At 66.3% G+C, this 111,770-nt stretch carries 113 protein-coding genes, 3 tRNA genes and 1 pseudogene (1 of these 117 running past the window's edge); 77 read left to right on the top strand and 40 right to left on the bottom strand.

The features are described 5' to 3' along the window. Together AC3WRI_RS08440 and pgeF are read left to right on the top strand one after the other, a co-directional pair. Positions 1-1,000 carry the 3' portion of an RluA family pseudouridine synthase gene (locus AC3WRI_RS08440; protein ID WP_058697293.1) on the top strand. It extends 257 nt beyond the left edge of the window, so 1,000 of the gene's 1,257 nt are visible here — the last part of the coding sequence; its start codon lies beyond the left edge, outside the window; the stop codon is at positions 998-1,000. Next, positions 984-1,781 (top strand): peptidoglycan editing factor PgeF, encoded by a 798-nt coding sequence (pgeF, locus tag AC3WRI_RS08435; RefSeq protein ID WP_041687280.1) that lies wholly within the window; start codon positions 984-986, stop codon positions 1,779-1,781. Before AC3WRI_RS08440 ends, pgeF begins: the two co-directional genes overlap by 17 nt. A gap of 13 nt (positions 1,782-1,794) precedes the next feature. Here the strand turns inward: pgeF and AC3WRI_RS08430 are convergent, their stop codons facing one another. Continuing rightward, a complete protein-coding gene (locus AC3WRI_RS08430) occupies positions 1,795-1,998 on the bottom strand; it encodes a hypothetical protein (protein WP_010810134.1) in 204 nt (67 codons plus the stop codon). A gap of 447 nt (positions 1,999-2,445) precedes the next feature. On the opposite strand from AC3WRI_RS08430, the gene AC3WRI_RS08425 reads away from it, so the two are divergent. The 4 genes from AC3WRI_RS08425 to phaR all read left to right on the top strand — a co-directional run bounded on the left by AC3WRI_RS08425 (position 2,446) and on the right by phaR (position 7,284). Then, entirely contained in the window at positions 2,446-4,215 is a 1,770-nt protein-coding gene (locus AC3WRI_RS08425) for a class I poly(R)-hydroxyalkanoic acid synthase (RefSeq protein WP_492293100.1), read from the top strand. Between the two features lie 84 nt (positions 4,216-4,299). Further along, entirely contained in the window at positions 4,300-5,481 is a 1,182-nt protein-coding gene (locus tag AC3WRI_RS08420) for an acetyl-CoA C-acetyltransferase (protein WP_010810132.1), read from the top strand. Positions 5,482-5,555: 74 nt separating this feature from the next. Next, positions 5,556-6,296 (top strand): 3-ketoacyl-ACP reductase, encoded by a 741-nt coding sequence (locus AC3WRI_RS08415; protein ID WP_010810131.1) that lies wholly within the window; start codon positions 5,556-5,558, stop codon positions 6,294-6,296. A gap of 436 nt (positions 6,297-6,732) precedes the next feature. After that, positions 6,733-7,284: a polyhydroxyalkanoate synthesis repressor PhaR gene (gene phaR / locus AC3WRI_RS08410; protein WP_010810130.1), complete on the top strand. Its 552-nt coding sequence runs from the start codon at positions 6,733-6,735 to the stop codon at positions 7,282-7,284. Positions 7,285-7,340: 56 nt separating this feature from the next. Here phaR and AC3WRI_RS08405 read toward each other — a convergent pair whose 3' ends face one another. Both AC3WRI_RS08405 and AC3WRI_RS08400 read right to left on the bottom strand, forming a co-directional pair. Beyond that, complete coding sequence (locus tag AC3WRI_RS08405) at positions 7,341-7,631, bottom strand: addiction module antidote protein (RefSeq protein WP_010810129.1); 291 nt, start codon at positions 7,629-7,631, stop codon at positions 7,341-7,343. Positions 7,632-7,634: 3 nt separating this feature from the next. Beyond that, positions 7,635-7,784, bottom strand: a complete 150-nt coding sequence (locus AC3WRI_RS08400) for a type II toxin-antitoxin system RelE/ParE family toxin (protein ID WP_439671584.1) — start codon at positions 7,782-7,784, stop codon at positions 7,635-7,637. 321 nt (positions 7,785-8,105) lie between these two features. Here AC3WRI_RS08400 and AC3WRI_RS08395 point away from each other — a divergent pair, with 321 nt between their 5' ends. The 5 genes from AC3WRI_RS08395 (at position 8,106) to AC3WRI_RS08375 (ending at position 13,889) form a co-directional block, all read left to right on the top strand. Continuing rightward, positions 8,106-9,074, top strand: coding sequence for a tRNA dihydrouridine synthase (locus AC3WRI_RS08395; protein ID WP_439671585.1), 969 nt, complete (start codon positions 8,106-8,108; stop codon positions 9,072-9,074). 134 nt (positions 9,075-9,208) lie between these two features. Further along, positions 9,209-10,588 carry a 30S ribosomal protein S12 methylthiotransferase RimO gene (gene rimO / locus AC3WRI_RS08390; RefSeq protein ID WP_492293098.1) on the top strand — a complete coding sequence of 460 codons (1,380 nt, stop codon included), beginning with the start codon at positions 9,209-9,211 and terminating at the stop codon, positions 10,586-10,588. A gap of 91 nt (positions 10,589-10,679) precedes the next feature. Next, a complete protein-coding gene (bktB, locus tag AC3WRI_RS08385; RefSeq protein WP_011615089.1) occupies positions 10,680-11,864 on the top strand; it encodes a beta-ketothiolase BktB in 1,185 nt (394 codons plus the stop codon). Positions 11,865-11,872: 8 nt separating this feature from the next. After that, positions 11,873-12,499: a hypothetical protein gene (locus AC3WRI_RS08380; RefSeq protein ID WP_010810124.1), complete on the top strand. Its 627-nt coding sequence runs from the start codon at positions 11,873-11,875 to the stop codon at positions 12,497-12,499. Positions 12,500-12,665: 166 nt separating this feature from the next. Further along, positions 12,666-13,889, top strand: a complete 1,224-nt coding sequence (locus AC3WRI_RS08375; protein WP_011615090.1) for a cystathionine beta-lyase — start codon at positions 12,666-12,668, stop codon at positions 13,887-13,889. Between the two features lie 6 nt (positions 13,890-13,895). Here AC3WRI_RS08375 and AC3WRI_RS08370 read toward each other — a convergent pair whose 3' ends face one another. From AC3WRI_RS08370 to mfd, 8 genes are all read right to left on the bottom strand, one after another. Continuing rightward, complete coding sequence (locus tag AC3WRI_RS08370) at positions 13,896-14,135, bottom strand: DUF2789 domain-containing protein (protein WP_010810122.1); 240 nt, start codon at positions 14,133-14,135, stop codon at positions 13,896-13,898. A gap of 117 nt (positions 14,136-14,252) precedes the next feature. After that, positions 14,253-15,902, bottom strand: a complete 1,650-nt coding sequence (locus tag AC3WRI_RS08365; protein ID WP_011615091.1) for a PepSY-associated TM helix domain-containing protein — start codon at positions 15,900-15,902, stop codon at positions 14,253-14,255. Positions 15,903-15,912: 10 nt separating this feature from the next. Beyond that, positions 15,913-16,215, bottom strand: coding sequence for a hypothetical protein (locus AC3WRI_RS08360; RefSeq protein WP_011615092.1), 303 nt, complete (start codon positions 16,213-16,215; stop codon positions 15,913-15,915). Then, on the bottom strand, positions 16,212-16,499 hold the full coding sequence (locus AC3WRI_RS08355) for a hypothetical protein (protein ID WP_011615093.1): 288 nt from the start codon (positions 16,497-16,499) through the stop codon (positions 16,212-16,214). Before AC3WRI_RS08355 ends, AC3WRI_RS08360 begins: the two co-directional genes overlap by 4 nt. A gap of 213 nt (positions 16,500-16,712) precedes the next feature. Further along, positions 16,713-17,567, bottom strand: coding sequence for a phosphoserine phosphatase SerB (gene serB / locus AC3WRI_RS08350; RefSeq protein ID WP_010810118.1), 855 nt, complete (start codon positions 17,565-17,567; stop codon positions 16,713-16,715). Between the two features lie 89 nt (positions 17,568-17,656). After that, positions 17,657-19,024, bottom strand: coding sequence for an amidohydrolase (locus AC3WRI_RS08345; protein ID WP_011615094.1), 1,368 nt, complete (start codon positions 19,022-19,024; stop codon positions 17,657-17,659). Between the two features lie 141 nt (positions 19,025-19,165). After that, on the bottom strand, positions 19,166-20,380 hold the full coding sequence (gene argE, locus AC3WRI_RS08340) for an acetylornithine deacetylase (RefSeq protein ID WP_010810116.1): 1,215 nt from the start codon (positions 20,378-20,380) through the stop codon (positions 19,166-19,168). A gap of 80 nt (positions 20,381-20,460) precedes the next feature. Continuing rightward, on the bottom strand, positions 20,461-23,910 hold the full coding sequence (gene mfd, locus AC3WRI_RS08335; protein WP_011615095.1) for a transcription-repair coupling factor: 3,450 nt from the start codon (positions 23,908-23,910) through the stop codon (positions 20,461-20,463). 149 nt (positions 23,911-24,059) lie between these two features. On the opposite strand from mfd, the gene ispD reads away from it, so the two are divergent. Further along, positions 24,060-24,872: a 2-C-methyl-D-erythritol 4-phosphate cytidylyltransferase gene (ispD, locus tag AC3WRI_RS08330; protein WP_010810114.1), complete on the top strand. Its 813-nt coding sequence runs from the start codon at positions 24,060-24,062 to the stop codon at positions 24,870-24,872. A gap of 4 nt (positions 24,873-24,876) precedes the next feature. After that, a complete protein-coding gene (gene ispF / locus AC3WRI_RS08325) occupies positions 24,877-25,386 on the top strand; it encodes a 2-C-methyl-D-erythritol 2,4-cyclodiphosphate synthase (protein ID WP_492293096.1) in 510 nt (169 codons plus the stop codon). Here ispF and AC3WRI_RS08320 read toward each other — a convergent pair whose 3' ends face one another. The 6 genes and pseudogenes from AC3WRI_RS08320 to ompR all read right to left on the bottom strand — a co-directional run bounded on the left by AC3WRI_RS08320 (position 25,387) and on the right by ompR (position 30,907). Further along, positions 25,387-25,962, bottom strand: a complete 576-nt coding sequence (locus AC3WRI_RS08320) for a GNAT family N-acetyltransferase (RefSeq protein ID WP_010810112.1) — start codon at positions 25,960-25,962, stop codon at positions 25,387-25,389. A gap of 183 nt (positions 25,963-26,145) precedes the next feature. After that, positions 26,146-26,667, bottom strand: coding sequence for a carboxymuconolactone decarboxylase family protein (locus AC3WRI_RS08315; RefSeq protein ID WP_492293094.1), 522 nt, complete (start codon positions 26,665-26,667; stop codon positions 26,146-26,148). Positions 26,668-26,775: 108 nt separating this feature from the next. Then, positions 26,776-27,324, bottom strand: coding sequence for a peroxiredoxin (locus tag AC3WRI_RS08310; RefSeq protein WP_010810110.1), 549 nt, complete (start codon positions 27,322-27,324; stop codon positions 26,776-26,778). Positions 27,325-27,619: 295 nt separating this feature from the next. Then, positions 27,620-28,575, bottom strand: a pseudogene (locus AC3WRI_RS08305) (MFS transporter). 235 nt (positions 28,576-28,810) lie between these two features. Continuing rightward, on the bottom strand, positions 28,811-30,160 hold the full coding sequence (locus tag AC3WRI_RS08300) for an ATP-binding protein (RefSeq protein WP_011615097.1): 1,350 nt from the start codon (positions 30,158-30,160) through the stop codon (positions 28,811-28,813). Positions 30,161-30,184: 24 nt separating this feature from the next. Beyond that, positions 30,185-30,907 carry an osmolarity response regulator transcription factor OmpR gene (ompR, locus tag AC3WRI_RS08295; protein ID WP_010810107.1) on the bottom strand — a complete coding sequence of 241 codons (723 nt, stop codon included), beginning with the start codon at positions 30,905-30,907 and terminating at the stop codon, positions 30,185-30,187. Between the two features lie 316 nt (positions 30,908-31,223). Here ompR and AC3WRI_RS08290 point away from each other — a divergent pair, with 316 nt between their 5' ends. After that, entirely contained in the window at positions 31,224-31,571 is a 348-nt protein-coding gene (locus AC3WRI_RS08290; protein WP_010810106.1) for a hypothetical protein, read from the top strand. Between the two features lie 46 nt (positions 31,572-31,617). On the opposite strand, the gene AC3WRI_RS08285 is transcribed toward AC3WRI_RS08290, so the two are convergent. Both AC3WRI_RS08285 and hpnD read right to left on the bottom strand, forming a co-directional pair. Beyond that, complete coding sequence (locus AC3WRI_RS08285; RefSeq protein ID WP_011615098.1) at positions 31,618-32,880, bottom strand: Zn-dependent hydrolase; 1,263 nt, start codon at positions 32,878-32,880, stop codon at positions 31,618-31,620. 43 nt (positions 32,881-32,923) lie between these two features. Next, on the bottom strand, positions 32,924-33,760 hold the full coding sequence (gene hpnD, locus AC3WRI_RS08280) for a presqualene diphosphate synthase HpnD (protein WP_041687285.1): 837 nt from the start codon (positions 33,758-33,760) through the stop codon (positions 32,924-32,926). A gap of 327 nt (positions 33,761-34,087) precedes the next feature. On the opposite strand from hpnD, the gene AC3WRI_RS08275 reads away from it, so the two are divergent. Together AC3WRI_RS08275 and AC3WRI_RS08270 are read left to right on the top strand one after the other, a co-directional pair. Then, positions 34,088-35,302, top strand: a complete 1,215-nt coding sequence (locus AC3WRI_RS08275; protein ID WP_037023310.1) for an efflux RND transporter periplasmic adaptor subunit — start codon at positions 34,088-34,090, stop codon at positions 35,300-35,302. Positions 35,303-35,306: 4 nt separating this feature from the next. After that, positions 35,307-38,420 (top strand): efflux RND transporter permease subunit, encoded by a 3,114-nt coding sequence (locus AC3WRI_RS08270; RefSeq protein WP_011615100.1) that lies wholly within the window; start codon positions 35,307-35,309, stop codon positions 38,418-38,420. A gap of 112 nt (positions 38,421-38,532) precedes the next feature. Here the strand turns inward: AC3WRI_RS08270 and AC3WRI_RS08265 are convergent, their stop codons facing one another. From AC3WRI_RS08265 to AC3WRI_RS08240, 6 genes are all read right to left on the bottom strand, one after another. Then, the gene (locus AC3WRI_RS08265; RefSeq protein ID WP_010810101.1) at positions 38,533-39,723 is read right to left on the bottom strand and encodes an amidase; all 1,191 of its coding nucleotides are present in this window, start codon (positions 39,721-39,723) and stop codon (positions 38,533-38,535) included. Between the two features lie 37 nt (positions 39,724-39,760). Next, positions 39,761-40,774 carry an ABC transporter ATP-binding protein gene (locus tag AC3WRI_RS08260; RefSeq protein WP_010810100.1) on the bottom strand — a complete coding sequence of 338 codons (1,014 nt, stop codon included), beginning with the start codon at positions 40,772-40,774 and terminating at the stop codon, positions 39,761-39,763. 10 nt (positions 40,775-40,784) lie between these two features. After that, positions 40,785-41,816 (bottom strand): ABC transporter ATP-binding protein, encoded by a 1,032-nt coding sequence (locus tag AC3WRI_RS08255; RefSeq protein ID WP_010810099.1) that lies wholly within the window; start codon positions 41,814-41,816, stop codon positions 40,785-40,787. Positions 41,817-41,819: 3 nt separating this feature from the next. Further along, entirely contained in the window at positions 41,820-42,707 is an 888-nt protein-coding gene (locus AC3WRI_RS08250) for an ABC transporter permease (RefSeq protein WP_010810098.1), read from the bottom strand. 10 nt (positions 42,708-42,717) lie between these two features. Then, the gene (locus tag AC3WRI_RS08245) at positions 42,718-43,668 is read right to left on the bottom strand and encodes an ABC transporter permease (RefSeq protein WP_010810097.1); all 951 of its coding nucleotides are present in this window, start codon (positions 43,666-43,668) and stop codon (positions 42,718-42,720) included. Positions 43,669-43,790: 122 nt separating this feature from the next. Beyond that, positions 43,791-45,413: an ABC transporter substrate-binding protein gene (locus AC3WRI_RS08240; protein ID WP_010810096.1), complete on the bottom strand. Its 1,623-nt coding sequence runs from the start codon at positions 45,411-45,413 to the stop codon at positions 43,791-43,793. A 215-nt stretch (positions 45,414-45,628) separates the two neighbouring features. Between AC3WRI_RS08240 and AC3WRI_RS08235 the strand changes: the two genes are divergently transcribed. Next, entirely contained in the window at positions 45,629-46,876 is a 1,248-nt protein-coding gene (locus AC3WRI_RS08235) for a Zn-dependent hydrolase (protein WP_010810095.1), read from the top strand. Positions 46,877-46,898: 22 nt separating this feature from the next. Here the strand turns inward: AC3WRI_RS08235 and AC3WRI_RS08230 are convergent, their stop codons facing one another. The 3 genes from AC3WRI_RS08230 to AC3WRI_RS08220 all read right to left on the bottom strand — a co-directional run bounded on the left by AC3WRI_RS08230 (position 46,899) and on the right by AC3WRI_RS08220 (position 48,519). Then, positions 46,899-47,246, bottom strand: a complete 348-nt coding sequence (locus tag AC3WRI_RS08230; protein WP_011615103.1) for a hypothetical protein — start codon at positions 47,244-47,246, stop codon at positions 46,899-46,901. A 156-nt stretch (positions 47,247-47,402) separates the two neighbouring features. Beyond that, the gene (locus AC3WRI_RS08225) at positions 47,403-48,203 is read right to left on the bottom strand and encodes an IclR family transcriptional regulator (RefSeq protein ID WP_011615104.1); all 801 of its coding nucleotides are present in this window, start codon (positions 48,201-48,203) and stop codon (positions 47,403-47,405) included. Positions 48,204-48,432: 229 nt separating this feature from the next. Beyond that, positions 48,433-48,519, bottom strand: a tRNA-Leu gene (locus AC3WRI_RS08220). A 273-nt stretch (positions 48,520-48,792) separates the two neighbouring features. On the opposite strand from AC3WRI_RS08220, the gene AC3WRI_RS08215 reads away from it, so the two are divergent. Beyond that, complete coding sequence (locus AC3WRI_RS08215) at positions 48,793-49,167, top strand: VanZ family protein (RefSeq protein WP_010810092.1); 375 nt, start codon at positions 48,793-48,795, stop codon at positions 49,165-49,167. Here AC3WRI_RS08215 and AC3WRI_RS08210 read toward each other — a convergent pair. Next, positions 49,142-49,999: a 23S rRNA (adenine(2030)-N(6))-methyltransferase RlmJ gene (locus AC3WRI_RS08210; RefSeq protein ID WP_011615105.1), complete on the bottom strand. Its 858-nt coding sequence runs from the start codon at positions 49,997-49,999 to the stop codon at positions 49,142-49,144. The two genes, AC3WRI_RS08215 and AC3WRI_RS08210, sit on opposite strands and share 26 nt — an antisense overlap. Before the next feature lie 156 nt (positions 50,000-50,155). Here AC3WRI_RS08210 and mnmC point away from each other — a divergent pair, with 156 nt between their 5' ends. From mnmC to AC3WRI_RS08175, 7 genes are all read left to right on the top strand, one after another. Next, on the top strand, positions 50,156-52,129 hold the full coding sequence (gene mnmC / locus AC3WRI_RS08205; protein ID WP_011615106.1) for a bifunctional tRNA (5-methylaminomethyl-2-thiouridine)(34)-methyltransferase MnmC2/FAD-dependent 5-carboxymethylaminomethyl-2-thiouridine(34) oxidoreductase MnmC1: 1,974 nt from the start codon (positions 50,156-50,158) through the stop codon (positions 52,127-52,129). A 229-nt stretch (positions 52,130-52,358) separates the two neighbouring features. Then, complete coding sequence (gene tig / locus AC3WRI_RS08200; RefSeq protein ID WP_011615107.1) at positions 52,359-53,714, top strand: trigger factor; 1,356 nt, start codon at positions 52,359-52,361, stop codon at positions 53,712-53,714. A 103-nt stretch (positions 53,715-53,817) separates the two neighbouring features. Continuing rightward, positions 53,818-54,468: an ATP-dependent Clp endopeptidase proteolytic subunit ClpP gene (gene clpP / locus AC3WRI_RS08195; protein ID WP_011615108.1), complete on the top strand. Its 651-nt coding sequence runs from the start codon at positions 53,818-53,820 to the stop codon at positions 54,466-54,468. Between the two features lie 231 nt (positions 54,469-54,699). Next, a complete protein-coding gene (gene clpX / locus AC3WRI_RS08190; protein WP_010810087.1) occupies positions 54,700-55,977 on the top strand; it encodes an ATP-dependent Clp protease ATP-binding subunit ClpX in 1,278 nt (425 codons plus the stop codon). Positions 55,978-56,232: 255 nt separating this feature from the next. Next, positions 56,233-58,644 carry an endopeptidase La gene (gene lon, locus AC3WRI_RS08185; protein ID WP_010810086.1) on the top strand — a complete coding sequence of 804 codons (2,412 nt, stop codon included), beginning with the start codon at positions 56,233-56,235 and terminating at the stop codon, positions 58,642-58,644. Between the two features lie 190 nt (positions 58,645-58,834). After that, positions 58,835-58,910: transfer RNA gene (locus AC3WRI_RS08180), tRNA-Val, on the top strand. Between the two features lie 173 nt (positions 58,911-59,083). Next, positions 59,084-60,229 (top strand): site-specific integrase, encoded by a 1,146-nt coding sequence (locus tag AC3WRI_RS08175; protein ID WP_492293091.1) that lies wholly within the window; start codon positions 59,084-59,086, stop codon positions 60,227-60,229. Here AC3WRI_RS08175 and AC3WRI_RS08170 read toward each other — a convergent pair. The 8 genes from AC3WRI_RS08170 to AC3WRI_RS08135 form a co-directional block, all read right to left on the bottom strand. Beyond that, a complete protein-coding gene (locus tag AC3WRI_RS08170; RefSeq protein ID WP_492293090.1) occupies positions 60,189-60,443 on the bottom strand; it encodes a helix-turn-helix domain-containing protein in 255 nt (84 codons plus the stop codon). The two genes, AC3WRI_RS08175 and AC3WRI_RS08170, sit on opposite strands and share 41 nt — an antisense overlap. Before the next feature lie 5 nt (positions 60,444-60,448). Then, positions 60,449-61,438, bottom strand: coding sequence for a phage Gp37/Gp68 family protein (locus tag AC3WRI_RS08165; protein WP_492293088.1), 990 nt, complete (start codon positions 61,436-61,438; stop codon positions 60,449-60,451). 174 nt (positions 61,439-61,612) lie between these two features. After that, positions 61,613-62,401: a 3'-5' exonuclease family protein gene (locus AC3WRI_RS08160; RefSeq protein WP_492293086.1), complete on the bottom strand. Its 789-nt coding sequence runs from the start codon at positions 62,399-62,401 to the stop codon at positions 61,613-61,615. Continuing rightward, entirely contained in the window at positions 62,398-62,772 is a 375-nt protein-coding gene (locus AC3WRI_RS08155; RefSeq protein WP_492293084.1) for a MarR family transcriptional regulator, read from the bottom strand. Before AC3WRI_RS08155 ends, AC3WRI_RS08160 begins: the two co-directional genes overlap by 4 nt. A 4-nt stretch (positions 62,773-62,776) precedes the next feature. Further along, positions 62,777-63,250: a single-stranded DNA-binding protein gene (locus tag AC3WRI_RS08150; RefSeq protein ID WP_492293082.1), complete on the bottom strand. Its 474-nt coding sequence runs from the start codon at positions 63,248-63,250 to the stop codon at positions 62,777-62,779. A 3-nt stretch (positions 63,251-63,253) separates the two neighbouring features. Next, positions 63,254-63,979, bottom strand: coding sequence for a hypothetical protein (locus AC3WRI_RS08145; RefSeq protein ID WP_492293080.1), 726 nt, complete (start codon positions 63,977-63,979; stop codon positions 63,254-63,256). A 161-nt stretch (positions 63,980-64,140) separates the two neighbouring features. Continuing rightward, entirely contained in the window at positions 64,141-64,551 is a 411-nt protein-coding gene (locus AC3WRI_RS08140) for a hypothetical protein (RefSeq protein WP_492293111.1), read from the bottom strand. Beyond that, positions 64,502-64,939 (bottom strand): helix-turn-helix domain-containing protein, encoded by a 438-nt coding sequence (locus AC3WRI_RS08135; RefSeq protein WP_492293109.1) that lies wholly within the window; start codon positions 64,937-64,939, stop codon positions 64,502-64,504. The genes AC3WRI_RS08140 and AC3WRI_RS08135 overlap by 50 nt, the downstream gene beginning before the upstream one ends. Before the next feature lie 153 nt (positions 64,940-65,092). On the opposite strand from AC3WRI_RS08135, the gene AC3WRI_RS08130 reads away from it, so the two are divergent. The 42 genes from AC3WRI_RS08130 to AC3WRI_RS07925 all read left to right on the top strand — a co-directional run bounded on the left by AC3WRI_RS08130 (position 65,093) and on the right by AC3WRI_RS07925 (position 99,175). Then, positions 65,093-65,344, top strand: coding sequence for a hypothetical protein (locus AC3WRI_RS08130; RefSeq protein ID WP_492293078.1), 252 nt, complete (start codon positions 65,093-65,095; stop codon positions 65,342-65,344). Positions 65,345-65,567: 223 nt separating this feature from the next. Further along, on the top strand, positions 65,568-66,344 hold the full coding sequence (locus AC3WRI_RS08125) for a helix-turn-helix domain-containing protein (RefSeq protein ID WP_492293077.1): 777 nt from the start codon (positions 65,568-65,570) through the stop codon (positions 66,342-66,344). Between the two features lie 3 nt (positions 66,345-66,347). Continuing rightward, positions 66,348-67,094 (top strand): hypothetical protein, encoded by a 747-nt coding sequence (locus AC3WRI_RS08120; RefSeq protein WP_492293075.1) that lies wholly within the window; start codon positions 66,348-66,350, stop codon positions 67,092-67,094. A gap of 25 nt (positions 67,095-67,119) precedes the next feature. Further along, a complete protein-coding gene (locus AC3WRI_RS08115) occupies positions 67,120-67,443 on the top strand; it encodes a hypothetical protein (RefSeq protein ID WP_492293073.1) in 324 nt (107 codons plus the stop codon). Continuing rightward, positions 67,440-67,805, top strand: coding sequence for a hypothetical protein (locus tag AC3WRI_RS08110; RefSeq protein WP_492293071.1), 366 nt, complete (start codon positions 67,440-67,442; stop codon positions 67,803-67,805). Before AC3WRI_RS08115 ends, AC3WRI_RS08110 begins: the two co-directional genes overlap by 4 nt. After that, positions 67,802-68,002, top strand: a complete 201-nt coding sequence (locus tag AC3WRI_RS08105) for a hypothetical protein (RefSeq protein WP_492293070.1) — start codon at positions 67,802-67,804, stop codon at positions 68,000-68,002. Before AC3WRI_RS08110 ends, AC3WRI_RS08105 begins: the two co-directional genes overlap by 4 nt. A gap of 98 nt (positions 68,003-68,100) precedes the next feature. Next, positions 68,101-68,325 carry a hypothetical protein gene (locus AC3WRI_RS08100; protein WP_492293068.1) on the top strand — a complete coding sequence of 75 codons (225 nt, stop codon included), beginning with the start codon at positions 68,101-68,103 and terminating at the stop codon, positions 68,323-68,325. 3 nt (positions 68,326-68,328) lie between these two features. After that, complete coding sequence (locus AC3WRI_RS08095; RefSeq protein ID WP_492293066.1) at positions 68,329-68,805, top strand: hypothetical protein; 477 nt, start codon at positions 68,329-68,331, stop codon at positions 68,803-68,805. After that, on the top strand, positions 68,802-69,125 hold the full coding sequence (locus AC3WRI_RS08090; protein WP_492293064.1) for a hypothetical protein: 324 nt from the start codon (positions 68,802-68,804) through the stop codon (positions 69,123-69,125). Before AC3WRI_RS08095 ends, AC3WRI_RS08090 begins: the two co-directional genes overlap by 4 nt. Continuing rightward, the gene (locus AC3WRI_RS08085; protein ID WP_492293062.1) at positions 69,119-69,502 is read left to right on the top strand and encodes a hypothetical protein; all 384 of its coding nucleotides are present in this window, start codon (positions 69,119-69,121) and stop codon (positions 69,500-69,502) included. Before AC3WRI_RS08090 ends, AC3WRI_RS08085 begins: the two co-directional genes overlap by 7 nt. 3 nt (positions 69,503-69,505) lie before the next feature. Next, the gene (locus AC3WRI_RS08080) at positions 69,506-69,934 is read left to right on the top strand and encodes a recombination protein NinB (protein WP_492293060.1); all 429 of its coding nucleotides are present in this window, start codon (positions 69,506-69,508) and stop codon (positions 69,932-69,934) included. Next, complete coding sequence (locus AC3WRI_RS08075; protein WP_492293058.1) at positions 69,934-70,317, top strand: Ref family recombination enhancement nuclease; 384 nt, start codon at positions 69,934-69,936, stop codon at positions 70,315-70,317. The genes AC3WRI_RS08080 and AC3WRI_RS08075 overlap by 1 nt, the downstream gene beginning before the upstream one ends. Before the next feature lie 22 nt (positions 70,318-70,339). Next, the gene (locus AC3WRI_RS08070; protein WP_492293056.1) at positions 70,340-70,594 is read left to right on the top strand and encodes a hypothetical protein; all 255 of its coding nucleotides are present in this window, start codon (positions 70,340-70,342) and stop codon (positions 70,592-70,594) included. A 29-nt stretch (positions 70,595-70,623) separates the two neighbouring features. Further along, a complete protein-coding gene (locus AC3WRI_RS08065) occupies positions 70,624-71,124 on the top strand; it encodes a putative PDDEXK endonuclease (protein ID WP_492293055.1) in 501 nt (166 codons plus the stop codon). A 20-nt stretch (positions 71,125-71,144) separates the two neighbouring features. Continuing rightward, positions 71,145-71,639 carry a DUF4884 domain-containing protein gene (locus AC3WRI_RS08060; RefSeq protein ID WP_492293053.1) on the top strand — a complete coding sequence of 165 codons (495 nt, stop codon included), beginning with the start codon at positions 71,145-71,147 and terminating at the stop codon, positions 71,637-71,639. Continuing rightward, the gene (locus tag AC3WRI_RS08055) at positions 71,636-72,778 is read left to right on the top strand and encodes a hypothetical protein (RefSeq protein ID WP_492293051.1); all 1,143 of its coding nucleotides are present in this window, start codon (positions 71,636-71,638) and stop codon (positions 72,776-72,778) included. Before AC3WRI_RS08060 ends, AC3WRI_RS08055 begins: the two co-directional genes overlap by 4 nt. Beyond that, on the top strand, positions 72,771-73,064 hold the full coding sequence (locus AC3WRI_RS08050; protein WP_492293050.1) for a hypothetical protein: 294 nt from the start codon (positions 72,771-72,773) through the stop codon (positions 73,062-73,064). Before AC3WRI_RS08055 ends, AC3WRI_RS08050 begins: the two co-directional genes overlap by 8 nt. Positions 73,065-73,111: 47 nt before the next feature. Then, positions 73,112-74,284 carry a hypothetical protein gene (locus AC3WRI_RS08045; RefSeq protein ID WP_492293048.1) on the top strand — a complete coding sequence of 391 codons (1,173 nt, stop codon included), beginning with the start codon at positions 73,112-73,114 and terminating at the stop codon, positions 74,282-74,284. After that, on the top strand, positions 74,281-74,469 hold the full coding sequence (locus AC3WRI_RS08040; RefSeq protein ID WP_492293047.1) for a hypothetical protein: 189 nt from the start codon (positions 74,281-74,283) through the stop codon (positions 74,467-74,469). The genes AC3WRI_RS08045 and AC3WRI_RS08040 overlap by 4 nt, the downstream gene beginning before the upstream one ends. Beyond that, positions 74,469-74,918, top strand: coding sequence for a DUF4406 domain-containing protein (locus AC3WRI_RS08035; protein WP_492293046.1), 450 nt, complete (start codon positions 74,469-74,471; stop codon positions 74,916-74,918). The genes AC3WRI_RS08040 and AC3WRI_RS08035 overlap by 1 nt, the downstream gene beginning before the upstream one ends. Further along, on the top strand, positions 74,915-75,265 hold the full coding sequence (locus tag AC3WRI_RS08030) for a DUF4031 domain-containing protein (protein WP_492293045.1): 351 nt from the start codon (positions 74,915-74,917) through the stop codon (positions 75,263-75,265). The genes AC3WRI_RS08035 and AC3WRI_RS08030 overlap by 4 nt, the downstream gene beginning before the upstream one ends. Then, complete coding sequence (locus AC3WRI_RS08025) at positions 75,252-75,782, top strand: terminase small subunit (RefSeq protein ID WP_492293043.1); 531 nt, start codon at positions 75,252-75,254, stop codon at positions 75,780-75,782. The genes AC3WRI_RS08030 and AC3WRI_RS08025 overlap by 14 nt, the downstream gene beginning before the upstream one ends. After that, positions 75,779-77,209 carry a terminase large subunit domain-containing protein gene (locus AC3WRI_RS08020; protein ID WP_492293042.1) on the top strand — a complete coding sequence of 477 codons (1,431 nt, stop codon included), beginning with the start codon at positions 75,779-75,781 and terminating at the stop codon, positions 77,207-77,209. Before AC3WRI_RS08025 ends, AC3WRI_RS08020 begins: the two co-directional genes overlap by 4 nt. 8 nt (positions 77,210-77,217) lie before the next feature. Then, on the top strand, positions 77,218-79,179 hold the full coding sequence (locus tag AC3WRI_RS08015) for a B-box zinc finger protein (RefSeq protein ID WP_492293041.1): 1,962 nt from the start codon (positions 77,218-77,220) through the stop codon (positions 79,177-79,179). A gap of 4 nt (positions 79,180-79,183) precedes the next feature. Beyond that, on the top strand, positions 79,184-80,311 hold the full coding sequence (locus AC3WRI_RS08010) for a hypothetical protein (RefSeq protein WP_492293039.1): 1,128 nt from the start codon (positions 79,184-79,186) through the stop codon (positions 80,309-80,311). A 338-nt stretch (positions 80,312-80,649) separates the two neighbouring features. Then, positions 80,650-81,696, top strand: coding sequence for a phage major capsid protein (locus AC3WRI_RS08005; RefSeq protein ID WP_492293037.1), 1,047 nt, complete (start codon positions 80,650-80,652; stop codon positions 81,694-81,696). A 94-nt stretch (positions 81,697-81,790) separates the two neighbouring features. Beyond that, complete coding sequence (locus AC3WRI_RS08000; RefSeq protein WP_492293036.1) at positions 81,791-82,162, top strand: hypothetical protein; 372 nt, start codon at positions 81,791-81,793, stop codon at positions 82,160-82,162. 28 nt (positions 82,163-82,190) lie between these two features. Next, positions 82,191-83,534, top strand: a complete 1,344-nt coding sequence (locus AC3WRI_RS07995; RefSeq protein ID WP_492293034.1) for a phage tail protein — start codon at positions 82,191-82,193, stop codon at positions 83,532-83,534. A 9-nt stretch (positions 83,535-83,543) separates the two neighbouring features. Beyond that, the gene (locus AC3WRI_RS07990) at positions 83,544-84,101 is read left to right on the top strand and encodes a tail fiber assembly protein (RefSeq protein ID WP_492293032.1); all 558 of its coding nucleotides are present in this window, start codon (positions 83,544-83,546) and stop codon (positions 84,099-84,101) included. A gap of 61 nt (positions 84,102-84,162) precedes the next feature. Next, a complete protein-coding gene (locus AC3WRI_RS07985) occupies positions 84,163-84,513 on the top strand; it encodes a hypothetical protein (protein ID WP_492293030.1) in 351 nt (116 codons plus the stop codon). Next, the gene (locus tag AC3WRI_RS07980) at positions 84,497-84,769 is read left to right on the top strand and encodes a hypothetical protein (RefSeq protein ID WP_492293028.1); all 273 of its coding nucleotides are present in this window, start codon (positions 84,497-84,499) and stop codon (positions 84,767-84,769) included. The genes AC3WRI_RS07985 and AC3WRI_RS07980 overlap by 17 nt, the downstream gene beginning before the upstream one ends. Continuing rightward, the gene (locus tag AC3WRI_RS07975) at positions 84,738-85,739 is read left to right on the top strand and encodes a collagen-like triple helix repeat-containing protein (RefSeq protein ID WP_492293026.1); all 1,002 of its coding nucleotides are present in this window, start codon (positions 84,738-84,740) and stop codon (positions 85,737-85,739) included. Before AC3WRI_RS07980 ends, AC3WRI_RS07975 begins: the two co-directional genes overlap by 32 nt. After that, the gene (locus AC3WRI_RS07970; RefSeq protein ID WP_492293025.1) at positions 85,736-86,440 is read left to right on the top strand and encodes a hypothetical protein; all 705 of its coding nucleotides are present in this window, start codon (positions 85,736-85,738) and stop codon (positions 86,438-86,440) included. Before AC3WRI_RS07975 ends, AC3WRI_RS07970 begins: the two co-directional genes overlap by 4 nt. A gap of 2 nt (positions 86,441-86,442) precedes the next feature. After that, complete coding sequence (locus tag AC3WRI_RS07965) at positions 86,443-87,840, top strand: hypothetical protein (protein ID WP_492293023.1); 1,398 nt, start codon at positions 86,443-86,445, stop codon at positions 87,838-87,840. After that, positions 87,837-88,241: a hypothetical protein gene (locus AC3WRI_RS07960; RefSeq protein ID WP_492293022.1), complete on the top strand. Its 405-nt coding sequence runs from the start codon at positions 87,837-87,839 to the stop codon at positions 88,239-88,241. Before AC3WRI_RS07965 ends, AC3WRI_RS07960 begins: the two co-directional genes overlap by 4 nt. Before the next feature lie 12 nt (positions 88,242-88,253). Beyond that, positions 88,254-89,147: a hypothetical protein gene (locus AC3WRI_RS07955; RefSeq protein WP_492293020.1), complete on the top strand. Its 894-nt coding sequence runs from the start codon at positions 88,254-88,256 to the stop codon at positions 89,145-89,147. A 9-nt stretch (positions 89,148-89,156) separates the two neighbouring features. Then, entirely contained in the window at positions 89,157-89,906 is a 750-nt protein-coding gene (locus tag AC3WRI_RS07950; protein WP_492293019.1) for a hypothetical protein, read from the top strand. Further along, the gene (locus AC3WRI_RS07945) at positions 89,903-90,934 is read left to right on the top strand and encodes a hypothetical protein (protein WP_492293017.1); all 1,032 of its coding nucleotides are present in this window, start codon (positions 89,903-89,905) and stop codon (positions 90,932-90,934) included. The genes AC3WRI_RS07950 and AC3WRI_RS07945 overlap by 4 nt, the downstream gene beginning before the upstream one ends. A gap of 6 nt (positions 90,935-90,940) precedes the next feature. After that, complete coding sequence (locus AC3WRI_RS07940; RefSeq protein ID WP_492293015.1) at positions 90,941-97,492, top strand: LPD38 domain-containing protein; 6,552 nt, start codon at positions 90,941-90,943, stop codon at positions 97,490-97,492. Positions 97,493-97,814: 322 nt separating this feature from the next. Next, positions 97,815-98,360 carry a glycoside hydrolase family 108 protein gene (locus tag AC3WRI_RS07935; protein WP_492293014.1) on the top strand — a complete coding sequence of 182 codons (546 nt, stop codon included), beginning with the start codon at positions 97,815-97,817 and terminating at the stop codon, positions 98,358-98,360. A 9-nt stretch (positions 98,361-98,369) separates the two neighbouring features. Continuing rightward, positions 98,370-98,672 (top strand): hypothetical protein, encoded by a 303-nt coding sequence (locus tag AC3WRI_RS07930; RefSeq protein WP_492293012.1) that lies wholly within the window; start codon positions 98,370-98,372, stop codon positions 98,670-98,672. Continuing rightward, on the top strand, positions 98,672-99,175 hold the full coding sequence (locus AC3WRI_RS07925; protein WP_492293010.1) for a hypothetical protein: 504 nt from the start codon (positions 98,672-98,674) through the stop codon (positions 99,173-99,175). Before AC3WRI_RS07930 ends, AC3WRI_RS07925 begins: the two co-directional genes overlap by 1 nt. Before the next feature lie 191 nt (positions 99,176-99,366). Here AC3WRI_RS07925 and AC3WRI_RS07920 read toward each other — a convergent pair whose 3' ends face one another. Next, positions 99,367-99,777, bottom strand: coding sequence for a hypothetical protein (locus tag AC3WRI_RS07920; protein WP_492293009.1), 411 nt, complete (start codon positions 99,775-99,777; stop codon positions 99,367-99,369). A 575-nt stretch (positions 99,778-100,352) separates the two neighbouring features. On the opposite strand from AC3WRI_RS07920, the gene AC3WRI_RS07915 reads away from it, so the two are divergent. The 3 genes from AC3WRI_RS07915 to AC3WRI_RS07905 are packed head-to-tail and all read left to right on the top strand — an operon-like array spanning position 100,353 to position 102,623. After that, the gene (locus AC3WRI_RS07915; RefSeq protein WP_011615110.1) at positions 100,353-100,952 is read left to right on the top strand and encodes a DUF421 domain-containing protein; all 600 of its coding nucleotides are present in this window, start codon (positions 100,353-100,355) and stop codon (positions 100,950-100,952) included. Then, positions 100,949-101,515, top strand: a complete 567-nt coding sequence (locus tag AC3WRI_RS07910) for a CinA family protein (protein WP_010810084.1) — start codon at positions 100,949-100,951, stop codon at positions 101,513-101,515. The genes AC3WRI_RS07915 and AC3WRI_RS07910 overlap by 4 nt, the downstream gene beginning before the upstream one ends. Before the next feature lie 52 nt (positions 101,516-101,567). After that, a complete protein-coding gene (locus AC3WRI_RS07905; protein ID WP_062804582.1) occupies positions 101,568-102,623 on the top strand; it encodes a DNA topoisomerase IB in 1,056 nt (351 codons plus the stop codon). Between the two features lie 123 nt (positions 102,624-102,746). Here AC3WRI_RS07905 and AC3WRI_RS07900 read toward each other — a convergent pair whose 3' ends face one another. Further along, complete coding sequence (locus AC3WRI_RS07900) at positions 102,747-103,544, bottom strand: SDR family NAD(P)-dependent oxidoreductase (RefSeq protein ID WP_492293008.1); 798 nt, start codon at positions 103,542-103,544, stop codon at positions 102,747-102,749. A gap of 216 nt (positions 103,545-103,760) precedes the next feature. Next, positions 103,761-104,930, bottom strand: a complete 1,170-nt coding sequence (locus AC3WRI_RS07895; RefSeq protein WP_492293006.1) for a helix-turn-helix transcriptional regulator — start codon at positions 104,928-104,930, stop codon at positions 103,761-103,763. A 302-nt stretch (positions 104,931-105,232) separates the two neighbouring features. Between AC3WRI_RS07895 and AC3WRI_RS07890 the strand changes: the two genes are divergently transcribed. From AC3WRI_RS07890 to AC3WRI_RS07860, 7 genes are all read left to right on the top strand, one after another. Next, entirely contained in the window at positions 105,233-106,321 is a 1,089-nt protein-coding gene (locus AC3WRI_RS07890; protein WP_439668776.1) for a 3-ketosteroid-9-alpha-monooxygenase, oxygenase component, read from the top strand. 14 nt (positions 106,322-106,335) lie between these two features. Further along, positions 106,336-107,163 carry an SDR family NAD(P)-dependent oxidoreductase gene (locus AC3WRI_RS07885; protein WP_492293004.1) on the top strand — a complete coding sequence of 276 codons (828 nt, stop codon included), beginning with the start codon at positions 106,336-106,338 and terminating at the stop codon, positions 107,161-107,163. A gap of 71 nt (positions 107,164-107,234) precedes the next feature. Then, positions 107,235-108,065 (top strand): SDR family NAD(P)-dependent oxidoreductase, encoded by an 831-nt coding sequence (locus AC3WRI_RS07880; RefSeq protein ID WP_492293002.1) that lies wholly within the window; start codon positions 107,235-107,237, stop codon positions 108,063-108,065. 32 nt (positions 108,066-108,097) lie between these two features. Beyond that, positions 108,098-108,730 carry a nuclear transport factor 2 family protein gene (locus AC3WRI_RS07875; protein ID WP_439668783.1) on the top strand — a complete coding sequence of 211 codons (633 nt, stop codon included), beginning with the start codon at positions 108,098-108,100 and terminating at the stop codon, positions 108,728-108,730. 33 nt (positions 108,731-108,763) lie between these two features. After that, entirely contained in the window at positions 108,764-109,876 is a 1,113-nt protein-coding gene (locus tag AC3WRI_RS07870) for an alkene reductase (RefSeq protein ID WP_492293000.1), read from the top strand. After that, on the top strand, positions 109,873-111,456 hold the full coding sequence (locus AC3WRI_RS07865) for a FadD3 family acyl-CoA ligase (protein WP_492292998.1): 1,584 nt from the start codon (positions 109,873-109,875) through the stop codon (positions 111,454-111,456). The genes AC3WRI_RS07870 and AC3WRI_RS07865 overlap by 4 nt, the downstream gene beginning before the upstream one ends. Before the next feature lie 238 nt (positions 111,457-111,694). Then, positions 111,695-111,768, top strand: a tRNA-Asp gene (locus AC3WRI_RS07860). Positions 111,769-111,770 lie beyond the last annotated feature (2 nt).

Raw genomic sequence — 111,770 nt, 5'->3', positions numbered from 1 at the left:
TCACTTCAGCGAGTTTTCACGCAGCCGCCTGCAGCAGTGGATCGAAAGCGGCGCGGTGCGTGTCGACGGCCACGTGCGCCGTCCGCGCGACGCCGTGCAGATGGGCAACCGCATCGAAATCCAGCCGCAGGCCGCACCGGAATCGTCCGCTTTCTCGCCCGAGGACGTGCCGCTGGACGTGGTCTATGAAGACGACACCCTGCTGGTGATCAACAAGCCCGCCGGGCTGGTGGTGCATCCGGCTGCCGGTAACTGGAGCGGCACCGTGCTCAACGGGTTGCTGCACCGCGACCCCGGCGCAGCGTTGCTGCCGCGCGCGGGCATCGTGCACCGGCTCGACAAGGAAACCTCCGGCCTGATGGTGGTGGCGCGCTCGCTGACCGCGCAGACCGACCTGGTGCGCCAGCTGCAGGCGCGCACGGTCAAGCGCACCTATATCGCGCTGGTGTGGGGCCGCACCTATGACGAGGGCACCATCGACGCGCCCATCGGCCGCGACCCGCGCGAGCGCACGCGCATGGCGGTCGTGCATACCGCCAGCGGCAAGCCGTCGCGCACGCATTTCCGCACGCTGGCCACGGTGCCGCTGGGGCGGGGCTTCGTGTCGATGGTGATGTGCAAGCTGGAGACCGGCCGCACGCACCAGATCCGCGTGCATTTCGAGTCGATCGGCCACCCGCTGGTGGGCGACCCGGCCTACTTCCGCGCCACGCAGCGCGGGCAGCGCCCGGCGGTCCGCGCACCGCTGCCGGTGCCGTATGAGCGCCAGGCGCTGCATGCGTACCAGCTCGGCCTGGTGCATCCGGCCACCGGCAAGCGCATGTCGTGGACCGCGCAGCCGCCGCAGGACCTGCAGGCGCTGATCGATGCGCTGGATTTTGAAAGCGCGCAGGCCGACGAGGAAGAAGAAGGCTGGGACGAAGTCTGGGAAGGCGGCGAGGCCCACTGGGAATACGCTGGTGATGACGAGGACGACGATGACGATGAGCGCAGCGCCTGATCGCGCCTGGCTGGTCCCTGACTGGCCCGCGCCGGCGCGTGTGCGCGCGTTGTCAACCACGCGCCAGGGCGGTGTCAGCAAGGGCCCGTACGGGCTTGCCGGCGGCGCCCCCGGCGGCCTGAACCTGGGCACCCACGTTGGCGACGACGCCGCCGACGTGGCGCGCAACCGCGCGCGGCTGGCCGCCTGCCTGCCGTCGATGCCGCAATGGCTGGAGCAGGTGCATGGCTGCGCGGTCGCCACGGTCGACCATGTGGCGGCCCCGGGCGCGCCCGTGCCCCAGGCCGACGCGAGCCTGGCGGTGGTACCCGGCCAAGTCTGCGCCGTGATGACGGCGGATTGCCTGCCGGTGCTGCTATGCGATGCGCAGGGGACGGTGGTGGGCGCCGCGCATGCGGGCTGGCGCGGCCTGTGCAGCGGCGTGATCGAAGCCACGCTGTCACGGATGCAGGCCGCTGCCGGTGCCGCGCGCTGGCTGGCATGGCTGGGCCCGGCCATCGGCCCCGATGCGTTCGAGGTGGGTGCCGAAGTGCGCGATGCCTTCCTGGCCCAGGCACGCGCCGATGAACAGGTCGCGGTTGCCGCAGCCTTCCGCCCTGGTGCCCCGGGCAAGTACCTTGCCGACATCTATGCGCTGGCGCGCACGCGCCTGGCGCGCGCCGGCTGTACCGAGGTCTACGGCGGCGACGCCTGCACCGTGGCCGACGCCGGTCGCTTCTACTCCTATCGGCGCGATGGCGTGACCGGCCGCATGGCCAGCCTGGTCTGGCTGGCGGACTGAGCCCGCCGCTGCCTCACTCGTCCTTGCCCCTGGCCGCCTGCGCGCGCTCGGCTTCAGCCTTGCGTCGGCGGCGGCCGGGCGTGCCCATGATGTAGAGCACCAGCGCCACCGGCGCCATGCCATACATCAGGAAGGTGGCAACGCCTGCCACCACGTTGTGCTCGGTGATCGCCATCATCAGCGCCACGTAGAGCCAGCCAATGGCCACGATGTACATCAAAAATTCATCCTTCTCGCCTATGCTCTGGGGCCTCGGCAGATGCGAGCGCTGCATACCGTCCGGTAGGTCGGGAAGCGTGCAGTGCCGAGGCGGATTCCCGCATTGACAGCGCGTGCGTTGCAAGGCAACAATGGACTCAAATGTCTCGGAATCGCTGACGATTCCCAGGTTTCTCCGGCAAGCATAGCGCATGGCGTCTCCATGCGAGGATGTCGCGCTTGCCGGATAAAAGGGGAGCCGCTATCGGAATGGACGCAAGCCGCGGCCGCAGCAGGTGCGGTCGAGGGCTTCCAGCCAGTTCCAGGGCAGATGTGCCGGCAGACCCTCCCGCTTTGGGGGAGGCGCAAGCCGGGTCCATTCGGATAGCATCTCCCCATGCAAAGTGCCGGCCAGGGCAATGCCCGGAGCCGGTTCGAATAGTGACGGCAGAGAGACAATCAAATCATGGCGACCGGCAAAGGCGCGGCAGCTTCCACGCAGGAAGGCAAGTCCCAACCATTCAAGTTCACGCCGGGGCCATTCGATCCAGCCACATGGCTGGAATGGTCCCGCCAGTGGCAGGGCACTGAAGGCAACGGCCACGCTGCCGCGTCCGGCATTCCGGGCCTGGATGCGCTGGCAGGCGTCAAGATCGCGCCGGCGCAGCTGGGTGATATCCAGCAGCGCTACATGAAGGACTTCTCAGCGCTGTGGCAGGCTATGGCCGAGGGCAAGGCCGAGGCCACCGGTCCGCTGCACGACCGGCGCTTCGCCGGCGACGCATGGCGCACCAACCTCCCATATCGCTTCGCTGCCGCGTTCTACCTGCTCAATGCGCGCGCCTTGACCGAGCTGGCCGATGCCGTCGAGGCCGATGCCAAGACGCGCCAGCGCATCCGCTTCGCGATCTCGCAATGGGTCGATGCGATGTCGCCCGCCAACTTCCTTGCCACCAATCCCGAGGCGCAGCGCCTGCTGATCGAGTCGGGCGGCGAATCGCTGCGTGCCGGCGTGCGCAACATGATGGAAGACCTGACACGCGGCAAGATCTCGCAGACCGACGAGAGCGCGTTTGAGGTCGGCCGCAATGTCGCGGTGACCGAAGGCGCCGTGGTCTTCGAGAACGAGTACTTCCAGCTGTTGCAGTACAAGCCGCTGACCGACAAGGTGCACGCGCGCCCGCTGCTGATGGTGCCGCCGTGCATCAACAAGTACTACATCCTGGACCTGCAGCCGGAGAGCTCGCTGGTGCGCCATGTGGTGGAGCAGGGACATACGGTGTTTCTGGTGTCGTGGCGCAATCCGGACGCCAGCATGGCCGGCAGCACCTGGGACGACTACATCGAGCACGCGGCCATCCGCGCCATCGAAGTCGCGCGCGACATCAGCGGCCAGGACAAGATCAACGTGCTCGGCTTCTGCGTGGGCGGCACCATTGTCTCGACCGCGCTGGCGGTGCTGGCCGCGCGCGGCGAGCACCCGGCCGCCAGCGTCACGCTGCTGACCACGCTGCTGGACTTTGCCGACACCGGCATCCTCGACGTCTTTGTCGACGAGGGCCATGTGCAGTTGCGCGAGGCCACGCTGGGCGGCGGCGCCGGCGCGCCGTGCGCGCTGCTGCGCGGCCTTGAGCTGGCCAATACCTTCTCGTTCCTGCGCCCGAACGACCTGGTGTGGAACTACGTGGTCGACAACTACCTGAAGGGCAACACGCCGGTGCCGTTCGACCTGCTGTTCTGGAACGGCGACGCCACCAACCTGCCGGGGCCGTGGTACTGCTGGTATCTGCGCCACACGTACCTGCAGAACGAGCTCAAGGTACCGGGCAAGCTGACCGTGTGCGGCGTGCCGGTGGACCTGGCCAGCATCGACGTGCCGACCTATATCTACGGCTCGCGCGAAGACCATATCGTGCCGTGGACCGCGGCCTATGCCTCGACCGCGCTGCTGGCGAACAAGCTGCGCTTCGTGCTGGGTGCGTCGGGCCATATCGCCGGTGTGATCAACCCGCCGGCCAAGAACAAGCGCAGCCACTGGACTAACGATGCGCTGCCGGAGTCGCCGCAGCAATGGCTGGCCGGCGCCATCGAGCATCACGGCAGCTGGTGGCCGGACTGGACCGCATGGCTGGCCGGGCAGGCCGGCGCGAAACGCGCCGCGCCCGCCAACTATGGCAATGCGCGCTATCGCGCAATCGAACCCGCGCCTGGGCGATACGTCAAAGCCAAGGCATGACGCTTGCATGAGTGCCGGCGTGCGTCATGCACGGCGCCGGCAGGCTTGCAGGTTCCCTCCCGTTTCCATTGAAAGGACTACACAATGACTGACGTTGTCATCGTATCCGCCGCCCGCACCGCGGTCGGCAAGTTTGGCGGCTCGCTGGCCAAGATCCCGGCACCGGAACTGGGTGCCGTGGTCATCAAGGCCGCGCTGGAGCGCGCCGGCGTCAAGCCGGAGCAGGTGAGCGAAGTCATCATGGGCCAGGTGCTGACCGCCGGTTCGGGCCAGAACCCCGCACGCCAGGCCGCGATCAAGGCCGGCCTGCCGGCGATGGTGCCGGCCATGACCATCAACAAGGTGTGCGGCTCGGGCCTGAAGGCCGTGATGCTGGCCGCCAACGCGATCATGGCGGGCGACGCCGAGATCGTGGTGGCCGGCGGCCAGGAAAACATGAGCGCCGCCCCGCACGTGCTGCCGGGCTCGCGCGATGGTTTCCGCATGGGCGATGCCAAGCTGGTCGACACCATGATCGTCGACGGCCTGTGGGACGTGTACAACCAGTACCACATGGGCATCACCGCCGAGAACGTGGCCAAGGAATACGGCATCACACGCGAGGCGCAGGATGAGTTCGCCGTCGGCTCGCAGAACAAGGCCGAAGCCGCGCAGAAGGCCGGCAAGTTTGACGAAGAGATCGTCCCGGTGCTGATCCCGCAGCGCAAGGGCGACCCGGTGGCCTTCAAGACCGACGAGTTCGTGCGCCAGGGCGCCACGCTGGACAGCATGTCCGGCCTCAAGCCCGCCTTCGACAAGGCCGGCACGGTGACCGCGGCCAACGCCTCGGGCCTGAACGACGGCGCCGCCGCGGTGGTGGTGATGTCGGCGGCCAAGGCCAAGGAACTGGGCCTGACCCCGCTGGCCACGATCAAGAGCTATGCCAACGCCGGTGTCGATCCCAAGGTGATGGGCATGGGCCCGGTGCCGGCCTCCAAGCGCGCCCTGTCGCGCGCCGAGTGGACCCCGCAAGACCTGGACCTGATGGAGATCAACGAGGCCTTTGCCGCGCAGGCGCTGGCGGTGCACCAGCAGATGGGCTGGGACACCTCCAAGGTCAATGTGAACGGCGGCGCCATCGCCATCGGCCACCCGATCGGCGCGTCGGGCTGCCGTATCCTGGTGACGCTGCTGCACGAGATGAAGCGCCGTGACGCGAAGAAGGGCCTGGCCTCGCTGTGCATCGGCGGCGGCATGGGCGTGGCGCTGGCAGTCGAGCGCAAATAAGGAAGGGGTTTTCCGGGGCCGCGCGCGGTTGGCGCGGACCCGGCGACGATAACGAAGCCAATCAAGGAGTGGACATGACTCAGCGCATTGCGTATGTGACCGGCGGCATGGGTGGTATCGGAACCGCCATTTGCCAGCGGCTGGCCAAGGATGGCTTTCGTGTGGTGGCCGGTTGCGGCCCCAACTCGCCGCGCCGCGAAAAGTGGCTGGAGCAGCAGAAGGCCCTGGGCTTCGATTTCATTGCCTCGGAAGGCAATGTGGCTGACTGGGACTCGACCAAGACCGCATTCGACAAGGTCAAGTCCGAGGTCGGCGAGGTTGATGTGCTGATCAACAACGCCGGTATCACCCGCGACGTGGTGTTCCGCAAGATGACCCGCGCCGACTGGGATGCGGTGATCGACACCAACCTGACCTCGCTGTTCAACGTCACCAAGCAGGTGATCGACGGCATGGCCGACCGTGGCTGGGGCCGCATCGTCAACATCTCGTCGGTGAACGGGCAGAAGGGCCAGTTCGGCCAGACCAACTACTCCACCGCCAAGGCCGGCCTGCATGGCTTCACCATGGCACTGGCGCAGGAAGTGGCGACCAAGGGCGTGACCGTCAACACGGTCTCTCCGGGCTATATCGCCACCGACATGGTCAAGGCGATCCGCCAGGACGTGCTCGACAAGATCGTCGCGACGATCCCGGTCAAGCGCCTGGGCCTGCCGGAAGAGATCGCCTCGATCTGCGCCTGGTTGTCGTCGGAGGAGTCCGGTTTCTCGACCGGCGCCGACTTCTCGCTCAACGGCGGCCTGCATATGGGCTGACCTGCCGGCCTGGTTCAACCAGTCGGCAGCCGGCGCTGGCGCCCGCGTATTGCGGTGCAGCCAGCGCGGCGCACAAGGCGGCGGGCGTTTCGTTTCGCCGCCCGTTTCGCGGGCCGTCAAGGCCCGCGAATCGTTTCTGCCCGCGCGGCATTCCTCGCTTTTTGCGCCAATTCACCGGGTTTTCCTTAAGCCCCGTCGCTTTTCTTAGTGCCTTGTTGGGCATAGAATCAGGGCAGCGGCGCAGCCAGCACCATGTTCGTGCAGCGCGGCCCTCGCGGGGGCGAGGCTGCAGGCCGCCACGCGCAGCCATGCGCGAACGGGCCACCAGATGGCCGGCACGACAACAAGCAGATGGCGCGGGCGATACCGATTTGCGCACTGCACCCCATGCGGTGCAGCAGCGCGCAAACAGCGATGACACAAGGACAGAGCACCGATGGCCACGACCAAAAAAGGCGCAGAGCGACTGATCAAAAAGTATCCGAACCGTAGGCTCTACGACACCCAGACCAGCACCTACATCACCCTGGCCGACGTCAAGCAGCTGGTCATGGATTCAGAAGAATTCAAGGTCGTCGACGCCAAGTCTGGTGACGAACTGACCCGCAGCATCTTGCTGCAGATCATCCTGGAAGAAGAAACGGGCGGCGTGCCGATGTTCTCCAGCGCGATGCTGTCGCAGATCATCCGCTTCTACGGCCATGCCATGCAGGGCATGATGGGCACCTACCTGGAAAAGAACATCCAGGCCTTCATCGACATCCAGAACAAGCTGGCCGAGAACTCCAAGGGCCTGTATTCCGGCGAAACCTTCAGCCCCGACATGTGGTCGCAGTTCATGAACATGCAGGGCCCGATGATGCAGGGCATGATGAGCAACTACATCGAGCAGAGCAAGAACCTGTTCGTGCAGATGCAGGAGCAGATGCAAAGCCAGGCCAAAAATATGTTCGGGACGTTCCCGTTCAACCAGCCGGACAAGAAGTAAGACACTGGCAGCGGCGGGCGCTACACCCGCCGCATATCCCGCACGCTGGCTGGCACTCAGCCAGCGCTCGCATGCAGGCGGATGCCCAGCGCCCGCATCACCTTCCAGATCGTCCCGAACTCCGGATTGCCTTCGCCTGACAGCGAGCGGTAGAGGCTTTCGCGCGAAAGGCCCGTTTCGCGGGCCAGTCGCGTCATGCCGCGCGCACGCGCCACCACCCCGAGTGCGTAGGCAATGAATCGATCGTCGTCGCCGGCCTCGGCCAGGCAGGCATCCAGGTAGGCGGCGATCTCCTGATCGTTCCTCAGATGCTCGGCGGAGTCCCAGGGGCGGGTTGGTTCCTTCATGGCTCACTCCAGATCAAGATTGGCCGCCAGACTGCGTGCTCTTTCGATATCAGCGTGCTGGGTCGACTTGTTGCCTCCGCAGAGCAGGATCACAATTACCTGGCCGCGTTGCTGAAAGTAGATGCGGTAGCCCGGGCCGTGGTCCACGCGCATTTCGCTGACTCCACCGCCAAGGGCTTTAACGTTCCCCGGAATTCCTCATTGAACCCGGAAATTTGGGTTGTCCGGATGCTGAGCATACCTTACCGTAGCCTGTGGGCTACGGTATGAGAATCGCCGATCCCTGAAAACCGTGCTGATGCAAAGCAGGTAGAATGCGCGGTCTGCGTCCCCGGCGCACGCAATCACGCAACTCTCTCCAGCGGCGGCTCAGTGTGGACTCGCCTTTTGTGCGCGAAAACCCATGCCCTCCGTTATCCAATATGCTCGTCCGCCCCTTAAGGCCCGGCTCTCTGCTTCGATGAAGGCTTCGCCATGAGCCGGCTGTTCCTGGCCCCCATGGAAGGGCTTGCCGACTACGTCTTGCGCGACGTGCTGACCGACACTGGCGGCTACGACGGCTGTGTGTCCGAGTTCGTCCGGGTGACCGGTTCGTTGCTTCCCGCCCGCGTCTACGAGCGCGATACGCCCGAAATCCTCGCCGGCGGCTATACCCGCAGCGGCACGCCGATGGTGATCCAGTTGCTCGGCAGCGATCCGGAATGGCTGGCGCGCAATGCGGCCTATGCCGCGACCTTGTCGCCGCATGGCATCGACCTGAACTTCGGCTGCCCCGCCAAGGTCGTCAACCGGCATGGCGGCGGTGCCATGCTGCTGACGAATCCTGAGTTGTTGAACCGGATCGTCGCGTCCGTGCGCGCGGCGGTGCCGGCCCATATCGCCGTGACGGCAAAAATGCGGCTGGGCGTTTCCGATGCCTCGCTGGCCATTGATTGCGCCACGGCGCTGGCCGAAGGCGGCGCGGCTTCGCTCGTCGTGCATGCCCGGACGCGGGACCATGGCTACCGGCCGCCGGCCCACTGGGACTGGATCGCGCGCATTGCGGCGGCGGTGGACGTGCCGGTGATTGCCAACGGAGATGTCTGGACCGTCGCCGACTGGGAGCGTTGCCGGGCCGTCAGCGGTTGCGCCGACGTGATGATCGGGCGCGGCGCCGTGTCCGATCCTTTCCTGGCCTTGCGCATTCGCGGGCTGATGGACGGTTCGCCGTCGGACCAGGAGTGGCCGCTGGTGCTGCGCCAGATCGCCACCTACCTGAAAAAGCTGCATGCCCGTATCGCGTCGTGCCATGAGCATGGGCGCGTGAAACTGTGGCTCAGCTATCTCAAGCGGACCTGGCCACAGGCCGCCGAACTGCATGCGGCCATCCGGCGCATGCAGGACTCGATGGAGATAGAGCGGGTCCTGGAAGGCCTGCCGGGAGCCGCGACCGCGCCGGAATGACGCAGCCTGGGCCACATGTATGGTGTCAGGCGCCGAGAATTCATGGCAAACGGTTAAAATGCGCGATTGGCTCACCGGCTGCCGGCCTTGTCCCCGCATATTCGCCGCGCCCGCCCCCACATTCGGATTGCACTGTGAAAAACCCTTCAGAATCAACGACCCAGAAAGACCATAGTCCGCGTGTGGGATTCGTTTCCCTTGGCTGCCCCAAGGCCCTGGTCGACTCCGAGCAGATCATCACCCAGCTGCGCGCCGAGGGCTATGCCATCAGCGGCACCTATGACGGCGCTGACCTGGTCGTGGTCAATACCTGCGGCTTTATCGACGAGGCCGTGCAGGAGAGCCTGGACGCCATCGGCGAGGCCCTGACCGAGAACGGCAAGGTCATCGTCACCGGCTGCCTGGGTGCGAAGAAGGATGCGGCGGGCCACGACATCGTGTCGTCGGTGCACCCCAAGGTGCTGGCCGTGACCGGCCCGCATGCGCTGGGCGAGGTGATGCAGGCGGTGCACACGCACCTGCCCAAGCCGCATGACCCGTTCACCGACCTGGTGCCGGCCGCCGGCATCAAGCTGACGCCCAAGCATTACGCCTACCTGAAGATTTCCGAGGGCTGCAACCACCGTTGCTCGTTCTGCATCATCCCGTCGATGCGCGGCGACCTGGTGTCGCGCCCGGTGGCCGAGGTCATGCTGGAGGCCGAGAACCTGTTCAAGGCCGGCGTCAAGGAGCTGCTGGTGATCTCGCAGGACACCAGTGCCTATGGCGTCGACGTCAAGTACCGCACCGGCTTCTGGAACGGCCGTCCGCTCAGGACCCGCATGACCGAGCTGGTGGCGGCGCTGGGCGAGCTGGCCGCGCAGTACGGTGCCTGGGTGCGCCTGCATTATGTCTACCCGTACCCGCACGTCGACGAGATCATCCCGCTGATGTCGCAGGGCCATGTGCTGCCGTACCTCGATGTGCCGCTGCAGCACGCGCACCCGGACGTGCTCAAGCGCATGAAGCGCCCGGCCAATGCCGAGAAGACCATGGACCGCATCCGCGCCTGGCGCGAGATCTGCCCTGAGCTGACCATCCGCAGCACCTTTATCGCCGGCTTCCCGGGCGAGACCGAGGCGGAGTTCCAGACCCTGCTCGACTTTATCGCCGAAGCCGAACTGGACCGCGTCGGCTGCTTCGCCTACTCGCCGGTGGAGGGCGCCACCGCCAATGACCTGCCGGGCGCGCTGCCCGACGAGGTGCGCGAGGAACGCCGCGCCCGCTTCATGGAAGTGGCCGAAGAGGTCTCGGCGCGCCGCCTGCAGCGCAAGGTCGGCCAGACCCTGCGCGTGCTGGTGGACGAGGTCAACCAGGATGGCGGCATCGGCCGTTCGTCCGCGGATGCGCCGGAAATCGACGGCCTCGTCTATATCGCGCCGCCGGAACGCCACGCCCAGCGCTATCGCGCCGGCGAGTTCGTCGACGTGAAGATCACCGGCGCCGATGGCCACGACCTGTGGGGCGAGGTCTGAAACGGGTTGATTAGGTAAAAGTACGCTCGTTCGATTTCGTCCGCGTCCCGCTATACTGTGCGGTGCAACATAACCTCATGGAGACAAAGTCATGACGCGTGAAGTGGTAGTGGTAAGCGGTGTCCGTACCGCGATCGGGACCTTTGGCGGCAGCCTGAAGGATGTGGCACCGGCGGAGCTGGGCGCACTGGTGGTGCGCGAGGCGCTGGCGCGCGCGCAGGTGTCGGGCGACGATGTCGGCCACGTGGTATTCGGCAACGTGATCCAGACCGAGCCGCGCGACATGTATCTGGGCCGCGTCGCGGCCGTCAACGGCGGGGTGACGATCAACGCCCCCGCGCTGACCGTGAACCGCCTGTGCGGCTCGGGCCTGCAGGCCATTGTCAGCGCCGCGCAGACCATCCTGCTGGGCGATACCGACGTCGCCATCGGCGGCGGCGCGGAAAGCATGAGCCGCGCACCGTACCTGGCGCCGGCAGCGCGCTGGGGCGCACGCATGGGCGACGCCGGCCTGGTCGACATGATGCTGGGTGCGCTGCACGATCCCTTCCATCGCATCCACATGGGCGTGACCGCCGAGAATGTCGCCAAGGAATACGACATCTCGCGCGCGCAGCAGGACGAGGCCGCGCTGGAATCGCACCGCCGCGCTTCGGCAGCGATCAAGGCCGGCTACTTCAAGGACCAGATCGTCCCGGTGGTGAGCAAGGGCCGCAAGGGCGACGTGACCTTCGATACCGACGAGCACGTGCGCCATGACGCCACCATCGACGACATGACCAAGCTCAGGCCGGTCTTCGTCAAGGAAAACGGCACGGTCACGGCCGGCAATGCCTCGGGCCTGAACGACGCCGCCGCCGCGGTGGTGATGATGGAGCGCGCCGAAGCCGAGCGCCGCGGCCTGAAGCCGCTGGCCCGCCTGGTGTCGTACGGCCATGCCGGCGTGGACCCGAAGGCCATGGGCATCGGCCCGGTGCCGGCGACGAAGATCGCGCTGGAGCGCGCCGGCCTGCAGGTGTCGGACCTGGACGTGATCGAAGCCAACGAAGCTTTTGCCGCACAGGCGTGCGCCGTGACCAAGGCGCTCGGTCTGGACCCGGCCAAGGTTAACCCGAACGGCTCGGGCATCTCGCTGGGCCACCCGATCGGCGCCACCGGTGCCCTGATCACGGTGAAGGCGCTGCATGAGCTGAACCGCGTGCAGGGCCGCTACGCGCTGGTGACGATGTGCATCGGCGGCGGGCAGGGCATTGCCGCCATCTTCGAGCGTATCTGAGGTTAGCCTTGCGCCTTGCTTCGCTGACGAAGAACCTCTGCGCGCTCGGCCTGGCCGCCGTGCTCGCGCTGGCGGGCACGGCGCAGGCAGCGCCGGCGACCGAGCTGTCGACCGGCCCGGTTAACACCGGGCCAGCCGGCGGCGAAGGCCTGGGCATCAACCAGGCCATTCGCGACGGCGAAGCCCGGCGCGGCGGCACCTCGCTTTCCACTGGCGCGCCAAAACCCCTGGCGCCGCGGCCGGAATATGCGTCGCTGCCGGTCTACGTCGGCAAGGTCGGCGACCAGCCGGTGCGGCTGCGCCTGGGCCCCAAGCCTGACGAGCGCGACAGCGTGCGTGGCGAATACGCCGGCCGTGGCGCCGGTGTGCGCCTGCTGGCAGGCGAGTGGGAGGACGGCGCCTTCCTGATGGAGGAGTCCGACGACGGCACCCGCGTATCGGGCAACTGGGAAGGCAGCATCGACGCCAGCGGCGCCGTGCGCGGCACCTGGACCGACGCGTTCAACCCGGCCATCGTGCTGCCGTTCTTTATCCGCCCTCTGGGCGTGCTGGTGATCCCCCCGTTCGACATGAGGCCCAACAGCGGCGTCACTTACGCGCCGCCGCCGCCGAAGTCCTCGATTTCCGGCTGGTAAGCCGCTTACTAGTGTCCGCCGTTGCCATCGCCGGTGGCGCGGCCGGCATTTGCTGGTAAGCTCGGAGGCTCATCGAGTCTCATTCCTGACCGTGCCACGCTTCTGCCCGGGCGATACCGCCGGGGCAGCGCGCCGTGTCCGGCCAGCAGCCAGCAAGGAAACCGCCGTGTCCGATTCGCCATCCGACAAGCCCGCGTCGCCCGCCCATTACCTGCAAACCGTTGCGGTCCAGCCCGAGCTGGAGATCGCGCCCGGCTTTGCCTCGTTCTCTCCCGCCACGCACCGCGGCTCCACCGTGGTGTTCCGCAACCTCGCCGAACTACGCGCCCATGGCGACGGTGCCACCACCTACTGGCGCTATGGCCTGCACGCCACGCCCACCAGCGAGGCGCTGTGCCAGCACCTGGCGCTGCTGGAGGGCGCGCGCCACACGCTGCTGCAGCCGTCGGGGCTGGCGGCGATCTCGCTGGTCTACTTCGCGCTGCTCAAGAGCGGCGACGACGTGCTGGTTCCGCACAACGTCTACGGCCCCAACCGCGACCACGGCGAGTGGCTGGCACGCGAATTCGGCGTGACCGTGCGCTACTACGACCCGATGGACGCTGCTGCGATGGCGGCGATGATCCGGCCGAATACGCGCCTGATCTGGATGGAGTCGCCCGGTTCGGTGACCATGGAAGTGCCCGACAGCGACGCCATCGTCGCCGCGGCCAGGGCGCACGGCGTGCTGACCGCGATCGACAATACCTGGTCTGCCGGCATCTACTTCCGCCCGTTCGACAAGGGCATCGACATCTCGGTGCAGGCGCTGACCAAGTACCAGTCCGGCGGCAGCGACGTGCTGATGGGCGCGGTGCTGACCTGCGACGATGCGCTGCATGACCGCCTCAAGCGCACCCGCATGCTGATGGGCTGGGGTGTTTCCGCCGATGACTGCCACCTGGTGCTGCGCGGGCTGCCGAGCCTGCCGGTGCGCCTGGCCGCGCATGACCGTGCGGCCCGCGAAGTGGCGGAGTGGCTGCGCCAGCGGCCCGAGGTTGCGCGCGTGCTGCATCCTGCGCTGCCGGACTGCCCCGGCCACGCCAGCTGGCGGCGCGATTTCACCGGTGCCAGCGGGCTCTTTGCCATCATCCTGCGGGCACGCTATACACGCCAGCAGGTGGATGCCTTGGTCGAGGCGCTGCAGCTGTTTGCGATCGGCTGGTCCTGGGGCGGTGCCCACAGCCTGGCCGTGCCGTACCACGTGCAGGGCATGCGCCCGGCGGGCACCTGGCCGCCGGCCGGCTGGCAGGATGCCGGCGAACTGGTGCGGCTTTATATCGGCCTGGAAGACACGCGCGACCTGATCGCCGACCTGCGCCAGGCGCTGGAGGCTACGCTGGCCGCGTAAGCGGCCTCAGGCCGGCTGTCTCAGGGCGAGATTGAGCTGGTCGACGACCTCGGCCCAGTCGGCGTCGTCCAGCAGTTCGTCGCGCAGCAGCGTGGCCTGGGCGGGGGTCCAGAACGGTGCCTCGGCCAGCTCGACATCGTCGGGCAGCGGGGCGTGCGTGCCGATAAAGCTGCGGATGCTGGCTTCGTCGGAGGCCAGGCCGAGCTGGGCGAACAGTTCGGAAAACTGGTGGAAGGTCGATTCCATGGCGGTAGGCTCGATGTTGTTGGCCTGAGATAGTGTAGGGCAGGGGCCGGGCTGGTGCTGCCCAGGAAACAAAAACGGACGCTGCTGCGTCCGTTCTCGCGTGCGGGCGCCATGCGCTCAGGGCGTATCCGTGCTGGGCATCGCCTTGGCGCCCGCGGTGGGCCTGGCGGTCTGGGCGGCTTGGGCTGCCCGCGGCATCGCCCAGACCGACTCCGCCGGCCCACTGCGCGCGCGGCGCTGCGTGGCGCGGGCCAGGGCGACAAAGCCCGTGGCCAGCGCGATCGCGCCGATATCGAAGCCGGCGATGATCCAGTGCCCGCTGGGGATGCTGTGCAGCAGGTGGTCGCCGGTCAGGATCGCATTCGCCAGCGGCACCGTCAGCCACGCCAGCGCGGCGGCGTAGAGCAGTTCCACCGCGGCGCGCACCGGCGGGCGCAGCAGCGCCCAGGCACAGGCCAGGACAAACACCGTGAAATACGTGTAGCTCACCGCGCGCTCCGGCCACAGCAGCGCCGCCGGGAAGCACAGCGCCACGCCGATGCAGCAGCCGATGCACACGCCGACCGTGCCCTGCGCCAGCAGCCGGTGCACGCGAGGCTGCTCGGCCTGGCGCAGCTTGCGCCGTGACTCGATCCACAGCAGGTTGCCTGAATAGAACAGGAAGGCGCCGGCGAGCCCGGCCAGCAGGTAGACCAGCCGCACCGGCAGCTCGCCGAAAGTGCCGAAATGCAGTGCGTACAGCGCGCTGTAGAGCCCGTGGTTGCTGTCGCGCGTGCCGGCGGTCTGGTTGGCGGTCAGCTGGCCCGCGTTGGGCTCGCCGCTGGCGGCATGGATGCCGACCGAGCCCAGGTTGCCGAGTGCCTGCGTGCTGGTGCCGCGCACCTCCACCACGGCGTTGGCGTCGCCATAGCGCTGGAAGCGGAACGACTCGGGCGTGAATCGCTCGCCGCCGTGCTCGCGCGCGATCTGCATCAGCGTTGCCGTGGGCATGGTCGGCACCGCGCGGTTGGCCGCGGCCACTTCCGGCACGGCGGTGGTGGCGCGGGGCACCGCCTCGAACAGGCGGCCATCGAAGGTCAGTGTGTTGAACGCCATCATCAGCACCAGCGACAGGCAGAACAGCGCGCCGGTGATGGCAAAGACCAGGTGGAAAGGCAGGCTGAACAGGCCCAGCACATTGTGGGTGTCCATCCAGAAGCGCTTCAGGTTGCGCCCGGGGCGCACTGCAAACAGGTCCTTCTTCAGCCGTGGCAGGTGCAGCAGCACGCCCGATACCAGTGCCAGCCCGTACAGCACCGAGATCGCGCCCATGAAATAGATGCCGCCGACCGGGATCCCCAGCGAGTAGTGCAGGCTGTTCAGGAATGCCGACAGTTCGCCGATCACCTGGTCGCGCGAGGTGTCGCGCTGCATCGCGGCGCCGCCGGCCAGGCGGGCGTCGGTGGTCATCTGCCACTCGCCGGCCTGGTCCTGCCAGTAGGCCGCGATATTGGGCTCTCCCTCCGACGGCATGATCACGTATGAGCTGGCCGCGGCCTCGGGGTGGATCGCGACCAGCTTCTGCATGAAGCGGTCGACCGCGGCCGGGTCGGTACTGGCCTCGAACTGCGCATTGCCTTTCAGCCGCGACGGCGACTGCCAAACGTGCAGCTCATGGTGGAACACGGTGACCGCCCCGGCAAAGAAGGCGATAAACAGGGCCCAGCCGGCCATCAGGCCGACCCAGGTATGCAGCGTCTGGTACAGGCGCAGGGTTGCGGTTTTCATGATGGCGTTCTCAGGAGGCGGCCAGTGCCGTCGGCGCCAGCCTGGCCAGGCGCAGCAGCCAGAGCGCGCCGAAGCAGAGCAGGTTGGCGCCGCCCAGCCAGACCCAGGCAGTGCGGCTGGAACGGAACAGCAGGCTGGCGCTGATGATGGCCACCCACACCGGCAGGCAGGCCACCACGGCCGCGACGATGCCGGTTTCCCAGCCGCCCGGCAGCCACAGGATCAACAGCGTGCACAGCGCCACCGCCAGCGGCAGCCCGAGCAGCGCACCGGCAAGCCATTTGGTGCCCATTGCGGAGCGGTCTGCGCTCATGCCCGTTGCTCCCGTGCTGCCCGGCGCTTGCGCGCGGCATAGGTGGCGATAAAGGGCCATACCGACAGCGCGCAGGGCACGGTCACCAGGCTGGCGGCAATGGCTGCGGGCCAGCCATCGGTGTTGCTCCACAGCCAGGTGCTGACGACGACCAGGACCAGGCCCAGCCAGCCCAGCATACGCGGTTGCGTGACCCTGCCGGGCGGCAGCAGGACCTGGTTGGGCGCGGCCAGGTACAGGCACGCAGCCGCAGCCAGGCCAAGAAGGACGGCCAGAACTTGCATGGGGAAATGTCAGATAAACGAAACATTAATGGTAATGATTCGCATTTGAAGAGGCAAGCGCTAAGTAGACGTTGCGTCTCAGTGGGGATTCATCTGCACTTGGGGGAGGGACTTGCGCTGGCTGTGGCGACGAGTCGCAGGCGGCCCGCGCGGGTGGGGCCGGCCGGGCGCTTGCCGCCCGGCGCGCATTGCCGCGTTGTCTGCGGCCCGGGATCAGTGCGGGAACAGCGCCAGCAGGCCGTCCAGGCCGACGTGGTTGAACGCGACGCTGGCTTGCGTGCGCACCACCGGCTTGGCCCGGAATGCCACCGACAGGCCGGCCACGGCCATCATCTTCAGGTCGTTGGAGCCATCGCCCATGACGATGGCCTGGTCCGGCGTGGCTCCGATCCGGGCGCAGACTTCCTGCACGGTGCGGGCCTTGACGTCGGCGTTGACGATCTCGCCGACGACATTGCCGGTCAGCTTGCCGTCGACGATCTCCAGCGTATTGGCGCGGGTCACGTCGAGCTGGAGCCGTGCCTTGAGCTTCTCGGTGAAATGCACGAAGCCGCCCGACACCAGCAGCGTGCGCAGGCCCAGCGCCTGCACGGTCTGCAGCATGCGCTCGGCGCCCGGCGACAGCCGCAGGCGCTCTTCATAGACGCGGTCCAGCACGCTGGCGTCCAGGCCCTTGAGCAGGGCCACGCGGCGGCGCAGGCTTTCGTTGAAATCGGTGATCTCGCCGCGCATGGCGGCTTCGGTGATGGCCGAGACCTCGGCCTTGAGGCCGCAGAAATCTGCGATCTCGTCGATGCACTCGATCGTGATCAGGGTCGAGTCCATGTCCATCGCCACCAGGTGGAAGTCGGACAGCTTGCGCCCCGCGGGCACCACTGCCCAGTCGATCGCGCGCGGGCCGCAGAAATCGTCCAGCGCATCGCGCAGCGCCGGCGTCAGCGGCGCGCATTCCTCGGCGGCGGCGACGGTCTCGCTGCGCAGCACCAGTTCAGAGGCGCGGGCCAGGGTGCGGGCGGTGTCGAGGTCGGCTGGGGAAAGCGGGGCGGTGCTCTGGAGGATCAGGGGCATGGCGGATGAAGGTCGGGCGCTTGCCGCGCGGGGCTGCAACGCGGCAAAAGCGCTATTGTAGCCCCGCCGCAGCGCCCCGGGCGAGCCGCTCAGCGCTGCGCCATCACCATGTAGTCCACGGTCAGGCTGGACAGGGCGCGCACGCCGTTGATCAGCGCCGGCTCGTCCACATAGAACTCAGGCGAGTGGTTGGAAGGCGCCTTGGTCACATCCTGGCCCTTGGGCGTCACCCCGAGGTTGAAGAACAGGCCCGGGACCTTCTCCTGGTAGAACGAGAAGTCCTCCGACGCGGTCGCCTTGGGCGTGATCATCCAGTTGCCTTCGCCGGCCACGCGCTGCAGCGTGGGCGCCATCTTCTCGGTCAGGGCCGGCTGGTTGATGGTGGCGTTGTACAACTCCACCACGCGGAAGCTGGCCTCGGCGCCGGCGCTGGTGGCGATGGCCTCGGTGGTGCGCTTCATGCGGGCATGGATGTCCTTCTTCATGCCTTCGTCATAGGTGCGCACGGTGCCCATCATCTCGACCTTCTCCGGCACGATGTTCATGCGGTTGCCGCCGTGGATGGTGCCCACGGTAATCACCGACGGCTCCAGCATGGCGTTGACCTGGCGGCTCTGGATGGTCTGCAGGCCCATCACGATCTGCGACGCCACCACGATCGGGTCGATCCCGCCCCACGGCCGCGCGCCGTGGGTCTGGCGGCCCTTGACGTCGATCCAGAACTGGTCGGCCGCCGCCATCGAGGGGCCGCTGCGCCAGCCCAGCTTGCCCGATTCGATGCCGCTGCTCACGTGCAGGCCGAAGATCGCATCGACCTTGGGATTGTCCAGCACGCCCTCGGACACCATCTGCTTGGCGCCCCAGGTGTTGGAGCCATTCGGTTCGAAGTCGGCCGGGCTTTCCTCGGCCGGCTGGAAGATGAACTTGACCGTGCCGGGCAGCTGGTCCTTCATGCCGGCCAGCACCTCGGCGGTGGCCATCAAAATCGCCACGTGCGTGTCATGGCCGCAGGCGTGCATCACGTCCACTTCCTTGCCCAGGTACTGGCCCTTGGCCTTCGACGCGAACGGCACGTCCACGCGTTCCTTGACCGGCAGCGCATCCATGTCGGCGCGCAGCGCCACTACCGGGCCGGGCTTGCCGCCCTTGAGCACGCCGACCACGCCGGTCTTGGCCACGCCCGTCTTCACTTCCATGCCGAGCTTGCGCAGCTGGTCGGCCACGAGCTTGGCGGTGCGCGTCTCGTAGTTGCCCAGTTCCGGATGCTGGTGGATATCGCGGCGCCACGCGATGAGTTGTTTCTCGACGGCCTTGGCGCGGGTTTCGATCTGGGCGTGCAGGGTTTCGGCGCCTTGCGTCTGGGCCTGCGCGGTGTTGCAGAGCAGGCCGGTGGCGAGCGCCAGGGTGGCGAGCGCGAAGCGGGTGGTGGGACGGGATGCGGAATCACGGACAGCCATGCAAGGTCTCCTTCGTTGTTGTTGGTGTGATGCAGGCGGTGTGGCGGCGCGCGGCAAGTGCAAAGCGCCGGGAAAAGCGGATTGGTTGCTCCCCTCTCCCGCAAGCGGGAGAGGGGAGCAAAGCTCTGGCATGCCCGGCAGTCAGCTCACGCGCAAGCTGTCGACCACCTTGTGCAGGAACGCCTCGCAAGCAGCCAACTGCTCCAGCGCAACAAACTCATCCGGCTTGTGCGCCTGCTGGATATCGCCAGGCCCGCACACCACGGCCGGAATGCCGGCGCGCTGGAACAGGCCGGCCTCGGTGCCGTAGGCCACCTTGTTGGTGTCGCGGTCGGCGGTCAGCGCGCGCACCAGCTGCGTGATGGCTTCCTGTTCGGCCACGTCCAGCGACGGCGCGGCGGCGATCTTGCTCAGCGTCAGGCCGGCGTCGGCATGCTCGGCGCGCATCTTCGGCAGCAGCACGTCGTTGGCGTAGGCCTGGATGCGGGCGTAGATGGCTTCGGGATCCACGCCGGGCAGGTTGCGGAACTCGAACACGAACTCGCACAGTGCCGGGATGGTGTTCAGCGCGATGCCGCCCTGGATGGTGCCGGTCTGCGCGGTGGTGTAGGGCACGTCGAAGGCCTGGTCGTAGGGGCCGTTGGCCTTGAACTCATCGGCGATGTCGCGGATGAAGCAGATCAGGCGCGCGGCGTATTCGATCGCATTGACGCCGCGCGGCGTCAGCGACGAGTGCGCGGCCTGGCCCCTGACGCAGCAACGGTAGGCGTTGATGCCCTTGTGCGCCACGATCACGCGCATGCTGGTGGGTTCGCCGACGATGCAGCCGCCGGGCGTCACGCCGCGGTCGCGCAGTTCGGCCAGCAGGTAGGGCGCGCCCATGCAGCCGATCTCTTCGTCGAAGGACAGCGCGTAGTGGACCGGCTCGCGCAGCCTGGCCTGCAGGATGGCCGGCAGCAGCGACAGGCTGGTGCCGATAAAGCCTTTCATGTCGCAGGTGCCGCGGCCGTAGAGCTTGCCGTCGCGCACCACCGGCTTGAACGGGTCGGTGGTCCAGTCCTGGCCGTCCACCGGCACCACGTCGGTATGGCCGGAGAGCACGATGCCGCCGTTGGTATTGCCGTCGGCGGCGGGCACGGTGACGAACAGGTTGGCCTTGTCCTGCTGCGGGTTGTAGCTCAGATGCGGCTTCAGCCCCTTGGCCAGGAAATGGTCGCGCACCGACTCGATCAGGCCCAGGTTGGAGTTGCGGCTGGTGGTGTCGTACGCGACCAGCCGCTGGGTCCATTCAAGCGCGCTGCCGCGCGCGGCGGTTTCGGTGACGGGCTGACGGGAAGAAGCGGCTTGGGCGGGCATGGGGGCGTTATCGCTAACTTGTTAAGGAATCGATGCTACACCCGGCCGCGCGCCGCGTCCATGCAGGATACGCATGACCCCTACGCCAGTTGCCGCAACGTATGCTTGATGGTCTGCGCGCGGATCGCCACGTCCGGCATCTTGGCCTCGATGCGCAGCTTGTCCTGCCCGGCCAGCTTGATATGGCGGTTCTTCTGCACCAGGTCGATGATGCGCATCGCGTCGATCGGCGGGTTGGGCACGAACTGCACGCTGATGGTGGCCTCGCCCGCGTCGATCTTGCGCACGCCCAGCGGTGCCGCGGCGATGCGCAGCCGGTGGGTCTCGACCAGCGCCTGCGCCTGCGCCGGCAGTCGGCCGAAGCGGTCGATCAGCTCTTCCTGGATATCGTCCACGCGCTCGGCGGTCTCGCAGTTGGCCAGTCGCTTGTACAGCGACAGCCGCTCGTGCACGTCGGCGCAGTAGTCGTTGGGCAGCAGCGCCGGCGTGCCCAGGTTGATCTCGGTGGTCGCGGCCAGCGGCGCCATCAGGTCGGGTTCCTTGCCGGCCTTGAGCGCCTTGACCGCGGCGTTGAGCATGTCAGTGTAGAGCTGGAAGCCGATCTCGTGGATCTCGCCCGACTGCTTGTCGCCCAGCACCTCGCCCGCGCCGCGGATTTCCAGGTCATGCATGGCCAGGTAGAAGCCCGAGCCCAGTTCCTCCATCTGCTGGATCGCTTCGAGCCGGCGCTGCGCCTGCTTGGTCAGGCCCTCGACATCATGCACCAGCAGGTAGGCATAGGCCTGGTGGTGCGAGCGCCCGACCCGGCCGCGCAGCTGGTGCAGCTGCGCCAGGCCGAACTTGTCCGAGCGGTGGATCAGGATGGTGTTGGCGGTCGGCACGTCGATGCCGGTCTCGATGATGGTGGTGCACAGCAGGATGTTGTCGCGGCGCGCGACGAAGTCGCGCATCACGCGCTCCAGCTCGCGCTCATGCATCTGGCCGTGCGCGACGGCAATGCGCGCTTCGGGCACCAGCTCGGCCAGCCGCGCGCGCTTGTTCTCGATGGTCTCGACCTCGTTGTGCAGGAAGTAGACCTGGCCGCCGCGCTTGAGCTCGCGCAGGATGGCCTCGCGGATCACGCCGTCTTCCTCGCGCCGCACGAAGGTCTTGATCGCCAGCCGCTTCTGCGGCGCGGTCGCGATCACCGAGAAGTCGCGCAGGCCTTCCAGCGCCATGCCCAGCGTGCGCGGGATCGGCGTGGCGGTCAGGGTCAGCACGTCGACCTCGGCGCGCAGGGTCTTCAGCGCCTCCTTCTGGCGCACGCCGAAGCGGTGTTCCTCGTCGATGATGACCAGCCCCAGGCGCTCGAACCTGACCTGGTCGGACAGGATCTTGTGGGTGCCGATGACGATGTCGACGGTGCCTTCGTTGATCTGCCTGATGGCCGCGTCGATTTCCTTCTTGGTCTTGAAGCGCGACAGCTCGACGATGCGCACCGGCCATTCGGCGAAGCGGTCGGACAGCGTCTGGAAGTGCTGCTCGGCCAGCAGCGTGGTCGGCGCCAGCATCGCCACCTGCTTGCCGCCCAGCACCGCGACAAAGGCCGCGCGCAGCGCCACCTCGGTCTTGCCGAAGCCCACGTCGCCGCACACCAGCCGGTCCATCGGCTTGCCCGAGGTCATGTCGGCGATCACCGCGGCAATCGCGGCGGCCTGGTCCGGCGTTTCCTCGAAGCCGAAGCTTTCGGCGAAGGTCTCGTAGTCCTTGGGCGAGAGCGGGAAGGCAAAGCCCTCGCGCGCGGCGCGGCGCGCGTACAGGTTGAGCAGCTCGGCGGCGGTGTCGCGGATCTGCTGGGCTGCCTTGCGCTTGGCCTTGTCCCACTGGCCCGAGCCCAGGTGGTGCAGCGGCGCGGTATCGGGATCGGCGCCGGAATAGCGCGAGATTACATGCAACTGGTGCACCGGCACATACAGCTTGCTGCCCTTGTCGTAGTCCAGGTGCAGGAATTCCTCGTCGCCCTGGCCCATGTCGAGCGTGACCAGGCCCTGATAGCGGCCGATGCCGTGCTCGCTGTGCACCACCGGGTCGCCGATCTTCAACTCGGCCAGGTCGCGCACCATCGAGTCGACGGCGGAGGCCTGCTCCTGCTTGCGGCGGCCGGTGCGGCGCGCGGTGCCGGCGTACAGCTCGGCCTCGGTGACAAAGGCGATCTGCCCCTGCGGCAGCGCAAAGCCGCTCTGCAGCGGCGCCACCGCGATCGAGAAATGCGCTTCGCCGGCCAGGAACGCGGCAAAGTCGTCCACCGGCTGCGGGCGCAGGCCGCTTTCGGCAAAGAGCTGCAGCAGGGTCTCGCGCCGCCCGGCCGAGTCGGCGCACATCAGCACGCGGGTCTGCTGGTCGAGCAGCAGCGCTTCCAGGTTGACCAGCGGATCATCGGCGCGGCGGTTCACCGCGACGTCGGGCAGGATGGCCGAGAACGCGGCCTGGTCCGCGTTCGCTTCGGCCTGCAGCACCAGGCGCGCCATCGGCTTGGCGGCGACGAAGAACTGCTCCTCGGACAGGAACAGGTCCGCTGGCGGCAGCAGCGGGCGCTCGCGGTCGTGCCGCATGAAGTTGTAGCGCTGCGTGGTGTCGGCCCAGAAGCGGCGGATGGCCTCGTCGACATTGCCGGCGAACGCGAGCTGCGTATCGGCGGGCAGGTAGTCGAACACGGTCGCGCTCTGCTCGAAGAACAGCGGCAGGTAGTACTCGATGCCGGCCGACGGCACGCCGTTGCCGATGTCCTTGTAGATCGGCGACTTGGTTGGGTCGCCTTCGAACAGCTCGCGCCAGCGGCCGCGGAAGGCGGTGCGCGCGGCTTCGTCGAGCGGGAACTCGCGCCCGGGCAGCAGCCGCACCTCCTTGACCGGGTACAGGCTGCGCTGGGTGTCGGGGTCGAAGGCGCGGATGGTCTCGATCTCGTCGCCGAACAGGTCGATCCGGTACGGCAGCGCCGAGCCCATCGGGTACAGGTCGATCAGGCCGCCGCGCACGCTGTATTCGCCGGGGCGCATCACCGCGCTGACGTGCTCGTAGCCGGCCAGCGTGAACTGGGCCTTGAGCGCCGCTTCATCCAGCCGCTCGCCCTGCTTGAAGAAGAAGGTGTAGGCGGCCAGGAACGCGGGCGGCGCCAGCCGGTACAGCGCGGTGGTGGCCGGCACCAGCATCACGTCGCATTGCCCGGTCTGGATGTCGTGCAGCGTGGCCAGGCGCTCTGATACCAGGTCCTGGTGCGGCGAGAAGCTGTCGTAGGGCAGGGTTTCCCAGTCGGGCAGCAGGCGCACGCGCAGTTCGGGCGCGAACCAGGGGATTTCCTCGGCCAGGCGCTGGGCATCGACCGCGTGGGAGCAGACTACGGCCAGCATCGGCGCGCGCTCGCGGTGCTGCCGAGCGTACGCGGCCACAGCCAGCGCATCGGCCGAGCCGCGCAGGCCCGCCACGCTGTGGCGCAGCCCCGGCTTGACCAGCGGCAGGTTGACAAAGGGGAAGGCGGGCTTGGCGTCAGGCATGTCGGCAGCGGGGCGTTCAAAACGACGACACCCCGCCGGCATTGCGGGCGGGGGTCGGGGCAGGGGACCTCAACGGCCCGTGGCGCCTGCCGGGCACGCGTCAATGCGGAATGGCGCGGCATGGCGACGGGCAAGGGCCGTATTATAGAATGCGCACCGGTTGTCCCGCTGGCCATGCCGGCCAGCAGGCGCCCGCGCCTCTTTCACTCAACGCCGATCCTGTGCCCGCTCGCCGCTTTGCCCTGATTCCCTGTGCCGGTACCGGCAGCCGCGCCGGCGGCGCCGTTCCCAAGCAATACCAGACCGTGGCCGGCCGGCCGATGATCTGGTACGCGCTGGCGGCGTTCTCGGCGTGCGACGCCATCAACGCCACCGCGCTGGTGCTGGCGCCCGACGACATGCCGCTGGAATCGCGCTTCGGCGCGGCCGCCTTTGCCGGGCTGCGCTTCGATACCGCCTTTGTCGGCGGCGAGACCCGCCATGCCTCGGTGCTGGCCGGGCTGCACCACCTGGCGCAGCTGGGCGCGACCGACAGCGACTGGGTGCTGGTGCACGATGCCGCGCGCCCGGGCCTGACCCCGGCAATGATCCATGCGCTGGTGCGCGCGGTGGAAAGCGACGGCGACGACGACCCGGACGCCGCCATCGGCGGCATCCTGGCGGTGCCGGTGCCCGACACGCTCAAGCGCGCCCAGGACGACGCCCGTATCGGCGCCACGGTGCCGCGCGAGGGCCTGTGGCAGGCGCAGACGCCGCAGATGTTCCGCCTGGGCGTGCTGCGCCAGGCGCTGCAGGACGCCATGGCGGCCGGCGCGGTGGTGACCGACGAGGCCAGCGCGATCGAGCGTCTGGGGCTGCATCCGCGGCTGGTCAACGGCTCGCTGCGCAATTTCAAGGTGACCTACCCGGAGGACTTCGCACTGGCCGAAGTGCTGCTGGGCAACGATGGCAAAGGAGCCTGACCGCATGATGCCTTTCGATATCCGGGTGGGACAGGGCTATGACGTCCACGCGCTGGTGCCCGGCCGCAAGCTGATCCTGGGCGGGGTCGAGATTCCGCACGACTGCGGCCTGCTGGGCCATTCCGATGCGGATGCGCTGCTGCACGCAGTCACCGACGCGCTCTTCGGCGCGGCCGCGCTGGGCGATATCGGCCGCCATTTCCCCGACACCGACGCGCAGTTCGCCGGCGCCGACAGCCGCGTGCTGCTGCGCGAGGCCGCGCGCCGCGTGCGCGAGGCGGGCTATGAAATCGGCAATGTCGATGCCACCGTGATCGCGCAGGCGCCCAAGCTGGCGCCGCATATCGGGGCGATGGTGGCGAACCTGGCGGAGGACCTGGGGATTGCGCGCGGGCGTTGCAACGTCAAGGCCAAGACCAACGAGAAGCTGGGCTTCGAAGGGCGCCAGGAGGGCATCGTGGCGCAGGCCGCGGTGCTGCTCTGGCGCGCCTCGGTGGGCGACGCGCAGGACTGATCAGGGGCGCGCCGCGTCTGGCGCCGTGGCGTTTTCCGGCGGGATGGCGTAGGTATAGTCGATCAGGCGGGCCATTGCGCCGGTGCGCGCACCGGCTTCGGTGCGCTTGGTGAATCCCATCTGCTGGCACAGCCGGATGGCCGATGCCATTTCCGGCATGGTGCGCACCACCAGCGTTGACGCGCCGATATCGCGCGCGCGCTGGATGCAGATCTGCATCAGCGTGCGGCCCAGGCCCAGGCCGCGCGCCTGCGGGCTGACCGACAGCAGCCGGGCTTCCGGCTGGGTCAGGGTGATGGTGCTGCCGTCCAGTGCCGGCAGCGTGGCGCCCGGATGGCAGAACAGCACGGCGCCCATGATGCCGTGATCGGTCTCCGCCACCCACCATTCCATATCCGGATGGCTGGTCGCCAGCACTGCCTGCATGCCGCGCTGGAACGACGCGCGGCAGTCTTCCATGATGGCCAGCTCATATTGCCCGTAGGCTTGTTGCGTGACGGCGGCGATGTCGCCCCAGTCATGCACCGCCGCGAGGCGGTAGTGGAAACGGGGAGAAGTCGGCGAAGGCAGGGTCATGGCAGCCTGAAAGTGCGTGTCCTGCCTGGATTGTAGGCCGATCCCCGCACCTGTGCAGCCCTGGCGCGGGGCGGTTGCAGGATGGGAACAGCCGGCAACTCCTGATGGGAAGCTGCCGGCTGCTGTGCTACGGCGCCCGTGGCAGGGCGCCGCGGAGGGCGCGGGGGCGCGCTGTGGCGGGGCTTATTGCGCGGCGATCACGTTGGCGGCGGCCACGATCACGGCGGCAATGCGGCCGACATCGCGCAGTTGCTGCGCGGTCATGCCCTGTTCATTCTTCAGCAGCTGGTAGTGCGACTTCACGCAGAAGTGGCACTTGCCCACGATCGAGGCGGCCAGTGCGTACATCTCGAAACGGCGCTTGTCCACGCCGCCATGGGTGGCATAGGCGTTCATGCGCAGGCCGGCCGGCTGGCTGGCCAGGTCGGGATCGTCGGCCATTTCGACGTACGGGTACCAGGTGTTGTTCATGCCCATCAGCGCGGCCGCGGTCAGCGCGCCGTTGGTTTCCTCGGGCGACAGCACGCCGGCGTTGCGGATGGCATCCACCAGCACCTTGCTCTGCGCCGCAAATGCCGCCGCCAGTGCCACACCGACCGCATCGTTGCCTTCCAGCGAAGAGCGCGCGATGGTGCCGTCCACGTTCAGGCGGATGTCCTTGGCGTAATCGGGGATGAGATTCTTAATCGTGGTGATGAATTCCATTTATTTCTCCTATCGATACGGGCCCAAAAAACCCGCGCAAGCGGGTTTTGATGCGGAGGGCAGCGCCCTCCGCGAATCGCCAAGGTGTGTCTGGCGACTGATAGCAAATTACAGCGTGGCGCCACCAACGGCACGGTTGCACGGGCACAGCTCGTCCGTTTGCAGACCGTCCAGGATACGCAGGACTTCTTCCGGGTTGCGGCCCACGTTCAGGTTGTTCACCGACACATGCTGGATCACGTTGTCCGGGTCGACGATGAAGGTCGCGCGCAGGGCAACGCCGGCAGCGTGGTCACGCACGCCCAGCTGGTCGATCAGCGAACCGGTCACGTCGGCGAACTGCCACTGGTTCAGCTTGTTCAGGTCCTTGTGTTCGCGGCGCCATGCCAGCTTGACGAATTCGTTGTCGGTCGAGCCGCCCAGCACGATCGCGTCGCGGTCGGCGAAGTCGCCGTTCAGCTTGGCGAAGGCAACGATTTCGGTCGGGCAGACGAAGGTGAAGTCCTTCGGGTAGAAGTAGATGATCTTCCACTTGCCTTCGAACGACTTTTCGGTGATGTCTTCGAAAGCCGACTGGCCGTTCTCTTCATGATTGTTGAAACCCGGCTTGACACCGACGACGTGGAAGGCTTCGAGCTTGTCACCAACGGTCTTCATAGACTATCTCCTGATACGGTTGCAATGAGAGCGGTGCTGCTGCCGCGCGGCTGGCGTGGGCCGGCTACGCGGCTTACCGCGACAAAACGTGATTATGCGTCATCACCAGGTGCCGGGCTAATTGATATTCTCAAAGAGCCCGATAGGCAAGCCATGTGACGCCTGGAGCGAATCCCGGCATGGGAAGCCGCGGCATCAGCCAGGCGGCTTCGATGCGGAAGGGCAAGTATGCCATGCGCGCTGGGCCCGCTTATGGCAAGTTGGTGACGATTGCGGCGAGTTCAACCCGCCGGGTTCAGGCCGGATGCATGACGGGCTCCACTCGTTGCGCCCGGAAGATCACCAGCGTGGCAACCAGTCCGCACAGCGCGGCGAACATCAGCCACAGCCCCGGCGCCGCCTTGTTGCCGGTGGCGTGGATCAGCCAGGTCGAGATTGCCGGAGTGAAGCCGCCGAACAGCGCCGTGGCCAGGCTGTAGGCCAGCGAGAAGCCGGTGGTGCGCACCGCGGGCGGCATGATCTCGGTCAGCGCCACCACCATGGCGCCGTTATAACTGCCGTACAGGAACGACAGCCACAGCTCCACCATCAGCAGCCGCGAGAACGACGGCTCGGCCACCAGCCATGACACGGCGGGGTACGCGGTCAGCAGCGTTGCCACGGTGAAGAACACCAGCAGTGGCTTGCGTCCGATGCGGTCCGACAGCGCGCCCATCAGCGGCAGCCAGATGAAGTTGGACAGGCCCACGCACATGGTGACGATCAGGTTGTCGGTGTCGTCCAGCTTCAGCACGGTCTTGCCGAAGGTCGGCGTGTATGCGGTGATCATGTAGAACGACACCGTGGTCATCACCACCATCATGCAGCCGGCCAGGATGATGCGCCAGTTGTCCAGCATCGAGCGGTAGATCTCGTCGATGGCGGGCCCGGCACGCAGGCAATCAGCAACGTGCCCATGGCCATCAGCGCCAGCGTCATGATCAGGCCCTTGCGGCGGCCATGGCGGTCGATGTAGGCGCCCAGCACGATCGCACCCAGCGGCCGCATCAGGAAACCCGCGCCAAAGGTGGCGAGCGAAAGCATCAGCGAGGCGAACTCGTTGCCGCTGGGAAAGAAGGTCCTGGCGATGGCGGCCGCGTAGAAGCCGTACACCATGAAGTCATACATTTCCAGGAAGTTGCCGCTGACGACGCGGAACACGGTGCGGAACCCGTGCTGCCCGGCGGGGGTAGCTGCGGAGGTATCTGACATGGCTGTCTCTCAGGCACCGCCGGCGGTCCCGGCGGCATGATGGTTCGGAGAAGTCAGCCAGGCGTGCGCGGGTCACGCCGTGTGGGAAGGATTTCGCCGCGCGCCTGATGACGGGCGCCAGTGTGCGCCGCGACCCTGTCATTGCCCTGACGAATGCCTTTCAGAAGGCTATCAAATGCTGTCGAAAACCTGTCAATGCGCCGCGGATGGCGCTCAGGCCGCGCTCAGCTGACGCTCAGGCGCGCCGGAAGCAGGCGCTGACCACCAGCCCCGTGGCCGGGGCGGGGCGGTTGGCCAGCAGCAGCCGGCCGCCGTTGCGCTGCATGATGCGGTTGACGATGGACATGCCCAGCCCGGCGCCCTTGGCCTCGCTGCGCGCGGCGTCGAGCCGGTAGAAGGGCCGCGTCAGCAGCGACAGCTGGCCGTCGGGCACGCCGTTGCCGTGGTCGGCCACGGTCAGCACGGCTTCCTTGTCGTCCACGCGCGTCGAGATCTCGACCACGGCCATGCCGCTTTGCTCGTCCTTGGCATAGCGGCGCGCGTTCTCGACCAGGTTGTCCAGGATGCGCTGCACTTCCATGCGGTTGGCCACGGCCATCACCGGCTCATTGGCGCGCACGTGCACGCGCACGTCGTCGTGCGCGGCGTAGACGCCCACGGCATCGTGCACCAGCGCCGACAGGTCAACCGGTTCCACGGTTTCCAGCGGCGGGCGCGCGTAGTTGAGGAACTGTCCGATGATAGCGTCCATCTGCTCGATGTCGGCGATCATGGCGTCGCGCGTGGGGGTGTCCATCGGCGACATCTCGGTTTCCAGGCGCAGGCGCGTCAGCGGCGTGCGCAGGTCGTGCGAGATGCCGGCCAGCATCACCACGCGGTCGTCGTCGAGCTGGCGCAGGTCGCGCACCATCTGGTTGAAGCTGTGGTTGGCCAGCGCCACCTCACTGGCGCCGTGCTCGGGCAGCGGCGGCGGGTCGCCGCCGGCGCCGATCGCGCGGGCGGCGTTGGCCAGCCGCTTGAGCGGGTAGTTGACGCGCGCGGTGATAAAGGCCGCGCCGATGATCGACAGCAGCAGCGCGGCAATACTCCACCACAGCCACTGGATGCCGGGCACGCGCTCGAAGCGCTCGGGGCTGATCGCCACCCAGTAGTCGTCGCCCTCGATCTCGAAGCTGACCCACACGCCGGGAATGTCGTTGACGGTGGTGGCCAGCACCGTGTCCTCGCCCAGGCGGCTGCGGATCTCCTGCTGCACCAGGGTGGTCAGGAACGGGTTGGCGGTGGGCGCGGCGAAGTCGTCGTCCTTCTCGCGCGGATAGACCTTGATGCCTTCGTTCTGCACCAGGTCGAGCAGCAGGAAGCGCCGCCGCGCGGGGTCGGAATAGAGCAGCGCGGCGCGCGTGAGCTTGACCACGCTGACCACCTGCATGGCGATCTGCTGCGCGCGCGGGGCGCGTTCGAACAGCCGGTAGCTCTGGAACCAGATGCCCAGCGAAATCGCCAGCAGCAGGGCGATAAGCATGAAGGTTCGCCAGAACAGCGAACCAAAGAACCGCGTTGCGGTTCTGCCGATAACGGTCGCCACGATGGGAACAGCGGCCGTAATCGGTTACTTCACGCCATCGGGGATGAAGACGTAGCCCAGGCCCCACACCGTCTGGATAAAACGGGGGTTGCTCGGGTCCGGCTCGATCAGCTTGCGCAGGCGCGAGATCTGCACGTCCAGGCTGCGGTCGAAGACTTCATATTCACGGCCGCGCGCCATTTCCATCAGCTTCTCGCGCGACAGCGGCTGGCGCGGATGGCGGGCGAACACCTTGAGGACCGAGAACTCGCCGGTGGTCAGCGTGATTTCCTCGTCGTTCTTGGTCAGCGTGCGCGTGGCCAGGTTCAGCACGAAGTCGCCGAAGGCGAAGGTCTCGGGCGTTTCCGACGGGGCGCCGGGCACTTCGGCCGGGCCCTTGCGGCGCAGCACCGCGTGGATGCGCGCAATCAGTTCGCGCGGGTTGAAGGGTTTGGGCAGGTAGTCGTCGGCGCCCATCTCCAGGCCGACGATGCGGTCCACGTCCTCGCCCTTGGCGGTGAGCATGATGATCGGGGTCTGGTCATTGGCCCCGCGCAGCCGGCGGCAGATCGACAGGCCGTCTTCACCCGGCATCATCAGGTCCAGCACCAGCAGGTCGAAACGCTCGCGCAGCCAGAGCTTGTTCATCGCGGTGGCGTTTTCCGCCACCAACACGGTGAAACCCTGTTCGCCCAGATAGCGGCGCAGCAAATCGCGCAGACGCGGGTCATCGTCGACGACAAGAATCTTGTGGCTGGTATTTTCCATGGCGGTATCTTAGCGACTATCGCTTTCGCTCAAAATGGCTTAACAAAACGTTACATACTTTACCCCGTGGTATGGCAGTGTGCACCAATCGTGCGATTACACTGCGCAATCCGTCTTTTTGGGCGCCATGCGCGGCAGATTTCCACGCATTTGCACCAGACGAGCCACTGCCTCGCCCAGCCTGCCTCGCCCGCGCTGGCGCGATGCTTGCAGAGGGTGCGGCGCCGGACGGGGTACCGGAATTCCCGGCTTCAGGGCAGTCCGTCCAGTCTGTCCAAAGACTGCTTTTTCCCGAAGCCAAAGATCGCCATTATCAATGAAAGTGAACCGAACCCGGCACGGGCATCCGCAGCATGGTATCGCCGGCGCCTGCCTTGCGCTGGCGCTGGCCGTGCTGGCGCTGTGCATTCCGGCCGGGACGGTGCAGGCGCAATCGGCCGGCATGGCCAACCTGCTCAAGCGCCACCCGTCGACCCAGGCCAGCGATCCCGGCAACAGCCAGCGCGAGGCGCGGGCCCGTGCCGAGCGCCATCGCGCCGAGCAGCGCGACGCCGAGCGCCGGCGCGGTGACGAACGCGGCGGCTCGCGCCTGTCGCCGGACGAGCGCCGCAAGCTGCGCAAGAACCTTTACGACTTCGGGCGCGATATCTACCAGGGCGGCTGATCCGTTCTTATCGTGCCGCGCCCTCCATGGTACGCCACTGTGGCGCTTAGCCGCGCGGCTGGAAGTGCCGCAGGAAATCCACGAAGACCTCCGCCGCCAGCTGGGCATCCTCCGCCGTGATGGTTTCCAGCGGGTTGTGGCTGATGCCGCCGTTGCCGCAACGCACGAACAGCATGGCCACGTCGGTGATGCGCTGCATCATCATGGCGTCGTGGCCGGCGCCGGAGGGCAGCTCGAAGGCCTGCAGCCCGCGCTTCTTCAGCACCGCCCCGAACTGGTCCATCAGCCAGCGCGCGCACGGCGCGTTGTTGACCGGCGGCACGCGCTCCACCTGGGCGGCCAGCCCGCGCCGTTCCGCGATCTGGCCGATGCCGGCCACGATGTCGGCGATGGCGGCCTCGCGGATGCTATCCTCGCCGGCGCGAATATCCATCGAGAAGGTGCAGGCCGCCGGGATGACATTGCTCGACCCGTTGGGCACCTGCAGCTGACCCACCGTACCGACCAGCGTCGGCGCCGCCGTGCAGCGCTGCTCCACCAGCAGGATCATCTCCGCCGCGCCCGCGGCGGCGTCGCGGCGCATGCCCATCGGCGTGGTGCCGGCGTGGCTGGCCAGGCCTTCGACCCGCACCGCAAAGCGGCTGCTGCCCGCGATCTGGGTGACCACGCCCAGCGGCAGGCCGTGGTGCAGCAGCACCGGGCCCTGCTCGATATGCACTTCGACAAAGCCCAGCAGCGACGCCGGATCGACCGCGGCGGCGCGCAGGGCCTGCAGATCGCCCGCGCCGGGCAGGTCCGATGCCGCCAGCGCCTCGCGCAGCGTGATGCCGTCCGCGTCCTGGCGCTCCAGCAGGGTGGGATCGAAGCGGCCCGCCAACACGCTGCTGGCCAGGAAGCTGGTCTTGAAGCGCAGGCCTTCCTCTTCGGCGAACCCCACCACTTCAAAGTGATAGGGCAGGCGGATGCCGGCCTGGTTGAGCGCGCCGACCACGGCGATCGGCAGCACGATGCCAAGCCGTCCGTCATAGCGCCCGCCATTGCGCACGGTGTCGAAGTGCGAGCCGGTCATCAGCACGCGCGCGTCGGGCACGGCCGGGTCGGCCGCATAGCGGCCGATGACGTTGCCGATGGCGTCGATCCGCACCTGCATGCCGGCCGCCTCCATCCACTGCGCAAGCCGGGCCTGCGCGGCGCGGTGGGCCGGGGTCAGGTAGGCGCAGGTGAGGCCGCCTTCCATGTCGGAGAAACTGGCGAGCTGGTCGGCGTGGGCAAGGATGGTGTCGCCGAGGGAGGCGGATGTCTGCGTCATGGCGGTACGGCTTGGCGGGTCGGACAGAAAAGAGAGCAGGACGCTAGCTGTTGCGCACCCAGGTCTTCCAGGCAATCCACAGCTTGCGCAGCGGGGTCAGCGCGATGCGCTGGTTCAGCACCTGGAACTGGCTGGCTTCCAGTTCGTCGAGCAGCGCGTGGTAGATCGCGCCCATCAGCAGGCCGGCACGCTGGGCGCGGCGGTCCTGCTTCGGCAGCAGCGCCAGTGCCTCATGGTACAGCGCGCGGGCACGGCCGGCGTGGTACTGCATCAGCGCGACAAAGCGCTCGGAATGCTGACCCTTCAGGATCTCGGATGCAGGCACCTGGAACTGCTGCAGGGTATTGACCGGCAGGTAGATGCGCCCGCGCCGCGCGTCCTCGCCGACGTCGCGCAGGATATTGACCAGTTGCAGCGACTGGCCAAGCCTCTCGGCAAACACCAGCGTCTGCGGGTCGGTATAGCCGAACAGCCGCGCGCTGAGCGTGCCGACCACGCCGGCCACGCAATGGCAGTAGCGGGCCAGCCCGGGCTCGTCCAGGTAGCGGGTCTGGGTCAGGTCCATTTCCATGCCTTCCAGCACTTCGGACATCTCGCCCTGGGGCAGGCCGGCGCTGCGCACATGCGGCTGCAGGGCCTTGGTGGTCGGGTGGGTCGGCTCGCCCTCGAACAGGCGGCGCAGTTCGGCGCGCCACCAGTCCAGCTGCTGGTGGGCCAGGCCTGCGTCATGGCTGTCGTCGACCACGTCGTCGACTTCGCGGCACCAGGCGTACAGCGCGGTGATGGCGCGGCGGCGCTCGGCCGGCAGGAACAGGAAGCTGTAATAGAAGCTCGAGCCGCTCTGGGCGACTTTCTCTTGGCAATACTGATCGGGCGTCACGCCGGTCTCGGGTCGAAGATGTGGGGGGAAGCGCCAGCGGCGCGGCGGATTGTAGCATCGCGCCGGGCAGGGTATGGTCGCGCATGCCGAAGCCTGTCGGCGCAGTTCACCAGCCCGGAACGGCAACTGAGTCTTCATTCCAGCGGTTTCGTCGCCTGCCGTTTGACGCACCCGGGGGTCGTCGTTATATTACTGACCGGAAAGTTATTTATTGCCGATGCCGGCTGCGCGCGGCCATTCCGCGCGCCCCGACGACTTCCCGGGCGCAGGGGATTTGCGGTCACCGGCCAGTCTTGTCAGTTGTTCCATCCGACTCGTTGCCTACCGATGCCAGTGCTTTGCCAAGTGCCGGAAGTTGCGGCTGCAGATTCTCCTGTTGTTACGATGCCGCCGCGCCACCTCGGTCGAGGCGTGACCGTAGCCGCACTTTTGATGGCCAGCCTGCTGGCCCTGACCGGCTGCGGCAAGAAGGCCGAGCCGGCGCCGGAGGTGCGCCCGGTGCGCCTGATGCAGCTGAGCCCGCACAACGGCAAGACCGCCTTCGAGTTCTCCGGCGACGTGCGCCCGCGCGTGGAGTCGCGGCTGGGCTTCCGCGTCGGGGGCAAGATCGCCGCCAGGCTGGTGGATGTGGGCGCGGTGGTCAGCAAGGGCCAGCCGCTGGCGCGCCTGGATCCCACCGACCTGTCGCTGGCCGAGGCCGGCTCACGCGCCCAGTTCGAGGCCGCGAAGACTGACCGCGACCTGGCCGCCGCCGACCTGAAGCGCTACAACGACCTGTTCGCCAAGGGCTTCATCAGCGCTGCCGAGCAGCACCGGCGCCAGGCCAACTATGACGCCGCCGAATCGCGGCTGCGCCAGGCCCAGGCCGGGCTGCGCAGCCAGTCCAACCAGACCGGCTACTCGGTCCTGCATGCCGATGCCGACGGCGTGGTCACGGCGATCGATGCCGAGGTGGGCCAGGTGGTGACGCCCGGCCAGCCGGTGGTGCGCGTGGCGCAGACGGCAGAGAAGGAAGTCGCGATCGGCCTGCCCGAAGACCAGGTCGACCTGCTGCGCGGCATTACCGACGTGACCATCCATACCTGGGCCGAGCCGCAGCGCACGCTGCCTGGCCGCGTGCGCGAGATTGCCGCGGCGGCCGACCCGGTCACCCGCACCTATGCCACCCGCGTGACGGTGCCGAACCCGCCCGCCGACCTCAAGCTCGGCATGACCGCGGTGGTGACCTTCATGCGCAGCGGCGCCACCGCGGCCATCCGGGTGCCGCTGACCGCGCTGCTGCAGGAGCAGGGCCGCAACCAGGTCTGGATCTATGACGCCGCCGCCGGCACGGTCAAGCCGGTGCCGGTGACGCTGGGCGAGGCCATCGGCAACGAGGTGGAGGTGCGCCAGGGCCTGGCCCCGGGCCAGACCATCGTCACCGCCGGGGTGCACCTGTTGCGCGCGGGCCAGAAGGTGCGCCCGCTGCAGACGGTTGCGCCTGCGGGAGGGCCTGCATCGGCCCCGGCATCGGCACCGGCCGCCACCCCGAAACAGGGGTGAGCGGATGGATCATTCCCGCTTCAACCTGTCGCGCTGGGCACTCGAGCACCAGCCGCTGACCCGCTACCTGCTGGTGGTGCTGCTGCTTGGCGGCATGCTGGCATTCTTCCAGCTGGGCCAGGACGAGGATCCGCCCTTTACCTTCCGCGTGATGGTGGTGCAGGCCTTCTGGCCCGGCGCCACCGCCGAGCAGATCGCCGTCCAGGTGACGGACAAGATCGAGCGCCAGCTGCAGGAAGTGCCCTATGCGGACAAGATCCGCAGCTTCTCCAAGCCGGGCGAGACCACGGTGATCTTCCAGCTCAAGGACACCTCGCCGGCAAAGGAGACCGCGCAGGTCTGGTACACCGCGCGCAAGAAGATCGGCGATATCCAGCAGACGCTGCCCGCGGGCGTGCGCGGGCCGTTCTTCAATGATGAGTTTGGCGACGTGTACGGCACCATCTACGCGCTCTCGGCCGACGGCTTCAACTACAAGGAGCTGCGCGAGTACGCCGACCTGGTGCGCCAGGAACTGCTGCGCGTGCCGTCGGTGGCCAAGGTGTCGCTGATCGGCCTGCAGGACGAGAAGGTCTTCATCGAGTTCAACCAGGCGCGCTTCGCCCAGCTGGGGCTGGATATCAACGCCATCGCCGACCAGATCTCGCAGCAGAACAACCTGACCGGCAGCGGCGTGCTGGTCACCCCGACCGACAACCTGCAGGTGCGCCTGTCCGGCCAGTTCGCCAGCGTGGAGGACCTGGAGAACCTGGTGCTGCGCGGGCCCAACGGCATCGCCAATATCCGCCTGGGCGACATCGCGCACGTCTACCGCGGCTATGTCGACCCGACCCAGACGCGCATGCGCTTCAACGGCAAGGACGTGATCGGGCTGGGCATTTCGATGCAGAAGGGCGGCGACATCATCGAACTGGGCAAGAACCTGCGCGCCGCGTTCGACCGGCTGCGCACGCAGTTGCCGGTGGGAATCGAGATGGACCAGGTGCAGGACCAGCCGAAGGCGGTCCAGCGTTCGGTGGGCGAGTTCGTGCACGTGCTGATCGAGGCGGTGGTGATCGTGCTGGCGGTCAGTTTCGTCTCGCTGGGGCTGCACACCAAACCGCTGCGGCTGGACGCGCGCCCGGGCCTGGTGGTGGCGCTGACGATCCCGCTGGTGCTGGCGGTGACCTTCCTGTTCATGAATATCTTCGGCATCGGGCTGCACAAGATATCGCTCGGCGCGCTGATCGTGGCGCTTGGGCTGCTGGTGGACGACGCCATCATTGCGGTCGAGATGATGGTGCGCAAGCTGGAAGAGGGCTTTTCCAAGATGGAGGCGGCCACCTTCGCCTATACCTCCACCGCGATGCCGATGCTGACCGGCACGCTGATCACCGCGGCCGGCTTCCTGCCGGTGGGCCTGGCGCGCTCGACGGTGGGCGAATACACCTTCGCGATCTTTGCGGTGACGGCGCTGGCGCTGGTGCTGTCGTGGCTGGCCGCGGTCTATTTCACGCCCTACCTGGGCTACCTGCTGCTCAAGACCCGCGGCCCCGGCGCGGGCGAGGCCCACGAGGTCTTCGACACGCCGTTCTATGCGCGCTTCCGCCGGCTGGTGGACTGGTGCGTGAGCTGGCGCAAGGTGGTGATCGCGATCACGCTGGTGGCCTTCGGGCTGGGCATCTACGCCTTCAAGTTTGTCGAGAAGCAGTTCTTCCCGGATTCCAGCCGCCCCGAGCTGATGGTGGAGCTGTGGATGCCCGAGGGCACCAGCTTCGCCCAGATGGAAACCGAGGCCAAGCGCTTCGAGCAGCTGGTCGGCAAGGACAAGGAAGTCGAGAGCCTGACCACCTTCGTCGGCACCGGCGCGCCGCGCTTCTACCTGCCGCTGGACCAGATCTTCCCGCAGACCAATGTGGCGCAGGTGATCGTGATGCCGGTCAGCACCGAGGTGCGCGATGCGCTGCGCCGCCGCATCATCAAGCTGATGGATGCCGAATTCCCGTACCTGCGAGGCCGCGTCAAGCTGTTGCCCAACGGGCCTCCGGTGGCCTATCCTGTGCAGTTCCGCGTGATCGGGCCGGACGCAGCCGGGGTACGCCAGCTGGCCGACCAGGTCAAGGCCGAGATGCGCGCCAACCCCAATACCGTCGGGGTCAACGACAACTGGAATGAGAACGTCAAGATGCTGCGCCTGGAGATCGACCAGGACAAGGCGCGCGCACTGGGCGTGACCACCAATGCCATCGCCCGCGTCACGCAGACCGTGCTCAGCGGCGTGCCGGTGGGCCAGTACCGCGACGGCGACAAGCTGATCGACATCCTGATGCGCACCCCGCGCAATGAGCGCGATGCGATCTCGGACCTGAACAACATGCTGGTGCCGACCAACACCGGGCGCATGGTGCCGCTGACGCAGGTGGCGCGCGTGACGCTGCGCTCGGAGCCGGGCGTGGTGTGGCGCGAGAACCGCGACTTCGGCGTGACCGTGCAGGCCGATGTGGTCGACGGCATCCAGGGCCCGACGGTGACCGCGCAGATCAACCCGAAGCTGGACCAGCTGCGCGCGCAGCTGCCGCCGGGCTACCGCATCACCGTGGCCGGCGCGGAGGAAGAGAGCGGCAAGGCGGGCGCCTCCATCGCGGCGCAGTTGCCGCTGTGCATCTTCATCATCTTCACGCTGCTGATGCTGCAGCTGCACAGCTTCTCGCGCGCGACCATGGTGTTCCTGACCGGCCCGCTGGGCCTGATCGGCGCCGCCGCCACGCTGTTGCTGCTGCGCGCGCCGATGGGGTTTGTGGCGCAGCTGGGCATCACCGCGCTGCTGGGCATGATCATCCGCAACTCGGTGATCCTGGTCGACCAGATCGAGCAGGACATCAGCGCCGGCGTGCCGCAGTGGACCGCCATCGTCGAGGCCGCGGTGCGCCGCTTCCGCCCGATCATCCTGACCGCCGCCGCGGCGGTGCTGGCGATGATCCCGCTGTCGCGCTCGATGTTCTGGGGGCCGATGGCGGTGGCGATCATGGGCGGGCTGATCATTGCCACGGTGCTGACGCTGCTGTTCCTGCCGGCGCTGTATGCGGCGTGGTTCCGCGTCAAGCGGCCGGGGAACGGGGTGTCGGCGCTGGCGAGTTGAGGTGCGGCGCGGTTCAGGCTGTGGCTTCGCGGAAGCCGCGGGCCGGTCCTGGCGAAACGATGCCGGCATCGACCTCGCCGTCGGCATGCCGCGTGCCCCTTGCCTTACTGGTTCACGCCTTGTGCGCCATGATCCGCTCCGCCAGTGCCACCAGGCTGCGGTCACTGCCCGCCGGCCCCAGCAGCGAGATGCCGAGCGGTGCGCCGTCGCGGCCGGCCAGCGGCAGGTTCAGCTGCGGGAAGCCGCTCAGCGGCGTCAGGCACAACGTCTGGGCGGCGAGGTTGCGGTAGGTCTCCAGGGACTCGATCGGTTCGGCGCGCAGCGGCGCGATATCGGGCATGGTCGGCAGCACCAGCACGCCGTCCGGCCCCAGCAGGCGGCCCAGGTGCGCGGTGAAGTCGCGGCGTACGGCACTGGCTTCGTCGAACTGGCTGCGGGTGACGGCCTTCGAGAAGGCGAAGCGTGCCGCGACATCGGCACCCAGCTCCAGCCCGTGTTGCTCGATCAGTTCGCCGTCGCTGCGCCACGCCTCCCAGCCCTGCACGTAGCGGAACGCCCACCACAGGTCGGACAGCGGCCGGTCGGCCACGGTGGCAGGCGCGGCCCGGCCCAGCGCGGTTTCGATCCGGGCGACAGCCGGCGCCAGCGCGTCGCGGGCCTCCGGGGTCGGCTGGGCGAACAGGTCGGTGGCAAACAGCAGCCGCGGCGCGGCCGGCAGCGGCGCCGGGTCCGCGCCGAACAGCACCTCGGCCACGCGCGCGAAGGTGCCGATGTCGCGCGCAAAGAAGCCGCAGGTGTCCAGGCTTTCGGACAGCGGCAGGCAGCGTTCCAGCGAAATGCGCCCATGCGTGGGCCGGATGCCGAACAGGCCGCAATGGCTGGCCGGCGCGCGCACCGAGCCGCCGGTGTCGGAGCCCAGCGCAAAGTCGCACAAGCCGTTCGATACCGCCGAGGCCGAGCCCGACGACGAGCCGCCGGTGATGCGCTCCGGTGCCGCGCCGTTGACCGGGCGCCCGTAGTGGGCGTTCTGGCCGTTCATGGAGAAGGCCAGCTCGTCAGTGTGGGTCTTGCCGACGAAGGCGGCGCCGGCGTCCAGCAGCCGCTGCACCGCCGGTGCGGTCGCGGCCTTGATGCCCGAGCGCGCCAGCACGTGCGGATTGCCGCCGCCGGTCGGATAGCCAGCTACGTCGAACAGGTCCTTCACGGCAAAGCTCAGGCCCCGCAGCGGGCCGCTGGCGGCGTGCGGGACGGCGATCTGTGGGTACGGCATGAAGGCACGGGCAGGATGGGTGGCAAGCGTCATGGGTGGCCTGGAATACGTTGGGGTTCTGGGATGGGGGTCATGCCGCGGTGGCGACCGCGGGCTCGGCGGCCAGCACGCAACTGACGCGGTGCCCGGTGCCGACGGTGACCGCCTGCGGCACCTCGGCCAGGCATTGCGGGCGCGCATGCGGGCAGCGCGGTGCAAAGGTGCAGCCTGGCGGCAGCGCGGCCAGGTCGGGCGGGGCGCCGCCGATGGCCTGCAGCCGCTGGCCGCGGTCCATGCCATGCTGGCGGCTCTGCAGCAGGGCGATGGTGTAGGGGTGGCGCGCCGCGCGCAGCAGGGTGCGGATCGGGCCTTCTTCGACAATGCGCCCGCCGTACATCACCGCGACGCGGTCGGCGATCTCCACCGCGGCGCCGATATCGTGGGTGACGAAGACGATGGACAGCCCCAGTTCGCGCTGCAGCTCGCGCAGCAGGATCAGCACCTGGATCTGCACGGTGGCGTCCAGCGCGGTGGTAGGCTCGTCGGCCAGCAGGATCCTGGGCCGCGCCGACAGTGCCAGCGCGATCATCGCGCGCTGGCGCATGCCGCCCGACAACTCGTGCGGATACGCTGCCATCCGCCGCTCCGGGCTGGGAATGCGCACGGACTCGAGCGCCTGCAGCGCGCGCGAGCGCGCCTCGGCGGCCGAGACCTTGTCGTGGGTGCGGATGCATTCGACGATCTGCTGGCCCACGGTGTAGACCGGGTCCAGCGCCAGCAGCGGCTCCTGGAACACCATCGCCATGGTGCCGCCGCGCAGCCGGGCCAGCGCGCGCTGGTCGAGCGCCATCACCTCGGCGCCGTCGACGCGGATCTGGCCTGCCATGCGGGTGCGGCGCGGCGGGTGCAGACGCATCAGCGCGCGCAGCGTGACGCTCTTGCCGGAGCCGGATTCGCCGATCAGGGCCACGGCCTCGCCGGCGCCCACGTCGAGCGAAACGCCGTTGACGGCGCGGATGGTCTTGCCGCCGCCGGAGAAGGTGACGTGCAGGTCCCGCACCGAGATCATCGGCGCGCCGGGTGTGCCTTGCGGGTTGGTGGACATGGTGGGCTCCTCAGGGTGCGGCGGCCAGCAGGCAGGCGACCGGATGCCCGGCCACCAGGTCGGTCAGCTGCGGCTCGCGCCGCGCGCACACGTCCTGCGCCATGGCGCAGCGCGGATGGAAGCTGCAGCCGGACGGCGGGTTGATCGGGTTGGGCGGGTCGCCCGCCAGCGGCGCGACCGCGGTGCGGCGGTCGGGGTCCATCGACGGCATCGACGCCAGCAGCGCGCGCGTGTACGGGTGCGCCGGGTGCCGATAAAGGGTCTCGGTATCCGCGATCTCCACCACCTTGCCCAGGTACATCACCATCACGCGGTCGCACAGGTAGCGGATCACGTTGAGGTCGTGGCTGATGAAGACGTAGGTCAGGTCGAACTCGGCCTTCAGGTCCAGCAGCAGGTTCAGCACCTGCGCCTCCACCGACTTGTCCAGTGCCGAGACCGCCTCGTCCAGGATCACCAGCCGCGGGCGCAGCGCCAGCGCGCGGGCAATGTTGACGCGCTGGCGCTGCCCGCCCGACAGCTCGTGCGGGTAGCGCCCGGCAAAGCGTGCCGGATCGAGCCCGACGCGCTGCAGCAGGTAGCGGGCGCGCTCGGTGGCTTCGCGCGCCGGCACGCCATGGACGCGTGGCGTGAAAGCGATCGACTCCTCGATGGTCAGGCGCGGGTTCAGCGACGAATAGCTGTCCTGGAACACCATCTGCACCTGGCTGCGGAACTGCTTCATCGGCAGCTGGGCCGAGCCCACGCCCTGCGCGTCGAAGATCAGCTCGCCGCGGTCCTGCTGCGTCAGCTGCATCAGCAGCCGCGCGGTGGTGGACTTGCCGCAGCCGGACTCGCCGACCACGCCCAGGGTCTCGCCCTTGAGCACGTCGAAGCTGACGCCATCGACCGCGCGCACGGACGCGGCGCGCGCGCGCAGGCCGGGCAGGCCGGACTTGATGGGAAAGTGCTTGACCAGCTGGTGGGCGATCACCAGCGGCTGCGCCGGGCCGCCGACATCGCGGCCGGCCTGTGGCGAAGGGGCCTGCATCAGTGCTGGCATGGTTCAGTCCTTGATTTCCATGGCCGAGCGGATGCCGTCGGCCAGCAGGTTGAACGAGACCGAGGTCAGGAAGATCATGGCGCCGGGCAGGGCGGCAACCCACGGCTGGGTGTAGATGGCCGTGCGCAGCGTGTTGAGCATCAGGCCCCACTCCGGCTCCGGCGGCTTGACGCCCAGGCCCAGGAAGGACAGCCCGGAGGCCAGGATCATCGACACCGAGATCAGGCTGGTGGCATAGACGAAGATCGGTCCAAGCACGTTGTTGAGCACATGGGCGCGCACGATGGTCAGCGACGATGCCCCGGAAGCACGCGCCGCATCGACAAACTCGCGGTTGCGCACCTGGGTGGTCACGCTCTCGGCCACGCGCACGATCTGCGGGATAAAGACGATGGTCAGCGACAGCAGCGCATTGCCCACGCCCGCGCCCAGCGTGCCCGACAGCGCGATCGCCAGCAGCACCGACGGGAAGGCGTACAGGATGTCGGTGAGCCGCATGATCACGGTGTTGGTCCAGCCGCCGGCATAGCCTGCGACGATGCCGAGTGCGCTGCCGATGACAAAGGCCAGCAGCACCGGCGTGATGCCCATGAACAGCGACAGCCGCGCGCCCAGCATCAGCCGCGACAGCATGTCGCGTCCCAGCTCGTCGGTGCCGAGCGGGAAGTGCTCGGTGCCGATCGGCTTGAGGCGCTTGAGGATCGATGCCGCGTACGGGTCCGCCGGCATCAGCACCGGGGCGAACAGCGCCATCAGCACCAGCCCCAGCAGCACCAGCGCGGCCAGCATGGCCAGCCGGTTGCGCAGCAGGCGCCGGCCCACCGTGGTCCAGTAGCCGGGCGAGCGCTGCACCGCGGCGGCGGCCGGTGATTGATCGACAGTCATGTCCATGGCGGTCTCCTCAGTTGCGCTGGATGCGCGGGTCGAACAGCGTCTGCAGCGCATCGACCAGCAGGTTGAGCAGCACGAAGAACACCGCCAGCACCAGGATGGTCCCCTGCAGCAGCGGGAAGTCGCGCTGGAAGATGGCGGAGTTGAGCAGGAAGCCGGTGCCGGGCCACGAGAACACGGTCTCGATCAGGATCGAGCCGCCCAGCAGGTAGCCCAGCTGCAGGCCCATCACCGACAGCGCGGTCGGCGCCACGTTCTTGAGCACATGGCGGAACACTGCCAGGTCGGACAGGCCGCGCGCGCGCAGGCCGACGATGAACTCGTTGGCCAGGATCTCGGCCACCAGCGCGCGCACCGTGCGTGCCACGATGCCCATCGGGATCACCGACATGGTCACCGCCGGCAGCAGCATGTACTGCATGTGCTCCCAGTCCCATGCCCAGTCGCCCGAACCGCCCGGCCCGGCGCCGGTAGCCGGCAGCCAGCCCAGCAGCACCGAGAATGCGATCACCAGCACCATGCCGAGCCAGTAGTGCGGGATGCTGACGCCCAGCACCGACAGCAGCGAAGCGGTGCGGTCGGCCACGGAGTCGCGCAGGTAGCCGGCGACAAAGCCGAACAGGCAGCCGAAGCTGAAGCCGATCAGCGTGGCCACGGTGGCCAGGCGCAGGGAATTGACCACGGCGGCGCCGACTTCGGCCATCACCGGGCGGCTGGTGGCGATGGACGTGCCCAGGTCGCCTTGCAGCGCGCGGCCCAGCCAGTGCACGAATTGCTCCAGGAAGGGCTTGTCGAAGCCATAGAGTGCGGTCAGCTGGCGGCGCAGCTCTTCCGAGGCGTCGGGCGGCAGCACCGACACCAGCGGATCGCCGGGGGCGATATGGACCAGCGAGAAGCACAGCAGCGCCACCCCGAGCAGGATGGGGATGGCATAGAGGATGCGGCGGAACAGGTATTGCATGGGAGGATCCGGCAAGTTGGGGCGTGCGTGCGCCGTGCGCGGCACGCGGGGAAGACCGGGCGGGATTGCCGGGCCGCGCGGCGGCGGGGCTGCCGCGCGGCGTCCGTCGGGCGCGGCCGGGATCAGTCCATCGACATCGTCGCGATATCGATAAACCAGCTCTGCGGCTGCACCACGCCCTTGACCTTCTTCGAAATCGCGCGCGGGCCGACGTCGTGCGCGATCAGCACGAACGGCGACTCCTCGACGATGCGGGCATGCAGCCTGGCCAGCGCCGCGTCGCGCGATTTCTCGTCAAACGAGGTGCGCGCGTTCTCGATCAGCTTGTCGAACTCGGCATTGCCGAAGTAGCCCCAGTTGTTCGAGACCGGCGGCTGGGTCTTGGTGCTGACAAAGCGCACCATGGCGAAGAACGGGTCCATTGCCGCAAAGCTGACGTTGATGGCATTGGCGCCGTGCGCGCTGGCGTCCTTGGCGCCGACGCGCCAGTTGGTGAAGAGGGTGTTCCACTCGACCACGTCGAAGTCGACGTCGATAAAGCACTCCTTCAGGTTCTGCTGCACGTATTCGTTCATCGGCAGCGGCTGCATCTGGCCGGAACCCGACGCCGACACCTGCACCTTCACCTTGACCGGTTTGGCGGCGGAGTAGCCGGCCTCCTGCATCAGCTTTTTGGCAGCGGCCGGGTCGTACTTGATATCGAACTTGGGATTGCCCCACCACGGGTTGCCGGCTTCGACGATGCCCTTGGCCTCGGCCATGTAGCCGCCCAGCAGCGTCTTCAGCCCGCTGCGGTTGACGCACAGGTTGGCGGCCTGGCGCACGCGCTTGTCCAGCCATGGCGAGCCGGGCGCGAACGACAGCTGCCACGGCCACATATGCGGCTGCGCATTGGCATAGACCTGGAAGCCGCGGCTCTTGATCTGGGCGATGGCGTCGGGTGCCGGGGCTTCGATCCAGTCGACCTGGCCCGACAGCAGCGCGGCGGTGCGCGCGTTGGCCTCGGGCATCGGCACCATCACCACCTTGTCGATCTTTGGCACGCGCTTCGTGTCCCAGTATTGCGCATTGCGCACCACTTCCAGGCGCTCGCGCGGCACGAAGCGGCTCATCCTGAACGGCCCGGTGCCGGCGGCATCGGCGGCAAACGCGACCCAGGCCTGCTTGGAGCGCTCGACCGGATCGGTGACCGAGGCCGGCACCGCAGCGAATTTCTTCTCCCACTGCGTGGGCGAGGCCATGAACAGGTTGGTCAGGTTGTAGGGCAGGAACGAATCCGGCTCGGAGGTGACCAGCTCCACGGTGAAGTCGTCGATCTTCTTGGCCGTGCGCAGCGTCGGCATGCGCGAGGCGGTCACGCCGACCTGGCTGGGATCGAACTGCCTGGCGGTCTTGTCCAGCACTTTGCCGACGTTCCAGACCACGGCATCGGCGTTGAACGGGGTGCCGTCGTGGAACTTGACGCCGGGGCGCAGCTTGAACACCCATCTGGTCTTGTCGGCGGCGTCGACCTTCCATTCGGTGGCCAGGCCCGGGATCAGCAGGCTGGGGCCGTTGCCCCGGGACAGGTCCCATTGGGTGAGGCCGTCGTACATCGGGATGCCGGAGAAGCGGTTGCCCTCGAAGCCCTGGTCGGGCTGGCCGAGCGTGCGCGGGATGTCGGCGGCGGTCATGCCGATGCGCAGCACCTTGTCGGCATGGGCGGCACCGGGCAGCGCGAGCAGCGACAGCACGGCGGCGCTCATGACCGAGGCAGCTGACTTGAGACCTTTCGCGAGAAGGGAGGGATCGTGGTGCACAGGCTTGCTCCTGGGTTGGCTTGAGGGGACGGATGTCTGCAAAGCAAGTCATGTGCCACGGTGGCAGGGCCGGGAATGCGGGCCGAAGTGCCGGCTACGGTGGTCTGCTTCTTGCTGAACCTGCTGCCGTTTCCTCTCCCTCACCCCACCCGCAACCAGACATGGACCAGCTACACCTTCCCCGCATCAATGGCGCCCGCCTGTGGCAATCGCTGATGGACCTCGCCGCGATCGGCGCCACGCCCAGGGGCGGCGTGTGCCGCATCGCGCTGACCGAAGCCGACCGCAAGGGGCGCGACCTGGTGGTGCAGTGGTGCCGCGAGGCCGGGCTCGACGTGCGCGTCGACGAGATCGGCAACGTCTTCGCGCGCCGCGCCGGCAGCGACCCCGACGCGCGCGCCGTGGCCACCGGCAGCCATATCGACACCCAGCCCTCGGGCGGCAAGTTCGACGGCAACTTCGGCGTGCTGGCCGGCCTGGAAGTCATGCGCACGCTCGACGACCTGGGCATCGTCACGCGCGCGCCGCTGGAGGTCGCGTTCTGGACCAACGAGGAGGGCACGCGCTTCACGCCGGTGATGATGGGCTCGGGCGTATTTGCCGGAGAGTTCGACGCGGCTTTTGCGCGCGCCCAGACCGATGTGGATGGCGTCAGCGTGGGCGACGCGCTGGCGGCGATCGGCTACCGCGGCGCGCAGCCGGCGGGCGCGGTGCCGGGCGGCATGTTCGCGGCCTACTTCGAGGCGCATATCGAGCAGGGGCCGGTGCTGGAGGCGGCCGGCCTGCCGATCGGCGTGGTCTCGGGCGCGCTGGGCCAGCAGTGGTACGACGTGACCGTGACCGGCATGGACGCGCACGCCGGCCCGACGCCGCTGGCGCTGCGCCACGACGCGATGCTGGCGGCCGCGCGCATGGTCGAGGCGGTCAACCGGATCGCGCGCGACGAGGCGCCGCACGGGCGCGGCACGGTCGGCTATCTGCAGGTCACGCCGAACTCGCGCAACGTGATTCCGGGCCGGGTCGATTTCTCGGTCGACTTCCGCAACCTGTCGCAGGCCGGGCTGGACCGCATGCACGCGGCCATGCAGGCGGCATTCGAAGGCATTGCTGTGGCCGCCGGCGTGGAGGTCGAGATCCGCCAGGTGGTGAAGTTCGAGCCGTGCGTGTTCGCGCCCGAATGCGTTGACAGCGTGCGGCGCGCGGCCACGGCGCTGGGCCTGCCGCATATGGACGTGGTCAGCGGCGCCGGCCACGACGCGGTCTACGTCGCGCGGCGCGCGCCCACCGGCATGATCTTCGTGCCGTGCAAGGACGGCATCAGCCATAACGAGCTGGAAGACGCGCTGCCCGAGCATGTCGAGGCGGGCGCCAACGTGCTGCTGCAGGCCATGCTGGCGCACGCGCGCTAGGCGCCCGCGCCAGATCCAGAGGCTAGTTGCAGATCGTGCCGGGAACCGGCTTGCCCGAGGCGGTCAGCCCCTGGCACGCATCGCCGCTCGCCAGGCTGGTATCCGAGGCCGCGGCCGGTGACAGCTTGAGCTTGCCTGCCACGGTGCAGCACCCGCGGGCTGGCGGCGGCGCTGGCGTGCGCTTGGTCGCCGGCAGCGGCGCCGGCCCACCGGCTTCCGCGGTTTCTTCCGCGTCAGGAAAGACGCACTGCCCTTGCTGGCAGATCCGCTCTCCTTTGCACTGCATGTCGTACTGGCATCCGGCAGCATAGGCGAGCGATGACCAGCCAGCGGCCATCGACGCTGCCAACAGCAAGGCAGGGAATTTCATATGCCCTCCGATCAGGGCTGAGGTGAAGATGCCGGAACGGCTCGGTGCCGCTCCGACACCTTCAGCATAGATCGCGGCAAGGGTCCGCGAAAGGCACTGGCACTCAGGTGTTCTACCACCCCTGCGCGAGTTGGCCGGCCTTCGCCGTGCCGGGCCTCAGTGTGCGATCGAATGCGAGATCGCCCGCGCGCATTCCATCACCAGTGGCGCCAGCTTTTTCTGCGCCTCGGCCATGCTCCAGCGGCTGGCCGGCGGCGACACGTGCACCGCGCCGACCGCAACGCCCTGGCTGTTGACGATGGGCGCGGCCAGGCCCATGTCGCCGATGAACAGTTCCTCTTCATTGCTGGCGTAGCCCAGCCGGCGGCACGCCGCCACGCGCTCGAAGATCGCATCCACGCCGGTCAGCGTCGCGGGCGTGCGCGCCACGCGTGCCGACTGCTCCAGCATCGCCAGGACCTGCTCGTCGGGCAGCGTGCTGAGGTAGGCCCGGCCGGAGCTGGTGCAATACATCGGGATGCGCATGCCCACCGGCGTCAGCACCGGCATGTGCTTGGCGGTCATCAGCTGGGCCACGTAGACCATGTCCAGCCCGACCGGCTCGGTCAGGTTGGCGGTCTCGCCGCTGGCCGCGGCCAGCTGCGACAGGTAGGGGCTGGCCACCGGGATCAGCGCATCGGCCGCCAGATAGTTGTAGCCGATCTCCATCACCCGCGGCGTCAACCGGAAGCGCCGCGTCTGCGGGTGCTTGTCGACATAGCCCAGCGCTTCCAGGGTATGGATGGTGCGCTGCGCCGAGCTCTTGTTCATGCCGGTCAGCGCGGCCAGTTCCGACAGGGTCAGCGTACGGTGGACGCCGTTGAAGGCGCGCAGGACTTCGAGGCCTTTTTCGAGCGACTGGTTGAACAGCGGGTTGTCGCGGTCGGGCGCGGGTGGCGGGACGGGTTTTGACGGCATAGTTGCGTCGCGGGCGAAGGGACCGGGCGGCACCATCCACGGGATGGCTGCACCACGATGAGTGAGTATTGCACCAATATACATATATATCGATTATCGATACGATGGCGAAATGATACCGTCACTGGCGCAGGCTGGAAAGTGCCGCGGCGCGGGGGTGCCTGCCGGAAAAAGCGTGCCGAAGGGGATTGGGAAACGGAAGTTGTCAGCCCGCCACTAGAAGGGCGGGTGGTGCGAGGGAGGGGACTCGAACCCCTACACCATTGCTGGCGTCAGGACCTAAACCTGGTGCGTCTACCAATTTCGCCACCCTCGCGGTCCTTGCGGCGCTGCCCGGGCGGGCGGCCGCGATGCTCGCTGGCTTGCGCCGGACAGGAAAGCAAAAAAGGCGGCTGGAACTGCCCGCCTTTCTTCTGTCCGCTCTGCCGGCTCTGGCCGCCGAACCGTGGTGTCGGCATGGCTTGCGCCTGTAGTGCAACGAGGCTGCGGATTGTAGCGCAAGGCGCGGGGGGAATCCAGCCCCGCCGGGGGCTCCGGTGCCTGCGGCAGGCGGCAGGGATATATTGTCGGCTTTCCAGATGACGCACACATGCCGATGATTGCCGTCCCGACCCTGACCCCGCTGCGCTGGCGCCTGCTGTTCTGGGGCTGCGCGGCCGCGGTGCTGGCGCTGTCGCTGATGCCGCCGACGCAGCCCCTGCCGACCACCGGCTGGGACAAGGCCAACCATATGCTGGCGTTCGCGGTGCTGGGCGTGCTGGGCCGGCGCGCCTACAGCGGCCGTGGCTGGGCCGTCTTGCTGGGGCTGGTGGCGTACGGCGCGCTGATCGAACTGCTGCAGGGGCAGACCGGCTACCGCGAGGCCGACTGGCTCGACCTGCTGGCCGACAGCGTCGGCCTGGCCGCGGGCATGGCGCTGGACTGGCTGGTGCGCCGCCTCAGTTCTCCTCGGCTTCGAGCGTGAACCTTGCGCCATCGTCCTGGCCGAGCAGGTCGGTCAGCACCGGCATGGCCTGCTGCAGCGATTCCTTCAGCCGCCACGGCGGATTGACGATGAACATGCCGCTGCCATGCAGGCCCAGGCCGCCCTCGACCGGATGCCTGACGGTCAGGGTCACGTGCAGCCAGCTTTTGAGCGGCAGGCCCTTGAGCTGCACCGACAGCTGCGCCGATTCGCGCCGCTGCACCTGCGGGTACCAGACCGCATAGACGCCGGTGGCAAAACGCTCCAGCCCGTCGCGGATGGTCTGCACGGTGCGGGCGTAGTCCTGCTTGTCCTCGTAGGACGGGTCGACCAGCACCAGCGCGCGGCGCGGCGGCGGAGGCAGGATGGCCTTGATGCCGCCGAAGCCGTCGCCGTCGTACAGCATGACGCGGCGCCCGGCGCCGCGGAAGTTGTCGCGCAGCACCTGGATCTCGGTGCTGTGCAGCTCGAACAGCCGCAGCCGGTCGTGCTCGCGCAGCATCTGCCAGGCCAGCCAGGGCGAGCCGGGGTAGTGGCGCAGGTTGCCGTCCGGGTTGAGCGCGCGCACCTGGTCCAGGTATTCGTCCAGCATCGCCGGCAGCTGGGTGCCGCTGGCGGCGGCACGCCACAGCGGTGCGATCCCGGTTTCGAATTCGGCCTTCTTCTGCGCGTAGGCGTGATCCAGCGCGTAAAGGCCGGCACCGGCATGGGTGTCGATATACCAGAACGCCTTGTCCTTCTGCGCCAGGTGCTCAAGCAGTTGCACCACGACGGCGTGTTTGAGGACATCGGCATGGTTGCCGGCGTGGAAGGCGTGACGGTAGCTGAGCATGTGGAGCGGGGCGCCTGGACGGCGCAAATCAAGGGGCAGGGCGATGCGGTCTGCGGGAAGGCCGCTATGCTACCATCCGGCGCGAATTACCAAGCCCGCTCCCACGCCCCGGCGAATCCGCCCGGGCATTTTGCTTTTCGCCGAATTTCCTGTCCCATGCCGCGCGCACTAGAGCCCGCCGAGCCGATCCTTTCTGCCGAAGGCATCCCGTATTCGCCCCGCTACGACGACGTCTACCACAGCACCGAAGGCGGGCTGGCGCAGGCCGCCCATGTCTTCCTGGGTGGCAACGGCCTGCCGCAGGCGTGGGCCGGTCAGCGCCAGTTCGTCATCGTCGAGACCGGCTTCGGCCTGGGGCTGAATTTCCTGGCTACCTGGCAGGCGTGGCGCGCTGATCCCCAGCGCTGCGGCACGCTGCATTTCGTCTCGATCGAAAAGCACCCGTTCACCCGCGAAGGGCTGGCGCAGTTGCACGCCGGGCTGGACGGGCTGCAGCCGCTGGCGCAGGCGCTGCAGGCGCAATGGCCGCTGGCGCTGCCGGGCCTGCACCGCCTGGCCTTCGACGGCGGGCGCGTGGTGCTGACGCTGGCACTGGGCGATATCGAGCAGATGCTGCCGCGGCTGGCGGCCGGCGCGGATGCCTTTTACCTGGACGGTTTCGCGCCGGCGCGCAATACGGAGATGTGGTCGCCGCAAGTGTTCCGCGGCCTGGCGCGGCTGGCCCGGCCAGGCGCCAGGCTGGCCACGTGGGCGGCCGCGGGCTTTGTGCGGCGCGGGCTCAAGGAGGTCGGTTTCGAAGTCAGCAGGGCGCCCGGCTTTGGCGGCAAGTGGCAAATGACCGTCGCGAGCTTCCGCCCGCAATGGAAAGCGCGCCGCCATGCGCCGCCACTGCCGGCCCAATGGGCCGAGCGCCATGCCATCGTGATCGGCGCCGGCCTGGCCGGCTGCGCCGTGACCGAACGGCTGGCCGCGCGCGGCTGGCGCGTGACACTGTTCGATGGCCACGACGGGCCGGCGCGGCAGACCTCGGCGCATCGCGCGGCGGCCATGCACGCACATTTGTCCGCCGACGACAGCCTGCTGTCGCGGCTGTCGCGCACCGGCAACCAGTACGCGCTGCGTGCCTGGGCGGAGTTGGCCGAGGCCGGCCATGCGGTCGGCTGGCATGGCTGCGGCGTGCTGCAGATCGGCGAGGACGAAGCCGAGGGCGAGGCCCAGCGCGCCGCGCTGGCGGCGATGCGCTTGCCGGAAGGGTTCGTGCGCTGGATGAGCGCTGAAGAGGCGGCAGCGGCCCACCATGCCGGCGTGCCGCGTGGCGGCCTGTGGTTCCCGCAAGGCGGCTGGGTGGCGCCGCCTGACATCTGCTCGGCGCAGCTGGCGCAAGCGGGCGCTGCGGTGACGGCACGTTTCGGCTGCCGGGTTGCTGCAATCGCGCGCGTCGACGGGCAATGGCAGGCGCTCGGGCAGGACGGCGAAGTGCTGGCATCGGCGCCGGTGCTGGTACTGGCCAACGCGCATGAGGCGCAGCAACTGCTGCCGCAGCAGCACTGGACCATGCGGCGCGTGCGCGGGCAGCTGACCACGCTGGCATCCGCGCAGGTGGATGCGCTCGGCGGCTGGCCGGATTGCGTGGTGACTGGTGCCGGCTACCTGCTGCCGCGCACCGCGGACGGCGCTGGCCGGGTCGGCTCCAGCTACGACGCCGACGAGGGCCCGCTGGTGGAGCAGCCGGCGGTCCACGCGGCCAACCTGGCGCGCCTGTCCGGCATGCTGCCGCGCCAGGCCGATGCCGTGGCCGCCATCGATCCCGCGACGCTCTCCGGCTATGTCGGCGTGCGCACGGTCACGCACAACCGGCTGCCGCTGGTCGGCCAGGTGCCTGACGAGGCCGCCGCGCTGGCGCAGGCCGCATCGCTGCGCGGCGCGCACTTGCGGGACCTGCCGCGCATGCCCGGGCTCTACGCCGCCCTTGCATATGGCTCGCGCGGCCTCACCTGGGCAGCGCTGGGCGCGGAACTGCTGGCCAGCCAGATCGAGGGCGAGCCGCTGCCGCTGGAGTCGGACCTGGCCGATGCGATGGATCCGGCACGCCTGCTGCTGCGCGCGCTGCGTCACGGGCACACGGGATAGCGCCGCGGGTCCGGCGGGCGGTTCCAGGCCCGTTCCGGGCAAAATCTGCCGGAAGCGAATGAAAACCGTGCGATAATCCTCGTTTTCCGTTTGCGCGGAGCTGCCCGTTCGCCGGTGCGCCGCCCCGGCCGTCCTGTCGTGACGGCGCCGTGGCGGTAAAGCGGGCGGTACATGCGCAAGCGGTAGCACCTACGAACACAACTACATTTTCTGGATTGGATCTACGACCATGTCGAACGTGATTGAGAACCTCGGCAAGCTGGACCGCAAGGTGACCCTGGCCATCCCCAAGGCCGAAGTGGAGAAGGAAAAGCAGGAGCGCCTGGTTCGCCTGTCGAAGACCGTGAAGATGTCGGGCTTCCGTCCGGGCAAGGTGCCGATGAAGATGGTCGAGAAGCAGTACGGCCAGCAGGTCGAGTTCGAAGTGCGCTTCGACAAGGCCGCGCGCAAGTTCTTCGACATCACCAAGGAACAGGACGTCAAGGTTGCCGGCCAGCCCAAGTTCGAGATCAAGAACGAAGGCGTGGGCGAGGACGAAGTCGCCTTCGACGCCACCTTCGAGGTGTACCCGGAAGTGACCATCGGCGACCTGTCGGCTGCCGAAGTCACCCGCACCGGCACTGAAATCACCGATGCCGAAGTCGACAAGACCATCGACATCCTGCGCAAGCAGCGCGTGCACTACCACGCCCGCGGCGAAGCCGGCGAGCATGGCGACGGCGGTGCCGACGTCGCCGCCCAGAACGGCGACCGCGTGACGCTGGACTTCGTCGGCAAGATCGACGGTGAAGAGTTCGCCGGCGGCAAGGCCGAGGACTTCCCGTTCGTGCTGGGCGAAGGCCGCATGCTGCCCGAGTTCGAGCAGGCCGCGCTGGGCCTGAAGGTCGGCGAAAGCAAGACCTTCCCGCTGGCCTTCCCGGAGGACTACCACGGCAAGGAAGTGGCCGGCAAGACCGCCGAGTTCACCGTGACGCTGAAGAAGATCGAGTGGGCGCACCTGCCGGAAGTCAATGATGCCTTCGCCAAGTCGCTGGGCATCGCCGACGGCAGCGTCGAGAAGATGCGCGCCGACATCCGCGAGAACCTCGAGCGCGAAGTGAAGCGCCGCACGCACTCCATGCTGAAGGACCAGGTCATGGAAGCGCTGCTGAAGGCCAGCGAGCTGGAGGTGCCCAAGGCCCTGATCGAGCAGGACCAGGAACGCCTGGTGGAAATGGCCCGCCGCGACCTGGAGCAGCGTGGCATGCCCAACGCCAAGGACATGCCGATCCCGGCCGAGATGTTCGCGCAGCAGGCCGAGCGCCGCGTCAAGCTGGGCCTGATCCTGGCCGAGATCGTCAAGGCCAACGGCCTGGAAGCCAAGGCTGACCAGATCAAGGCCGAGATCGAGGACTTCGCCAAGAGCTACGAAGACCCGAAGGAAGTCATGCGCTGGTACTACGGCGACCAGCAGCGCCTGGCCGAAATGGAAGCCTACGTGCTCGAAAACAACGTGGTAAATTTCGTATGCGGCAAGGCCAAGGTCACCGACAAGAAGGTGTCCTTCGAGGAACTCACCGCCGAAGGCAACCAGCAGCAAGCCTGAGGCCGGAAGTGACCCGCAGCCCCGCGCCACGGCGTGGGGCGGGGGCAGCTTCCCGAGTTACCCCGGATTGCCTTGCGATCCGACGAATCCATGGAGAACATGCATGACCCGCAATGATTTGCTTGACCGTCTCGCCACCACGCAGGCTTCGGCACTGGAAACCCAGGGCCTGGGGCTGGTGCCGATGGTCGTCGAGCAGTCCGGCCGGGGCGAGCGCGCTTATGACATCTACTCGCGCCTGCTGAAGGAGCGCGTGGTGTTCATGGTGGGCGAGGTCAACGACCAGACCGCCAACCTGGTGGTGGCCCAGCTGCTGTTCCTCGAGAGCGAGAACCCCGACAAGGACGTGTCGCTGTACATCAACTCGCCGGGCGGTTCCGTATCGGCGGGGCTGGCGATCTACGACACCATGCAGTTCATCAAGCCGGACGTGTCCACGCTGTGCATGGGCATGGCGGCAAGCATGGGCGCGTTCCTGCTGGCGGCTGGCGCCAAGGGCAAGCGTTCGGCGCTGCCCAACTCGCGCATCATGATCCACCAGCCGCTGGGCGGCGCGCGCGGCCAGGCCTCTGACATCGAGATCCAGGCGCGCGAGATCCTGTACCTGCGCGAGCGGCTCAACACCATCCTGTCCGAGGTGACGGGCCAGCCGGTCGAGAAGATTGCGCGCGATACCGATCGCGACAACTTCATGAGCGGCGACCAGGCAGTTGACTACGGCCTGATCGACAAGGTCCTCGCCCGCCGCGGCTGATGCAGCGGGCCGCCGTGGCGCAATCCGCAGCGGCGGCCGGCCAGGCTGGCACGGGCTCAAATGGCGAAGGCTACACCGGAACGAGGCCCCGTGCCTCGTTTTTTGCTTTTGCCCCACAGCCGGGGGGAACCGCCGGTGGTGCCAATTGTTTTGGCGTATGATGCGTTTGAAGCGTATCGCTGGGGAGCCTGTCGCCCCGCGGTGTGCGCCCTGCATAAGTGACTGATTCCTATGGCGGACAAAAAAGGTTCATCCAGCGAAAAGCTTCTGTACTGCTCCTTCTGCGGCAAGAGCCAGCATGAGGTCAAGAAGCTGATTGCCGGCCCGTCGGTGTTCATTTGCGACGAATGCATCGACCTGTGCAATGAGATCATTCGCGACGAGGCCACGGCATCCGAGAAAGACGCCGCCGCGGCCGCGCGCTCGGACCTCCCCACGCCCCACGAGATCCGCGAAAGCCTGGACCAGTATGTGATCGGCCAGGAACAGGCCAAGAAGATCCTGGCCGTGGCGGTCTACAACCACTACAAGCGCCTCAAGCACCTTGGCAAGAAGGACGATGTCGAGCTGTCCAAGAGCAACATCCTGCTGATCGGGCCGACCGGCTCGGGCAAGACGCTGCTCGCGCAGACGCTGGCGCGCCTGCTCAACGTGCCGTTCGTGATCGCCGACGCGACTACGCTGACCGAAGCCGGCTACGTGGGCGAGGACGTCGAGAACATCATCCAGAAGCTGCTGCAGAACTGCAACTACGAAGTCGAGAAGGCGCAGCGCGGCATCGTCTACATCGATGAGATCGACAAGATCTCGCGCAAGTCCGACAACCCGTCGATCACCCGCGACGTGTCGGGCGAGGGCGTGCAGCAGGCACTGCTCAAGCTGATCGAAGGCACCATGGCATCGGTGCCGCCGCAGGGTGGCCGCAAGCATCCGAACCAGGACTTCCTGCAGGTGGACACGACCAATATCCTGTTCATCTGCGGCGGCGCCTTCGATGGCCTGGAGAAGGTCATCATGCAGCGCTCGGACAAGACCGGCATCGGCTTTGCCGCGCAGGTCAAGAGCAAGGAAGAGCGCGACGCCAGCGAAGTGCTGCCGCAGACCGAGCCGGAAGACCTGATCAAGTTCGGCCTGATCCCCGAACTGATCGGCCGCCTGCCGGTGGTCGCCACGCTGTCCAAGCTGGACGAGGCCGCGCTGATGCAGATCCTGGTCGAGCCCAAGAACGCGCTGGTCAAGCAATACCAGAAGCTGCTGGCTATGGAAGGCGTCGAGCTGGAAATCCGCCCGGGTGCGCTGAGCGCCATCGCCCGCAAGGCGATCCGCCGCAAGACCGGCGCCCGTGGCCTGCGTTCGATCCTGGAGCAGTCGCTGATGGACGTCATGTACGACCTGCCCAACTACAAGGGCGTGCAGAAGGTGGTGATCGATGAAAATACGATCAACGGCGATGCACCTCCGCTGCTGATGTACGAAGAGCAGCAGCCCAAGGTGGCGGGGTCCAACTGACGCGAGGGCTGCCAGACGTGGTAAGTGGTCGGGACCACACCGGCAGCCGGGCGAAAAGGCCGTTCGCGTAGAAGCGAGCGGCTTTTTTTGTTTATTTCTACCGACGAGAGGGAGGAAACGCGGGTATGCTGTTTCAGAGGGGCCAGCAAGTGCAGGGAGCGGCATCTGCCTGCCTTGATGAATCGATTGGCACGTATCTTGTAATCGATTCGGGCGGCCCAATTTACGCCTTAAATGACTGACTTGGGGAAAATGATGTCCGGAACACAACTCCTCCCGGCCGAGCCGATTCGCCTCCCACTGTTGCCGCTGCGCGACGTGGTGGTGTTTCCGCACATGGTGATCCCGCTGTTCGTGGGACGCCCGAAGTCCATCAAGGCGCTTGAGACTGCGATGGAGGCGGGCAAGAGCATCATGCTCGTGGCCCAGAAGACGGCGGCCAAGGACGAGCCGACCGCCGACGACCTGTATGAGGTCGGCTGCATCGCCAATATCCTGCAAATGCTGAAACTGCCCGACGGTACCGTGAAGGTGCTGGTCGAGGGTACCCAGCGCGCGAATATCCGCGAGGTGAGCGAGGACGATGCGCACTTTATGTGCGAAGCCGTGCCCGTGCCGCCCGCACCTGGCGAAAGCGCCGAGACCGAGGCCCTGCGCCGCGCGATCGTGTCGCAGTTCGACCAGTACGTGAAGCTCAACAAGAAGATCCCGCCCGAGATCCTGACCTCGCTGTCGGGCATCGACGAGGCAGGCCGCCTGGCGGACACCATCGCCGCGCACCTGCCGATCAAGCTCGAGCAGAAGCAGAAGATCCTGGAGATGGTCAATGTGACCGAACGCCTGGAAAGCCTGCTGTCGCAGCTCGAGGGCGAGATCGACATCCTCCAGGTTGAAAAGCGCATCCGTGGCCGCGTCAAGCGCCAGATGGAGAAGAGCCAGCGCGAGTACTACCTGAACGAGCAGGTCAAGGCCATCCAGAAGGAACTCGGCGAGGGCGAAGAAGGCGCCGACCTGGAAGAACTCGACAAGCGCATCAAGGCTGCGCGGATGCCGAAGGAAGCCAAGAAGAAGGCCGACGCCGAATTCAAGAAGCTCAAGCTGATGTCGCCGATGTCGGCCGAAGCCACCGTCGTGCGCAACTACATCGACACGCTGGTGAACCTGCCATGGCGCAAGAAGAGCAAGGTCAACAACGACCTCGCCAACGCCGAGCGCGTGCTGGATGAAGACCACTACGGCCTGGAGAAGGTCAAGGAACGCATTCTCGAGTACCTCGCGGTGCAACAGCGCGTGGACAAGGTGAAGGCACCTATCCTCTGCCTGGTCGGGCCTCCCGGCGTGGGCAAGACCTCGCTCGGCCAGTCGGTGGCGCGCGCGACGAACCGCAAGTTCGTGCGCATGGCACTGGGTGGCGTGCGTGACGAGGCCGAAATCCGCGGCCACCGCAGGACCTATATCGGCTCGATGCCGGGCAAGATCCTGCAGAGCCTGTCCAAGGTCGGCGTGCGCAATCCGCTCTTCCTGCTCGACGAGATCGACAAGATGGGCATGGATTTCCGCGGCGATCCGTCGTCGGCGCTGCTCGAGGTGCTGGACCCGGAACAGAACCACACGTTCCAGGACCACTACATCGAAGTGGATTTCGACCTGTCCGACGTGATGTTCGTGGCCACGTCGAACTCGCTCAACATCCCGCCGCCGCTGCTCGATCGTATGGAGGTGATCCGCCTGTCGGGTTACACCGAGGACGAGAAGGTCAATATCGCGCAGCGCTACCTGTTGCCCAAGCAGATCAAGAACAACGGTCTGAAGGCAGGCGAGATCGAGGTTGCCGAAAGCGCGATCCGCGACATCATCCGCTACTACACACGTGAAGCGGGGGTGCGTTCGCTGGAACGCGAGGTCTCCAAGATCGCGCGCAAGGTGGTCAAGCTGCTGCTGCTGAAGAAGGAGTCGGGCACGATCAAGGTCGATTCCGAGAACCTGGACAAATTCCTCGGCGTGCGCAAGTACGATTTCGGCCTGGCCGGCAAGGAAAACCAGGTTGGCCAGGTCACCGGTCTGGCGTGGACCGAGGTGGGCGGCGATCTGCTGACCATCGAAGCCGCGATCATGCCGGGCAAGGGCAACATCACGCGTACCGGTTCGCTGGGCGATGTGATGAAGGAGTCGGTCGAGGCCGCACGTTCGGTGGTGCGTTCGCGGGCACGTCGCCTGGGTATCACGGATGAGATGTTCGAGAAGCGCGACATCCACATCCACGTGCCTGAAGGCGCCACGCCCAAGGACGGCCCGTCCGCAGGCGGTGCCATGACCACGGCGCTGGTGTCGGTGCTGACCGGCATCCCGGTGCGCGCGGATGTCGCCATGACCGGCGAGATCACGCTGCGCGGCGAGGTGCTGCCGATCGGGGGCCTCAAGGAGAAGCTGCTGGCGGCCCACCGGGGCGGCATCAAGCTGGTGCTGATCCCGGAGGAAAACGTCAAGGATCTGGCCGAGATCCCCGACAACGTGAAGAACGCCATCGAGATCGTGCCGGTCCGCTGGATCGACAAGGTGCTGGAACTGGCGCTCGAGCGCAAGCCCGAGGCGTTGCCTGAAGAAGATGCCAAGCCCGCCGAAGTGGCGGACAAGGCCACGGCCAAGGTTGAGCGTCTGCATCACTGACACAGCTTTGGCCGCATGAACGAAACGCCGCGGGGTAGCGATGCCCGGCGGCGTTTTTTTGCGCGCACAGGCCTTGGCAAACCGAAATCACCTGTATTACACTTGCGCCCTCGCAACGCAAACCACGGCAACTGCCGCGAGGTGTGGAGCGATCAGCAAGTTGCAGGCAGCCAGCCTGTGATGGTCGAGCGGGTGCTTAGCTCAGTTGGTAGAGCGGCGCCCTTACAAGGCGTAGGTCGGGGGTTCGAGCCCCTCAGCACCCACCACTCGATCATCAATATAATCAAGGACTTAGAGCGATCTAAGTCCTTTTTTGTTGCCTGTCGTACCGGTTTGAAGCGGAGTCTAGCGGAGTCTCTACCAGCCAAATAGAGCTATCTACCGGCTATACTATCTCTGTGCAGGGCGTAGATTCGCAAATCACACAGATGGGTACAACATGGCCGGCAAAAAGAAATTCCCCAATGGGACTTGGCAGTACACGTTCAAGCGCGCTGGCGTGCTCGACAAGCCGCTGTATCTGACCTTCGCAACGGAGGCGGAGGGCGACGAGTATGCCGAGCGTCTGGAAGCGCTGCTCGACCGCGGCATCGTGCCAACCGAGTTCAAGCCCGAGTCCCGCATCGTCCGGCTGGAACAGCTCGCACGCGAGTTCATGCGCGAGGCGCACCCCAGCCCGAAGGACGTCGGCTCCCTGAATGCCGCCCTGAAGCGATGGGGCGATACGCCACTGCCCAAGATCAACGCCGCGTGGGTCGACGGCATCATCGCCGAGATGAAGCGGCTGGAGAAGCTGGCGCCGGCTTCCATCCGCGCCCGGGTCGGCGCGCTGGCCCGCTGCGCGGACTGGGGCATGCGCAAGGGGCACCTGACCCTGCCGGACCATCCCTTCCGCACGCTGCCCGACGGCTATGCCCAGTACAGCAAGGCCGATACCCAGGCCGCCGGCGTCAAGCGCCAGGACATCGAGCGCGACAGGCGACTGGAGCCGGGGGCAGCCGGCAAGCCCAGCGAGTACGATCGCATCCTCGCCGTGATCGATGGCGGCGTGCTGGCGCGCAAGCAGCGGCCTCTGACGCTGGAGCACCCCAAGGCGCACCGGGCGCTGTTCGTGCTCGCCGTGGAGTCGGCTATGCGGATGTCGGAGATGTACACGCTCTCGGTCGATCAGATCGATCTGAAGAAGCGCACGGTGTTTCTGGAAAAGACCAAGAACGGGGACAAGCGGCAGGTGCCGCTATCGAGCGTCGCGCTGGCGCTGCTGACCGAGCATCTGGAGGAGCGTGAGATCCCGGCGGCCCACCCGCAAGACCTGCTGTTCCCTTGGTGGAATGGCGACGCATCCCCCAAGGCGCGCGCCAAGGTCTCGGATTACCTGTCGAAGCGGTTCAACGACATCTTCGGCCAGGCCGGGTGCGACGGGCTGGGATTCCACGACCTGCGGCACGAGGCGGTATCCCGACTGTTCGAGAAAACGAACCTGTCTGAGAGCCAGATCATGAAGATCAGCGGCCACAAGAGCCACCGGATGATGATGCGCTACGCTAACCTGCGCGGCTCAGACCTGGCGGCTGCGCTTTGGTAGCCCGCCGGCGCGCCGCGACCAGGCGCTCGGCCGTCTGGGCGACGATCAGCTTCTCGGCGTAGGCCAGCACGTCGCGGGTCATCATGACCCACGAACGGCCGACCTTGCCGGCCGGGATGGTGCCGGCCCGGATCAAATCCTCGACGGTCTTCGGGTGGACGTGCAGCAGCTCGGCGGCCCCGGTGAGGCCGACGGTCGGGGTGTCGAGATGCATTGCTTTCACTCCGGGAAACCGTCGTGCTGTGCCCCGTCGAGCAGGCGGCCGGCGGCCTTCTTGCCCGCGCGGTGGACCATGGCCCAGCTGTCGGCGCTGCTCGCGCCCGCCGGGTAGCCCTCGGCGGCGTATCCGCCGGCCACCACGCGACCGTCTCGAGCGACCGCCGAGGTTTCGTGCCGGCCGGCGCCGAAGTCTCCAGATCCGGGTGCCCATTCTCCGTGCTGCTTGAATAGGAACGGCACGCCGGCCGCCGCGCACTGGTTGCGCAGGCACCGGGCCCAGTCCGGGTGCATCGGCCGGGCGCCGGGGCCGCTCTCGCCGCCGACGATCACCCAGTCGACGCCGGCTTGTACGCCTTGGCTATCGAGGGCGATCCCAAGGGAATCGCCGTCGGGCATCTGAACGGCGCGCAGGTCCACCGGCCCGAGCAGCGGTTCCATCGAAAGGAAGCGGACGCGCGCCGGTGTCGCCAGCAGCTTCGGGATGTCGCGATCCGCTTCTTCCTGGTTGACGATCGTGGCACCGATCCAGACGTTTGCGAGACCGAGGTTGTCCGCCCATCCCTCGCGCTGATGCGTGACCGCACGCATAGCCTGCTCGAGCATCGCCGCGGCGTTGCCGATCCGCTTCGTCAGCAGCAGCCAGTCCAGGTTCGGTGTGTCGGCGATCAGGCGCAGCAGGCTGAAGCGCCATTGCACGCTGACCGCGTTGTCGAAGACATCTGCCAGCGAGGCGCAGAACACGCGCTGTCGGCGGCCGTGCGCGGCGAAGAACCTGTCGTGCGCGGCATTCCATGCCAGCGGCTTCCGCCAGTTTGCTTCGCTCGTCCGCCGGCGCGGCGCGCCGGGCCCCCAGTTCACGGCCACGCCGCCGGCGAAGCGCGCGTTGCGCGTCTCCGCGTAGCAGTGATCGCAGCCTGGGCCGAGCTTCTGGCAGCCTTCCCACGGATTGAATGTGTGGTCGGTCCACTCGATCTTGCTGTTCTCGCTCATATGTCCTCGAATTTCGTTCTGTGCGTCTCAGGTAAGCAGGCCGCGCGCAGGGAAGGTGCTCGTCGGTGGGAGAGGCCGACTGCGGCCCGCTTACGTGAGGAACGGCATCGCTGCCGTCCTGAAAACTATATGCCTTGAATGACTAAGTGACAAGCCATAAATGCATATTTCAGGTCAGAAAAAATCGGGCTCGGGTTCGAGCATTTCAGCCATTGGCGCGGGCATGAACTGGAGGCGGTGGTACACCTGGCGCGTCTGCACGACGTCCTCGTCGCGGCAGTAGATCGCGATGTCCTCGATGCGGCCTTCCAGATAGGCGTCGTACACCTTGGAGCCGTCCATGCTGGATTTGCCGGGCAGGCCCAGCGCCTTGCACAGCTTGTCGAGCTTGATGCTCTTGCCCACGCCGGCGAAGTAGGTCATCGTGTCGAAGATGACGTCGTCCCACGGCTTGGCGTGAATCGGGATGAAGGGCGGCGGCTTGACGCCCAGCACGACGGCGCGCTGGAACATGAAGCGCAGGTCGAACCCGGAGATGTTGTGGCCGATGAAGCGCGGCTTGCGGTTGGTCGATGCGCTGTAGTGCGACGACAGGTAGTGGAAGTACTCGCGCAGCACGTCGGCCTCTGCCTGGTCAGCGGCCTTGTCCGGCGAATAGAACGCCTGCGGGGTGCCGTCATCGAACGCGCCAGCAATTACGCAGATGTGGCCCAGTGCGCCGTCGAAGCTGGTCTTCCGGTGGGTCTCGTCGACGCCGGCCTCGGCCTCGGCGCGGATCGCCGCTTCCTTCTGCGGGCGCACCGTCAGGTTCCATTCCTCGATCTTGATGGGATCCTTCAGGTTGGCCGGGTGGCTCACCGCGTCGAGCAGCGTCTGCATACTCTCGTCGGACGCCGCACGCAGCTCGGCCACAAACTTCGGGTCGAGATTGGGAAGGGTCTCGATGTCGAAAAACTGGTTCATGCTGTCCTCGCTAGTTGTTGGTAAAACGCTGCAAAGCCGGTTGCGACGCGCCCCTTCGCGCGCAGCAGCGCGAGGTTCTTCCGGCGGAAGTTCTGGTTGATCTGGCGCTTCGTGAGCGGCTTCGGCGGCTTGGCGTCCGGCTCGTTGCCCAGCCCGTAGATCGGGCGCCAGTCGCTGACGGTGCGTTCGTAGTCGGCGATGCGCACCTTGCCGTCGGCCTTCAGGCGCTGGATCACTTTCTGCACGGTCTGCGCGCTCATGCCGGTGAAGGCGGCGATGTCGAGGCGGCTGCCTTCGGCCGCTTCCAGCGCCGCCAGCACGCGCCCGTCGGACTCGGCGCGCTGGCGGTGTGCTCGAGCTGTGGTCGACATGGCTCTAATAGGGGATGTCGTCGTCCATGTCCTCGAACCCGTTCGACGGGGGAGGCGCCTGGCGCTGGCCGCGATTGCCCTGCGGACGGTCGGCGCCACCGTTGCGAGACGCCGCGCCATGGCCGCCGCCGCTGTCATTGCCGCCGCGGCCGCCGAGCATTTGCATCTGGTCGGCAATGATCTCAGTGCTGTACTTGTCCTGGCCGGATTGGTCCTGCCATTTCCGCGTGCGAATGCGGCCCTCGATATAGACTGAGGAGCCCTTGCGCAGATACTCCGCGGCGATCTCGGCCAGCTTCCCGAAGAACGCCACACGGTGCCATTCGGTCGCTTCCTTGAACTCGCCGGACTGCTTGTCCTTGTAGCGGTCGGTCGTGGCGAGCCGGACGGTCGTGATCGCGTCGCCGCTGGGCATGTACCGGGTTTCGGGGTCGGCGCCCAGGTTGCCGACGAGAATCACCTTGTTGACGGAGGCCATGCGTTATCCCTGCTGTTCCGGTTGTTCCAATTCCGCCGTGCGTTTTTTGAACGGTACGGCGAGCTTCTGCTGACCTTCCTTGTCGAGGCCCGCGGATGCCTCTGCCCACAGCTGGTCGAGCTGTTCGCGCGTCGCGCAGGCACGGACCTTCTTCGCGGTCTCGTTGATGTGCTTGCCGAGCGCCTGGCCGGAGAGCGCGCCACTCTGCTCGCCGCGCTGCTGCTTGCCTTCGGGCTGATCTCCACCGCCGAACTTCTGGCGCATGTCGTTCACGTACTTGTTGTCGTCGTACAGGCCCATGTGCACATCGGCAGAGAAGCCGAGCCAAGACAGCGCCTTGCCGATGGCATCCGTCAGGGACTTCTTCGGTGCCTCCTCATCGGTGAAGGCACCGTACTTGTTCTTGCCGACGAACACGGTTTGACCGAAGGCCGGCACCGTGCCGCCGGGATAGCGCAGGCTGATCTGCACACAGTGCACCGACTCGTGGCCGATAACCTGATCGCCCACGACGATCGGAGCTCCGGTCAGGATCTGCTCATTGACGATCTCCGGACCCCACGTGCTGCCGCCGATGGGCCCCCACAGCTCGGTCGCCTTCTTGATCAGGTACAGCGGATTGATCGCTGTGCCCTTGAACCCGCCGGAGCGGGAAAAGTCTTTCGTGTGAGCTGGGTCGGTCTCGAAGACCGAGTCCCACAGCTTCATCGTTTCAGAGCTCTGCTCCATCGCATTCCTCGTATTCCTGTTGGCGGGCGACTTCCTCGTACCACTGCTGATCCACGCGCACCCCTTTACGGCTTGATGCATAGCCATAGATGCATATTCAAAGGCAAAATAATCGCCGGGGTTGATCCGCCCGGCGGTCTGCTTGGGGTATGAGGGGAATGCTAGAGTATAAAGGCGCGTTGCACAAGCCATTTATGCATATTTCCGCCTCGACCTTCTTTGAGGTCTCTGCTCGCATAGGTGGACGTCTGAGGGCTGGCCGCCAGAGCGGGCCAATGAATCGTGTCGACGTATAGGTACGTCAGGAAAAGGGCGATGCACGACGCAGTCTTCGCCGCGTTCAGGAACGCGACAAGCTTGTCCGACATCTCTGACATCGCCTGGAGCATGATTGGGACATGCGACGGCTTGATGTGGTTTGCATGCGACGCTAGGTCTCCATCCCTGATAGAGAACAGGATTTCGGGGACTGCTTCTTCCGGTGGTTTGTTTTTTTCGCGGTAGGCAGCAAGGCTGATAACCTCAGCCAGCCTTGCGTCGTTTGACCCCTCGCGAGATGCTTGTTGTTCCATTGCTATTGAATGTCGGGCTCTCCGGTCCTTCCGCCTTCTTTGAGCTTGTTGCGACAGGGGTCCGGCTCGAGTGGTTGAACTCTCGCTGCTCTCTCGCTGAGACAGCGTCGTATTCTCGAATGATGTGTTCTATGTAGCTTTCAACTCGTGACTTCTCCTCCTTCGGAAGCTTGGAATATCTAACTCGATCATATGCAATTTCGGCCGCACTGTTGTACGCAGTGTCGGTCATGTCCCCCAGCGTCTTTCCAAAGGCGTTGGCTAGTTTTTCGACGCTGTCTAAAGTAGGTGAGACGGTTCCTCTAAGGATCCGACCTATGGTTGTCTGAGCAATGCCTGAAGCCTCAGACAACTTGACCTGCGTGTCCAAATCTGGCCGAACGGCCATAAGTCGCACAAGGTTCGCAGCGAACACCTTCCCTGCCTTGTTCATAAGAGTCCTCTCCCAAGGATTGTCAAAAGTCCGATATGCGTTGACGCACTACTTACAATGCATATGTGCTTAGTTTAGTTGACTTGTGGAAAAAGGGAAAGAGCGATTGTGACTGAGAATCAACTAGAGTTTGTCCGGGCGAAGCTGCAGGCCATGCGCACGACCGAGTGGAAAGCGCTCGCGAAAGCGACCGGCGTTGCGTATGGGACGATTTACAACATCGCCTATGTAAACCGGTCGAAAGACCCCGGTTACGCCAACGTATACGCTCTGTATACGCACCTGAAAGCGAAGCGAAAGCCATATCAGCAACGGGCGGCCGCGGACAACACCCCGGAAACCGTTGTGCCGTCGCCTTGAATATGCATATATGGTTTACGGAGTAGCCATAAAAGCGTAAACTGTGTTCGTCGCCGCACACAACTGCGGCGACAACCGAGGCCCGGGGGCTTTTGCAGAGTTCTCGGATAACGCTGACAGTAATGCGCTCGCGGAGGGGCTGCGCCACCGGCAACGGCCGCACCCCGAATTACTGCGGGGCTGCAAAGCTCCCTCTCCGCGAGCGCGGAGGAACATCCTTCGCATGAGTACCCTCATCATGGCGGCATGCTGGCCGCTTCAGTCGATGAGCCCGGCACAGAAGTCGGTCCTCATTTCCCTGGCTGATCAGGCAAATGACGACGGCGTCTGCTGGCCGGGCGTAGACAAAATCTGCATGCGTACGTGCCTGTCGGAGCGAGCCGTCCGCGACGCTCTGGCGTGGCTCGAAGCCGCCGGCGCCATCTATCGCCAGTTCCGGCACAACACCAGCACCTCGTACACGATCACCCCCAGCCGCTTCAATCCCGAAGCTGCGCCGCCGAAGCGCACGCGCCGCAATTCCGACCCCGACGATCCCATCGCACTTGAAAATGGCGCCCCCCCTGCAGATGGCGCACCGGGTGCAGATGGCGCACCTGTACCTGCAGATGGCGCACCTCGACCGGCAAATGGCGCACCTCCAGAGGGGCAAATGGCGCCCCCTAACCGTAAGGGAACCACCACTGAACCCAAAGGTGAACCGTCAGAGGCGCGCGGATCGCGCTTGACGAAGGAGTGGTCGCTGCCGGAGGACTGGCTCGTGTGGGCTGTCGGCGAGCAGCCGACGTGGAACCCCGCTCATGCCATGCGTGTTGCCGAGCAGTTCCGCGACTACTGGGTCGGCGTACCGGGTGCCAAGGGCCGCAAGACGGATTGGCAGGCGACCTGGCGCAACTGGGTTCGCCGCGAGAAGCCGATGCGCGCTGTCGCCTCGACGCAGCTGTCGGCCGCTGGTCAGCGCACCCTGCAGGCCGGCGAGGATTTTCTGCGGGAGGACTGACCCGTGACCAAGGATGACAAGGAGCGCTTCCTCGCCTGCATGATGGCCTGCGCCGAGACGCACGAGCGCGGATTCAGCACGGCGCAGCTCCGGCTGTACTTCGGCGCATTGCGGGCTTTGCCGATCGAGGTCGTCGAGCGCGCGGTGCAGCGGCACATGGCCGACCCGGAATCCGGGCGCTTCTTCCCGAAGCCGGCCGACCTGATTGCCCAGGCGCAGGGCATGCGCGGCGGGGACAACCGGCCCGGCGCCGACGAAGCATGGGCGCTGGCGCTGCGCAGTCGCGACGAGACCGACACGGTCGCGTGGACGACCGAGACCGCGCAGGCGTTCGCTATCTGCCGGCCGGTGCTGGACACGGGCGACAAGATCGGCGCGCGCCAGGCGTTCAAGGGCGCGTACGAGCGCATCGTGCAGGCCGCCCGCGAGGCGCAGCGTCCGGTCGAGTGGACGGTGTCGCTCGGATGGGACGGCCAGCGCCGCGACGCCGAGCTCGGGCGGGCGCAGGCGGCCGGGCTACTGAGCGCCGAGGCGGTGGAGGCATTGCTGCTGCCCGCGCCCAAGGGGCCCGACCCGACGCCGCCCGACAAGGCGCGGGCGAACCTGATCCGGCTGCGTGCCGAGCTGGCGAAGCTGGAATCGCCAGGCGACAAGGCGGAACGGATTCGCGTGCAGCGTTTGGAGGCTGCCCGCGAAGCAACAGAGCAGACGAAGCGCGACATCGCCGCGCAGGTTTCCGCTCGTCTTTGAGTATGCATAAATGGCTGGAGTGGACATGACAGCAACAGGTGCAGAACTGCGGGACGCCGGCATCGAGCAGGCGACTGAGACCGCGGAGGCCGCGTCCCCGGGGTGGGCCGACCAGGCGCTCGACTACGTGAAGTGGTTCGCCAAGCATGGCGGCGACTTCAAGGCCGAGCACGTCCGCGACTATGCGGCGAAGCAGGGGCTCCCGAACCCGCCGCACGCGCGCGCATGGGGCGGTGTGATCCGCCGGGCCGCGACGCTGGGGCTGATCCGCCGGGTCGGCTTCGCTTCCTGCAACAACCCGGCCGCGCACTGCGCGCCCGTCGGGGTCTGGCGCGGGGTGCCAGCATGAGCGTGTTCAGCGAGTACGTGACCGGCACGGCGTTCAACCTGTCGCTGTCCCGCCGGCAGATCGAGTGCCTGAGCCAGATCGACCAGTACGGCGGGGCGTGGGTGTCGCTGAACACCTTCGGCGCACTGGTGGCGAAGGGGCTGTGCGAACGTCTGCCTGGCGAGGAGCTGGCGCAGATGCCTCGCGTCGGCATGACGGAGGCGGGCCGCGCCGTGATTCCGCTGCTGAAGCTAGCTGGCGTCTACGTCAAATACCCGGAGATTCCGGCGCCCGCGACGCTGCCGGACCTGGAGATCAAGCCGAAGCTCCGCGGCGAGCCGCTGGTGACGCTGAGATCCCGCAACACCAAGGAGACATCATGATTGCACTGGACGAAGCAGGTATGCCCATGCTGGCCCAGCCGACCGGCGGATTCTTCGATCTGTTCCCGCGCCAGCAGTGCATGCACCCCGAGCACGAGCCCCCCAGCCTGCTGCATATACCGGCAGGGAAGGGATACCAGCACGTGTGCCCTGGCTGCGGCGCCGCGCGGATTCTCACGAGCCCGGCCACCTACTGACCCCAGAAATGCCTGTCCTCAGAAATATGCATAAATGGCTTGACACGAGAGCGCGCGTGCCTACAATAGCCATAAATGCATATTCAACGGAGCCAAGCATGAAGGTCCAGATCCAGAACATGACCCGCGCAGTCGCCACCGCAGTGCGCGAGATCCTGAAGCCGTACCGCGTGGTCGTGAAGGGCAACGCCTTCGACGGCCACACGCACCGCGCGTGGTCTTTCGACGATGCGCTGACGTGGGCGAAGTGCTACCCGCGCAGCCTTGCCGGCGAGATCACCGTCACCACCCGCCTCGGTCGTTTCGTCGGCCGCGTGCGCTGAGACATGCCGGGCAACAGAAAGCCCCCCAAGAAGCAGTATGACCCGACCCGCGCGACCCGCCGCGCGGTTCAGGTGCAGGAGGCCGATGCCAGGCGGAAGGCGCTTGCAACGGCAATGACGGACGAGTACGCGGCGCCGCTGGAAATGGCAGTGCTGTCCGGGCTCGAGGAAATGCGCAAGGGCAAGGCCACAGAGAACGAGTGGAACAGCGTCGCCCGTGGCATCAACCACGCATGGACGCTGGCCGACCTGGGCATCGGTCCCGAGGCGACCCCGGTGATCGATGCGGCCGAGGCTGGCATGCGCCGGGTAGGTGAGCGGTACTTAACGACGCAGAGCCTGACGCTTGACGCGCAGGGCCTGCTCGATGTGCGCGACGCACTGTACCTGTGGGGCCGGCAGCTCCGCATGTGCACCGTCGGGGAAGTGGACCGGGCGAGCCGGTTGGTCGATTCGAAATACTGGGAGCAGCAGGCATGAAAACCATCGAGATCAAGGGCTGGATCTTCTATGAGAAGGCGTCGTACGAAAATGAGTTCTCGTATCGATTCGCGGCCTTTGAGTCAGACAAGTACGCCCGCGAAGGGGAGGTTTGCATTCGCGTGTGCGAGCACACGATCACCGCTGAGGTGCCGGACAACTTCGACCCGACGGCCGAGCATATCGCTCAATTGAAGCGCAGCAAAGAACAACTCCGGAAGGCATTCACGGCCAAGATTGCCGCGATCAACGAGCAGATTAGCAAGCTGACGGCGATCGAGTACAAGCCCGCGGCCGTCGTGGAGCGGGCGCCGTGCTGAAGATCCGCCTTCCCCGTCCGATTGACATGGCGCCCATTCTTCTTGCCGAGGGCGACGAAAAGCGCGAGCGCCGGACGCCCGAGGAAGTCGTCATGTATCGTTGCACGGAGTGCTTCGATCTGTACGACGACGAGGACGACGCTGCGGATTGCTGCCCCGAGGAAGACCAGGACGCCGGATGTGGCGGCATGCTGCTGGAATCGGGGAGGGTGCTCTGCCCGGTTTGCGGCGATGTGAATGGGGACTTTGAGGAAGCGATCGACTGTTGCATGTGGAAGACGCATGGTCCCGCCGAGCGCCAGGCACTGGCGCAGCAGATGCGTACGTATGGCTACCTGCTGGACAGCGCCCTCGTCGACGTGGTGACGGAAGGGTAGATCATGAGCGACAAGCAAATCTTCCGCCTCGTGCACGCGAACGCCAGGGCCGGCGCGATGGCCGCGATCAAGGCGGCGCCGGACGGCTTCATGGTGACGATCCAGCCGCCGACCCGCACGCTCGAGCAGAACGCCCGCATGTGGGCGATGCTGTCGGACATCTCGAAGCAGGTCGTGTGGCATGGCCGGAAGCTGGCGCCGGAAGACTGGAAGCATATTTTCTCGGCCGCGCTGGAGAAGCAGGACGTCGTGCCCGGCCTCGACGGCGGGTTCGTGGTGCTCGGCAAGAGCACGAGCAAGATGTCGATCCGGCAGATGACCGACCTGCAGGACCTGATGGCGGCCTTCGGCGCCGAGCGCGGCGTGCTGTGGAGCGAGCCGGGCATGCAGGGGTATGAGGATCTGGCGGCCAGAGCGCGGAGGGCGGCGTAATGTTGACCCGTCGCACCCCCATGAAGCGCACGGCCGGCCTGAAGCAGGGCGGCGAGCTGAAGCGCGCGGCGTGGAAGAAGAAGGGCCCCAAGCGCAAGCCCAAGGCCAACCGCGACCACATGGGCGCCGTGGCCGCGCTGCCGTGCGTGGTCTGCCTGCGGCTCGGCTTCACGACCTACGGCGTGCAGGTTCACCACCTGAAGGAAGGGCAGGGCACCGCCCGCGCGGACGACAAGGACACCATGCCGCTGTGCCAGCCGCACCACACCGGCCCGCTGGGCGTGCACGGTCTCGGCACGAAGGGGTTCCCGAAGCATTACGGCTTCACGGAACGCGATCTGCTGGATGACACACGCCATTTGCTCGGGTTACAATATGCATAAATGGCTCGAACGGAGTGCACGAATGCTTTGCGCGGATCTGGATGATTTCCAGCCGGGCGAGACGGTCATCACGCCGTCGGGCCGCCTGGCGGTGGTGAAGAAGCTGCTCGCCGGCACCAGCAAGAAGGATTGCTTCAGCCGCCTGACGTGTCGGTATCTGGACGGCGGGCCGCGCGATCTGGTAACGCTGCAGCCGCATCAGGTGCGGAAGGCTCCAGCGCCGGAGCAGGAAGTCGACCCGCGGCAGCTGGATTTGTTCGCGGTCAAATATGCGTAAATGGCTTGACGCGAAGCCATAATAGACACATGAGTGAGCAGACGAAAACCGCGCGGACGCGCAGCCAAATCGGCCGGAGCAGCCGGGCCAAGGGCCAGGCCGGCGAGCGCCAGATCGCGCGGATCCTGTGCGACCTGCTGGGGCTGGACATCCGCCGCCGCGTGCGCAACCACGCGGGCGAGTCCGACCTGACCGGCATGGAAGGCTGGTCGATCGAGGTGAAGCACTGCGAGCGGCCGCTGATCCGCACGTGGTGGGAGCAGACGGTCGAGCAGGCGAAGGACGGGGACATCCCGGTCCTGTTCTATCGGCTGCCGCGCAGGGACTGGCGCGCGGTGATCCACATCTCTACGTTCACCGGCGGCGAGGCGCCCCGGCAATTCGACTTCACGGTCGAGATGAGCGTGCAGGCGTTCGCGGAGGTGTGGCGCGAGGTGGAGAGCAAAAAAATTCTGGACCGGGCGCGCCAGCAGCAAGTCGCCCAGGCTGAAAAGGCCCTCGCCGTCATGGGCGGGGCGACTATGCAGTAACAACAAAAACGAGCGAGGACATGAAGACAATCCGAATCCTGATTCTCCGGCTGCGAGTTGGCCTGCTGCAGATCGAGCGCTCCATGCGCCTCGATTCCGTGCTGACCACGTACTCGGCCACGCCGGACCAGCTGACCGACGAGACGGTCCGCGAGGTGCTGCGCGACGTCGACGAGGACATCGCCGCCGCCCAGGCGCGCATCGCCGAGCTGAAGGCGGAGCCGCCGGAGGAAGGCCACGGTCCGATGTGGCCCGCGTGGCTGCTCGCCGCCGTGCTGGCGGTGGTGCTGGTGGCGCTGTCTGGTTGCGGCGAGCCGCCGCGGCCTGAAGTTTCCGCCGTCACGCCGTCGGGCTACCGAGTTGAGCGCCTGTTTTCGGTCGATGGTTGCACGGTCTACCGGTTCAACGACAGCGGCTCCCGCTACTTCACGAACTGCTCGGGCTCGACCGGCTGGGAGGAGAGGGCCGGCAAGGCGACGCGCCCGGCCGGCGTGGTGGGAGGTCGCCAGGCATGACCCATACCAGCGAAGCCGCGAGCGTGGCGTGGAAAGAAGAGTTCGCTAAAGCGGCTATGGAGTATCGATCTGCCTATCTTGGGGGTGTGCCTATGGCCTATGCGAATCTGCTTCGCGTTGCCCAAGCCGCACCTGCCGCGAGCGTGGCGCAGATGACGGATGAACGGGTCTCGCAGATCGCAATGGGTGTTGAGGCTCGCCATCCAGAGTTCCATAAGGTGAGCACAGCGGCGCTCTTAGCATTCGCCCGCGACATCCTAGCGAGCGTGGCGCAGGGGCTGACGGATGAGCAGATTCTGGACATTGCCAGCGATTTCTCGGAATGGACGGAAGTGGGATATGCCATCAGCGACAAAGTGGCATTCGCCCGCGCCATTCTCGACCAAGCCGCACCGCCTGCCGCACCAGCGAGCGAGCAAGACGACTGGCGATCAGCCGTCCGCGCGGCGTGCTCACATCTTGATTACCCGATTGATGCCCCGCAGCGCGTTCAGGACGCACTGCGTGCGCTGAAGGATTCCATGCGCACCGCCCCGCCCGCACCAGCTACCGGGAAATCGGGGGCGGAGTTTTCCGCAGGCATGGCGCACGCTGCCGAGATTTGTGACCGGCGCGAAACCGAGGCGTGGGCGGACTATGAGCGCACGAAAAGCAAGCACGCAAAGGGAGAAGCCGATGGTCTGGTCAACGCGGCGCATGCCATTCGCGCAGAGATTGTCGCCACCCCGCCCGCAGCAGAGGCATCGGCGACGATTGCCGGAATGCGTGTGGTTGTGGACCCGCGCCTGGCTCCGGGCGAGTTTGAAATCCGCGCATCGGCGCAGCAGGATGAGCGCGAGGCGCGGGCATTCGAAGATTGGCTAGCCCGAGTGTGCCCATCCGGTGACTGCGAGGCAGTGCAGCGACAGTGGGAAGAAAGCAGTGATTACGCTGACTTGCATGATGACCAGCAGGTGCAGGCCGGTGGCGAGGATAAGCGCGATGCGGAGCGGTATCGTTTCATCAAGCGCAGCAGGTTAATTCTGAGCGGCGGGCACACCAAGTTCGGCTGGCCGATTTCACCCTTTGGCGACCAATGCGACAAGTACATCGACGCCGCCCTGGCCCGCGAGCAGCCGCAAGGAGATAGCAATGGCTGACTTCATCAAAGACGGCGGCCCGGCGTTTCCCGGAGAGAAAGACGTCGTGTACGTCGATTCTCTTGGATACGAGAAGGGGACCAAGCGCGCTATCGTTGCCGGCATGACCCTGCGTGACTATTTTGCGGGGAAGGAATTGGCTAAGGTCGATGGCGTAAGCGTCAACGACATCCCATCTGCCTACCTGCGTTTGGCAGACCACTGCTACCGAATGGCCGACGCCATGCTCATCGCCCGCGAGCAGCCGCAACCGTCGAATGGCGACCGGGAAGGGGGTGCGGTGTGACTGACATATTTCGTACATGGAACATCGTAACGGGGAAGGCCGCTGAAATGGCGCGTATCTCTTTGGGCCGCACCTGCCACGACTGCGTTGCGCATGACATCAGGCTGCAAGCGTTGGCCACCAGCGCCAGCAACGCAGACAGTCTGACGCTTGACGCTGGCGACATTGAATTCTTGGCTGCAAGGCTGCGCCGCCTGTTCAACCATTTCGCATATACGCTTCCAGAGTTTGCGAAGGACGATAAGCAACTGATCGGGATCGCGCCAACATGCATAGGCGCCGTGCTGGCGAATCTCGCTGCTGATAGCGCCAGCAACGCGGGCGAAGTTGAGCCGATAGCGTGGGAGGCGACTACGGTCGGCTTTATACGGTTCCTGACGGACAGCCGATATAAGAAGCTGCGCCCCGAGCATCAGCGTTGGTATCGCCCGGTGTGCAGCAACGCGGGCGGGGCTGTGGTGGCTGGAACCGCACTCCCCGCACAAGCGGGGCAAAAGACGGTGTCATGTTGGATTCATCCCGATACGCTTGCAATGCTGGCGGACGGAAAGTCTGGCACGGTATGGGCGCATCAAGGTCTGGCGGAAAAGCGCGTGCCCCTCTACACCCACCCCGCCCCCGCATCGAAAGAGCCTGTGGCGGATGAGCGATGCAACCGTTGTGGCCATGAAAATCACAGCGGCTCATGCGTCAATGTGCATCCCGATAAAACGCCTATCAAACAGGAAAGCACGCTGGATGGGTTGCGAGACTGCCTGCAAAAGATGGTGGATGCGAATTTGGAAGATTCTCTTGGGCCAAACCACCTTGCGCTGTGCCTAAAGCAGATGGCATATGAGGCTTTAGAGCTGACCCAAAAAGTTCAGCCTGTGGCGGATGAGCGGGCGGCATGGGACAAATGGGTTAAGAAGGATACCATTCACGGGGGATTCGTTTCTCATCGTGACTTCGCTGCCGGATTCCGCGCCGCGCTCGCCACCGTGCAGACGGATGCCTTCATCCCGACGACGCCACAAGAAATGATCGAGTTTATCGGCAGCAATTTTGACTCGATGCAGGCCGACCAATGGACTGATGAGGTCATCCCGAAACCGGCAGGCGATCTTAGTAATGTCCGGTATTCATTGACGGTCCATGACTTGCTAAGCGCATTCGATTGGGCCGGGTTACACGACGCCGCCATGGATCGGTCGGCGCTGGGGCGGGAGGGTGCGCGATGACGAGCGCCGGTGAAAAGCTCATGCTCGCCGCTGCGTTTGCGCTCGCCGCCGCGTCCGCGCAGCCGGTCGCCCAGGTGCCGCAGATGGGCGGGCCTGCCATCGGTGACCGCAAGTCGCCCGGCCGTGCAAAGCGTCGCGCCGCCAACAAGGCCGCCCGCAAGGCGCGCAAGCAGGGGCGTAAGTGATGCGCATCTACATCGCTGGCCCTATGACGGGCCTCCCCGAACTGAACTTCCCCGCCTTCCGTGATGCGGCCGCCCGGCTCCGCGCCGAGGGCCACGAGGTGGTGAACCCCGCCGAGATCAATGTGGACCCGTCCGCCGGCTGGCTGGAATGCATGCGCGCCGACATCCGCGAGCTGGTGACGTGCGACGCGGTCTACCTGCTGCCGGGGTGGGAGAAGTCGCGCGGCGCCAGGCTGGAGTCGCAGATCGCGCAGGGGCTCGGCTTCGAGGTGCTGGCGGCGCCTGTCGACGGCTGCGATTGCCGGACCTGCCGCCCGATCACCATCTCCGCGATGCGCTTCGTCGTCTGCGCGGTGTGCGGAAACAAGCGCTGCCCGCACGCCAATGACCACCGGCACGCCTGCACGGGAAGCAACCAGCCCGGCCAGGCAGGGAGTGCGTACGCATGACCGTCTACGTCGACGACATGGCCGCACCATACCGGGGCATGCTCATGTACCACATGATCGCCGACACGAAGGCCGAACTGCTCGCCATGGCGCGGGAGATCGGCGTCGCCGCCCGCCACATTCAGAAGGAAGGGACCGCGCAGGAGCATTTCGACATCTGCAAGTCTATGCGCGCGAAGGCGGTGCGCCTCGGTGCCGTGGAGATCGAGTGGCGCCAGACGGGGGCAATGTGCCGCCGTCGCCGGGTGACGGGCGCGCTGGGGCGACCCGACGATGCGGTCGCCTGGCAACGCGAGCAGGTGGCCGCCCGGCAGGCCGCGAACAAGGAGGCACATGGCGAAGGGTGATCTGACCGCGAAGCAGGAGCGATTCGTCGCGGAGTACCTGATCGATCTGAACGCCACGCAGGCCGCGATTCGGGCGGGCTACAGCGAACGCACCGCGCGCCAGGCAGGTGCGGAAAACCTTGCAAAACCTGTCATTGCCGAGGCGGTGCAGGAGGCGATAAAGGCGCGTCAGACCCGCACCGAGATCACCGCCGACCGTGTGTTGCTCGAACTGTCCCGCATCGCCTTCTTCGACCCTCGCAAGCTGCTCCGCGACGACGGCAGCCCGAAGCCGATTGGCGAACTGGACGACGATACCGCCGCAGCGCTGGCCGGTCTCGACATTACCGAGGAGTGGGAGGGCAGCGGGGAAGACCGCGTCTTCATCGGCTACACCAAGAAGTACAAGATCAGCGACAAGAACACGGCGCTGACCAACGCCATGCGGCACCTTGGCATGCTGAAGGACAAGACAGAGGTGTCTGGCCCGGGTGGCGGCGCGATCCCCGTGCTGAATCTGCGTATCGGGAAGAAGTGACAGAAGCCGCGCTCGACATCGACCTGCACCCGAAGCAGGGCGTCGCCTTCGAGAGCCTGGCGACCGAGATCCTGTACGGTGGCGCGGCCGGCGGCGGCAAGTCTTTCTTCATGCGCGCGGCTTCCATCATATGGTGCGCCATGATTCCCGGCCTGCAGGTCTACCTGTTCCGCCGCACCTACGACGATCTGATCAAGAACCACATCGAGGGCTCCAGCGGCTTCCGCGTGCTGCTGGCGCCGTGGGAGGCCGCGGGGCTGGTGAAGATCGTCGAGACCGAGATCCGTTTCTGGAACGGGGCGAAGATCTACCTGTGCCACTGCGAGCACGAGAAGCACCGCTTCAAGTATCAGGGCGCCGAGATCCACGTGCTGTTGATCGACGAGCTGACGCTTTTCACCGAGATCATTTATCGATTCCTGCGCACCCGCGTCCGGATGACGTCGATCACGGTGCCCGAGCAGTTCGCCGGCGGCTTCCCGCGCATCCTGTGCGGCAGCAACCCGGGCAACGTCGGCCACGCCTGGGTGAAGTCGACCTTCATCATGTGCGGTGACGAGCGCGTCGAGCCGCTGGCAATCCGCCAGATGCCGCCGGAGGAGGGGGGCATGCGCCGCCAGTACATCCCGGCCACCCTCGACGACAACCCGACGATGGCCGTCGACGACCCCACATACCGGGACCGGCTCCGCGGCCTGGGCAATGCCGCCATGGTGAAGGCGTTCGAGCGGGGCGACTGGGATGCCGTGGTCGGCTCGTTCCTCGAGGGCATATGGGACGACGACGAAGTCATCGTCGATCCGTTCCCGATCCCGGCCACGTGGAAGGTGTGGCGCTCCATGGACTGGGGCTTCGCCAAGCCGTATGCCATCTACTGGCTGGCCCTTGACCACGACGGCGTCTATTACGTCTGGCGCGAGCTGTACGGCTACGGCGGTAAGGCCGATGTCGGCACCCGCGAGGACGGCAAGGCCGTCGCGCAGAAGGTCAAGAAGATCGAGGAGCGCGACGAGCGCATGGGCTACGAGTACCGGTACAACCCGGCGGACTCGGCCATCTTCGCTGAGCAAGGGCACCAGAAGTCCATCGGCAAGATGTTCCGCGACGAGGGTGTGAAGTGGGTGGAGTGTTTCAAGGGCAAGCGCTCCCGCGCCAACGGCGCGCAAGAAGTCGTTGCGCTGTTGAAGGCCGGTAAGCTGAAGGTCTTCCGCACTTGCAAGCACCTGATTCGGACGGTCCCGGCGCTCATGCCCGACGAGAACGACCCCGAGGACGTGAATACCAAGATGGAAGACCACGCCTGGGACGCTCTGCGTTATGGCGTGCAGTCGCGCCGCCGCGCGCCGGACGACGAACAAATGTCCGACGAGGAGAGCAGCGACGTCGATACTTCTGACGGTACCCATCGCATGCACACACGCACCTGACAATGTTTATGCAAACGCAGCCAGACCAGACGCCGGAAACCGCCATGCAGATTGGCGTAGTCGAGGCTGCCCCCGCGCCGGCCCAGCAGCCTCAGTACAAGGACGAGCCGGAGTTCGACGAGCTGGCGAAGAAGTGGAACGGCCGCATTGCGGCGGCGCGCAAGCACTGGGAGAACTTTCACAAGCGCGTAAAGCACAACCGGAAGACCGTGGCCGGGTTCGACTGGTCGAAAAACCCGGACGACGATGACTTCTACAAGCTGCGCGCGAACCTGATCCACGGCACGATCACCGCGATCCTGCCGAACATCTATGCCCGCAACCCGGAGATGTCCGTCACCGGCCTGCACAAGGGCAAGCCGCTGAAGCTGTTTTGCGAGACGCTGCAGACCGTGACGAACCGCGAGCTCGAGCGAGCGAAGCTGAAGACCCGGGCGAAGTCCACCGTGCGCGCCGCGCTGACGGTCTCGTTCGGCGTCGTCAAGGTCATGTATCAGCGGGACATCAAGCAGGATCCGATGATCGTCGCGCGCATCAACGACACGCAGGACAACATCCAGCGCGTCGAAAAATTGCTGATGGACCTGAACGATCCGCAGCAACGCGCCGACGAGGAGGCGACCCGGGCGGAACTGCAGGAGACCATGCGGGCGCTCGACGAGCAGGTCGAGATTGTGGCCGCCGAGGGGCTGGTCATCGACCGCGTGCTGACCGAGCAACTGCTGCTCGACCCGGCGCTTGCGGAGCTTCCGGACTACCCGGACAGCGACTGGATGGCGCAAGTCATCCCCATGAAGAAGTCGCTCGCCGAGGCTCAGTACGGCTACAAGCTGGACAAGGCCAAGCGGTACCGCGACAGCACGACGCAGGCCCGCGCCGACAGCAACCGTCTGCTCTCCGGCGGCGAGGACAAGGCTGGCGATGACGATTGCCAGATCGCCATCATCGAGATTTGGGACAAGCGCAGCCAGACCGTGTACACGCTGGCCGAGGGCTGTGATTGGTGGCTGCGTGAGCCGTACAGCCCGCCGAAGGCCGGCGAGCGCTGGTATCCGTTCTTCATTCTGCCGTTCCAACTGGTCGACGGCCAGGTGGTAGGCCCGTCGCTGGTCGACCTTACCGAGAAGCTGCAGGCCGAGCACAACGGCGCGCGCGACAAGTTCAATCAGCACCGCGAGCTTTGCGAGCCTGGATGGATCGCAGCCAGCGACATCAACGAGAAGACGGTGAAGCGGTACCGCGACTCGACGCTGGGCGAGATCACGATCGTCGACACCGAAGGCAAGCCGCTGAGTCAGGTCATCGTGCCGAAGCAGCACCCACCGATCGACCCGGCCGTGTACGACACGTCGGCCGTGCGCTTCGACTGGGAGCAGGTCACGGGCATGCAGGACGCCGCGCGTTCGACCGTGGTGCAGGCGAAGACTGCCACCGAAGCCAGCATCCAGCAGCAGGCGCTCTCCGGCCGTGTGAGTGAGTTCCGCGATCAGGTCGAGGACTTCCTGCAGGACATCAGCCAATACGCGGCGCAGATTCTGGTCATGGAACTGACGCCCGCCCAGGTCGAGCGCATCATGGGCGCCCCGACAACGGAGACCGTGACGGCCGCGCCCGGCATGCCGCCCGTGGAGGTTCCTGTCCCGTCGTACGACTGGCCGCAGCTTTCCCGTGATCAGGTCTTCGAGATGATCGAGCTGAAGATCCGTGCAGGCACGACGGGCGAGCCGAACCAGATCGAGCAGCAAGAGGTGTGGATCAAGCTGCTGCCTGTGATCCAACCGCTGATCGGCCAGATCATGCAGGTCAAGGCCGCCGGGGGGGACTCCGGCCCGCTGGAGGCCCTGCTGCGCGAGACGATCACCCGCTTCGACGAGAAGCTGGATGTCGACCAATTCATCCCGAAGGCGCCGGCCATGCCCGCCGCCCCAATGCTGCCGCCCGGCGTGGCAGCGCAACCCCAAGGAGCGTAAATAGATGTCCGACCGCGAGGATTTCCTGAACAGCATGAGCTCGAGCACCGAGCCGACCGACGCGCCCGAGCCGCAGGATCCGCCCGAGAACTCGACGCCGGCGGACGATCCTGCCGAGCATGGCACGCCCCGCGCCGAGTCGGCAGCCGCCGCCGACCCGCTCGCCGCGACGAAGTCGTTCCTCGACACCCTGAGCAATCCGGACCCGAACGCCACGCCCGCCGCCGCGCCGGCCGCCGCTGCACCCGCCGCCCAGCCCGGCGCGCCCACTGCAGCCCCAGTTCCCGGCGCCGCACCGGCCGCGCCCGCGACGCCGAAGACGCCCGAGCAGGAGGAGGCCGAACTGCTGGACGGCGTGAAGTCGGAGCGCGGCAAGGAGCGCATCCGCGAAAAGCTGGCCGAACTGCGCGAGAAGTCCGACGAGCTGGACGCCACACAAGCGGACCTGACCGAGTTCCGATCGATGGTGCTCGACGCATATCAGGATCCGCAGGACTTCGCCCGCGCGCTGGAGTTCGGCCGCCTAGTCGCCGCCGGCGACGACAAGAGCCTGGGCACCGCGCTCGCCATGCTGGACGAACAGCGCAATGCGATCGCCCTGCGTCTCGGCGTGGACGTTGCCGGCGTCGACCCGCTGGTCGACTTCCCGGAACTGAAGAAGGCCGTCGATGACATGGAGATCACGCGCGAGCAGGCGGTGAAGCTCGCGAAGTACCAGCGTCAGGAGCGCCAGCAGACCGAGGCCGCGCAGGCACAGCGCCAGGCGCAGCAGCAGGTCGAGCAGTCCCGCCGCGACTTCGACACCGAGATTGCCGGCCTGCAGGACACCGCGGTGAAGTACTTCACCACGCGCGCGCAGGAAGTGGACTATCCGGCGAAGATGGAGCAGATCAAGGCGTACTTCAGCAAGCCCGAGAACGTGCAGAAGTTCGTGACGTCGTTCCAGCCGGGGCAGTGGCTCTCACAGTTCCAGTTCATGTACGACAACATCCGCACAGCGCCGGCCCAGCGCCCGAGCGCTCACCACCAGCCGCTGCGCTCGCGCCCCGCGCTGGGCGGCACGCCGGCGTCCAACCCGAACGCCTCGAGTATCGACCGCATGGCGTCGACGCTGGACAGCATGGGCATTTGAACAACGGGCCGCCAGGCCCGGTAGCCAAAAATGCTTTACGCACTAGCCGTATTGGTATAGTGCGATTGCCTTACCGCGACAGGTGAGGGCGCGCAATCAGGGAAATGCAGCGCGTAACCGGACATCGCGCCCCGGCCGGATAGCTGCCCGTCACCAGTCGCACCACACCTCAATTGTCGCTGTATCGCCGGGATCGCGTCCGGTAGCGCAGTCGATGAGGGCCACAAGTCGCAGCAGCCGAGAGTCGCGCACGGCAGGCCCGAGTCGAAACCATTCGGCCTTGCGTCCCGAAACGGTGTGAGCAGGAGCAACACCCCTTCTCATATTCGGAGCGACAAATGCCCATTTCCGCACCCGACCTCGCCTATCTCGGCAAGGTCTCCCTCGACGAGTACATGCGTAACACCCCGGTCGATCAGATCGGCGTGGAGCATCCGCTGCTGAAGAAGCTGATGAGCAAGCGCAAGCTGTTCCTCGGCGCGAAGCAGAACGTCGTCGTGAACATCCGCAAGTCGTACGACAGCAATTTCGCCTGGGCGTACGGCGAGGCCGCGGTCTCGTTCAACAAGCGCCAGACCACCGATCAGGCTGCCTTTCCGTGGCGCCGTGCCGTGGATGGCTTCTACATCCCGCACGACACGCTGTTCGGCAACGGCATCAAGGTTCGCGAAGGCGAGCGCGGCGCGTTCAAGCTGGAGCAGAACGAGAAGGTCCAACTGCTGAACCTGCTCGACGAGCAGATGGAGTCGTTCAAGCTCGGCTTCTTCGAGAAGCTGGACCTCGAACTGCACCGCAATGGCACGGCCTCGACCGACGCAGTGACCGGACTCGACGGCCTGATCGTGACCGCCCCGGCTACCGGCGTTGTCGGCGGCTTGGACCGCGCGACCGCGACCTACTGGCGCAACAACGCCGCGACGGCCATCGCTTCGGGCACGGCCGGCGCGCTGCTCGACGCCATGGAAAAGCAGTGGCGCGCCTGTATCCGTAACGGTGGCACGCCCGACTTCATTCTGGCCGGCTCGGACTTCATCGACGCGTACCGTAAGTGCGTGACGCTGACCCAGAACACCGACGCATCGAAGCCGAAGACGATCGACGGCGCGACCGGTACGGGTGCTTCCACCGGCCTGTACTTCAAGGGTGTCGAAATCGTGTGGGATCCGAACTTCTCGACGCTCGACGCTCTCGACGCGCCGGTGATCCCGTGGGAGAAGCGCTGCTACTTCCTGAACACGAAGCACATTGAACTGCGCGACGACGACATGGACATCGTCACGCCGACCCGTCCGTACAACATCCTGGCGCTTTACCAGATGATCAATCTGCGTCTCGCCCTGGTGTTGAAGCGTTCGAACGCTCATTCGGTTCTGTCCATCGCTTGATCCTCGCGGTCGTCAAAAGGCGACCCTTTACCCGGCTGGCCGGAAGGCTGGTCGGGCTTTTCTCCAGATTCGCTACAACAGATCGAGGTAAGAGATGCCCAAGCTCTCCGTATTTTCCGTCGTAGTCCGCCGCGACAGCAACACGTCCACTCCGGTCGAAGTGCCCGAGCACGAGGTCGCCATTCTGCAAACCATCTTCGGCGAGGAGCACGTGCACAACACGCGCCACCAGTCGATTGCCGACGCCGGCCTGACCGATGAAGATGTCGTCGGCGAGAGCGAGTTCGGCGAAGGCGAGTTCGATCGCCTGGCTGCCAAGTACGGCGGAAACGAGGAAGGTCTGCTCGTCGAACAGGTCTTCGGAAAGAAGGCGACGAAGGGTCTCGAATCGGCAATCGAGAAGAGCGTCAAGCCCAAGCGGAGGGGCGCCGCCAAGGCCGCGACTACCGAGACCGATCCGCAGTAATCAGCAATCCACATAGGAACGCGCGAGAATGCCGCAGCCGCCCAAGTACCAGCGCACGAAGGACTTCACGGTCGACTATGGCGACCAGACCGACCACGCTGCGCTGAACGCCGAGCTTGACGGGGCTGCGGCATCCATCAACGCGATCCGCACGAATCTCGCGCTCATCCAGCGCGACGACGGGAAGCTGAAACAGGGTGTCGTCACTGCGGATTCCGTAGACCCGACATTCATCAACGAGATCAGCCAGGGCGTCGTCGCTGAAGTGCAGGGGTTCGCCGATCAGGCTGAAGCATCGGCCGTTGCGGCGACGAATGCCGCTGTGACCGCGACAGGGGCGGCCGCTACTGCCACGCAGGCGCGCGCGGACGCGACGACGAGCGCCGCCGCCGCCGGGCTTGCTGCGCAGGCCGCTGCGGACAGCGCGGCTTCGGCTGCTGCCTCGCAGACCGCCGCGGCGGGGTCCGCAACTGCCGCCGCCGGTAGCGCCGCCGCTGCGGCGACGTCCGCCTCGAATGCTGCAACCTCTGCGACCAACGCAGCGGGAAGCGCGACGACGGCCACCGCACAGGCGGGGATCTCCACGACCAAGGCGGGCGAGGCAGCTGCCAGCGCCACGGCGGCGGGAAACAGCGCAACGAGCGCAGCAGCGTCGCTCTCCGACTTCAGGGGGCGGTACTACGGCGGCTTGGCCGCTGACCCGGTAACGGATCCCAACGGCAACGCGATCGAAGCTGGTGACCTGTACGCAAACACCGTTGCGAACGAGCTGCGCAGGTACTCCGGTACCGCGTGGGTTGCCGCATTCGGCGGCGTGCCGAACGATGGCACCGTGACCGAAGCGAAGTTTTCGACGTCCGTGCGGCAGTCGCAAGTCGGGAAGATCAGCTACTTCGCGCGCAGCACTGCGCCGACCGGCTGGCTGAAGGCGAACGGCGGGGCAGTGCCTGTATCCGGGTATCCGGATATCGTCTCGGCGATCTACTGCGGCGATGCGCTGAACGCGTCGGCACTCTTCGGGTATCGGTGCAACAACTCCGACGGTACCGGCCGCAGCACGACCGGTGCATTCATCGTACTGCCCGATCTCCGCGGCGAGTTCATGCGCGGGTGGGACGATTCGCGTGGGATCGACCCGGGCCGCTCCTTCGGCACGGTGCAGGCCCAGCAGCTTATCGCGCACGAACACTACAACGACCCTGCACAAAACAACTGGTGGGGTGACGCGCCAGGCCTCGGCATCATCAATATCGGCGGCTCGACGCTGCAGATCAACCGGTCGACCACAACCGGCGGCGTAAAGGCCGCTGTAGCCACGGGTTCGGAAACGCGCCCGCGTAACTTCGCGCTGCTCGCCTGCATTAAGACCTAAGGGCTAGGCATGGACATCTACCACTTCCACCCCACGACTGGCGAACTGATTGGCTTTGGTCAAGCAGACCCAGATCCGAACGTCCCGGGCAATTGGATCATCCCCGGCTTTGCGACGAACAACATTCCGCCAGCGGCAGAGCCCGGCCATGCGGTGTGCCGCATCGATGGGGAGTGGCGACAAGTAACCGACCTGCGCGGCTCAACGGCATACCAGAAGGCGGACCGCGCCGCGGTGGAAATCGAAGCCCTCGGCGATCTGCCGGACAACCTGACGCTCGTTGCACCGCCTGGCGACGACTACATGTGGTCGGATGACGCCTGGGTCGTCGACGAGCAGAGGCGCGCGGCGAATGTGCTGGCCGCAGCCATCGGGCGCCGTGCGCAACTGCTCGCGGAAGCGAACGAGATTACCTCCGGCATGGCGGATGCCTACATCGCGGGGCTCATGACGCCGGATGAAGAGACTTACTACCGCGCAATGGCCGCGTACAAGCTGACGCTGTCGAAGCTACCGCAGCAAGCAGGCTGGCCGGGCACAGTGACCTGGCCAGTTTTGCCGGCGTGATGAATGTCCGCGATAGGGTCATCGCGGTTCCACAATACGTAGAAATGAAGGGAAACGGGTAATGGAGCCGACTACTACTGCGGGCGGGATTCTAGGCGTGAAGTACGCAACTCTGGTTGCGGGCTTCTTCGGAGGCGTGGCCTCTCTCTCGTACGTGCGGGAGCTGACGCGCCTGCAGATGGCGATGGCAGTCGTAACCGGCGCTGTGACGGCCGGATACCTGACGCCGCTCGCAAACAAGTATCTCGGCATGTTCGTCACCACCGGTCCGGAGATGGAGGGCGCATGCGCGTTCCTCATCGGCGTCATGGCCCTGAACATCATCCCAGGCTTCATGCGTCTGTCGGCGATGTTCAAGAAAGATCCGGCCGGTTTCCTGAAGAACGGAGGCAAGGATGCTGAGCGCAGCTAACTGGATCTTCGCTGCAATCATCGTATGGCACTCGCTGACAACGCTCAACGCGATGACCCGCGCTAGTGCGATGGCGCCTCGCGTGGCCTTCGTGTTGATCGCGGCAGGCGCGTTCTCGTTTGTGCTGGCGCCGCTTTACAAGGCGCCCGAGCCTGAAGTCGGTACCGTCATGTTCACAGCTGGCGTTGCGGTCTGGTGCCTGTATCGAACCTACCGGAGGAAGCATGTCGCAAGCCCCAGCGTACGAGCGCAGTAAGAATTTCCTCGACAACAACCCGGACCGCACTGACCACGCCGCGCTGAACAACGAGTTCGACAAGGTCGCGACCTCGATCAATGCTGTCCGGGAGAACCTCGCGCTCATCCAGGCGGACGACGGCACGCTTGCCGCCGAGTCGGTCGGAATCGACCAACTCACTGCCGAAGCGCAGGCGCACCTCGCTACACCGGGTCCGCAGGGTCCGCAGGGTCCGCAGGGTCCGCAAGGCGTGCAGGGTATCCAGGGCGAGAAGGGCGAAGTCGGCGCGACGTTCGCCGCAGACGTCCGCGACCTCGCTGCAAATCGCTCGCTCTACGATGCGCAGGGCGGAGGCTTCTGCTTTCTCGCCACCGATACGGGCAAGATGTACTTCAAGCTGTCGGCTGCCATGGGCAATTGGTCCGCCGGCTTCAATTTCGGCATCGGCCCGCAAGGCCCGACCGGTCCTGCGGGCGCCACCGGGACGCAGGGTCTCCAAGGTCTCCAAGGACCGCAGGGTCTCCAAGGCCCCGCAGGTCCTACGGGCGCGACCGGTCCGGCCGGCGCTGTCGATTACTCGATCGCCATCCGGAAGGACTCGGCAGCATCTCAGTCGATGGTCGGTGCGCTGCAGAGCCCGTCGTTCACTGCCAAGCAGTATGCATCGGCGCCGGAGTACCGCTTCGAGGGCTTTACACTGAAGCTCGATCTGAGTGGCGATCGTATCCGTTCAATGGACAGCGATAACAGGCGCGATTTCGATGCGCGCGCCTACTATTCGTCGGGTACTGCGGCCGGCTCGACCGGTTTCAAGTTGGCGAACGGCACGGACATCGGCACGCTGTTTGACCCCGCCGGCGCGGCGTCGAACAAGATCGACACGATCGACACGCTCGCGAAGTCTGCCAGCCTGGCCGGGAAAACCAGCGTATCGGTGCAACTTATCCGGACTGGCAATCAGCTATCCATCCAACTGACGACGACATGAGCGGCCTGCAATCCCGTTATCGCACTCTTGGTCAGCTCCGCACGGATCTGCGCGTACGATTGGGCTTCATCGCGCAAGGGCCGGCGGCCGCCAACAATCAGGCGACGCTCGACTCGTTCCTGCTCGAGGCGCACGACTACGTCTACGCGCGCCTGAATCCATCCCCGGCCAGGAAGAAGACTATCATCCGGCTTCAGCCGGGCCAATGGCTGTACGACTTCCACAATGACGTCGAGGACGAAGACATCGATCCCGGCCTCGTGCTGTCGGTGTGGGTGAAGATCGGCGACAGTATGGCCGAGCCGCTGACGCAGGGCATCAACGAGTACGACCGCACGATGGACACGTCGCGGATGTGGCCGAACAAATACGACACGCTGAACGGCCAGATGGAATTGTCGCCCGTGCCCGACCAGCAGTACGACCTGATCGTCGAGTACATGGCATCGGCCGGGCGCTTCGAGCAGGAACAGGACCGGAGCAGCGTGCCCGATCGGCTCGTGTTCTCGTATGCACTGGCGAATGCCAAGGCACATTACCGCCACCCTGACGCACAGGCTGTGGCGACGACCTTCACCAACCTGCTCGCGATCGAACTGTCTAAGCAGCACGAGAACCGGCGCTATGTGAAGTGCACCGGGACGAGCGACGAAACTCCGCAGGTCGTGCAGACCGCCAGCGGTTACAAGCTGCGAGTGTAAGCATGGGCTCGATTACGTTCGACCGTTTCGACCTTGGTATCGACCTGCGCAAGGGCGCCAGCGTCTCGGACGCGAACCGCCTTCGCGAGATGAAGAATGCTTTCGTCACGAAGGGGCTCGCGACCGAGAAGCGGCCAGGCTTCGTGCGCGTTACGACGTTGGAGCCAGGTACCAAAGGGCTGTTTGCCGCCTTCGGCAAGCTGCACACCTTCTACGGTCAGGGCACCATCAACCACGCCGACGCACGCTTCCAGGCGCACAAGCTGCCAGCCTTCGGCACGAACGAGCAGGGCATCACAGACTGCCGCTTCGCTGACGTCTTCAACGGCGCGATCTATGCGGTGGTCGAATACAACTTCAACACCGTCCAGCACCACTACCTGAACGGCGCGCCTAATCAGTACATCTCGGACGCAAACTGCCCACACACCTCGGCAGTGCTGAAAATTGCTTCGAAGATCTTCGCGGTATCCCCTGACGGCTCCGCCGTTCGATACTCGAAGACCGGAGACCCACGCGATTGGACGACGGCCAATGATGCGGGCTTTCTGCCGACCGGCCTCAATGCGCGCGGCGATCGCAGCACCAATGCGCTCGGCGTCTATCAGAACAAGCTTGTCGCACTGGCTCGCGATGGCGCCCAGGTCTGGTTTGTGGATCCTGACCCGAGCGCAAACAAGCTCGAAGAGATCGTCGAGAACGTAGGGACGTCGTTCCCTCGCACTGTGACGACCGTCGCCGGCGACCTGTACTTCCTGTCTGACTTCGGATTCAGGTCGATCACGACGCTGCAACTCGTGTCGAAACTGGCCGACGTCGACATCGGATCGCCGATTGATTCGCTCGTGCGGCCGGAGACGCGGAAAAGCACCACGGCGCCGCGGGCGGCGTACTACTACGGCACCGGCCAGTACGTATGCGCCATCGGCGATCAGCTCTTTGTCTATTCGCTCTCGCGCACGGCAAAGATCGCCGCATGGTCTCGATACATCCTGCCTTTCACGGTCGATGCATTCGCCGAACTGCAGGGCGTGCTCTATGTTCGGTCCGGTGACACCGTCTATCAGCTTAGCGAGGAAGTGCATGCTGACGACGGCAACCCGTTCGAGGTTCTGCTCGAATTGCCGTACATGGACTTCAAGACCCCGGGCCAGACGAAGCGCATCTATGGCGTCGATCTTGTGATGGAAGGCGAGTGCGACCTCTCGGTTGCATTCGATGTCAGAAATCCAGATGCATATACGCCGCCCGTTAGAGTACGTGGCAATACACGTGGTGGCGGCGTGATCCCGGTTGAGTGCGCTGGCACGGAGTTCTCGCTGCGATTCCGCAACTTCGATGACAAACCGTTTCGACTGGATGCAGTGACCGTCTACTACGACAACCTGGGCGCGATATGAGGGTTCGCTTTCTGGCAGCTGAGGAGATCGACGCAGAATTTGACAGGCTCCGGCCCGTCTTCGAGCGCGTGCCAACGGTTGCCGATTACACGCACGACGACATCCCAAGGCTCGCCAAGAATGGCGCGATGGTTGTCGGGTATGCGGAGGAGGGCGGCGAGGTGCTGGCGGTAATGGCGTTCGAGTTCCTGCACTACGTGCGAATCAACGCTGTGAACATCGTTGCACTGGCGGGTACCCGTCTCGATGAGATCCATGCGCAGTTCTTCGAGGCGTTCAGGGAATTTTGCCGGCTGGCGGACGTGACGGACATTGAGGCGCGCTGCGGTGAGGGTATGGCCCGCCTGCTGCAGCGCTACGGTTTTTCGCGTACGTATCAGATTGTTTCTTGCAAGGTTTAAAGGAGAGCGGCTATGGCCAGTGGGGGTGGTGACGGCGGCGCGGGCGCCGCGCGGAAACAGGAAGATGATCGCCAGGCGCGGATCAAGAGGTCGGTCGATGCGATCAACTCCATCTTCAACGGTCAGGCCGTTACGCAAGGGACGGGCCGCGCGACGTCGTATGACCCGAATGCCACGTACTACGACGAGGACGGGAATGTCTTCGTCGCTCCTTCTGTACGGGAGACAGTGAACCAGGGTGGGACTTGGGTGGCGGGTGGTAGCGACGGGCCGGGATACTGGGAAGGCGGCCAGATGGTGGATAGCGTCATCCCAGATATGAACGCGATCAACAATCTGCTCTCTGATGGCAAGCTCTTCACGAGCCGGAACACGACGCAGCCGGTCAGTACCAATCGGACGCAGCTCTACGACACGCAGAAGCAGGCCGTGACTGACCTGAACCGACGCGAAGTCGATCGCCAGTACACTGAAGCCGAGCGTTCGAACCGCTTCGCACTTGCGCGGAATGGCTTGCTGGGCGGCTCTGCCGACGTCGATAGCAATGCCGACCTGCAGCGCAGGACGAACGAAGGGATCATGCAGGCGACCGCGCTCGGCGACCAGGCGGCATCGGATCTTCGCACCGCCGACGAGCGTACCCGGCAAAGCCTGATCTCGATGGCCCAGTCCGGAATCGATACCGGCACGGCGCAGCAAACTGCGCTGGCTGGCCTGAATGCAAACTCGCAGGCAGCAGAAGGTGCGCGCGGCGGCGCGACCATCGGGAATCTGTTCTCGGATCTGTCGCAGGCATATCTCGCGAATCAGGTGAACGCTGGCCGCACCGCGGGATTGAACACACCGCAGCAGTGGTACGGCGTGTCGTCGCCGCAGCAGACGTACGGCGGCAGCACCGCGCGATAAGGAGCGCACATGACTGGGTTCGAGATTGCTGCCGTCGTCGCCATGCTTGCCGGTGCGGCGGTTCAGTACAAGGCAAGCCAGGACGCCTCCGCGCGTCAGCAGCGAGAGATCGCGGCGTCGCTGGCCCGGCAGCGCGACCTGCAGATGCAGGCTGAGGACAAGGCCAAGAAGACGGCCGAAAGGTTCGCCCCGGACGAGCGGCAGAAGGAGCAGACGCAGATCGAGGACCAGCTCACCGACGAATTCAACGCGCCGGTGCAAAGCGCACAGCAGATCAACAACGCGCAGAGCACCACGCAGGGCAACGTGTCGAGCGACTACGTCGCGGCGAAGGCGGCGTCGAACGTCACCCAGATGAAGCAGGCCGAGACCTTGGCCCGGCTGCTCGGTAAGACGACGGCAGCGAGTCGCCTGCGCACGAACGAGGCAGTCCGCGTCGCAGACGCCGCGGCAGGCGTTGACCGGCTCGGTAGCTTCTCGCGCGGTCAGGCGGCAGCGGACCAGATCGGCATCAACGCCGCTGGCCGGCCGGATGCTGGGATGGTGCTTGGAGGCCAAGTTCTCGGCGCTGCCGGCGCTGGCGGCCTGGCTGCCGCTGGCGCGGCAGGAAATGCGGGCACCGCAGCCCAATATGGCACGACTGCGGGGTCGCAGCAGACCGCCATGCTCGCCGCGCAGGATGCCGGATTTGCCGCGCCGTCGTGGTCGAACACGTGGTCGGGCACTCTGGGCAAGATCTTTCAAGGGGTGCGGTCATGAAATTCACTCTGGACAGTTACAGCGCCGAGCCGATGGCGCAGGGCGTCGCCCAGGCCATCAAGACGGCGGCCATGGTCCCGATGGCCCGCGAGCAGGCAGAGCAGGGCGCCGCGTTGAACACCGCGCGCACCTATGCCGCCAACATGAGCGGCAACAAGGCGGGCGCGGAAGCCGAGAACATGCGCTATACCCTCGGCCAGCGCCAGGGCGTCGAGGATCTGATCGCCAAGAATCCGCAGTTCGCTGACTACCTGAAGAACGCGGTGCGGCTATTCGGGCTGACCGGTGACACCAACGCCGAGCGCGTGGCGAAGGCCGGCACGGAAATGCAGACGCAGGGCATCCGCGACCAGGCGCTCGCCGCCGTTGACGATGTCGATCGCATGAACCGCCTGAACACACTGGCGAAGCCCGGCGATACCTACATGCCGTACGACAACGTCGGCAATACGGGCGTCTCGCTGAACAAAGCCACCGGCACGCAGGTCTCTGCGAACCCTGTGCTCGCGAAACTGTATCAAGCGGTGCAGGGCTCCATCGCCAATGAGAACAACGCGCAGGCTGGCGCCGCTGGCGCCTCTGCCGCGCTGTCGAACGAGCGCCGCAAGGCCATCGTGCAGGGCGACGTGCGCGAGGGCACCGATGCCGCAGGCAACCCGATTGCATACCGAGTCGGTACGGCCGGCAAGGTTGAGGTGATCGACGGTGTCGCGCCGCGGACGCGCTCCAGTGGCGCCGACGCGGCCACGACGAAGGCCCGCGCACGGATCGCTGAGCAGGTCGCAAAGGATCCGATGATCGCGCCAGAGGATCAGGAGGCCGAGGTCGAGCGCCGGATGCGCCTGGCGACCGGCCCGAGCGTGCGCGACTACGCCGCTGCGGCGAAGAATCCCGGCGGCGCCAGGTCCGCCACTAAGATGGATTCCGACATGCCTGCCGGCATCCCCGCCGGCGCGAAGCAGATCGGCACGGCCGGCGGAAAGCCGGTATGGCAGGCACCCAACGGCAAGCGATATATCGTGGAGTGATACAGGATGGCGGTTCGTGAGTTTTCCGGGCAGTTGGACGGTGTGAAAGAGTTCGACGGTCTGCTGGATTCCGAACTGCCGCCTGGTCAGGCAGCATTCGGCGTCTATCGGGCGCCGAAGCAGAAGCCGGCAGAGCGCGTCTCGCCCAAGTCAGACATCGGTGTTATGGGACTGGCGAAGCCCGAGCCCGGTGCGCCGCCCAGTCCTGCGACACAGGCGGTCGTCGACCGTTGGCAGGAGCGGCTGACCCGGCCTGTCGAGGCCGGCACGATCGGACCGATTCAAGGACCAGAAGCCTCCACCGGTAGCGTCGTCTCCGGGCTGATCAATGCGCTGTACTCCAGTGCGCAGAAGACGCGCGCGGGCATGCGGGCTTCCGTCGCCGATATTGTTGGCTCGCCCGATGCGGCGGCAACCGCGCGCCGGGAAGTTGCGGACGCCCAGCTTCGCGAAGCCGCCACTACCCCAGCATTTGAGAGCCCGACGGCCGCCGGTATCTATGGCGGCGTGGCGAGCACGCTGCAACAAATTCCAGCTGTGGCCGCTGGCCTGGCGACCCGCAGCCCCGCAGTTGCTACGGCAGCTATGGTCGCGCCGCTGGTGCCGCAGCAATACGGCGTCTATCGCGGGGCTGGTGCTGACCCGATGACCGCCGGCCTTGGCGCCGCTGGCTATGCCGGCGCCGAGTACCTGACCGAACGCCTCCCGATGGGCGTGATCGTGAGCAAGCTCGGCAAGGTTGGTGCGCTGAAGCTGGTAACTGACTGGATGGTCAAGGACGGGCTCGGCGAGCAGGCTGCAACGCTGGCGCAGGACGCTATCGACAAGGCGATCGCGGAACCGGACAAGACGTGGGGCGATTACCTGCGCGAACGCCCCGACGCCGCGTACCAAACGTTGATCGCCACGCTGACACAGGGCGGCATCATGGGTGGCGTCAATTCCGGCGTTCGTGCTGTGCAGCGTGCGGAAGACCGCGCCGTCGCTGAAGACGCGCGGCAGACGGCGCTGATCAAGGCGGCGGAATTCTTCAAGGCGCCGGCCGGCGTGGCTCGCGAACTGCCTGCCGACGTGCCGCTTGATGGTGAAGCGCCGGCCGCATCCGCACCCGACGCCGTGCCCCTGGCGCAGGCCCCTGCCGCTGTCGTGGCCGAGCCCGCGCCGGCCACGCCGCCCGCTGTGCCGTCGCCGCTGGAGCAAGCTGCGCCGGCCGTGGCCGATATCGTGACGCCGCAGACCGCGCCGAATCAGCCGGCCGACGTGGTGGCCGAGCCGATCGAGCAGGAGGTCCGCGCCGTGCAGGGCATGCAGCAGCGCCCCGTGTCCGATTGGACGGAGGCGGATTACATCGGCCGCCCAGAGACCGCACCGGTCGTCGCCGCCGTCCCGGAGCAGCCGGGCGCCCGCCAACAGGTCCCGGTCGGCGCGCCCGATCCGGTCCCGACCCCGCAACCAGTGCCGCAGCAGACTGCTACTCAGAACCTGCAGGCGGCCCAGGTCGCGGCCGCCGCGCAGGATCAGCAGGCAGTGAATCAGCCGGCGATGCTGTCCGACAAGGCGATGCAGCTCACGCAGCCGACGGAAGGCTTGCGGCCCGGCGACGTGGTGGCCACCACGGGCAGGCCATTCGCTACGCAGGCGCAGGCGAAAGCCGAGGCAAAGAACGCTGGCCCGGGCTGGCGCGTCGCGCGCGGCGGCGGTGGGTTCGTTGTGCGATTCCAGCCGGCCAGCGAAAAGCAGGTCGCCAATGCGAAGCGCCTGGCGCAGAATCAGAGCAGCGTGGACGCCGAGCGCGACAGCATGTTCGCAGCAATCGCGAAGCTCGGCGGCATCAGCCGCGACGAGGTCGTCAGCAAGTGGGGCGTCGACCCTGCGGAACTGAAGGGCCTGTTCGGTGCCGGCATCAAGCGCGTTGCCACTGGCGGCGGCATGTCCATCGACGCAATGGGCGAGGCACTGGCCGAGCATGGCTATCTGTCGCGCGATGAACATGGCAAGCACGACACGCGCGAGCTCGAGGAGCTTTTCGACTCGGAGCTGCGTGGCGAGAAGCACTATACTCCGCAGGGTTGGGAGCAGGCACTGCGCGAACGCCAGGCGGCCGAGTACGAGGAATACCTGAATCAGCAGGATCTCGAAGCGGCCGGCGCCAGCAACTTCACCGACGAACAAATGGATGCGCTCGACGCCATTCTCGGAAGCCCTGCCGAGGATGAAGCCGTCTCGGCATTCCTACATAGCATCAGCGAGGCCGACAATGCCCAAAGCCCAACCGCCGAAGAAGACGTCGCCAGCGCTGCCGCCGCAGAGGCAGCAGCAGATCAGCCAGGCGCTCGGGAAACTGTCGCCCGAGATGAAGAAGGAAGTGATGGAGTCGGCGCAGAAGTTGATCGAGAAGCGCAAGCAGCGGATGGCGCAGGAGAACGAGCCGCTGACTTTGCCCTCCGCTCCGAAACCGTAGACGAAGCTCGCGCGCGCACCAAGCGCGAGGAGCAGCAGCGCGCCGACGAGGCACGCCAGCGCCGCGAGGATGATCGCCGCGCGCAGGCCGACGCCGGGCGCGATGACTTCGTTCTGACGGGCAGTGACCGCGACGCCGACCAGGCTGCCGCGCGCGGGCAAGAAGCACTGTTCTCTCGATCGGCAATGAAGTCGGTCGATGCCAACATTCGCCGCGGCACCGCCGCGATGCACCAAGCCATTGCAGAACAGCGCGATGTGCACCGCGCCATGTTCCGGAACGATCTTGGCTGGATCGACTTCGTTTACGGTGACGCGAAGCGCGGCCTCGCCCACATCATCCGCGGTCGGATGGCGAAGGATGGCATGTCGGCTGCCGACGTGAAGCGCATGCTGACCGACGAGGTCGTGGAAGCGATTGCCCGGGGCGAGACTATCGGCCAGCGCGAGGCCGGCAAGTCGAAGTCCGTGAAGGTCCGTTACGGCAAGCATGTCGCGGTGTTGATTCGGCGCGAGGGCGGTAACGGCTGGCTGATGACGGGTTACGAAGCGTATCCCGATCAAGGAAAGGGGGTGAACCCAGGTGCGACGCCGGCCGGGAATGAAGCACAACGTCCTACGCGCGATGACCCTACACTCGCCCGGATCAACGCGGGGGCTGGATTCGTGGCCTCCGATTCGAGCCGCCCAGCCGAAACCGGTGCAGCCGATACGCAGCGGGACACTTCAAAGAGTGGCAGCCCACCGGGAGCGGATGACAGTTCTATTGTAGCGCCAAATCCAGATAGTGGGATGTCCCGAGGTTCCGGCCGTGGCATTTCTGCCGAAGCCGTCCGCGAGGCGATCGCCGCCGACACATACGGCCACGACGTCGATGTCTATGAAAGCCTGGACCAGGCGCCGAGCTACGTGCGCGATCAGGCCGAGCGCGAGGGTGCCGACGGCGTAGAGGGTTTTTGGGACAGCCGCGCCAACCGGGTGGCCCTGATCGCCTCGAATCTGGAATCGCCGGAACGTGCGGTTGAGGTGGCGCGGCACGAGCTGATCGGCCACTACGGGCTGCAGAACATGGTCGGCGTGGCTGAGATGGTCCGCCTCGAGCGGCGGGTGATTGCCGCAGAGCGGGAAGGGAACCGCGCCATTCTGCAAGCGGCGGCCCAGGTGGACCGCACACAGCCCGGGCTCACTGCGGATCGCCGCGCGCGCGAGATCATCGCCGTCATGGCTGAGAGCGGCGTGCACAACAGCATTGTGCGCCGCGTGCTGGACGCGATCCGCCAGTTCCTTCGGAGGGTCGGTTTCGCCAAGGGCGATATCACGGACGCCGAAATCTCGCAGCTGCTACGCGAGACGCAGGACTACCTGCGCAATAAAGGCTTGGCGCGCTCGGAAGAGACGGGTACGGCGTTCTCTGCACGCGATCGCACCGATTACAGCCAGGACGAATTGAACTTCGGTCCGCGCCAGTCTTTCGAGGTGCCGGATCCGGGCCTGTGGGACAACATCGTCCGCGCGCTGCAGGACAACAAAATCGACCTGAAGCGCGTGCAGGACGCCATCCGCGGCGCCGGCAACACCATTCGCGAGCGGGCCGACACATACCTGAACGAGGAGCTGTATCACGGCCGGGTATCCGCGCAGGTCGATGATCTGGTCGAGCGCCGCGTCGCGCCGCTGCTGAAGGCCGTGCACGAGTCGGGGCTGACGCTGTCCGAGGTGAACCGCTATCTGTACGCGCGCCACGCGCCGGAGCGCAACGAGCAGCTCGCCAAGGTCAACCCGCACCGTCGCCACAACCAGGCGCTGTCCGGCATGAGCAATGCCGAGGCCGCCGGCATTCTTGGCGCCTTCCGCAACGAAGGCAAAACCGAGAAGCTCGAACGCGTCGCCGCAATGGTCGACGCCATCACGAAGGAATCGCGCCGGCGTATCGTGTCGTCCGGGCTCGAGCAGCGCGAGGTGGTGGATGCATGGGAGTCCGCATATAAGAACTACGTCCCCTTGATGCAGGACATGCCCAACCACGGCCGCCGCAAGGTGGGCGGCTTCGACGTGCGCGGCGCGGAGTCGCAGCGCTCGCTAGGGCAGTCCGACAGCAACATCGCGAAGGCGGCCATCCAGCAGGACATCGTCGCAAATGTGATCGCGCAGGCGCAGACCACGATCCAGCGCGCGGAGAAGGCGAAAGTCGCGCGGTCGCTGCTCGACCTGGCCCGGGAATTCCCGCATGACGGATTCTGGCGCGTCGACCAGCCGCCGAAGAAGCGCCGCATCAACCCGGATACCGGTCTCGTGGAGCTCGCCGACGATCCGAACTTCAAGGCGAAGGACAACGTCCTGACCGTGAAGGAGAACGGTGTCGAGCATTTCATCGTGTTCAACGAGCGCAACGAGCGCGCCATGCGGCTCGCCGAGGCAATGCAGAGCATGGACGCCCCCCAGTTGCCGTGGGCGATCGAGGCATTCGGCAAGGTGACGCGCTATCTGTCTCAGTGGATTACTGCGCGCAACCCGCTGTTCTGGATCACGAACTTCGCGCGGGACGTGCAGGGCGCAGCCTTCAACCTCCAGAACACGCCGATCGCGGGGCAAGAGGCAAAGGTGCTCACGAGCATTCCGAAGGCCATGGCGGGGTACTGGAAGATCGTGCGCGGAGACGGCGGCGGCCAGTGGGCCGAGTACGCGCGCCAGTTCAAGGAAGATGGTTCCGAGACCGGCTACGTGAAGCCGTTCGAAAGCCCAGCGGACCGCATGGCCGACCTCGAGAAGCAGGTCGAGGACATGAAGCAGGGCGCGGCCGACCCGCGGCGCTTGGCACGCTCGCTGGTCGAGATGATCGACGACTACAACAACATCGTGGAGAACGGCGTGCGCCTGGCGGTTTACCAGACGGGGCGCGACGCCGGCCTGACCAACCGGCAGGCGGCCAGCCTCGCGAAGAACATCACGGTCAACTTTAACCGCCGCGGCTCGCAGACCGTGTTCGCCAACTCGCTGTATATGTTCTTCAATGCCAACCTGCAGGGCAATGCACGCTTCCTCGGCGCGCTGGCGAAGAACCGCCGGGCCCAGGCGGTGGCGGGCGGGCTGGTTGCGATGGGCTTCGTCATGGACGCGGTGAACCGCGCCGTCGGCGGCGATGACGACGAGACCGGAAAGAAGAAGTACGACGAGATCCCCGACTTCGAAAAGGAGCGGAACTGGATCTTCATGACGCCATCCGGAAAGTACGTGAAGGTGCCGCTGCCAATCGGCCCACACGTCATGGTCAACGCTGGCCGGCTCATGTCCGAGATGATCTTCAAGAAGGGCGGTGGCGTGCTGGACAAGGGCGCCAGCATGACGCGCGTCGCGCTGGACGCCTTCAACCCGATGGGTTCGCCCGGCTCGCTCTCGCAGTTCCTGCTGCCGTCTGTGGTGAAGCCGCTGGCGCAGGCCGCGGAGAACAAGAGCTTCAACGGTGGGCCGGTCTACCGGGAGGGCGACGATCGCAGCTACACCGGCCCGGCCTACGACCGCGCATTCCGCTCGACTGGCGATCAGTGGAAGGCGGCATCGAAGCTGCTGAACGACGTCACGGGCGGCGACAGCGTGAAGCCTGGCGCGATCGATGTGCCGCCGGAAGTGTTGCGCCTGATGTTCACCAGCTACCTTTTCCCCGGAATCACGCAGACGGCCGATAAGGCTGTCACCACCGCGAGCGATACCAGCAAGGGGAAGAAGGTCGAAGCATCGCAGATCCCCGCGCTGTCGCGGTTCTATGGCGAGGCGCCGGAGGAGCGTGCGCAGGAGCGCGCCTTCTACGAGGAGACCAAGAAGCTGAAACAGACCGTCGGCCAGGCCAAGCGCTACGCCAAAGACGGGAATCGCGAGGGAATGGTACGCGTGCTGACTGACCTTGGCGACGGAGACCTGGCAGCCGGCAAGAAGCGCATGGGCGAATTCGATGCTGCCGAGAAGGCGTTGCTCAATCTGAACAAAGCCCGGAAGCGCATCGAGACGGACAACAAGCCGGACGCCGAGCAGCGCGAAATGCTGAACGAGCTCGAGGACCGACGCATGAAAGTCATGCGCCGGATCCTGTCAGGTCAGAAGTGAAGCTTCATTTTGTGCCGTCGGCTCGCACCCAGCCGGCGGCCTGAAGCTGTTGGGCGCAGCTATCGGCTGCCATTTGGCCTGTTCCCACTTCGCGCGCGCGGGCGCCGCCATCGCAGACTACGACCTGTTCCGTTTTCGGGTTCCGCATGACGATCGGGGTTGCGCCGCATGCGCTCAACACCAGCCCGGCCACTAGCGCCCCTACGATTTTCTTCTGCATATCGACCCTGATTTAGTTAGTTGACGTGGATTGATTTTGGCTCGAAATGCATCGTCCGTCAAAAATCTCTCGGCCGAGCCGTGTATGCCTATGCTCACAGGCATGAACGCATTCGACAAAGCATTCGAACATACCGTCGGCCTGGAAGGCGGTTTCTCCGACAACCCAGCAGACCGCGGCGGACCCACGATGTGGGGCATCACCGAGCGCGTCGCGCGCGCTAACGGGTATCAGGGTGTGATGAAGGGTATGCCCGTCGACTGCGCGAAGGCGATCTACCGGCGCCGGTACTGGGACGTCAACCGTCTCGACGGCGTCGCAGCGGTTTCGGAGGCTGTTGCGCTGGAGATGTTCGACACCGGCGTGAACTGCGGCACGGCCACCGCCGGCCTGTTCCTGCAGCGCAGCCTGAATGTCCTGAACCGCCAGGGCAAGGACTTCGCGGACCTGCTGCCGGATGGATCGGTCGGCCCGATGACCGTGTTGGCCCTGTCCGCCTTCATCGCGAAGCGCGGCATCGCCGGGCACCGCGTGCTGCTGACCATGCTGAATTGCCTGCAGGGCGCCAAGTACATCGAGATCGCCGAGCGTGACGCGACGCAAGAAGCGTTCGTCTTCGGCTGGATCTCCAACCGCGTTTCGACCTAAGGAGCCCACGTGGCAAACCTCTACATTTCCGAATTCGAAGGCCGCACACAGGGCCACGCCGGCAACATCTCCGAGGCATTGCCGCTGCCGCCAGTGGCGCAGCAGACCGTCGCCATTGGCGCCGGCAGCGTCCTGTCCAACGCACTTGGCGGGGCCACGCGCTACGTGCGCGTGATCGCCGATGCGGTCTGCTCGATCGACGTCGGCACGGCGCCGGTCGCTACGGCCACAAAGTTGCGCCTCGCCGCCAATGTCCCGGAAGTCTTCAGCGTCACGCCGGGCCACAAGATCGCCGTCATCACGAACACCTGATGCTGCGCGACATCGTTCTCCCGCCTTGGGTCAAGTGGGCAGTCCTGGCCGCCGCGTCGCTGGCGCTGTACCTGCTTGGCCGCCTGGACGGGGAGCGTATCGAGGGCGCGAAGTTCTCGGCCTACGTTGCTGAGCAGGCCGCCAAGGCGGCGCAGATCCAGCAGGGCCGGGAGCGCATTGTCACGAAGGTCGAGATCCAGTATCGCGACCGCATCCAGATCGTCCGCGAGAAGGCCGAGGCGATCGTGAAGGAGGTGCCTGTCTATGTCTCTGCCGAGACTGATCGCCGTTTCCCTGTGCCTCGTGGCTTTGTCCGCGTGCACGACGCCGCCGCCGCTGGTGAGCCTGCCGGAGCCGCCGCCGAGTCTGACGGAGAAGCCTCGGATGTTGTCGCCTCTGCCGCGGCCGAAGCTGTCGCAGCCAACTACGGCGAATGCCGCCGGTGGCGTGAGCAGGTAATAGGCTGGCAGGAGTTTTACGAGCAGCTTCGCCGTACCGAGTAGACCCCGCCGATCATGCCCGGAGTCTCACCGGGGCGCCCAGGCGGAAATGTGGGTGCGTGATTCATCCTGGCGCGGGCCCGGGTTGAGATGGTCCGAGAACCGTGGCACGCAGCGCGTCAGCGTCTGGATGCGTGCCGAGCGCCCCGCGCGCGCCAACGCGCAGGGCTGCGGCGCCGGTGGAAGCCCGGCAATTACCGCTCAAAGTCAAGATTGCCATTCCCATGGACGACCTGCAGGACAGCCGCCGCCTCGGCGTACTCCTGCTCGCTCAGCAGGGCGGGGAGAAACGGGTACGGCTGCGCCGCGGATGGGGTGATATCCATCAGGGCGCCATCCTCGATCCGCCGCACGATGGAGTGCGAAACGAAGCGGCAGAACGAAAGCCCGGTCAGGTGGAAATAGAGCCAGCCCCTGACGACCTCGTAGTCCGGATGCTCCGCACACCATGTATCGCAGTTGTCGTGGCACTCGTTTGCGATCGGCATCCAGGCGCCAGCATCGACATTGACCCGCGGCACGATGGCGGCGTCGGCTCGTCGTGCATATAGCTCGGCCGCGTACTGCTTCAGTCCTTCCGAGGGTGGCTCGTAGTAATCGAACATGGCCTATATATATTGTAGGGGTGCCGCCTAGTTTGGGCTCTGGCGCGGGGTATTCAAGCCCGAAAGCAAATGCAGTTGCGCATACAAATTAGTGCCGCTATACTTCGGTCTCCCTGCACAGCCTCAGCCGGTATGGCGAGGCTGGTGGATGCTACAGGCCCATGATTTGTAAGGAAAGTCTAATCCCTTACAAGGCGTAGGTCGGGGGTTCGAACCCCTCAGCACCCACCACGCTTGACTAACAAAATCAAGGACTTAGAGCGATCTAAGTCCTTTTTTGTTGGTATTTTCATCTCCCTCCGGCCGAGCCGCGCGCTAAATTGCTGTTCCGCCGTTGCTCGGCATGGCGCTCCCGGCCGGTGTTTTCCGGCGTCCCACAGATAAGCGCTATTCGCTCCCGATGTTGCGCGCGCTCTGCGCAGTTTTTTCAGGCCTGGCCCGGCACTGCACGTACGATTTCCCCGCATTCCCGCGCGAATGAGCGCATATGGGACGTGCACGGCAGCACGGCCCAGTGTCGTGAGCCTGGCGCGGAACTTGCGGAACCAGTCAGGAAATCGACTGCGGACGCCGACATGGACAGCGTGGAAGTGATCGTCGATGCGATGCGCAAGCTCGTGGGCGAAGGTGACGACCTGGCGTGGTGGCAAGGCGCCGTGCGTGCCGCCATCATCTTCGCCGGCACCTGGGCGATGCTGCGGTTGGCCGGCAGGCGGGCCTTCGCGCAAAAGACATCGTTCGACCTGTGCATCATGTTGCTGCTGGGCGCGGTGTTGTCGCGCGCCGTGGTCGGGGCCACTTCGTTCGCGGTGGCGTTTTCCGCCGGGCTGGCATTGGTGCTTCTGCACCGGGTGGTGGGCTGGCTGTCGAGCCGTTCTCCGGCATTCGACCGCGCCACTGGCGGCCACGCGCTGGACCTGCTGCGCGAGGGGGAACTGGACCGGGAGCGCGTGAGCCACGCAATGCTGACCGAGGAGGACCTCAAGGCCAACCTGCGTGCGACACTTCAGACCGACAGCTTCGACGACCTTACCCGGGTGGTGCTGGAGCGCGACGGCAAGGTGACGTTCGTGAAGGGCCGCGGCGGCGACGGCCGCGTACCCGCAGCACCGGCCACGCATGCTGTCTCGCGCAGCAACGGAGTGTCTGTGCAGGCGTCGGAGGCGCAGCGATGACGCTTGGGGAAAACGGCAGCGACAACGGCAGCATTGCGCGCTATTTGCTGCGCCACCATTTGCATGTGGTCACGGCGGAGTCCTGTACCGCGGGGCTGATCGCCTCGCGCATCGCCGAGGTGCCGGGTTGCGGAGATGTCTTGCACTGCGCCATCGTGGCGTATTCGCCCTCGGCCAAGGAACAGTTGCTGCACGTGCCGCCTGAGACCATCAGGCAACACGGACTGACCAGCGAGGCGGTCTCGCTGGCGATGGCGCTGGGCGCCATGGAGATGACCGGCGCCGACCTCGCGATCGCCAACACCGGCGTCGCCGATGATGGCGGCGATGGCGATATCCCGGCGGGCACGCAGTGCTTTGCCTGGGTGTTCCGCCGCCACGGCCATGCGGCGCGTGATGTGCTGCGGAGCACCGGGGGTATTGCCGCGTTCACGGAAACGCGGCGCTTTCCGGGGACGCGTAACGCCGTACGCGAAGCCGCTGCCGACTGGGCGCTGGCTCGCATTTGCCATTACCACGAACAGGCGCAGCGCGGGCAAGGCCACTGTGGCCCGCACGCATAAAGCGCCGGAAGACCCGGACGGCGCGCTGGCAGCCCCGGAAAGAGACCCAGCCTTGGATAGTGCCCTCCCGACTAATGGTGCCGACAAAGCGTTGCGTACGGTATTGCGCGAGGCCGGGTTGCGTTATGTCGATGACAGTATGCCGGGCATCGGGCGCCGCCGTCAGGGCGGCGGCTTTGCCTACATCGACGCCAACGGCAAGCGCGTGGACGATGCCGCCACGCTGGCACGCATTGCTGCGCTGGCGATTCCTCCTGCCTACGAGGAAGTGTGGATCTGTGCGAACCCTGCGGGCCACCTGCAGGCGACCGGGCGCGATGCGCGCGGCCGCAAGCAGTATGTCTACCACCCTGAGTGGAGCGCGCAGCGCGATTCGGACAAATACGCGCGGTTGCCGGCCTTCGGCAGCGTACTGCCCCGCTTGCGGGCGCGCGTCGCGCGCGACCTGCGCCGCAACGGCATGCCGCGCGAAAAAGTGGTCGCGGCGGTGGTGCAACTGCTCGACGCCACGCTTGTGCGCGTGGGTAGTCCGCAATATGCGCGGCAGAACCGCACCTACGGCCTCACCACGCTGCGCCGCCGCCATGTCACCGTGCGCGGCAGCCGGCTGCGTTTCCAGTTCACTGGCAAGAGCGGCATCACCCACGACGTATCGGTCAACGATCCGCGCCTGGCCCGCATCGTGCGCAATTGTGCCGACCTGCCAGGCCAGTGCCTGTTCAAGTATCGCGACAGCGACGGCGAGATCCGCGAGGTCGGATCCGCCGACGTCAACGCCTACCTGCAACAGGCGACCGGCGGCGACTTCACTGCCAAGGACTTCCGCACCTGGGCGGGCAGCGTGCATGCGCTCGCGCTGCTGCGCGCGGCCGGCGCGGACGGCGAAGCAGCGCGCAGGAAGTGCGTGGCCGAGGTCATCAAGTCAGTGGCCCAGCGCCTGCGCAACACCGTGGCGGTGTGCCGCAAGTGCTATGTCCATCCGGCGGTGATCGAGGCCTTCATCGACGACGGATTGCAGGACTGCGCGCGCGTCGCCATCGTCAGCCGCCTGCGTGCCGACGAGGCACGGCTGCTGAAGCTGCTTGCAGAACGGGCCAGGACTGCATAGGGCGTCCCGCGGTGAGCCTCGAGCGTCGAAAGGCTGACGGAAGAACCAGGGCTGGACGTCCGGCCGGAGGATGGCGACCCAGTATGAGAACGGCCCAGCAGCCACAGGACAGGGCGCTCCGATTCAGCGCTGCGAAGGAATGTTGCCGCCGTCGACGATGAGCTCGGTGCCGGTGACGTAGCTGGCCTCGTCCGACAGAAGGAAACGGACCACTCGCCCGATCTCCGCGGGGGTGCCGAGGCGGCCCAGCTGGATGCGTCGCTCGAAGGTGCCTTCGGGCAGGGCATCGATGGCAGGTTGAAGCATCGGTGTGTGGATCTGTCCGGGAGAGACGGCGTTGATGCGGATGCCGTCGCGGCCCAGGCTGTCCGCGAGCGAGCGCACCAGCGAGAGCAGGCCGCCCTTGGAGGCGGAGTAAGCCGGAATCAGGGCGTTGCCCAGCGTGGCATTGATCGACGCGATGCCGACGACTGCCGCGCCAGGTTGCGCGCGCAGGTCAGGCAGCATGGCTTGCACCAGCAGGGCCATGGCGCGCAGGTTGACATCAAGCACCGCGTCCCAGCGCGCCTGTGTAAGGCCGTCGATCCCGCTCTGGTCCACCACGCCGGCAGCATGCACCATGCCGCCCAGCGCCGGCAGGGCGGCGCGGGTGCGGACCAGCGCGTGTTCCAGGCCGGCGGGGGCGCGCAGGTCGATGCCGAGCCCGAAGGTGGGCACGTCATAACGTTCGGCGAGCGCCGCGGCGACGGCACGCGCCTTGTCCTCCTGGATATCCCAGATGGCGACCGGCCGGTTTACCGCGGCCAAGGCCGCCGCGCAAGCCTCGCCAATGCCGGACGCGCCACCGGTAACCACGACCGCACTGGCCGGCGTGTTGAGGGCCACGCGAAAATCGCCGGTGGCAGGGTGTTGGATCGTCACTGGATGTCTCTCCCGGATGTCATGTTGTTGGCGCAGCCGCGGTAGACGCGGCTGATATGCGCATTGTTTCCTGTCACGCAGGATGCGACATAGTCCAAATGGACCAAAACAACCGCGCCCGAGACGATTTTCCGCCATGGCACCCTGCGGCCGGGGCGATGCGTCTGCTCATCGTGCCGTCAGCTCGCTGAGTGGCGTCGGCACGTCGTATTCACCTCAATCGAGCGGAATGATGCTGTGCAGGACGGTTTGTACCAGCGCCGCCTGGCGGGTCACCCCAGTCTTGGAGAACACGGCACGCAAATGCGCGCGCGCGGTATTGCGGCGGATGTCGAGTTCCTGCGCCGCTTCGTCCAGTGACCGGCCCTGGGTCAGCAACAGTACGAGCGACGCCTCCGTCCGGGTGAAATCGAACATATTGCGCAGTAGTTCGGCCGACCCCAGTGCCTTTTGATCGGGGTCGCGGATAAAGACCGCCACCGCGGGCTGGCGCGGACGCTCGGACCACTTCTGCGAGGCGATGGAACGCACCAGCAGTCCCAGCCGGGCGCGGTCGCCCTTGCGCGGCACCGACAGCCCGAGCGGGATGCCGGGCTGCTCCGAGTCTCGCAAGGCGATGGCCTGGCGGACCAGAGCCTGCAGCTTGCGGTTTTCCTGCGCCGAGTCGGCCATCAACTGGCCGTTGCAAATCACCAGACCATCCTTTTCCGCCAGCAAGGCGTCGGCCATGCCATTTGTGGTAAGGACCTGGCCGGTGTCGTCCAGGATCACCGAGCCGATCAGCAACCTGTCTACCGTGCCGGCGTAGAAGCGCCGCTCCGACTCGGTCGTGTTGAGGTTGGCGTGGATACGTACCGCGCGCTCCAGGTGCGGCACGATGCGCCGGCACAGCGCTTTGTCGGCCTCGGAGAAGCGGTCGCTGCCATGTGGGCGGCAGATTCGCAAGCGGCACTCCACACCATGCTCGGCGCGGATGTCTACGCCCATGATTTCAAGCACGTCGTAGGGCTTGTTGAAGAATCGATAGATCTCGCTCTCTAACCACCTGGCCTCGCCAATCAATTCATGCACGGTCAGGACTTGTGCGTTGGGCAGGTTGACGAAAGGGTCGATGGCATAGAAGTGCTGCGCGTAGGCGCCCGTTCCGACGGTGGTATCCACCGCGCTGGAAGTGATCATCAGCCCCGGCGACGTATTGGACGGCGGGCGTAGCACCAGGGTCACGTAGTTGGCGGCCAGCAGGTGTCGCAGCGCATCCAGCAGCGACTGCCATGGGATATCAAGCAGCGGGCCGTCGTACACCAGCCCGATCAGATCGCTGATCTCGTCAATGCCGAGTGCGGGCCGGCCAGGTAGCTGTGCGTCGATCCATTGAAGGCTTGTCATCGGTGCTCTCTCAAATCTGCGGCGCAATGCGGCGGGGGCATTGCGCCAGCCCGGCCGTCGGCGACCGGCGATCGGCTGGAGATAGTATCTGCTTCTCCATGCGCTGGTAGTGGGTGTTTTCCCCGGGCGCCGTGCGGGGGACGCCTGTCGTGCGGAGGGAAATAGTCCCAACAGACTAGATTCGCGCACGGACGCTCCATGTCGCTCCAGAAACGGTTGAATCTAGTCCGTCAGGACCATGCCCGTGAAGTGGCCCGGCCAGAAGAATAAGGCCATGAGCAAACAGTCACCACGGAGGAGACATGGAAGCGCAGCAGTTCCTGCAGACAGCCCCGCAGCCCACCCGCTACGCCCGCGGTTGGCATTGCCTTGGGCAAGCTTCGGACTACAAGGACGGCAAGCCACATCGGCTCGACATCTTCGGTACGCGCCTGGTCGCGTTCACCGGCGAGGACGGGGGCATCCGCATCCTCGATGCGTGGTGCCCGCACATGGGCGCGGACCTGGCTCTCGGCGAAGTGAAGGGCAACGCCATCGTGTGCCGCTTTCATGGCTGGCACTGGAATGGCGACGGCGCGTGCGAGCATGTGCCGTGCGCCAGCCGCATTCCGCCCAAGGCGCGCACACGTGCGTGGTCTGTCTGCGAGCAGAACCACCTGCTGTTCATCTGGCACGATCCCGAGAGCGCGCCGCCGCCGCCCGCGGTGGCGGTACCGCGCATCAGCGCGTGCTTCACCGGTGAGTGGACCGGGTGGACGATCCGCAAGATGGTGATCGGCACCCATTGCCGGGAGCTTGTCGATAACCTGGCGGACGTCGCCCATTTCGGGCCGGTGCACGGCTCACCAGCCGTCTATTTCTGCAATACGTTCGACCGCCACATCGGCTACCAGATGTTCCGCGGCGAGGAGAGCGAGTTACTTGGCCGGGGTCTGGTTGCGGACAGCGCGTACTTCGGGCCCGCCTACCACGTAACGCGCATGACGGCGGAGGTGGACGGCAAGCCCCTTGACACCATCCTGCTCAATTGCCACGTGCCGATCGACTCGCAGAGCTTTGAGCTGCGCTACGGCGTCATGGTCAAGAAGGTGCCGGGGCAGTCGGAGGAACAGAACCAGGAGATGGCGCAGGCGTATGTAGAGCAGGCGCAAGCCTCCTTCTTCCAGGACGTGGAGATCTGGCACAACAAGATCCGCGTCGACCGGCCCGTGCTCAGCGACGCCGATGGTCCGGTCTATCAGCTACGCGAGTGGTACCGCCAGTTCTACACCGATGTAGCCGACCTGCCCGCTGACCTTGACCGCAAGAAGGTCTTCGAGCGGCGCGACGGCGCCTGGCGCACGCTCGATGCCGTGCCGCCGGAGGCGGCGAGCAAGCTGCACCTGATCTGATGAAGGAGAGCGTCATGCGACTGGAAGGAAAAGTGGCACTGGTCACCGGCGCCGGGTCCGGCATGGGGCGGGCCATGGCCGAGCGCTTTGCGGCCGAGGGTGCGGCGGTGGTCGTGGTGGACCGCGACGACGGCGCCGCGCAAGCGACGCTCGACACGATCGGCGGCGAGGCGCACGGCATGGCGCGTGGCTGCGACGTCGCGGACAGTGCGGCGGTGGGGCGGCTGCACGAGGAGGTCGCGATGCGCTGGGGGCGGCTCGACATCCTGGTCAACAACGCGGGCATCGGCCAGGTGCCGGGAGACGGCTTCGAGCACTACCAGGTGCGCGTGGCCGAGCGCGGGCGGCAGCTGGCAGCCGGCGAGACGCCCACGGTCTATACCGACATGATCGTCGACCTCAACGATGCCGGCTGGCAGCGCGTGGTGGATGTGAATCTCAACGGCACGTTTTACTGCTCGCGCGAGGCGGTGCGGCTGATGACGCGCGCGGGGGTGGGCGGCGCCATTGTCAATATCGCCAGCGTCTCGGCGCTGAGCGGCGAAGGGCCTCTCAGCTATTGCGCGTCAAAGGCGGCCGTGCTCGGCCTCACCCGCTGCCTGGCGCGCGACCTGGGCCCGCGTGGCATCCGCGTCAACGCGATCTGCCCGGGGCCCACGCGCACGCCGATGATGCAGTCCATCAGCGAGGAATGGGCACGCAGCCTGGAGCGCGCGATCCCGCTGGGGCGCATGGCCGAGCCGGAAGAGATCGCGGCGGCGGCACTGTTCCTGGTGAGCGGAGACGGCATGCAGATGACGGGCCAGACGCTGTCAGTCAGCGGCGGCATGGCAATGATTTAACGGCGCAGGCGCGACGGCGACGTGTTCGGGTCGTTGTCCTGCCTCGATGGAAGGACAAGAGGGAGAGCAGCATGCGAGTAACGGGACGTTTGCAAGACAAGGTGGCGCTGATCAGTGGCGCTGGCACGGGGATCGGCGCTGCCACGGCTGCGCGCTTCGCGGCCGAAGGGGCGAGGGTGATGCTGTGCGGGCGGCGCGAGGCGCCGCTGCGCGCCGTGGCCGAGGAGATCCGGTCGCGCGGCGGCGAGGCCGCGTGGATTCAGGCCGATGTCACCAACGAGGCGGATGTGGAGCGGGCGGTGGCCCAGACCGTCGCACAGTTCGGCGGCCTGCATGTCATGGTCAATAACGCGGTCAACTATACCTGGGGCGTGCTCGACGAGGTCAGCACGCAAGCCTGGCGGCAATGCCTGACCGGTAGCCTGGACGTCGCCTTCTTCGGCACGCGCGCGGCGCTGCGCGTGATGAAGGCGGCCGGCGGCGGCGCCATCGTCAACCTGGGTTCGGTGGCGGGCCTGCTTGGCAGTCCGGGGCTGTCGGCCTATGGCGCGGCCAAGGCGGGCGTGCTCAACTTCAGCCGCGCCGTGGCGCTCGAGGGCGCAGCCCGCAATGTGCGCGTCAACGTGGTGATTCCCGGTGTGGTCTGGAGCGAGGGCACGCGCGAAGCGCTTGCCAGCGAGGAGGTCGCCAGCGGTACCGCACGCGCGGTGCCGCTGGGGCGCGTGGGCGAACCGCACGAGGTGGCTGGCGCCATCCTGTTCCTGGCGTCGGACGAGGCTTCGTATATCACCGGGCAGAGCCTGGTAGTCGATGGCGGCAAGACCTGCCGGCTCGACGTGGGCGCAACCGACTACGTGTCGGAGACGTCAGCCGAGCGGCGCGCCGCGCCGCAGGCAAGCTGAGCGCACCCTACTGAATGAGCAAGGAGAGGCAAATGACAGCAGACATGGAATCGATGCAGGCCCGACTCGATCGACTCGAGTCGGTCAACGAAATCCGCATGCTGCCGGCCAAGTATGCGCTGGCGCTCGACATGCGCGACCTCGATGCCTGGACCAGCCTGTTTCCCGAGGACGTGGCGGTGGGCAAGGACCAGGTGGGCCGCGAGCACTTGCGGCGCTGGATAGACGAGACCCTGCGCAACCAGTTCACGGTGACCTCGCACCATATCGGCGGACACATCATCGAGTTCCAGGATGCGGACCATGCGAGCGGCGTGGTGTATTCGAAGAACGAGCATGAGACCGGCCCCGAATGGGTCATCATGCAAATGCTCTACTGGGACGACTACGAGCGCATTGACGGCCGCTGGTATTTCCGGCGCCGCCTTCCATGTTATCTGTATGCGAGCGACCTGAACAAGCCGCCTATCGGCGACAAGAAGATGCGCTGGCCGGGCCGTGAGCCCTACGAGGGTTCCTGGCATGCACTGTGGCCCTCGTGGAAAGCGTTCTGGAACGCCAAGCCGAATGAGGCGCTGCCCGGCGTCGCCGAGCCGGTACCGCTGGATCGCTTTCTCGAGACGATGCGTCGCGGTTCGGCACTTCCCAAGGTCCGCACGCGCTGACGCCATGCCGAAACCGATCAAGGGATCATCAAGATGAGCGCAAGCCTGTTTGAGCCACTGCAGCTCGGCGACATTGCACTCGCCAATCGCATCGTGATGGCGCCGATGACGCGCAGCCGCGCCGGCGCGGGCGACCTGCCCACCGGCCTGCACCAGGCGTACTACGCGCAGCGCGCGGGCGCCGGGCTGATTATCGCGGAGGGCACTTACCCTAGCCGGCATGGCAAAGGGTACTGCCGCACGCCGGGCATCGAGACCACCGCGCAGATCGACGCCTGGCGCGACGTGTCAGGTTCCGTGCGCAGCCAGGGCGCGGCGATGGTGCTGCAACTGATGCACGTCGGGCGCGTGGCGACGCGCCATAACAAGGCGCCAGACGCCCGGACGGTGGCGCCGTCGGCGATCCGCGCGCGCGGCACCATCTATGCCGACGGCCACGGCCTGGTCGGGATGGAGGTGCCCCGCGCGCTGGCCGCACATGAAGTCACGGCCGTGATCGAGGAGTACAGCCAGGCCGCCGTCAATGCGCTGGCCGCCGGATTTGACGGCGTCGAGCTGCATTGCAGCAGCGGCTACCTGCCGATGCAATTCCTGCTTCCTTGCACCAATCAGCGCACCGACGGCTACGGCGGCTCGCTGATGGCGCGGCTGCGCTTCGTCGTGGAGACGCTCGAGGCCATCGCTGAAGCGATCGGGACCGGGCGCGTGGGCCTGCGTATCTGTCCCGGCAACCCGTATAACGACATGCACGATGACGATCCCACCGCCACGTACAGCGCGCTGCTCGATGCCGTGGCGCCGATCGGGCTGGCCTACCTGCACGTGAGCCGCTCGCCGGATCCTGCGCTCGATGCATTTGCGCTGGCCCGTCGGCATTTCGGCGGTGCGGTCATCGTCAATGACGGTTTCGACGGCGCGAGCGCCGTGCGTGCAGTGGCCGGCGGCGTCGGCGAGGCGGTCTCGTTCGCCCGCCATTTCATCGCCAATCCCGACCTGCCTGCGCGCCTGCGGCACGGTGCGCCGCTGGCCGCGTTCGACCGCACGCTGCTGTATACGCCGGGAGCGCGTGGCTACACCGACTACCCGGCCGCCGCGGAGCTTGCCGCGAGTGGCCAGATCGTTCCCCAGGGAGGCTTGCAACCGTGAGCGACTGCCTCGCACCGATTTCAACCATACCCAATGCCGTGGCACACGCGGCGCGGCTGCGCGCGGATGCGGTGGCCATCCAGGAAGACGGCCTGTCCTTGCGCTATGGCGCGCTGCACGAGACGGCGCGAGTCGCAGGGCGTGCGTTGATGGCGCTGGGCGTAGCGCCCGGCGAGCGAGTTGCCGTCTGGGCGCCTAACCTGCACGAGTGGATCGTCGCTGCGCTCGGCATCCAGATGGCCGGCGGCGTGCTGGTACCGCTTAACACCCGGCTCAAGGGCGGGGAGGCCGCAGACATTCTCGGGCGTAGCGGTGCGCGGGTGCTGATCTGCATCGGCGAATTCCTTGGCGTCGACTATCCCGAGATGCTGCGTGGGCTTGCGCTGCCGGCCTTGCGCCACCGCGTCATTCTGCGCGGCGAACGCGAAGGCGCTTTGTCTTGGGAGGCTTTCCTCGCCCGCGCCGAAGACACACCCGAGGCCATGCTTGACGCGCGCATCGGCGCGCTGACACCGGACAGTCCGTCCGACCTGCTTTACACCTCCGGCACCACGGGGCGGCCCAAGGGCGTGATCACCACGCACGGGCAGAATCTGCGTGCCTTCTCCGACTGGTCGGACATCGTCGGCTTGCGCGCCGGCGACCGTTACCTGATCATCAATCCCTTCTTCCATGCCTTCGGCTACAAGGCCGGCTGGCTCGCGGCCCTGCTTCGCGGCGCCACCATCCTGCCGCTGGCGCAGTTCGACGCCGAAACCGTGCTCGCTCGCATCGAGCGGTACCGCGTCAGCTTCCTGCCGGGCTCGCCCACGCTCTACCTGAGCTTGCTTGCCCATCCGCGGCTGGATGCATACGACTTGTCATCGCTGCGCGTGGCGGTCACGGGGGCGGCGTCGATCGCGCCAGAGCTGATCCGGCGCATGCGCAAGGTGCTCGGTTTTGACGTGGTGCTCACTGCTTACGGACTGACCGAGTGCTGCGGCCTGGCGACGGTCTGCCGGCTCGGCGACGCGCTGCAGACTATCGCCAACACGAGCGGGCGTGCGCTCGCCGGTGTGGAGATTCGCTGCGTAGACGCTGAAGGAAACGACGTCGCCGCCGGTGAGCCAGGCGAAGTGTGGATCCGCGGCTACAACGTCATGCGTGGGTACTTCGACGACGAGGCCGCCACACGCGAGGCCATCGACGACGCGGGGTGGCTGCATACAGGCGACATCGGCAGCCTCGACGCCGCCGGAAACCTGTGTATCACCGGCCGGCTCAAGGAAATGTTCATCGTCGGCGGCTTCAACTGCTATCCCGCGGAAATCGAGCACCTGATTGGCACGCATCCAGCGGTGGCGCAGGTCGCGGTGGTCGGCGTACCCGATGCGCGCCTGGGCGAGGTTGGCCGCGCCTTCGTGGTGTTGCGCGACGGCGAGAGCATGAGCGGGGAGGCATTGCTGGAATGGTGCAAAGCCCGCCTGGCAAACTATAAGGTGCCGCGTTCCGTGGCCTTCATGGCGGCCCTGCCGACCAATGCCACGGGCAAGGTCGTCAAGCACGAACTGATGGCGCTCCAGGCGCGCATGTGCGCCTGAGCGTGCAGGCGGAATTGGCAGCCGAGGGTACAAGATTGAGTCATCCGGGTATTGCGCAGATGATGAACACAAGCTATAGTTCGGCCTCTTGCAGCAGGGCACGGTCGGCAAGGGAAGGTTGGCAGGCGTTGTAGGCTTATGATTTGTAAGGAAATTTGATTCCCTTGCAAGGCGTCCTCAGCACCCACCACTCTCCATCGCAAGGACATGTGCATTGCCGGCAGCAAGCACCGACACAGGAGTGGTAGTTCAGTCGGTTAGAATACCGGCCTGTCACGCCGGGGGTCGCGGGTTCGAGTCCCGTCCACTCCGCC

Source organism: Cupriavidus sp. FW305-27 (genome assembly GCF_058787995.1).
This window is presented reverse-complemented; position numbering and strand designations above follow the sequence as displayed.

Bases quoted from the DNA above. Each gene is read 5' to 3' on its own strand.
- AC3WRI_RS08395 (WP_439671585.1), top strand. From the start codon at position 8,106: ATGAGCCGGCTGTTCCTGGCCCCCATGGAAGGGCTTGCCGACTACGTC.
- AC3WRI_RS08135 (WP_492293109.1), bottom strand. From the start codon at position 64,939: ATGGCCGTTCGGCCAGATTTGGACACGCAGGTCAAGTTGTCTGAGGCT.
- AC3WRI_RS07985 (WP_492293030.1), top strand. From the start codon at position 84,163: ATGGAGCCGACTACTACTGCGGGCGGGATTCTAGGCGTGAAGTACGCA.
- AC3WRI_RS08315 (WP_492293094.1), bottom strand. From the start codon at position 26,667: ATGGAATTCATCACCACGATTAAGAATCTCATCCCCGATTACGCCAAG.
- AC3WRI_RS08235 (WP_010810095.1), top strand. From the start codon at position 45,629: ATGGACCAGCTACACCTTCCCCGCATCAATGGCGCCCGCCTGTGGCAA.
- AC3WRI_RS08355 (WP_011615093.1), bottom strand. From the start codon at position 16,499: ATGCAAGTTCTGGCCGTCCTTCTTGGCCTGGCTGCGGCTGCGTGCCTG.
- clpX (WP_010810087.1), top strand. From the start codon at position 54,700: ATGGCGGACAAAAAAGGTTCATCCAGCGAAAAGCTTCTGTACTGCTCC.
- AC3WRI_RS08165 (WP_492293088.1), bottom strand. From the start codon at position 61,438: ATGAGCGAGAACAGCAAGATCGAGTGGACCGACCACACATTCAATCCG.
- AC3WRI_RS08260 (WP_010810100.1), bottom strand. From the start codon at position 40,774: ATGTCCACCAACCCGCAAGGCACACCCGGCGCGCCGATGATCTCGGTG.
- AC3WRI_RS07890 (WP_439668776.1), top strand. From the start codon at position 105,233: ATGGAAGCGCAGCAGTTCCTGCAGACAGCCCCGCAGCCCACCCGCTAC.
- AC3WRI_RS07945 (WP_492293017.1), top strand. From the start codon at position 89,903: ATGAAATTCACTCTGGACAGTTACAGCGCCGAGCCGATGGCGCAGGGC.
- AC3WRI_RS07995 (WP_492293034.1), top strand. From the start codon at position 82,191: ATGCCGCAGCCGCCCAAGTACCAGCGCACGAAGGACTTCACGGTCGAC.
- AC3WRI_RS08360 (WP_011615092.1), bottom strand. From the start codon at position 16,215: ATGAGCGCAGACCGCTCCGCAATGGGCACCAAATGGCTTGCCGGTGCG.
- AC3WRI_RS08140 (WP_492293111.1), bottom strand. From the start codon at position 64,551: ATGGAACAACAAGCATCTCGCGAGGGGTCAAACGACGCAAGGCTGGCT.
- lon (WP_010810086.1), top strand. From the start codon at position 56,233: ATGTCCGGAACACAACTCCTCCCGGCCGAGCCGATTCGCCTCCCACTG.
- AC3WRI_RS08345 (WP_011615094.1), bottom strand. From the start codon at position 19,024: ATGGCTGTCCGTGATTCCGCATCCCGTCCCACCACCCGCTTCGCGCTC.
- AC3WRI_RS08015 (WP_492293041.1), top strand. From the start codon at position 77,218: ATGCAAACGCAGCCAGACCAGACGCCGGAAACCGCCATGCAGATTGGC.
- AC3WRI_RS07980 (WP_492293028.1), top strand. From the start codon at position 84,497: ATGCTGAGCGCAGCTAACTGGATCTTCGCTGCAATCATCGTATGGCAC.
- AC3WRI_RS08150 (WP_492293082.1), bottom strand. From the start codon at position 63,250: ATGGCCTCCGTCAACAAGGTGATTCTCGTCGGCAACCTGGGCGCCGAC.
- AC3WRI_RS07950 (WP_492293019.1), top strand. From the start codon at position 89,157: ATGACTGGGTTCGAGATTGCTGCCGTCGTCGCCATGCTTGCCGGTGCG.
- bktB (WP_011615089.1), top strand. From the start codon at position 10,680: ATGACGCGTGAAGTGGTAGTGGTAAGCGGTGTCCGTACCGCGATCGGG.
- AC3WRI_RS08035 (WP_492293046.1), top strand. From the start codon at position 74,469: ATGCGCATCTACATCGCTGGCCCTATGACGGGCCTCCCCGAACTGAAC.
- AC3WRI_RS08215 (WP_010810092.1), top strand. From the start codon at position 48,793: ATGCCGATGATTGCCGTCCCGACCCTGACCCCGCTGCGCTGGCGCCTG.
- AC3WRI_RS08110 (WP_492293071.1), top strand. From the start codon at position 67,440: ATGAGCGTGTTCAGCGAGTACGTGACCGGCACGGCGTTCAACCTGTCG.
- AC3WRI_RS08415 (WP_010810131.1), top strand. From the start codon at position 5,556: ATGACTCAGCGCATTGCGTATGTGACCGGCGGCATGGGTGGTATCGGA.
- AC3WRI_RS08310 (WP_010810110.1), bottom strand. From the start codon at position 27,324: ATGAAGACCGTTGGTGACAAGCTCGAAGCCTTCCACGTCGTCGGTGTC.
- AC3WRI_RS07910 (WP_010810084.1), top strand. From the start codon at position 100,949: ATGACGCTTGGGGAAAACGGCAGCGACAACGGCAGCATTGCGCGCTAT.
- AC3WRI_RS08365 (WP_011615091.1), bottom strand. From the start codon at position 15,902: ATGAAAACCGCAACCCTGCGCCTGTACCAGACGCTGCATACCTGGGTC.
- AC3WRI_RS08005 (WP_492293037.1), top strand. From the start codon at position 80,650: ATGCCCATTTCCGCACCCGACCTCGCCTATCTCGGCAAGGTCTCCCTC.
- AC3WRI_RS08255 (WP_010810099.1), bottom strand. From the start codon at position 41,816: ATGCCAGCACTGATGCAGGCCCCTTCGCCACAGGCCGGCCGCGATGTC.
- AC3WRI_RS07960 (WP_492293022.1), top strand. From the start codon at position 87,837: ATGAGGGTTCGCTTTCTGGCAGCTGAGGAGATCGACGCAGAATTTGAC.
- AC3WRI_RS08075 (WP_492293058.1), top strand. From the start codon at position 69,934: ATGTTGACCCGTCGCACCCCCATGAAGCGCACGGCCGGCCTGAAGCAG.
- AC3WRI_RS08275 (WP_037023310.1), top strand. From the start codon at position 34,088: ATGCCAGTGCTTTGCCAAGTGCCGGAAGTTGCGGCTGCAGATTCTCCT.
- AC3WRI_RS07990 (WP_492293032.1), top strand. From the start codon at position 83,544: ATGGACATCTACCACTTCCACCCCACGACTGGCGAACTGATTGGCTTT.
- AC3WRI_RS07925 (WP_492293010.1), top strand. From the start codon at position 98,672: ATGCTGCGCGACATCGTTCTCCCGCCTTGGGTCAAGTGGGCAGTCCTG.
- AC3WRI_RS08030 (WP_492293045.1), top strand. From the start codon at position 74,915: ATGACCGTCTACGTCGACGACATGGCCGCACCATACCGGGGCATGCTC.
- AC3WRI_RS08025 (WP_492293043.1), top strand. From the start codon at position 75,252: ATGGCGAAGGGTGATCTGACCGCGAAGCAGGAGCGATTCGTCGCGGAG.
- phaR (WP_010810130.1), top strand. From the start codon at position 6,733: ATGGCCACGACCAAAAAAGGCGCAGAGCGACTGATCAAAAAGTATCCG.
- AC3WRI_RS08055 (WP_492293051.1), top strand. From the start codon at position 71,636: ATGACCCATACCAGCGAAGCCGCGAGCGTGGCGTGGAAAGAAGAGTTC.
- AC3WRI_RS08010 (WP_492293039.1), top strand. From the start codon at position 79,184: ATGTCCGACCGCGAGGATTTCCTGAACAGCATGAGCTCGAGCACCGAG.
- AC3WRI_RS08425 (WP_492293100.1), top strand. From the start codon at position 2,446: ATGGCGACCGGCAAAGGCGCGGCAGCTTCCACGCAGGAAGGCAAGTCC.
- AC3WRI_RS08210 (WP_011615105.1), bottom strand. From the start codon at position 49,999: ATGCTCAGCTACCGTCACGCCTTCCACGCCGGCAACCATGCCGATGTC.
- AC3WRI_RS08225 (WP_011615104.1), bottom strand. From the start codon at position 48,203: ATGCCGTCAAAACCCGTCCCGCCACCCGCGCCCGACCGCGACAACCCG.
- ispF (WP_492293096.1), top strand. From the start codon at position 24,877: ATGATGCCTTTCGATATCCGGGTGGGACAGGGCTATGACGTCCACGCG.
- AC3WRI_RS08290 (WP_010810106.1), top strand. From the start codon at position 31,224: ATGAAAGTGAACCGAACCCGGCACGGGCATCCGCAGCATGGTATCGCC.
- AC3WRI_RS08405 (WP_010810129.1), bottom strand. From the start codon at position 7,631: ATGAAGGAACCAACCCGCCCCTGGGACTCCGCCGAGCATCTGAGGAAC.
- AC3WRI_RS08270 (WP_011615100.1), top strand. From the start codon at position 35,307: ATGGATCATTCCCGCTTCAACCTGTCGCGCTGGGCACTCGAGCACCAG.
- AC3WRI_RS08050 (WP_492293050.1), top strand. From the start codon at position 72,771: ATGGCTGACTTCATCAAAGACGGCGGCCCGGCGTTTCCCGGAGAGAAA.
- AC3WRI_RS08095 (WP_492293066.1), top strand. From the start codon at position 68,329: ATGCCGGGCAACAGAAAGCCCCCCAAGAAGCAGTATGACCCGACCCGC.
- AC3WRI_RS08100 (WP_492293068.1), top strand. From the start codon at position 68,101: ATGAAGGTCCAGATCCAGAACATGACCCGCGCAGTCGCCACCGCAGTG.
- AC3WRI_RS08160 (WP_492293086.1), bottom strand. From the start codon at position 62,401: ATGAACCAGTTTTTCGACATCGAGACCCTTCCCAATCTCGACCCGAAG.
- AC3WRI_RS08420 (WP_010810132.1), top strand. From the start codon at position 4,300: ATGACTGACGTTGTCATCGTATCCGCCGCCCGCACCGCGGTCGGCAAG.
- AC3WRI_RS08115 (WP_492293073.1), top strand. From the start codon at position 67,120: ATGACAGCAACAGGTGCAGAACTGCGGGACGCCGGCATCGAGCAGGCG.
- AC3WRI_RS08245 (WP_010810097.1), bottom strand. From the start codon at position 43,668: ATGCAATACCTGTTCCGCCGCATCCTCTATGCCATCCCCATCCTGCTC.
- AC3WRI_RS07965 (WP_492293023.1), top strand. From the start codon at position 86,443: ATGGGCTCGATTACGTTCGACCGTTTCGACCTTGGTATCGACCTGCGC.
- AC3WRI_RS08170 (WP_492293090.1), bottom strand. From the start codon at position 60,443: ATGCATCTCGACACCCCGACCGTCGGCCTCACCGGGGCCGCCGAGCTG.
- AC3WRI_RS08105 (WP_492293070.1), top strand. From the start codon at position 67,802: ATGATTGCACTGGACGAAGCAGGTATGCCCATGCTGGCCCAGCCGACC.
- AC3WRI_RS08285 (WP_011615098.1), bottom strand. From the start codon at position 32,880: ATGACGCAGACATCCGCCTCCCTCGGCGACACCATCCTTGCCCACGCC.
- mfd (WP_011615095.1), bottom strand. From the start codon at position 23,910: ATGCCTGACGCCAAGCCCGCCTTCCCCTTTGTCAACCTGCCGCTGGTC.
- AC3WRI_RS07885 (WP_492293004.1), top strand. From the start codon at position 106,336: ATGCGACTGGAAGGAAAAGTGGCACTGGTCACCGGCGCCGGGTCCGGC.
- AC3WRI_RS07915 (WP_011615110.1), top strand. From the start codon at position 100,353: ATGGACAGCGTGGAAGTGATCGTCGATGCGATGCGCAAGCTCGTGGGC.
- AC3WRI_RS08090 (WP_492293064.1), top strand. From the start codon at position 68,802: ATGAAAACCATCGAGATCAAGGGCTGGATCTTCTATGAGAAGGCGTCG.
- AC3WRI_RS08045 (WP_492293048.1), top strand. From the start codon at position 73,112: ATGGCGCGTATCTCTTTGGGCCGCACCTGCCACGACTGCGTTGCGCAT.
- AC3WRI_RS08230 (WP_011615103.1), bottom strand. From the start codon at position 47,246: ATGAAATTCCCTGCCTTGCTGTTGGCAGCGTCGATGGCCGCTGGCTGG.
- AC3WRI_RS08040 (WP_492293047.1), top strand. From the start codon at position 74,281: ATGACGAGCGCCGGTGAAAAGCTCATGCTCGCCGCTGCGTTTGCGCTC.
- AC3WRI_RS07870 (WP_492293000.1), top strand. From the start codon at position 108,764: ATGAGCGCAAGCCTGTTTGAGCCACTGCAGCTCGGCGACATTGCACTC.
- mnmC (WP_011615106.1), top strand. From the start codon at position 50,156: ATGCCGCGCGCACTAGAGCCCGCCGAGCCGATCCTTTCTGCCGAAGGC.
- clpP (WP_011615108.1), top strand. From the start codon at position 53,818: ATGACCCGCAATGATTTGCTTGACCGTCTCGCCACCACGCAGGCTTCG.
- AC3WRI_RS08240 (WP_010810096.1), bottom strand. From the start codon at position 45,413: ATGAGCGCCGCCGTGCTGTCGCTGCTCGCGCTGCCCGGTGCCGCCCAT.
- AC3WRI_RS07970 (WP_492293025.1), top strand. From the start codon at position 85,736: ATGAGCGGCCTGCAATCCCGTTATCGCACTCTTGGTCAGCTCCGCACG.
- AC3WRI_RS07880 (WP_492293002.1), top strand. From the start codon at position 107,235: ATGCGAGTAACGGGACGTTTGCAAGACAAGGTGGCGCTGATCAGTGGC.
- AC3WRI_RS07955 (WP_492293020.1), top strand. From the start codon at position 88,254: ATGGCCAGTGGGGGTGGTGACGGCGGCGCGGGCGCCGCGCGGAAACAG.
- AC3WRI_RS08065 (WP_492293055.1), top strand. From the start codon at position 70,624: ATGAGTGAGCAGACGAAAACCGCGCGGACGCGCAGCCAAATCGGCCGG.
- AC3WRI_RS07935 (WP_492293014.1), top strand. From the start codon at position 97,815: ATGAACGCATTCGACAAAGCATTCGAACATACCGTCGGCCTGGAAGGC.
- AC3WRI_RS08125 (WP_492293077.1), top strand. From the start codon at position 65,568: ATGAGTACCCTCATCATGGCGGCATGCTGGCCGCTTCAGTCGATGAGC.
- AC3WRI_RS07940 (WP_492293015.1), top strand. From the start codon at position 90,941: ATGGCGGTTCGTGAGTTTTCCGGGCAGTTGGACGGTGTGAAAGAGTTC.
- AC3WRI_RS08250 (WP_010810098.1), bottom strand. From the start codon at position 42,707: ATGGACATGACTGTCGATCAATCACCGGCCGCCGCCGCGGTGCAGCGC.
- AC3WRI_RS08400 (WP_439671584.1), bottom strand. From the start codon at position 7,784: ATGCGCGTGGACCACGGCCCGGGCTACCGCATCTACTTTCAGCAACGC.
- ispD (WP_010810114.1), top strand. From the start codon at position 24,060: ATGCGCACCGGTTGTCCCGCTGGCCATGCCGGCCAGCAGGCGCCCGCG.
- AC3WRI_RS08175 (WP_492293091.1), top strand. From the start codon at position 59,084: ATGGCCGGCAAAAAGAAATTCCCCAATGGGACTTGGCAGTACACGTTC.
- AC3WRI_RS08060 (WP_492293053.1), top strand. From the start codon at position 71,145: ATGAAGACAATCCGAATCCTGATTCTCCGGCTGCGAGTTGGCCTGCTG.
- AC3WRI_RS08000 (WP_492293036.1), top strand. From the start codon at position 81,791: ATGCCCAAGCTCTCCGTATTTTCCGTCGTAGTCCGCCGCGACAGCAAC.
- AC3WRI_RS08430 (WP_010810134.1), bottom strand. From the start codon at position 1,998: ATGTACATCGTGGCCATTGGCTGGCTCTACGTGGCGCTGATGATGGCG.
- AC3WRI_RS08070 (WP_492293056.1), top strand. From the start codon at position 70,340: ATGCTTTGCGCGGATCTGGATGATTTCCAGCCGGGCGAGACGGTCATC.
- AC3WRI_RS07975 (WP_492293026.1), top strand. From the start codon at position 84,738: ATGTCGCAAGCCCCAGCGTACGAGCGCAGTAAGAATTTCCTCGACAAC.
- argE (WP_010810116.1), bottom strand. From the start codon at position 20,380: ATGCCCGCCCAAGCCGCTTCTTCCCGTCAGCCCGTCACCGAAACCGCC.
- AC3WRI_RS08155 (WP_492293084.1), bottom strand. From the start codon at position 62,772: ATGTCGACCACAGCTCGAGCACACCGCCAGCGCGCCGAGTCCGACGGG.
- AC3WRI_RS07920 (WP_492293009.1), bottom strand. From the start codon at position 99,777: ATGTTCGATTACTACGAGCCACCCTCGGAAGGACTGAAGCAGTACGCG.
- AC3WRI_RS07875 (WP_439668783.1), top strand. From the start codon at position 108,098: ATGACAGCAGACATGGAATCGATGCAGGCCCGACTCGATCGACTCGAG.
- serB (WP_010810118.1), bottom strand. From the start codon at position 17,567: ATGCCCCTGATCCTCCAGAGCACCGCCCCGCTTTCCCCAGCCGACCTC.
- ompR (WP_010810107.1), bottom strand. From the start codon at position 30,907: ATGGAAAATACCAGCCACAAGATTCTTGTCGTCGACGATGACCCGCGT.
- AC3WRI_RS08320 (WP_010810112.1), bottom strand. From the start codon at position 25,962: ATGACCCTGCCTTCGCCGACTTCTCCCCGTTTCCACTACCGCCTCGCG.
- AC3WRI_RS08265 (WP_010810101.1), bottom strand. From the start codon at position 39,723: ATGACGCTTGCCACCCATCCTGCCCGTGCCTTCATGCCGTACCCACAG.
- AC3WRI_RS08145 (WP_492293080.1), bottom strand. From the start codon at position 63,979: ATGGAGCAGAGCTCTGAAACGATGAAGCTGTGGGACTCGGTCTTCGAG.
- AC3WRI_RS08370 (WP_010810122.1), bottom strand. From the start codon at position 14,135: ATGGAATCGACCTTCCACCAGTTTTCCGAACTGTTCGCCCAGCTCGGC.
- AC3WRI_RS07895 (WP_492293006.1), bottom strand. From the start codon at position 104,930: ATGACAAGCCTTCAATGGATCGACGCACAGCTACCTGGCCGGCCCGCA.
- tig (WP_011615107.1), top strand. From the start codon at position 52,359: ATGTCGAACGTGATTGAGAACCTCGGCAAGCTGGACCGCAAGGTGACC.
- pgeF (WP_041687280.1), top strand. From the start codon at position 984: ATGAGCGCAGCGCCTGATCGCGCCTGGCTGGTCCCTGACTGGCCCGCG.
- AC3WRI_RS08080 (WP_492293060.1), top strand. From the start codon at position 69,506: ATGAGCGACAAGCAAATCTTCCGCCTCGTGCACGCGAACGCCAGGGCC.